Here is an 88,802-nt window from a genome sequence, read left to right as displayed (position 1 = left end):
TGGAAGCACTGTAAGGTGTGGAGTTGACTGGTGCTGATAGGCCGAGGACTTGCTCACAAAGATTGCTACGCACCCACTATACGGTATCTGGAACAACAACCAGGCCACGGTTGTTGATAATAGAAGATTGTGTCATTCGTGTTCTGGCACTCGTAGGTTTCCTGCCCTTTGTGGGGTGGGGTTGAGGGTTGTCGGTGGCGATGGCGGGGAGGGTCCGCCCGGTCCCATTCCGAACCCGGTAGCTAAGCTCCCCAGCGCTGATGGTACTGCACTCGACAGGGTGTGGGAGAGTAAGACACCGCCGACACATTATTTAAAGGGGCCGACCGGACCCGTCCTTGGGGACGGATCTCCGGTCGGCCCCTTCTTTTTCCGGGAGCCGGTGCGGCGTTGTTCGAGTGCCGCACGGTTCACACGAGTTGCCCCCGCTCACATCAGGGGTGCCACCCGCCACGACCCGCCATCAGGTGGGACTACCCTGGTGGGAACTTCAGTATTTTCTGCTTCAGGAGGTTCGGTGTCCGGTTCCGATGACAGGCGCGGCGGTCCTCGCCGCGGGGCCGGCGCCGGCCGAGGCGGCCAGGGTGGCCGCGGAAACTTCGATCGGCGCGGTTCTCATGGCGGTCCCCCCCGGGACCGCGACGGTGGCGGCCCGCGTCGCTTCGGCGACCGCGACAATCGCGGCTACCGCAATGATCGCGACGACCGGAACCGGGACGACCGGGGCGGCCGCGACAACTTCAGCGGCGGCCGCGACCGATTCCGCGGTCAGGGCGGGCGCCCAGGCGGTGCCCGCGACGACCGCGGTGGCTTCCGCCGCGACTCCGACAACCGCGACAACCGTTTCCGCCGCGACGACAGGCGTGACGACCGCGGCGGCTTCCGGCGTGACGACCGCGACGACCGGCCGCGCCGCTTCAACGAGCAGAACGGCCGGGACCGCGGCTTCGACCGCCGTGACGACCGCCCGCGTCGCGATGACCGCGGCGGCTTCCGCCGCGATGACCGTCGCGACGACCGTGGCGGCTTCCGCCGGGACGACCGTCGCGACGACCGTGGCGGCTTCCGCCGGGACGACCGTCGCGACGACCGTGGCGGCTTCCGCCGGGATGACCGGCGTGATGACCGTGGCGGTTTCCGGCGTGACGATCGCCCGCGTCGTGATGACTTCCGCCGCGACGACAGGGGACGCGACGACAGGGGACGCGACGACCGTCGCGACTTCCGGCGCGATGACCGCCGGGACGACCGTGGACAGGATGACCGCGGCCGCCGTGACTTCCGGCGCGACGATCGACCGCGTCGCGACAACTTCCGTCGCGACGACCGAGGCCGCGATGACCGGGGACGCGACGACCGCCCACGCCGTGACGACCGTGGCGGGTTCCGCAAGGATGACCGTGGCGGGTTCCGCAAGGACGACCGTGGCGGGTTCCGCAAGGACGATCGTGGTGGGTTCCGCAAGGATGACCGCCGTGACGATCGGGGCGGTTTCCGCCGCGACGATCGTCGCGATGACCGCGGTGGCTTCCGCCGTGACGACCGGCCCGGGAAGCCCCGCTTCGACGACCGCCGCCGTGACGACCGCCCGCGCGACGACCGCCCGCGCGACGACCGCCCTCGCGATGACCGCCCTCGTGACGACCGCCCTCGTGACGACCGCCCTCGTGATGACCGCCCTCGTGATGACCGGCCGCGCCGGGACGACCGTCGTGATGACCGCCGGCGGGACGACCGGCCGCGCCCGCAGGGCGACCGGTTCGAGCGCGACCGCGGCGGGCGCCCGGACCGGGACCGTCGTGGTGGGGACCACCGCGGCGGAGACCGCCGGGGCGGGCCGCGCGACGGTGGCCGCCGGGACCGGGGTGGCTTCCGGCACGACTCGCCGCGGGCTGAGTCGCGGGACGAGGCCGCCGTCGAGTCGGCGCCGAGGCCGGAGGAGCCCCAGCTGCCCGAGGGCCTGGCGCCCGGTGATCTCGACATCGAGATCCGCCGCGAGCTGCTGACGCTGCCCAAGGGCCTGGCCGACAACGTCGCGCTGCACTTGATCGCCGCCGGTCAGCTGATCGACTCGGAGCCGGAGCGCGCCCTGGAGCACGCGCGGTATGCGCGTCAGCGGGCACCGCGCATTCCTTCGGTGCGCGAGGGCAACGGCCTCGCCGCCTACCTGACGGGCGAGTGGAACGAAGCGCTTTCGGAGCTGCGCGCCGCCCGGCGGATGGCCGGCGGTCCCGGGCACCTGGCGATCATGGCCGACTGCGAGCGCGCGATGGGGCGTCCGGAGCGCGCTGTGGAGCTCAGCCGCAGCGAGGAGGCCACCCAGCTCGACCAGGAGGACTCGGTCGAGCTGCGCATCGTCGCCGCGGGTGCGCGCCGGGACCTCGGTGAGATCGAGGCGTCGGTGGTGAGTCTGCAGATCGCGGAGCTGGACCCGAAGCGCCAGGAGCCGTGGAGCGCGCGCCTGTTCTACGCCTACGCCGACAACCTGGCGGCGGCCGGACGGGAGCGGGAAGCCTTCACCTGGTTCGTGCACGCGGCCAACGCCGACGACGAGGAAGAGACCGACGCCCCCGACCGCCTCGAGGAGCTCGCCGAGAAGCTGGGCGGCCCGGACGTGGTCGAGGAGCTCGTCACCGAGGCAGAGGCGGCCGAGATCGGCGACGACGATGACCTCGACGACGACGCTGCTGAGGTCGACGACGACTTCGACGAGCTCGACGAGACGCTCGAAGAAGACGACGAAGAGGCCGATTCCGAAGCGGCCGCAGATGACAAGGCCGTCGACGACGAAGCGGCGGATGACAAGGCGGCCGAGCAGGACGCCGATGCCGGCAACGCAGGAGGAGGCGCGCGAGCGCAGTGAGCGGCACGCTTCTCGACGGCCATGATGTCGTGCTGTTCGACCTCGACGGCACGGTGTTCCGCGGCGGTGAACTCGTCCCCGGTGCGCTGGAGGCGATCCAGGAAGTGCACCGCCGCGGCGTCCCGGTCCGCTACGTGACCAACAACGCGTCCAAGCCGGACCAGGCCGTGGCCGACCACCTCGTCGGCCTCGGCCTGGACGCGGACCGGACCGAGGTGAGCACCAGCGCCCAGGCCGGTGCCGCGATGCTGGCCGAGAAGCTGCCGCCGGGGTCGAAGGTGCTGGTCGTCGGTTCGCCGGCGCTGGTGTCCGAAGTGGACCAGGCGGGGCTGGTGCCGGTCCGCGGGTTCGCCGACGAGCCGGTCGCGGTCGTGCAGGGGCTGTACACCGAGATCGGGTACCGCGACCTCACCGAGGCGTGCCTGGCGATCCGCGCCGGCGCGCTGTGGGTCTCCTGCAACGGCGACCGCACGCTGCCGACCGAGCGCGGCCTGGCGCCCGGAAACGGTGCGCTCGTCGCGCTCGTGCAGGCGGCCACCGATCAGGAGCCGCTGGTGGCGGGAAAGCCCGAGCGGCCGCTGCTGGACCGGGCCGTCGCTTCCGCCGGGGCCGAGGCGCCGCTGATGGTCGGCGACCGGCTCGACACCGACATCGCGGGCGCGGTCAACGCCGGGATGCCGGTGCTGATGGTGCTGACCGGCGTCAGCACGGCGCGGGACCTGCTGGAAGCCACCGCCGACATGCGGCCCGGCTACGTCGGCGCGGATCTCCGCGCCCTGAACCAGCCCGCCGACGAGGTCGCGATCGGCGGGCAGCCCGGGTGGCAGGTCAGCGTCGGCAGCGGCTCGCTGGAACTGGCCGCACAGGCCGGGGAACAGCCGGGCGATGCGATTTCCGCGCTCCGCGCGCTCTGCGCCGCGTGGTGGGCGGCGTCGTCGGGGCCGGTCGCCGTGCGCGGAGCCGACGAGCGCGCGCAGGATGCGTTGAAGGAACTGGGTTTGGCCTGACCCGCGCATGTCGCGGCGGCGGCGTCGGGGCGTTCCGCTAGCGTGGATGCGTCGCCGCTACAGCCATCGCGGCGTGATCGATGGGAGCAGGAGCGGATGACCTCTCCGTGGCAGCAGGCGCCGAATCCCGCGATGCTGGCGCGCCCGGCCGACGACGGTCAGCCGGCGGTCGACGCCATCGCGGCGGCGGTGGCCCGTCTCGACGAGGTGCGGGAACTGCCGGTCGCCGAGCACGTCGGACGGTTCGAGGCGGTGCACGCCGCGCTCACCGATGCGCTGTCGAAGGCGGACACCCTCCTCTCCGGAACGAGTGCACACAGGAGCTGAAGGTAGTGCCACGCAAGGCGCGGTTGGATGCCGAACTGGTTCGTCGCGGGCTTGCCCGATCCCGTGAACACGCCGCGGAACTGGTCACCGCCGGGCGGGTGAGCGTGCGCGGCATGGTGGCCAGCAAGGCCGCGACCGCGGTCGAGATCGACGCCCCGGTGGTGGTAGCCGAGGACGTCGACGATCCGGGCTGGGCGTCGCGCGGCGCGTACAAGCTGGTGGGGGCGCTGGAAGCGTTCGAGCCGGCCGGGCTGACCGTCGCCGGCCGCCGCTGCCTGGACGCCGGCGCGTCCACCGGCGGGTTCACCGATGTGCTGCTGCGCCGCGAAGCGCGCGAGGTGGTGGCCGTCGACGTCGGTTACGGGCAGCTGGTCTGGAAGCTGCAGACCGATGAACGGGTGCGGATCCACGACCGGACGAACGTGCGGTCGCTGACCCCGGAGGACATCGGCGGCCAGGTGGACCTGGTGGTGGCCGACCTGTCGTTCATCTCGCTGAAGCTGGTGCTGCCCGCGCTGGCCGCCTGCGCCACGCCGGAAGCCGATCTGGTGCCGATGATCAAACCGCAGTTCGAGGTGGGCAAGCAGCGGCTAGGCTCGGGTGGCGTGGTACGCGATCCCGAGCTGCGGGCGGAAGCGGTCCTCGAGGTCGTGCGGTTCGCCGCCGATCTGGGCCTAGGCCTGCGCGGTGTCGTGGCCAGCCCGTTGCCCGGTCCGTCGGGCAACGTCGAGTACTTCGCCTGGCTGCGGCCCGGCGCGAGCACCGATGCGGATGCGGCGGAGGCGCTCGTGTTGGACGCGGTCCGGCAGGGACCCCAGACTTCAGGCAAGAGCTCGCACCGTTGAAGGAGTGGAGTTGACCCGAGAGGTGCTGCTGGTGGTGCACACCGGCAGGCAGCACAACATGCGCACCGCGGAGAAGGTCGCCGGTCAGCTCATCGACGCGGGCCTGTGCGTGCGGGTGCTCGCGGAGGAGGCCCCGGAGCTCAGCTCCGACTGCTACCTCCGGGTGGTCGAGCCCGGCCCGGAGGCGGCCGCGGGCACGGAACTCGTCCTGGTGCTGGGCGGTGACGGGACGCTCCTGCGCGCCGCGGAAATCGCGCGGCTGGCCGACGTGCCGGTCTTCGGGGTGAACCTCGGCCGGGTCGGGTTCCTGGCCGGGGCCGATTCCGACGCGCTCGACGAGGCGGTGGCCGCCGTCGTCGAGTCCCGCTACTACGTCGAGGAGCGGATGACCATCGAGGTCACCGCGAAGCTCGACGGCGAGGTCCTGGCCCGCACCTGGGCGCTGAACGAGGCGAGCGTCGAGAAGAGCAGCCGGGAGCGGATCCTGGACCTGGTCGTGGAGGTCGACGGCCATCCGGTGTCGGCGTTCGGCTGCGACGGCGTGCTGTGCTCCACCCCGACCGGTTCCACGGCGTACGCGTTCTCCGCGGGCGGCCCGGTGGTGTGGCCGGAGGTGCAGGCACTGCTGGTCGTGCCGAGCAACGCGCACGCGCTCTTCGCCCGCCCGCTGGTGGTGTCGCAGAAGTCGTTGGTGGCGCTGGAGATCGACCAGCACGGCCACCACGCGGTGCTGTTCTGCGACGGGCAGCGGCAGTTCGACCTGCCGCCGGGCGCGCGGGTCGAGGTGGTCGCGGGGAGCACGCCGCTGCGCCTGGTGCGGCTGCACGACACGGCCTTCACCGATCGCCTGGTGCGCAAGTTCGAGCTCCCGGTCCAGGGCTGGCGCGGCCCCGCCACCGCCCGCTGATCCGCGGCGGCGCCGCCCGCACAGCTGCAAACAGCCACAATTTCAATTCATGCGCTGATCACCCCAGCGGGGCACCACTGCTCGGGGGATGCGGATAGGGTGCTTGATGTGTTGGCGGAGATGCGCATCCAGGGACTGGGCGTCATCGACGACGCCACGCTCGCACTGCATGCCGGCCTGACCGTGGTCACCGGTGAGACCGGCGCCGGTAAGACGATGGTGGTCACCGGGCTGCACCTGCTCGGTGGTGGTCGGGCCGATGCCTCGCGCGTCCGGTCCGGTGCGCAGCGTGCCGTCGTGGAGGGCCGGTTCCAGACGACGATCGACTCGCCGGCGGCCAAGGTCGCCGCCGATGCCGGGGCCGAACCCGACGACGACGGCAGCCTGATCGCGGTGCGGACCGTGACGGCCGACGGCCGGTCTCGAGCGCACCTCGGCGGTCGGTCGGTGCCCAACGCCGTGCTTTCCGAGCTGGCGGAGCAGGTGTTGGCCGTGCACGGCCAGAACGACCAGCTGCGGCTGCTGCGGTCCGGCGAGCAGCGCGCGGTGCTGGACCGGTTCGCCGGCGAGCCCGTGCTGCACGTGCTCGCCGACTACCAGCGGGTCCGCGCGGAGTGGGCCGAGGCGGTGCGGGAGCTCGCCGAGCGCACCGAGCGCTCGCGGGAACTGGCCAGGGAAGCGGAGCTGCTGCGGCACGGGCTGGCCGAGATCGAGGCCGTCGCCCCGGAATCCGGCGAGGACGTCGCGCTGGTCGACGAGGCGCGGCGGCTCGCGGACGTCGACCAGCTCCGGGAGATCGCGACGGGGGCCCATCTGGCGCTCACCGGCGCGGTCGACGGCGACCCGGATGCGCCGGGTGCGATCGGCCTGATCGGCGAGGCGCGGCGGCGTCTCGGCGGCGCCGAGGACCCGGCGCTGCGGGAGCTGGAGCCGCGGGTGGCCGAGGCCGTCGCGGTGCTGGCCGACGTGGGCGGCGAGCTCGGCGGCTACCTGGACCGGCTGGACGCCGACCCGGCCCGGCTGGAGCAGGTGCTGGCCCGGCAGGCCGAGTTGAAGCAGCTGACCAAGAAGTACGCCGCGGACGTCGACGGGGTGCTGGCGTGGGCCGACGAAGCGCGCGGCCGGCTGTCCGGGATGGACACCTCCGAGGAGGCGCTGGCGGCGCTGGCCGCGCGGCGCGACGAACTCGCGGTCGAGCTCGCCGAGCACGCGGTCGCGGTGTCGGAGGCGCGGAAGGAAGCCGCGGTGGGGCTCTCCGCGGCGGTTTCCGAAGAACTCGACGGGCTGGCGATGCCGCAGGCGCGGCTGGAGGTCGTCGTCGAGCCGAAGGAAGCCGATTCCGGCGACCCGAACGCGCTGCCCGTGCGGGGCCGGACCCTGCACGCCGGCCCGGACGGGGTCGACGAGGTCGAGCTGCAGCTGATCGCGCACTCCGGTGCGCCCGCGCTGCCGATCCACAAGGGCGCCTCGGGCGGTGAGCTGTCCCGGGTGATGCTGGCGCTGGAGGTCGTGCTCGCCGACGCGGACACGGTGCCGACGCTGGTCTTCGACGAGGTCGACGCCGGTGTCGGCGGACGGGCCGCGGTGGAGATCGGGCGGCGGCTGGCCCGCCTGGCCCGGACGCACCAGGTCGTGGTCGTCACCCACCTGCCGCAGGTCGCCGCCTACGCCGATCGTCATCTGGTGGTGGACAAGGGCGCCGCGGACGGCGGGCTGACCCGCAGCGACGTGCGGGTCGTCGCCGACGAGCGGCGGGTCGTCGAGCTGGCGCGGATGCTGGCCGGGATGGATTCCACGGAGACCGGCCGGGCCCACGCGGAGGAGCTCCTGGACACCGCGACGGCCTACAAGCTGGCGCAGGCCCGCTTCCGGCGGCGCGGCAAGGCGGCTCCCAAGAAGCGGGAACGCAGCGGCAAGTAGGCCGTTCGGCCCAACGGCATCGGCGTGGCGTACCAACGACAGGTGATCGATTTGTCACCATCGGTGCATGAAACTCAGCGGTCTGCTTGCCCGTCAGCAGGAAAGCCTGCCCGGTGTGGTCGGGATCGCCAGGGTGGAGCGGCGCCCGGGTGATGTGCTGCGCCGGGTCCGGTCCGGCGACATCGCGGTGATCGATCACGCGGACCTGGACCGGCGCACGGCCGAAGCGCTGGTCTCGGCCGGGGTGATCGGGGTGGTCAACGCGGCCCCGTCGATCTCCGGGCGCTACCCGAACCTCGGGCCGGAGGTGCTGCTGTCGGCAGGCATCGCGCTGGTCGACGGGGTCGGCCCCGAGTTCACGCACCGGATCAAGGACGGCGCGAAGATCCGGCTGCACGAGGGCGGCGTGTTCGTCGGGGAGCGGGAGGTCGGGCGCGGGACCTCGCAGGACGCCAACTCCGTCGCCGACCTGCTCATCGAGGCGAAGGCCGGGATGTCGACGCAGCTGGAGGCGTTCTCGGCGAACACCATCGAGTTCCTGCGCAAGGAGCGGACGCTGATCCTCGACGGCATCGGCGTGCCCGAGCTCGGCATCTCGGTGGAGGGGCGCCAGGTGCTCGTGGTGGCGCCGGGCTACGGCCACGCCGACGACCTGCAGCGGCTGAAGAAGTACATCCGCGAGTACCGGCCGGTGCTGATCGGGGTGGAGGGCGGCGCCGAGACGCTGCGCAAGGCCGGGTACAAGCCGGACGTCATCGTCGGCGACCCGGACACCATCGCGACCGCCACCCTCAAGTGCGGCGCGGAGCTCGTGATCCCGGCGCATCTCGACGGGCACGCGCCCGGTCTGGAGCGCATACAGGACCTGGGAATCGGCGCGGTGACGTTCCCGGCGTCCGGGAACCCGGAGGACCTGGCGCTGCTGCTCGCCGACGCGCACAAGGCGAGCCTGGTGATCACGGTCGGGTTCCACGCCACGCTGGGCGAATTCCTCGACCGCGGGCGTTCCGGCTCGAACCCGTCGACGTTCCTCACCCGGCTCCGGTTGGGCAGCAAGGTCATCGACGGGGCCGCGGTGGCGACGCTGCAGCGCAGCCGGACGCCGGTCGGCGCGATCGTGCTGCTGGTGCTCGCGGTGCTGCTGGTGGCCGCCGTGGCGCTGGTGGTCTCCGGGCTGGGCACCGCGTTCGTGGGGCTGGTCGCCGACACCGCAGGGTCCGTCTTCGCTTATCTCAAGGGGCTTTTCTCGTGATCTCGTTGCGGTACCACATCGTGTCGATCGCTGCGGTCTTCCTGGCGCTGGCCGTGGGCGTCCTCGTCGGCTCCACGTCCCTCAGCGGCCGGCTGCTGGCGGGCGTCGGTGACGAGCAGCGGTCCCTGCAGGCGCAGGTCGACGACCTCAACGCCGAGCGGGCGACGCTCAAGACGCAGGTCGCGGTCGCGGACACGTTCGGCTCCGCGGTCGGGCCGATGGCCGTGCAGGGCCAGCTGGCGCAGCGCAGCGTCGTGCTGATCACCTCCGACGACGCCGACGACCAGCAGCGCGACGCGGTCGGGCAGCTGCTGCGCGCGGCGGGTGCGGACGTCACCGGCGAGGTGCGGCTGGGCGAGGCGTTCGCCGACCCGGGCCGGGCGGACCAGTTGCGGCGCGTGGTCACCGAGCTGCTGCCCGCCGGGGTGCAGCTGCCCACGGCGGCGGATCCCGGCACCATGGCCGGCGGCCTGATCGGGCCGCTGGCGCTGCTGAACCCGCAGAGCGGGCAGCCGCAGACCGGCGACCAGGAGCGGGCGGCGGCGTTCGCGGGCCTGGCCGACGGCGGCTTCGCGACCGCCTCGCCGGGTCTGCGGCCCGCGCAGCTCGCCGTGGTGCTCACCGGCAGCCGGATCGAGAGCGACGGGGCGGGCGACAAGGCCGCGACGCTGGCCCGCTTCGCGGCGCAGCTCGACCGCGCCGGCCAGGGCGCGGTGCTCGCCGGTGGCGCGGGCTCGGCGGACGGGACCGGGCCGGTCGGCGTCGTGCGCGCGGATCCGGCGCTGGCGTCGTCGTTGTCCACGGTGGACAACCTGGACAGCGCCTCGGGGCGGGTGGCGATCGTGCTGGCGTTGCGGGAGCAGGCCGAGCGGCAGGCCGGGCACTACGGCGTCGCGAGCAGCGCGCAGGGCCCGGTGCCGGAGACCCGGGGCTAGTGTTGATGCTCACCGCGGCGGCCCATCGCGGCGGATGCGGGCGGTGACCGGCGGGTAGGCCGCCGGATGGCGGTTGACCTGGCCGGTCGCCCCGAAGCCGTGCGGCGGGTCTCGGTGCACGGCCCCGGTGGTCGTGCGTTAGGCTGGAATTCCGTGGGAGCGACGGATCCAGCCGTCCTGCCAGTGCAGAAATCCAGCCAGGCGACGGCTTGACCACGGGGAGCTTTTGTTGGTGCCGCAAGCACGCACGATCAAGCACGTTTTCGTCACGGGGGGCGTGGCCTCCTCGTTGGGTAAGGGGCTCACGGCATCCAGCCTGGGCGAACTGCTGACCTCCCGCGGCCTGCGGGTGACCATGCAGAAGCTCGACCCGTACCTGAACGTCGATCCGGGAACGATGAACCCGTTCCAGCACGGTGAGGTGTTCGTGACCGAGGACGGCGCCGAGACCGACCTCGACATCGGGCACTACGAGCGGTTCCTGGACCGCGACCTGACCCGCAACGCCAACGTGACGACCGGCCAGGTGTACTCGGCGGTCATCGCCAAGGAGCGCCGCGGCGAGTACCTGGGCGACACGGTGCAGGTGATCCCGCACATCACCGACCAGATCAAGGCCCGGATCCGGGCGATGGCCGAGCCGGACGAGGACGGCCGCACGCCGGACGTGGTGATCACCGAGGTCGGCGGCACGGTCGGCGACATCGAGTCGCTGCCGTTCCTGGAGGCCTGCCGGCAGGTCCGGCACGACGTCGGCCGGGACAACTGCTTCTTCCTGCACGTGTCGCTGGTGCCGTTCCTGGCGCCTTCGGGCGAGCTGAAGACCAAGCCGACGCAGCACTCGGTTGCGGCGCTGCGCAACATCGGCATCCAGCCCGACGCGCTCGTGTGCCGGGCGGACCGGGACCTGCCGGAGGACCTCAAGCGCAAGATCGCGCTGATGTGCGACGTGGACTCGGACGGCGTGGTGGCCTGCCCGGACGCGCCGTCGATCTACGACATCCCGCGGGTCCTGCACGGCGAGGGCCTGGACGCCTACCTGGTGCGGCGGCTCGGGCTGCCGTTCCGCGACGTCGACTGGTCGGTGTGGGGCGACCTGCTGGACCGGGTGCACAACCCGTCGGAGCGGGTGCGGATCGCGCTGGTCGGCAAGTACGTCGACCTGCCCGACGCCTACCTGTCGGTCACCGAGGCGCTGCGCGCCGGTGGGTTCGCGCACCGGGCGAAGGTGGAGATCTCCTGGGTCGGCTCGGACACCTGTGAGACCGACGCGGGCGCGGCGCAGGCGCTGTCCGGGATGGACGGCGTGCTGATCCCTGGCGGCTTCGGCGTGCGCGGCATCGAGGGCAAGCTGGGCGCGATCCGCTACGCGCGGACCAACGGCATCCCGCTGCTGGGGCTGTGCCTGGGCCTGCAGTGCATGGTGATCGAGGCGGCGCGTTCGCTGGCCGGTCTGGAGCGGGCCAACTCCACGGAGTTCGAGGAGCCCGCCAAGCACCCGGTGATCAGCACGATGGCCGACCAGCACGACGTGATCTCCGGTGACCGGGACATGGGCGGCACCATGCGGCTCGGTTCGTACCCGGCGAAGCTGCAGGAGGGCTCGATCGTCGCCGAGGCGTACGGCTCCACCGAGGTCGCCGAGCGCCACCGGCACCGCTACGAGGTGAACAACTCCTACCGGGACCGGTTGGGCAAGGCGGGCGTGGTGTTCTCGGGCACCTCCCCGGACGACCGGCTGGTGGAGTTCGTCGAGCTGCCGCGCGAGGTGCACCCGTTCTTCGTGGGCACCCAGGCGCACCCGGAGCTCAAGAGCCGTCCCACCCGCCCGCACCCGCTGTTCGCGGCGTTCGTGAAGGCGGCCCTGGACTACCGCGCCGCGGAACGGCTGCCGGTCGAGCTGGAGCCCGTCCAGGAGCCGGCACCCAGTGCGTGATCTTCGTTCGAGCTGAGGAATGCTCCGATACCGGCCTGCGTGGCGGTGCGGGTAGCGGAACCTCAGACGTCTTCTCGCTGTGGGATCCCCGACATCATGAATGCCAATTCACCACGTCGGGGCTGTCCTCGCGAGAAGACGTCTGAGAACCCGCGGCGGTGCGAGCTGAGTCCCGCACCGCAAGCGGCTGCCGCCGCTTTGAAAACAGACTTTAAAGTGGCGGCGTGGACACGACGGAGCACGGTGTCGCGCGCACCGACGGCGAGCACGAATTCACCACCCTGGCCAGCGAGGACGTGTACGTGGGGAAGATCCTCGCGTTGCGGGCCGACGTGGTCGGGATGCCCGGCGGCGGGCACGCGCGCCGCGAGGTCGTCGAGCACCTCGGGGCGGTCGCGGTGGTGGCGGTGGACGAGCACGACCAGGTCGTGCTGATCCACCAGTACCGGTATCCGCTCGGCCGGCGGCTCTGGGAGCTGCCGGCCGGGCTGCTGGACGTGGCGGGCGAGGAGCCGGTGCGCACGGCGCAGCGGGAGCTCGCCGAGGAGGCGGGGCTCGCGGCGCGGGACTGGTCGGTGCTGGTCGACGTCGCCACCTCGCCGGGCTTCACCGACGAGTGCATCCGGGTGTTCCTGGCCACTGGACTGTCCGATGTGGATCGTCCGGCGGCGGTCGGGGACGAGGAGGCGGACCTGGTGATCCGGCGCTTCCCGTTGGCCGAGGCGGTGCGGATGGCGCTGGCCGGGGAGATCGTCAACGGTCCCGGCGTGGCCGGGCTGCTCGCCGCCCAGGCGGTCCGCGACGGCCGGGGGCAGCCGCGCCCGGTGGACGCCGAATGGCCGGACCGGCCCCAGCGCTTCGCCGCCCGGTGAGGGGTTTCGAGGAGCTGCCGCCGGACCTGCGCGGGGCGATCACCGGATACCTCGACCACCTCGCCGTCGAGCGCGGCACCGCCCGCAGCACCCTCGACTCCTACGCCAGGGATTTGCGCCGGTACGCCGAATTCCTGGTCGGGGAGGGGATTTCCGGGCTCGCCGAGGTGCGCTCGGAGCACCTGTCCGGATTCCTGGCCGAGCTGCGGGAAGGCACCGAGCAGCGGCCCGCGCTCGCACCTTCGTCCTCGGCGCGGGCCCTGGTCGCCGCCCGCGGGCTGCACCGGTTCGCGCATGCCGAAGGGCAGCTGGCGGTCGACGTCGCGCGCGAGGTCGCGCCGCCGAGCCTGCCCAAGCGGCTGCCCAAGGCGCTGCCCATCGACGACGTCGGGAAGCTGCTCGACCACGCAGGTGGCGACGACGCCCGGGGCATGCGGGACCGGGCGCTGCTGGAGCTGCTGTACTCGACGGGGGCGCGGATCTCCGAAGCGGTCGGGCTGGACCTCGACGACATCGACGGCACCAACCGCACGGTCCTGCTGGACGGCAAGGGCGGCCGCCAGCGGCTGGTGCCCATCGGCCGGCCGGCGCTGGCGGCGCTGGACGCGTACCTGGTGCGCGCCCGGCCCGGCCTGGCGGCGCGCGGGCGCGGAACCGCCGCGGTGTTCCTCAATTCGCGCGGAACCCGGCTGTCCCGGCAAAGCGCGTGGAACGCGTTGAAGGTCGCCGCGCAGCGCGCCGGCATCGGCGGCTCGGTTTCGCCGCACGTGCTGCGGCACTCCTTCGCCACGCACCTGGTGGAGGGCGGCGCCGACGTCCGCGTGGTGCAGGAACTGCTGGGCCACGCCTCGGTCACGACGACGCAGGTCTACACCCTGATCACGGTCAACACGCTGCGGGAGGTCTACGCGACGGCCCATCCGCGCGCACACGCTTCGGAGTGAGTTGGTGACGCTGCGAATGCGGGGCGGCGGCGCAGGGGGTAGACGTTGATCACACGGAGATCACAGGGAACTTCCGATACGTCGGCGAGGCGCGTTGCCGCTGGTAACGAATGCCACTTAGGCTGCGTTTGATCGCCACCGGCACCAAAGGAGTCAGATCGCCATGTCGCTACCGCAGCCCGCCGCCGAAGGGCGGCCCCGGGGCGCGGTCGACCTGAGCATCGCCCCGGAGACGACGGGTCGTGCGGAGGATGTCGGCCTGGCGCCGAATCCGCGCGGTCTCGGTCCGACTGGCCGGCCACGTCGGCACATCCCGGAGCCGCCGCTGCTGGACCGGCACGGTCCCGCGTCGGTGCTCGCGATGTGCAACCAGAAGGGCGGCGTCGGGAAGACCACGTCGACGATCAACCTCGGCGCAGCGCTGGCGGAGTACGGGCGCCGGGTGCTGCTGGTGGATTTCGATCCGCAGGGCGCGCTCTCGGTCGGCCTCGGGGTCCAGCCGCACCAGCTCGACCAGACCATCTACAACGTGATCATGGAGCGCCCGGTCTCCGTCCAGGACGTGGTGCGGCAGACCAGCGTCGAGGGCATGGACCTGCTGCCCAGCAACATCGACCTCTCCGCGGCCGAGGTGCAGCTGGTCGCCGAGGTGGGCCGGGAGCAGACCCTGCACCGGGTGCTGCAGCCGGCGCTGGGGGAGTACGACTACGTGCTGGTGGACTGCCAGCCCTCCCTGGGCCTGCTGACGGTGAACGCGTTGGCCGCGGCGGACGGCGTGATAATCCCGTTGGAGTGCGAGTTCTTCAGCCTGCGCGGCGTGGCGCTGCTGATCGACACCATCGAGAAGGTCCGGGAGCGGCTGAACCCGAAGCTGGAGATCAGCGGCATCCTGGCGACCATGTTCGACCCGCGCACGCTGCACTCCCGCGAGGTGATGGCGCGCGTCGTGGAGGCGTTCGGCGACATCGTCTTCGACGCCGTGATCAACCGGACGGTGCGGTTCCCGGAGACCACCGTGGCCGGCGAGCCGATCACCCGCTGGGCGCCCCGCTCGGCCGGCGCGCAGGCGTACCGGGAGCTGGCGCGCGAGGTGATCGCCCGATGACGCGGCGGGTCGCCCTGCCCGGCGCGGCCGAACTCTTCCGTACTACTGTTCCTCGGACGGATCATGCGGAGCAGCCGGAGCCGGAGCCGGCTCAGCCTGCGGCTGGGCGGTCCGGTACGGGTCGGCGCAAGCACGATTCGAAGATCACCGTGTACGTGTCCGACGAGGAGTTGCTGGGCTTGGAGCAGGCGCGGCTGGCATTGCGGGCCGACCACGGCATCGCCGTGGACCGGGGCCGGGTGGTGCGGGAGGCGGTTGCGGTGGTGCTCGCCGACCTCGACCGCAACGGCGCGGACTCGGTGCTGGTCCGGCGCCTCCAGGAGCCCGGCGAGTGACAGACCCCGCGGTACCGGAGGAACGGTCCAGCGAGGACTCCGGCGCAAGCGGCCGGTTCACGGTGCGCCTGGAGAACTTCGAAGGCCCCTTCGACCTGCTGCTGCAGCTGATCTCGCAGCACCAGCTGGACGTCACCGAGGTGGCGCTGCACAAGGTCACCGACGAGTTCATCGCCTACACCAAGGCGCTCGGCGAGCAGTGGGACCTGGACGAGACCACCGAATTCCTGGTGATCGCCGCGACCCTGCTGGACCTGAAGGCGGCGCGGCTGCTGCCCTCCGCGGAAGTGGAGGACGAGGCCGACCTGGCGCTGCTGGAGGCCCGCGACCTGCTCTTCGCCCGGTTGCTGCAGTACCGCGCGTACAAGCAGGTCGCCGCGTTGTTCGGCGAGCTGGAGGCCGGGGCGCTGCGGCGCTACCCGCGCTCGGTGTCGGTGGAGGAGCGGTTCGCGAACCTGCTGCCGGAGGTGCAGATCGGGGTCTCGCCGCAGCGGTTCGCCGAGGTCGCGGCCGCGGTGTTCCGGCCGAAGCCGCCGCCGACCGTTTCGCTGGACCACATCCACCAGCACGGCGTTTCGGTGCGCGAGCACGCGGCGCTGCTGCGGGTGCGGCTGGCGGAGAAGGGCAGTGCGACGTTCGGGGAGCTCGTGTCCGACTGCGGGCACACCGTCGAGGTGGTGGCCCGGTTCCTGGCCCTGCTGGAGCTCTACCGGGAGAAGGTCTTGCAGTTCGAGCAGGAGAGCCCGCTGGGCGAGCTGCTCGTGCGCTGGGTGGGCGGCAGCGTGGCGGAGGCTCAGGTCGAAGCCGATGCGCAGCGCGCCAACCAGGAGGAAGAGGAGTACGGGTGACGGCAGCGAACGACGAGAGCCCCGAGGCGCCCGCGACGGAGTCCGAGGCGGTGGAGACGGCGGGCGTGCCGGACCTGACCTCCGACAGCGCGCTCGATGCCGCGTTGGAGGCGCTGCTGCTCGTGGTGGACGTGCCGGCGGGCGAGGAATTGCTGGCCGACACGCTGGAGCAGCCGGTGGCCCGGATCCGGGTCGCGCTGCGGCGGCTCTCCGACGGTTACGCCGACGCCGAGCGGGGTATTGACCTGCGGCGAGTCGGGGACGGTTGGCGGTTCTACACGCGGGATGCGTACGCGCCGTACGTGGAGCGGTACCTGCTGGACGGGCAGCGCTCGAAGCTGACGCGCGCCGCGCTGGAGACGCTCGCGGTGATCTCCTACCGGCAGCCCGTGACGCGTTCGCGGGTCGCGGCAGTACGGGGTGTGAACGTCGATGGCGTCATCCGTACCCTGGTGGGGCGCGGCCTTATCGAAGAGGCCGGAACCGACCCGGAGACGGGCGGCATCCTGTACTGCACGACCGAGCTGTTCCTGGAGCGGCTGGGGCTGTCGTCGCTGAAGGAGTTGCCGCCGCTCGCCCCCTTGTTGCCCGAAGTGGATTCGATTGATGACGTCTGAGCACCGTTCCCCGTCCAGCAAAGCCGATTCCGAAGGCGTGCGGCTGCAGAAAGTGTTGTCCCAGGCCGGGGTGGCGTCGCGGCGCGCGGCCGAGGAGATGATCGTCGAGGGTCGGATCGAGGTCGACGGCGAGCTCGTCACCGAGCTGGGGCGGCGCGTCGACCCGGCGACCGCGGTGATCCACGTGGACGGCAACCGGGTCATGGTCAACGACGACCTGACGCACCTGCTGCTGAACAAGCCGACCGGCATCCTGTGCACCATGTCGGACGACAAGGGGCGCCCGTGCATCGGTGACTACCTGCGGGAACGCCAGGGCAAGCTGTTCCACGTGGGCCGGCTGGACCAGGACACCGAGGGCCTGCTGCTGATCACCAACGACGGGGAGCTGGCGAACCGGCTGATGCACCCGAAGTACAAGGTGCGCAAGACCTACCTGGCCGAGGTGCTCGGGTCGGTCCCGAAGGACCTGGGGCAGCGGCTGCGCGACGGCGTGGAGCTGGAGGACGGCCCGGTGAAGGTGGACCGGTTCAAGCTGGTCGACACGAACCAGAACCGGTCCCTGGTGGAGATCGTGCTGCACGAGGGCCGGAACCGGATCGTGCGGCGGCTGCTCAAGCACGTCGGCCTCCCGGTGCAGCGCCTGGTGCGGACGCGGATCGGCGACGTGCGGCTGACCAGCGAGCGCCCGGGCGCGATCCGGCCGCTGAACCGGCAGGAGATCGGCTCGCTGTACCGGGCCGTCGGCCTCTGACGTTCCTCGGGTCCTGTCTCGCGTCGGCGGGACCGGATCCGATATGTCTACAGCGTTAGTGACTTCAGTGTTGAGTGAAATTTGACGTCCGGAAGAGAGCCTTCGGCCGACCCCTCGGGGCCCGCCGAAGGCTCTTCGTTCAGGCCTTCTTGACCTGGCTGGGGAGGAAGAGCCGGGCCACCGGCTCGACGACCCGGGCCGCCACCGGGCCGAGGATCGCCATCAGCAGCACGTAGGCCGTGGCCAGCGCCGCGAGCTCGCCCGGCACCGCGCCGGAGGCGACCGCCAGGCCGGCGATGACGATGGAGAACTCGCCTCGGGCGACCAGCGCGGCGCCCGCCCGCAAGCGGCCCATCTTGCCCACGCCCTGCATCCGGGCGGCGAACCAGCCGGTGACCACCTTCGTCGCCACGGTCGCCACCGCCAGCAGCAGCGCGATCGGCAGCACGGGCGGGATCTGGCTGGGGTCGGTGTTCAGGCCGAACACGACGAAGAACAGCGCGGCGAACAGGTCGCGGAGCGGCTCCAGCATCCGGGTCGCGTTCGCCGCCGTGGACCCGGAGATCGCGATGCCCAGCAGGAACGAGCCGACCGCCGCCGAGACCTGCAGCTCCGAGGCGATGCCCGCGACCAGCAGCGCCGAACCCAGCAGGCGGAGCAGGAAGACCTCCGGATCGGGGCTGTCGATCAGGGCCGAGACGTACTTGCCGAACTTCAGCGCGACGACCAGCACCAGGGTGATCACGACCAGCGAGACCCCGACCGCGGTGAGGCCGCCGAGGAAGCTGACGCCGGCCAGCACGGCGGTCAGGATCGGCAGGTAGACGGCCATCGCCAGGTCTTCGAAGACCAGGATCGACAGGATCACCGGCGTTTCCCGGTTGCCGAGCCGGCCCAGGTCGCCGAGCACCTTCGCGACGATGCCGGAGGAGGAGATGTAGGTGACACCGGCCATGGTGAACGCGCCGAGCGGGCCCCAGCCCAGCAGCAGCGCCACCAGCGCGCCGGGCACCGCGTTCAGCACGATGTCGACGATGCCGGCCAGCCAGGAGCGGCGTAAGCCGGTGACGAGTTCACCCGCGGAGTACTCCAGGCCCAGCAGCAACAGCAGCAGGACCACGCCGATCTCGGACGCCAGGTGGGTGAACGGCTCGATGCCGTGCAGCGGGACGAGGCCGCCGGTGCCGAAGGCCAGCCCACCCAGCAGGTAGAGCGGGATCGGTGACACCCCGATTTTCCATGCGAGTCTCCCGAGGATGCCCAGACCGAAGAAAACCGCACCCAGCTCTATTAGGGAGATCGCCGTGTCGTGCACCGTGTTTCCTCTCGCGTGTTCCCTGCGTATGGAGTTGTTAGGGGTTCGGCACGCGTTGGACCGCCGTTGGTGACGCGTGTCCCGGTCCGGTGCCCGGGAAAGTGTGCGGAGCGGGCTGGATCAGCCCTTTTCCAGGATTTCGCTGGCTGCGCGCAGCCCCTTCGAGGTGCCCACGACGACCACCAGGTCGCCGGCGGCGAACACGAAGTCCGGTCGCGGCGAGGGATGCACGGTGCCGTCGCGGACGACGGCGACGATCGACACCGAGGTACGGGTGCGCATCTCGGTGTCGCCGAGGGTCCGGCCGTCGTACGGGGAGCCTTGGGCGACGGACAGCTGCCAGGTGGTGATCCCGGCGACCTCGCTCTGCTGCTCGTTGAGCTGCGCGACCAGTTGCGGGGCGCCCAGCAGGTTGGCCAGCGTGCTGGTCTCGGTGGTGGTCAGCGCGACCGAGGCGGCCACCTTGTCCGGGTCCTCGTGGTCGGAGACGATCAGCTCGAACCGGCCGTCGCGATAGGTGATCACGCCGATGCGGTGGCCGGAGCGGGTGGTGAAGTCCTGCTGCGTGCCGAGCCCCGGCAAGGGGGTCACTGTTACGTCCACGATCACGACTGTATTAGGAGATCTTTCGCATTTGTCCCGCGGTCCGGATGGATCTGGACGCGATTGGGATGCGCGCGGGCGGACCAGGCAGAATGGACGGTTGGTCCGGCCGGTGCCGGGCCGATCGGTTCCGGCTCGGGAAGGACATGCACGTGGCACACGCCAGGCTCCGCGGTGTGGTGGCGCTCGACGGCCCTTCGGGCACCGGCAAGTCGACGGTGTCCCGGAAGTTGGCGTCCGCGTTGGGGGCGACCTACCTCGACACCGGCGCGATGTACCGGGCCGCGACGCTGGCCGTGCTGCGCGCGGAGGTCGAGCCGTCGGATTCGGCCGAGGTGGCGCGGGTGGTGCGGGCGGCGGCGCTGATCGTGGGCACCGACCCGGAGCAGCCGTCGGTGTCGCTGGACGGCGCGGACGTGGGGCAGGAGATCCGCGGCCCGGAGGTGACCGGCGCGGTGTCGGCGGTGTCGGCGGTCGCCGAGGTTCGTGAGCAGCTGGTCGCCCAGCAGCGGCGGCTGATCGGCGAGGCGCTGGAGTCGCCGGGCGGCATGGTCGTCGAGGGCCGGGACATCGGCACCGTGGTGGTGCCGGATGCGGGCCTGAAGGTCTACCTGACGGCTTCCGCGCACGCCCGCGCGCAGCGCCGCACGGCGCAGGACGTGTCCGAGGGCCGCGCCGGCGACCTGGACCGCACCCACGCCGACGTGCAGCGCCGGGACGCGCTGGATTCCGGGCGGAAGGTGGCGCCGCTGCGGAAGGCCGATGACGCGGTCGAGCTGGACACCACGGATCTGGACGTGGTGGAGGTGCTCGAGCAGCTGCACAAGCACGTGGAGAGCCGTGGCCTGCTGGCCGGGGCGGAGCGGACGACACCATGAGCGACGAGACCCTGCCCGAGGGCGCGACCGGCGGCTTGCACCGGTTCGGCCAGTGGATTTCGCGGCGGATCGTGCGGTTGCCGTACCGGGTGCGGATCCACGGTGCGGAGCGGATTCCGCGCACCGGGCCGGTGGTGCTCGTGGCCAACCACAGTTCGATGGCCGACGGGCCGCTGCTGTTCGGAATGATCCCGCGCAACGCGGTGTTCCTGATCAAGCAGGAGATGTTCCGCGGGCCGCTGGGCTGGTTCCTGCGCCGCATCGGGCAGATCGGGGTGCGCCGCGGCGAACCCGACCGCACGCCGCTGCTGGCGGCGGTGCGGGTGCTGCGGGCCGGCGGGTTGGTCGGGGTGTTCCCGGAGGGCACCCGCGGCGACGGCGATGTGGCGAACGCGCAGCACGGGGCGGCGTGGTTGGCGCGGGCGTCGGAGGCACAGGTCCTGCCGGTGGCCTGCCGGGGCACGCGTCGTCCGGAGGGCACGGGCCGTAGGCTGCTACCCAGGATCGACGTGTTGTTCGGGGAGCCGATCACGCTGCCGGCGGGCAAGGGCCGCACCGGGCTGGTCGTGGCGACCGAGGCGGTGCGCACCGAACTGGTCGAGCTGATCGCCGAGTTGGATCGGCTGGTCGCGGACCAGGACCAAGACTATTCGAGAGGGAAACGAGCGTGACCGACGAGTCGGTGGAAGGCCTGGACGGCACGTGGTCCGACGAGGCCGAGTGGGCTGAGTTCGACGAGGTCGAAGCGGCCGAGGGCGAGGCGCCGCCGAAGCCGCAGCCGGTGCTGGCCGTGGTCGGCCGCCCGAACGTGGGCAAGTCGACGCTGGTGAACCGGCTGCTGGGCCGCCGGGAAGCCGTCGTGCAGGACGTCCCGGGCGTGACCCGGGACCGGGTTGCCTACGACGCGCTGTGGAACGGGCGCCGCTTCACGCTGGTCGACACCGGTGGGTGGGAGCCGGACGCCAAGGGCCTGCAGGCGTCGGTGGCGGCGCAGGCGGAGCTGGCCATGCACACCGCGGACGCGGTGCTGCTGGTGGTGGATGCCCGGGTCGGCGCGACCGAGACGGAAGCGGCCGTGGCCAGGGTGCTGCGGCGGTCCAAGCGGCCGGTGCTGCTGGCCGCGAACAAGGTCGACGACCAGCGCGGCGTCTCCGACGTGCATTCGCTGTGGTCGCTGGGGCTGGGCGAGCCGAGGCCGGTCAGCGCGCTGCACGGGAGCGGTTCCGGTGACCTGCTGGACGCCGTGCTGGACGCGTTCCCGGAGACGCCGCGCGAGATCTTCGGCGCGACGGGCGGGCCGCGGCGGGTCGCGTTGGTCGGCAAGCCGAACGTGGGCAAGTCGAGCCTGCTCAACAAGCTGACCGGGGAAGAGCGGTCGGTGGTGCACGACGTCGCGGGCACCACCGTGGACCCGGTGGACTCGCTGGTGGAGCTCGACGGCGAGGTGTGGCGGTTCGTCGACACCGCGGGGCTGCGCAAGCGCGTGAAGACCGCCAGCGGCACCGAGTACTACGCGTCGTTGCGCACCAAGGCGGCCATCGAGGCGGCCGAGGTGGCGATCATGCTCATCGATGCTTCGGAGCCGTTGAGCGAGCAGGACCTGCGGGTGCTCACCATGGTCGTGGAGGCCGGGCGGGCGCTGGTGATCGCCTACAACAAGTGGGACCTGGTCGACGAGGATCGCCGCCACCAGTTGGAGAAGGAGATCGACCGCGAGCTGGTGCGGGTGCGGTGGGCCGAGCGGGTCAACGTGTCGGCCAAGACCGGCCGGGCGGTGGCGAAGCTGGCGCCGACGCTGCGCACCGCGCTGGAGTCGTGGGACACCCGGATCCCGACCGGCCGGTTGAACGGCTGGCTTTCGGAGCTGGTCGCGGCCAACCCGCCGCCGGTGCGCGGTGGTCGGCAGCCGAAGATCCTGTTCGCCACGCAGGCGCAGTCGCGGCCGCCGACGATCGTGCTGTTCACCACCGGGTTCCTGGAGGCCGGGTACCGGCGGTTCCTGGAGCGCAAGTTCCGCGAGACGTTCGGGTTCGTGGGCAGTCCGGTGCGGATCTCGGTGCGGGTGCGGGAGCGCAAGGCGAAGGGTGGTCGTCGCTGATCACCGTGCGCTCGGGTGGCGTGCGCGCTGCGTTCACGCTGTCCCGATAATCTGCTGGCGGCGCTCGGAGCAGGGGAGGTGACCGAGTGGTGCGGGCTGAGGACGGCGGGGGGCCGATCCGTGTTGTGCTGGCCGATGACGAGGCCATGCTGCGGCGGGGCCTGCGGGTGTTGTTGGAGGCCGACGGCACGATCCGGGTGGTCGCCGAGGCGGGCAACGGCGATGAGCTGCTGGCGGCGGTGCGTGCGCACCGGGTGGACGTCGCGCTGATCGATGTGCAGATGCCCGGCAAGGACGGGTTGACGGCGTTGCGGACGTTGGCGGCGTTGGCGGATGCGCCGGTGGCGGCGGTGTTGACGACGTTCGACCTGGACGACTACGTGGCCGATGCCCTGCGGTTCGGGGCGCGTGGGTTCCTGCTCAAGGACGCCGAGCCGGCGATGCTGGTTCGGGCGGTGCACGACCTGGCGGCGGGTGGGGCGGTGCTGGATCCGCGGATCACGGCGCGGCTGTTGCCGAGGTTCCGCAGCGCGACCGACAACGCGCACGAGATGCAGCTGGTGCGGGGGTTGTCCGGGCGGGAGCGGCAGGTGCTCCAGCTGTTGGCCGATGGCCGGTCGAACGCCGACATCGGGGTTCGGCTCGGGCTGACCGAGGCGACGGTGAAGAGCTATGTGTCGACGGTGTTGAGCAAGCTCGGTGCGCAGAACCGGGTGCAGGCCGCGCTGATCGCACAGCGCGTGGCGGGCGACTTCCGGTGAGTTCGGGGCGCTGGCTGCGGCTCGGTGCCGAGGCTTTGGCCGTCGGGATTCCGGCTGCTGCGGTGCTGGCCGCGCCGGATCCGTTCGGGTACGCGGTGGTGTCCGGGTTGGTGGCCGCCGCGTTGTTGCCGTTGCGGCTGTGGTTGCCGTGGGTCTCGGTGTTGCTGTGCATGCCCGCGTTGGCCGGTGGCCTGGGTTGGCCGGCGACGGTTGTGGCTCTGTACGCGGTGGGGCGTGCGCGGCCGCGGGTGTCGACGCTGGTCGCGGGGGTTCTGCTGGCCATGGTGGTCGCGGTGACCCCGGTGCTGATCGCGCAGTCGCTCGGGGCGGGTTCGGTCGTCCTGACCTTTGCTTTCGTGCTGGCGGCCGCTGGCGCGCCGACCGCGTTGGGGATGTTGGTGTCGCTGCGGCAGCAGCTGGCCGACAGCCTGCGGCGGCTGGAGGCGGCCACCGCGGCGGAGCTGCGGGCGAAGGATGAGACGGCGCGCGCGGAGGAGCGGGCCCGGATCGCGCGGGAGATCCACGACGCGGTCGGGCATCACGTCACCCTGATCGCGGTGGAGTCGGCCGCGTTGGCGGCGACGACCGGTGATCCCGCCGCGCAGGAGACCGCGGGCCGGTTGCGCGGGTTGGCGAAGCAGGCGCTGGACGAGATGCGCGCGACGCTGGGGCTGGGCACGGCGGGGCAGCAGGTCGGGTTGGGCACGATCCCGGACCTGGTGGTGCGGGCGCGCGCAGCGGGCGTGGACGTGGAGCTGTCTTCCCAGCTCAGCGAGCCGTACGGGGTGCCGGCGGCGGTGGAGCGGGCCGCGTACCGGGTGGTTCAGGAGGCGCTGACGAATGCCTCCAAGCATGCGCCGGGCGCGGGGATCAAGGTGAGCCTGTTGTGCCGCGGAGGTTCGTTGCACATCGCCGTCAGCAACGGTGCTCCTGATCGTGCGCGACCGGCCGTCGAGGCCGGTAGCGGCGGGTCCGGGCTGGCGGGTTTGTCGGAGCGGGTGCAGATGGCGGGTGGGCGGCTGGACGCCGGGCCGTCCGCGGACGGTGGCTTCGAGCTGGTGGCCGTGCTGCCGCAGCAGCGCTGATCCGTATTCTTGGCCGCACGCCCGGCTTTGATCCACCACCTGGAACGGAGTGTGCATGCGAGGCCTACGACTGCCCGGCGGGCAGGAGCTGCCGGTGCTGGGGCAGGGCACCTGGGGCATGGGCGAGCGGCGCGCGCAGCGCGCGGCGGAGGTGGCGGCGTTGCGGCGCGGCCTGGACCTCGGCTTGGGGCTGATCGACACCGCCGAGATGTACGGCAGCGGCGGCGCGGAGGAGGTCGTCGGTGCCGCGATCGCGGGGCGCCGCGACGAGGTTTTCCTGGTCAGCAAGGTGTATCCGCACAACGCGGGTCGCCGCGACGCGGTCGCCGCGTGCGAGCGCAGCCTGCGGCGGCTGGGCACCGATCACCTGGATCTGTATCTGCTGCACTGGCGCGGCAGCACGCCGTTGGCGGCGACGCTGGACGCGTTCGAGCAGCTGCGTGCTGACGGCAAGGTCCGGCATTTCGGGGTGAGCAATTTCGGTCCCGGGGACGTGTCGGAGCTGTTCGAGAGCGAACTCGGCCGGCGGTCCGCCACGAACCAGGTGCTCTACAACCTCACCCGGCGCGGCATCGAGCTCGACCTGCTGCCGTGGTGCCGGGAGCAGGGTTTGCCGGTGATGGCGTACTCGCCGATCGAGCAGGGGCGGCTGCTGGGCGAGCCGGCGTTGCGGCGGGTCGCCGAGCGGCATTCGGTGACTCCGGCGCAGATCGCGATCGCCTGGGTGCTGGCGCAGGACGGCGTGTGCGCGATCCCGAAGGCGGCCACCGTGGCGCACGTGGAGCAGAACCGGGCGGCGCTGGACATCGAGTTGTCGGCGGCCGATCTCGCCGAGCTCGACGCGGGCTTCCCAGCGCCACCGCATCCGGTTCCGCTGGAAATCCTCTAGCGCGCCAGCGATTTGCGCAGGAAGTCCACCTGGAGCAGCAGCAGGTTCTCGCTGGTGGTCTCCTCGGTGGGCATGTGGCTGACGCCCGCCAGCGGTAGCACGTTGTGCGGGCGGGCCGACGCGGTCAACGCGGCCGAGAGCCGGAGTGCGTGGGCCAGGATGACGTTGTCGTCCACGGTGCCGTGCACGATCAGCATCGGGCGTTCGAGGTTGCCCGCGTCGGCCAGCAGCGAGTTCTCCACGTACGCCTCGGGAACCTCGTTGGGGTCGCCCAGGTAGCGCTCGGTGTAGTGGGTGTCGTACAGCCGCCAGTCGACGACTCCGGCACCCACCACGGCGGCGTGGAAGACGTCCGGGCGGCGCAGCACGGCCAGCGCGGCGAGGTAGCCGCCGAAGGACCAGCCGCGGATGGCGACGCGGTCGAGGTCGAGCTCGGGGTGTTGTGCGGCGGCCGCGTGCAGGGCGTCGACCTGGTCCTGCAGGGTCGGGCCGGCGAGGTCGCCGGCGACCTCGCGGTCCCAGTCGGGGCCGCGTCCGGCCATGCCCCGGCCGTCGGTGACCAGCACCGCGAAGCCCTGGTCGGCGAACCATTGCGAGGTCAGGTAGCCCTGGCGGCGGGAGAGCACGCGCTGCGCGTGCGGGCCGCCGTAGGGGTCGAGCAGCACCGGCAGGGGGCCGTCGGCCGGGTCGTAGCCGGTGGGCAGCAGCAGGGCGCTGCACAGCTCGCGGTCGCCGAGGCGGAGGAGCGCGACGTTGAGGTCGACGGCGGGGTCTTCGGCCAGGTTCTCGATCTCGGCGATCTCCCGCCCGTCGAGGTGCACCCGCACCCGGGTGCGCGGCTCGTCCATTGTGGACGTGGCGACGACGAGCACGTCGCCGCCACGAGTTCCGGTGTGGACGCCGGGCTGCTCGGTGATCCGCGCGGCGCCGTCGGCGGTGACGCGGTAGAGGTGCACCTGGGTCGGGTCCTGTTCCGAGGCGGAGATCAGGACGTCGCCGTCGCCGACGTCGAGGATGCCCCGCACCTGCAGGGGCGCGGCGGTCCACGGCTGGTCGCCGACCACCAGCCGGTACGCGCCGTCGCCCGCGCTGATGCGCACCAGCCGGCCGTCCGGGGTCCAGGCGGGCCAGCCGGGCTTGATGTCCACCCAGTGCGGGTCGGTGTCGCGGTGCACCTCGGTGGTGCGCCCGGTGGCCGGGTCGATGGCCAGCACGAGCTGGGTGCGCTGGTCGCGGGTCTGCACCGCGATCAGCGGGGCACCGTGCCTGGACCAGTGGGCGGTGACGAGGTACGGGAAGACCTGGCGGTCCCATTCGACGTCCACCCGGTTGCCGTCGAGGTCGAGGACGGCCAGCGACACGTCGGCGTTGGCGGTGCCCGCCGCCGGGTAGCGCATGGCGGTCGGCTCGCTCAGCGGGGCGGACGGGTCGCCGAGGTAGAGGTGCTGGACCGGGGATTCGTCGACGCGGGCCGCCAGCAGCCGCGAACCGTCGGGCGACCACCAGTAGCCGCGGTGGCGGTCCATCTCCTCGGCGGCGATGAACTCCGCTGCGCCCCAGGTGATGTCGGTGCCGTCGGGTTCGGCGAGTGCGCGGTCGCCGGAACCGTCCACATCGATCACCCGCAGCTGACCGTCGGAGAGGTAGGCGATCCGGCGCCCGTCGCGGTCGGGCCGGGGATCGGCGACCGGTCGGCGGGCGGGCAGTTCGCGGGCGTCGCCGGTCGCGACGTCGACGACGAACAGCCGGCCGGAGATGGTGAAGGCGGCCAGGTTCCCGTCGCGGTCGGTGGCGTAGCCGGTGATGCCCAGGGCGCGTTCGCGCGCGCGTTCGCGGCGGGCCTGCTCTTCGGGCGAGACCTCGTCGGCCACCCGCAGCGCGGCCGGGTCGGCGAGCATCCGCTCCCGGCCGGTTCTGGTGTCCAGCGCCCAGAGGGCGTTGCTGCGTTCGGTGCCGCCTGCGGATCGCAGGAAGAGCACGGTGGCACCGGCGGTGAAGTTCCGCGGCGCGCCGAGGGTGAAGCCCTGGGTGCGGGCGCTGCGGCGGGGAAACGAGGCCATGCGGCCAGCCTGCCATTTCCGGCGCGTGATTGCGCGATCGGGTGGCCATGTGGCGAAAAGCCGCCCCGGGCGGATTATTCGCCGGTGTGTCGGGAGGGGGTGCCGCGCGCCCCGGACCCTACGGTCGGCGCCGATTCGTTTGGCCCACAGCGGCTTCCCGGTTCCTGCGGGAGTCGACCGACCTGGGATGAGACCTGCCATGTACCTCTCGATGGTGGTGCCGTGCTTCAACGAGGAGCACGGCCTGCAACGGTTGCACGACGCGCTGGTCGCGGCGCTGTCCGGGCGCGTCCGGGATTACGAGGTGATCCTGGTAGACGACGGCAGCACCGATCGGACGCTGCGCGAAGCGCGCCGGCTGGCGGCGCTGAACCCGCGCTTCCGCTACGTGTCGCTGAGCCGCAACTTCGGGAAGGAAGCGGCGATGCTGTGCGGTTTGCGGCATGCGCGGGGCGGCCGGGTGGCGCTGCTGGACGCCGATCTGCAGCATCCGCCGCGGCTGCTGCGGCGGATGCTGGCGCTGCTGGACTCCGGCTACGACCAGGTCGTCGCCCGCCGCGGCCGCGACGGTGAGAACCGCGTCCGGTCGGCACTGTCCAAGATGTACTACTGGGCGTGCCGGCGGCTGGTGGACGTGCGATTGCAGGACGGTGTCGGGGATTTCCGGGTGTTGTCGCGGCGGGCCGTGGACGCGGTGCTGTCGTTGCCGGAGTACCACCGGTTCTCCAAGGGTTTGTTCGCCTGGATCGGTTTCGACACGGCGTACGTGTCGTTCCGGAACGTGCCGCGGGGCGGTGGCGGTTCGAGGTGGACCTTCGGCGCGCTGGTGAACTACGGCATCGACGGGCTGACCTCGTTCAACAGCAGGCCGCTTCGGCTGTCGATCTACCTGGGCGTGCTGGTGGCGCTGCTGGCCGGCGGCTACGTGCTCTTCGTCGTGGCGAACACCATTGTGGACGGTGTGCACGTGCCCGGTTACGCGACGTTGCTCGCCGGTGTGCTCGGGCTCGGCGGGTTGCAGCTGCTGTTCCTCGGGGTGCTCGGTGAGTACCTGGGCAAGAGCTACTTCGAGGCCAAGCGGCGGCCGCACTACCTCGTCAAGGAGTCGAGCCTGGAGTTCCACCCGCAGGCGCGTGCGCACCGGTTGCGCCCGGCCGCCGATCTGGCGTTGCAGGGGGAGTGATGTGGCGCGAGGCAAGCAGATCTGAGTTCGCGCGGTTCGCGCTCGTCGGCGGCGTGAACACGGCCGTGCACTGCACCGCCTACCTGGCGTTGTTGCTGCTGGTTCCGTACCTGGTGGCGCATCTGGTCGCGACGGCGGTGGCGACGCTGTGCTCGTACCTGCTCAACTGCCGGTTCACCTTCGGGGTGGTGCCGAACCGGCGGAGCCTGCTGCTGTTCCCGCTGTCGAACCTGGCGCTGATCGGGTTGAGCACCGCCGTCGTCGTGGTTTCGGTGGGGGTGTTCGGCGTCGATTCGAGGTTCGCCCCGGTCGCGGCGGGTCTGGTCGTGGTGCCCGTGACGTTCCTGCTGAGCAGGGCGGCGCTCACCGGCCGGCCGCATCGCCGCGAACGGAGCGTCGACTGGCGGGGCGCGGTCGGTGTCGGGGCGGCGGTCGCGGTGCTGGGCCAGGTCCCGGTGCTGGTGAACCCGTCGTTCTACTTCTGGGACGACAGCGCGGCGCAGTTCCTGCCGATGTGGCACCGGCTGGGCGAGCGGCTGCTGGCCGGGGACTGGCCGCTGGGGCTGGACGTCGATTCGTGGATGGGCGGGAACCTGGCCGCCGAGGCGCTGTTCGGGATCTGGAATCCGGTGCACCTGCTGGATTTCCTGCTGGTGGTGGGGATCGGCGATCTCGCGGTCGGCGCGGTGGTGGTGAAGACGCAGTTCCTCGTCACGCTCGGCGTCGGGACGTTCCTGCTCTGCCGCGGTTACGGGGCGACGCGCGGGATCGCGTCGGTGCTCGCGGTGGCGTTGCCGGTGTCCGGGTTCGTGCTGTACTTCCAGGCCGCGACCTGGGCGGGCGGGCTCATGGGCTTCGCGTGGCTGCCGTGGGCGTGGTGGGCGTTGCGGCGGCGGAGGCCTGCTTTCGGGGCGTGGCTGCTGTGCTACCTGTGCGTCTCGGCCGGTGATCCCTACGGTGTGCTGGCGTTGGGCGTGATCTTCGCCGGGCTGCTGGCCGAAACCGGCCGGGACCGGCCGCGCGTCCGGCGGTTGGTGCTGGTGGGGGTGGCGGTCGCCGCGAGCCTGCCGCTGGTGTTCTTCCCGGTGCTGGCGGCGTCGGCGGTGGGGTGGCGATCCGGGCACGAGCTGTTCAACATCGGCCGGCTGGTGCCGGGCATCGGTGATCTGCTGGCCGCGAGCATGCCTTCGTTCGTGCCGCAGATCCTGTCCTTCGGCACCTTCCGGATGTCGGTGCCCGCCACCTACTTCGCGTGGTTCGCCGTCCCGCTGCTGGCCTGGCTGGACTGGCGGTCCGCCGGAGCGCTGTGGCGCCGCTGCCGGTGCGCGGTGGTGGTGGCGGGCTGCTACTTCCTGCTGTGCCTGGGGCCGTCCAACGTGTGGCTGTTCCGGTGGCCGCTGCGGCACGTTGCGGTGCTGCACCTGGCGTTGGCGGTGCTGCTCGCCGTGGCGCTGTCGCGGGGTTTGCGCACCGACCGCTTCAGGGTGCGGCTGGCGTGTTCCGCGGGATCTGTTCTGCTGGGCGGCTATCTCGCGTTCGCGGCGTGGCCCGCGCTGGCACCGAAGCACCTCGTGTCGCTGGGCGTGATCTTCGTGCTGCTCGCCGTCGTGGTGCACCGCAAGCGGTTGGTCGCCGCGGTGCTGCACCTCGGCACGGTCTGCGCGCTTGCGCTGCAAATGGCCTGGTTCCCGGCCAACCGGGATGTCGCCGTCTACAACTTCCCGCCCTCCGTCGCCGAACTCCGGTCCCGCTACGCGGAATTCCGCGGCGGCACGCTGGTGCAGATCGCCGACCGCGACCTGATCCCGCCCGACGACGTCGCCTCCCGGAGCGCGTGGCGGCACCTGCTGTTCGGCAACATGCACGCGGCAGCCGGGGTCGCGAGCCTGGTTTCCTACACCGGGATCGGCCACGACGCCCTGCACCGACGCCTCTGCCTGAGCTATTACGGGGCCACCTGCCCGCAGGCCTACGACCGGTTGTGGGACGGGCTGGCCGACCGGCTCAAGGCGACTCACGTCGTGGTGCAACGCCGCCTCCGCGAGGTGGCCGAAGCACCGGCAGGCTGGCGTATCGCCCGGCGGAACAGCGATGTTGTCGTGCTGGAACGGGAATCGGCCCTGCCTTGGCCGCGTGGGCGGTTGAGCGCCAGCCGCGGCGTGGAGGTCCTCGACGACCTGCGGCACGGGCAGCGCGGCGAGACCGTGCGGTTCGGCCGCACCGGTGACCGGGCGGAGCTGGTCTTCGCGCGCCTCGCCTGGCCCGGCTATCAGGCCACAGTGGATGGACGACCCGTGCCGGTCGAGGGCACCGAAGCGGGTTTGCTCGTCGTGCGCCTGCCGCCCGGTCTGCCCGGCGGGACGCTCGCGCTGTCCTGGAGCCCGCCCGGATTCGCCCTGCACCTCCTGCTGGCGTGCGCGGGAGCGCTGCTCGCGATGGCGCTGACCGTCGTGCCGCTGAGCGCGAGGAGGCAACCGCGATGAGAGGACTTGCCGCCGCGATCGCGGTGCTGCTGATCGCACTGCTCGTCGATCCCGCCGCTGCCGCGCAGGCGCGTTCCCATCTGCAGGTCGTGGCGCACCCCGACGACGACATCCTGTTCATGAACCCGGACCTGGCCATCTCGATCCGCTCAGGCGCGACCGTGACGACGGTGTTCCTGACGGCGGGGGAGAGCGATGTGCGGCCCGCCGCACGGTATGCCGCGCAGCGGCAGGCCGGGGCGCGGGCGGCGTTCGCGGCGATGGCCGGAGTTCCCGACGCCTGGGACCATGCCGGGCTGGCACTGCCCGGCGGCCGTCAGGCCGAGGTGCAGACCTTGCGCGATCGGCCGCGGGTGCGGCTGGTGTTCTTGAACCTGCCCGACGACAACGATCCGCACGCCACGGGAGGAAGGCACGCGCTGACCCGGCTCTGGCACGACCGGACGGCCAGGGTCGAGACGCTGCGACCGGAAGGTTCGGTGCTGGCGGGAACCAGCGTCCACGACCGTGCCTCGGTGCTCGATGCGCTGGCCCGGCTTCACCGGCGGTTCGCTCCCGGCATCGTGCGGACCCACGATCCCGAGCCGGATGCCCGGTACCAGCCGCAGTGGGGAAGCCATCACGATCACCCGGACCACGTGATGACCGCGCGATTCGCCGAGCTCGCGGTGCGATCCGCCGGATCGGCGCACCTGGTCCACTACCGCGACTACAACATCGCGGATGCGCCGCCGAACCTGCCCGCGGAGATCGTCGACGACAAGCGCGCGATCTTCGCGCGCTACGCGGAGCACGACGCCGAGGTGAGCATGGCGGAGCCCTATGCGACGTGGCTGCGGAGCATGCGTCCCCGCTGGCCGTGGAGCGCGAACTGGGCCACGACCGACCGGGACGGCGGGCTCTCGTACGCCTACGTCCGAGGTGGAATTCTCTTCGGAGGCAACGAATCAGGTGAGTCCGTTGTGGACACTTCGGGTTTCGTGCCGCGCGCGGGGTCGGTGGGGTTCGCGGATCCGGATACGCTCGTGATCCAGGACCGCACCGGCAGGATCCTGCTTCGCAACGGCACGAACCGCTGGCAGGACCTCGGCTCCCCGTCGGCCGGGCCACCGGCGGCCGTCACAACGCCGGAGGGCAGGACGCTGGTCGCGGTCCGCAACGCGCGCGGCGGCGTGAGCACTCGGTTCGCCGATCAGGCGGCCTGGACGGACCTCGGCGGCACCGGAGTCGTCGACACCGTTTCGGTGCTGCTGACCGGAACCGGGGAGGTGCACGTCTTCGCCACCGCGCGAGCCGGGCTGCTGCACTGGCGGCTCGACGGCTCCGGCGGCCGGCTCGTCGCTCCGCCGGAAGCGCACCACCCGGCCGGGTCCGTTGCCGTCGCGCGCGGCCGCCAGTCGTTCGCGGCGTTCCGAGAGGCCGCGACCGGGCGGCTGGTCGTGCTCGGCGAACACGCGGGATGGTCGCCGGTCGCCTCGATCGACGCCGCCGCCACGTCCGATCCCGCGCTCGCCGTGCTGGACGGCGACATCCCGATCGTCGCGGCCCGCGACGCCGAAGGCCGGATCGCGGTGCTCGGCACCACCACGACCGTCCTCCCCGGCCGGATCGCCGGACCGCTCGCGTTCAGCCCGGGCGGTCGCCACCTGGTCGCGCTCGGCGACGACGGCCGAATGCACGTGAGCCCGCGTCCTCGGGACGCGGGCTCACGACAGCGGCGGCGGACCTTACGCGGAGGACCGGGCCGTCGCGACGTGCTGCGCAGCTCGCTGCGCCAGCTTCTGCTCACCCGGGTCGCAGCCGTCCTTGACCTTCAGGCTCAGGAACGCCACCAGGATGTAGAGCACGCTGAACGCGATGGCCACCCCGCCGCCGCCGACCAGCGGGAACAGGATCGTGACCACGACCGGGCCGACGAACGCCGCGCCACCGGCGCCGAAGTTCAGGATCGCCAGGGCCGAACCCTTGTCCTTGGGCGAGACCATCGACGGCATCAGCGCCGACAGCGGGACGAACCCGGCCAGCAGGATGCCGTAGACGACGCCGAAGGTGGCGGTCACCGCGAAGCTCTGGGTGGACACGGCGGTGAAGTACCACAGCGGGGTCGCGATGGCGCAGCCCACGCAGCCGAACCAGGTGATCGTGCGGCGCCAGCCGAAGCGGTCGCCGAACACGCCGAAGAACAGGTTCGCGGCGATGTTCGCGCCGTAGCTGATCGACGCGAGCGTGGCCAGCTGCGGAGCGGTGAGGAAGCCACCGCCCGGCGTGGCCGGGCCGAGCACGAACGGGAACATCGCGAAGAAGCCGTACTGCGGCGCGGTGTTGACGATGCGGATCAGGCCACCGGCCAGGGTGCGGCGGTCGCGCCAGAGGATGTCCACGCCCTCGCCCAGTCGCTTGAGGCTGCGCGGGTTGGCGACCGTCTCGTCGGCGATCGGCTTGAGACCGTGCTCCTCGCGGACCGCGAAGCTACCGATGAGCACACCGATCAGGACCACCACCAGCGACAGCACCAGCGTGCCGTGCTGGCTCAGGCCGAACACGCCGATGGAGACCGCGGCCACCGCCGCGCCCAGGGTCGGCAGACCACCGGTGAAGGCGAACCAGAACCATCCGGCGACCGAACCGCGCATCTTGGTGGGGCTGGCGATCTGCGCCCACACCAGGAACGCGAACGCGAACAGCGGGTAGGCGAAGCCGCGGATGCCGTAGGTGGCGACGATGAACGTCGGGTTCTGCGAGGGCAGCGCCACGAACAGGAACAGGGCCTCGAACACGACCCACCAGGCGCCACCGAGCCACATGACCCGGCGCGGGCCCCAGATGGAGGAGAGCGTCCCGGAGAACCACGCGGCGATCATGGCCGCGACGCCGTAGAGCGTGACCGTGGCGAACGCCGCGGTAGCGCCGGGCAGTCCGCCGCCCTCGGGTTGCTGCAGGTAGTCCGACAGGAAGGTGGTCTCCACGCCGTCGCCGATCATGAAGATCAGCACGGCGATGAAGCCCCAGAAGAGCTGCCTGGGGATACCGATGCGGTCGAGTCTGCTGGCCGGCCGCAACGACTCGGCATCCGCAGAGGTCTGTTGGGACATCACTGTCTCCAAGGAATCGGAACTTCCCGGTGGTGCGCGGCTAGGACGCGCCCCCGGTCGACGGGTGCTGGCTATCATGCACCTTGTTCAGTTTAACGCGCAAGACGTTAATTCATTTGCAATCTTTGTGAAGATCAACTGCGCCGCTGGTCCGCTCACTCCACCGGCGACAGCCGGACGTCGGTCTCCTCGCGCATCTCCTCCACCAGCGCCGCGTCCAGTTCGCCCGCCAGCAGCACGTGGTCGAAGGCGCGTACCGGCGCGAACTGGTGCAGCGCCGAGCGGGCCACCTTGCTGGCGTCCATCATCAGCACCTTGGTCGTCGCGCTGGCCAGCATCGCCCGCTTGACCAGCACGATCTCCTGCTCCTGGTGGTAGGTCAGCCGCGCGTTCATCGCCGAGGTGGACAGGAACACGATGTCCACCGAGAAGGTGCTGATCATCTCCTGGCAGGGCAGGCCCAGGTAGGAGTCGTGGGTGCGGGAGTACTCGCCGCCCAGGCCGATCAGCCGGATGTCCGGCACGTCGCGCAGCGTCTCCTGGACCTGGCGGTAGTTGCTGACCACGGTCAGCGGGCCGACCTCGGGCAGCAGCCTGGCCAGCGCGAGCGCGGTGGTCGAGTCGTCCAGCATCACCGACATGCCGGGCGTGATGAACTGCAGCGCGTCCTTGGCCAGCGCTTCCTTCTCGACGGTGTGGGTGTGCAGCCGGAAGTCCGAGCTGCTCTCGAACACCGTGGACGGCTGGGCGGAGACGCCGCCGTGGTACTTGCGCAGCAGGCCCCGGGTGACCAGGTCGTCGAGGTCGCGGTGCACCGTCATCAGGCTGACGCCGGTCAGCTCGGACAGTTCCGCGGCGCTGGCGAACCCCTGTCCGACCACGTGGTCGATGATCTTCTGCTGCCGCAGGAGCCGGGCGGACTGCTTCTTCGGTGCGGACGACATGCGGCCATCTTGCCCCGTGGTGCGGAGCACGTGCCGCCGGACGCCGCAGACTCGCGGAAGTATCATTATGAGGGTGACACTTAACGTCAAACATGTTAATTTGACGGTGTCAGTGTTTGGCGGGAGGTAAAGATGACCCAGCCCGAAGGGCCGAACGGCACCCACCGCGCGGTCGTGTTCGACATGGACGGCGTCCTGGTCGAGAGCGAGCACCTGTGGGAGCGGATGTGGGCGAAGTTCGCCGCCGCTCGCGGCAAGACCTGGACGGTGGAGCAGACCCGGCAGGTGCAGGGCATGAGCGCCCCCGAGTGGTCGGCCTTCCTGGCCGACTTCAGCGCGGCCCCCGAGTCCGCGGTGGAGACCGAGCGCATCGTCGTCGACGACATGATCGCCGCGCTCGACGGCGGTGAGATCGAGCTGCTGCCCGGCGCCGAGAAGATGGTCACCGAGGTCGCCGCGCGCGCCCCGATCGCGCTCGCCTCGTCCGCGCCGCGCCGGCTCATCGACGCGGTCCTGGACCGCCACGGCCTGATCAAGCACTTCACGGCGACGGTCTCCAGCGCCGAGGTGCCCAAGGGCAAGCCCAGCCCCGACGTGTACCTCTCCGCCGCGGAGAAGCTCGGCGAGGACTCGCGGCACTGCCTGGCGGTCGAGGACTCCAGCAACGGGTTGCGCGCCGCGGCCGCAGCGGGGATGACTGTGGTGGCCATTCCCAACTCCGACTACCCGCCTGCCGAAGACGCCCTGGCCGGGGCCAGCTACATCGCCACCGACCTGGACGACGTCCGGGCGCGCCTGGTGAGCGCACTGCCCGAACCGGTCGGCAGCTGACGACCGCGGCAGCCGAGCTCACCGAAAGCAAGAGACAAAGGAGTCCTCATGACCAGCGTTCTGGCCGCAGGTGACCACTTCGTCGCTCCCGAGGTGTTCGTCGACGCCCTGCGCAACAGCGCCGGCGCGCACGACCTGCAGTTCAGCACCCTGAAGCTGCCGTGGCCCGTCGAGCCGTTCGGCCCGGTCGGCAACGTCCACGAGGCCAGCGGCACCGAGCAGCAGCTGCTCGACGCGCTCGGCGGCGTGGAGATCGTCGCCACCCAGATGGCGCCGTTCACCGCGGACGTGCTGGCCAACAGCCCGCAGCTGAAGTTCGTCGGGGTCTGCCGCGGCGGCCCGGTGAACGTGGACCTGCAGGCCGCCACCGACAACGGCGTGATCGTCAGCTACGCGCCCGGCCGCAACGCCGCCGCGGCCGCCGAGTTCGCCGTCGGCCTGACCCTCGCCGCGCTGCGCCGCATCCCCGGCTCCGACGCCGAGCTCAAGGCGGGCAACTGGCGTGGTGACTACTACGCCTACGAGAACGCCGGCATCGAGCTGGAAGGCTCCACCGTCGGCCTCGTCGGCTACGGCGCGATCGGCAAGATCGTGGCCCGGGTGCTGAAGGCCTTCGGCGCGCACGTGCTGGTGTCCGACCCGTTCGTCAAGGCCGAGGACGCCGCCAACGACGGCGTCGAGCTCGTCGAGCTGGAGGCGCTGCTGCGGCGCAGCTCCGTGGTCAGCCTGCACGCGCGGCTCACCCCGGAGACCAAGAACCTGCTCAACGCCGACAATCTCAAGCTGCTGCCGGAAGGCGCGGTGCTGATCAACTCCGCGCGCGGCGGGCTGCTCGACTACGAGCCGCTGCCGGAGCTGCTGAAGTCCGGCCGCCTCGGCGCCCTGGCGGTGGACGTCTACGACATCGAACCGCCGCCGCGCGACTGGCCGCTGTTCGACGCGCCGAACGTCATCACCACGCCGCACCTGGCCGGGGCGACCCGCCAGACCGCGCACCGCGCCGCCGAGATCGTCGCCGGCGAGGTCGCCCGCTTCCTGGGCGGAGAGCGGCCGCGCTTCGTCGCCAACCCGGACGTGCTGGCCAAGTTCGAAGGCCTGCGGCCATGATCGTCGGGGTCGACGTCGGCACGTCGGTGACCAAGGCGTCGCTGCTCAACCGCGACGGCACGGCGCTGGTCACGCACAGCAAGCGCAGCACGCTGCACCGGCAGTCCGGCGGCCGGGTCGAGCAGGACCTCGAAGAGGTCATCGGCTCGGTCGTCCAGGTGGTGCGCGAGGTCGCCGCCGCGGCCGAGCAGGTCGGCGAGCCGATCGAGGCGCTGGCCATCACCGGCCAGGGCGACGGGCTGTGGCTGCGCGACCACCAGGGGCAGCAGGTCGGCCCGGCCATCTCGTGGCTGGACGCCCGCGCCGCGGACGTGCTGGACCGCTGGGAATCCTCCGGCGCGCAGCGGAAGGTGTACGGGCTGACCGGGTCGGGGATGTTCCCCGGCTCGGCCGGCCCGCTGCTGGCGCACCTGGCCGAACACGCCCCGGAGCGGCTGGAGCGTGCCGCGGTCGCCGGCTACTGCGTGGACGCGATCGTGCAGCGCTTCACCGGCGAGATCACGGTAGACGCCTCCGACGCGTCGCTGCCGTTCCTGGACGTGCCGAGCCGCAGCTACTCGCAGGAAGCGCTGCAGGCCTGCGGCATCGAGGAGTACCGGCGGCTGCTGGCCGAACCGGCCCCGCCGAACAAGCTGTTCGCGCTGGACGGCAAGAGCGCCAAGGATCTGGGGCTGCCCGCCGGGCTACCGGTGTCGGCGGGCCCGTTCGACCTGCCCGCCTGCGCGTTCGGCTCCGGCGTCAGCAACGTCGGCGACGGTAGCCTGGTGATCGGTACGACGCTGGGCTGCCAGGTGCTGCGCGACGAGGTCGTCATCGACCCGGACGGCGAGGTCGCGGGCATGTGGCTGGCGACGCCGCTGCCGGACCGGTACCTGCGGGTGATGCCAGCGATGGTCGGCACCGCCAACCTGGACTGGGTGCTGAGCATGGTCGGCGCCGGCGTGGACCAGCTGGAAACGTTGCTGGGCAACAGCAAACCCGGTGCCGGCGGCGTGTCGGCGCTGTCGTTCCTGTCCAGCTCCGGCGAACGCGCCCCGTTCGTCGAACCGTACGCCCGCGGCCAGTTCACCGGGCTGTCGCTGGAAACCACGCAGTCCGACCTGGTGCGCGCGATGTGCGAGGCGGTGGCCTACGCGGCGCGGCACAACCTGGAGACCGCAGGCCTGACCGGCGAGGTCTCGGCGTGCGGTGGCGGCGCGCGATCGGCGGCGTGGAGCCAGATCTTCGCCGACGTGCTGGGCCGGCCGTTGCACGTGCCCTACGAGGAAGGTGTCGGCGCGCGCGGCGCGGCGATGACCGCGTGGGACTCGCTGGGTGAGCCGGTGGACCGGGCCAAGTGGGCCGCGGCGCGGCGCACCGTGGTGCCGCACCCGAACGCCGTGGAGTTCTACGAGCGCGGCTACCGCGAGTACCTGGAATCGATCGACCGCGCCCGCCCACTGTGGGGCGCGACCTCCTGACCTGCAAGACAAGGCGCTGAGGAGCAGCAGATGACGCGCTTGTACGACGATCCCGCGTCGTTCACCGAGGACATGGTGACCGGTTTCGTGGCGGCGCACCCCGATTACGTCCGGCAGGTGCCGGGCGGCGTGGTGCGGGCGAAACGCGCGCGGCAGGGCAAGGTCGCCGTGGTCACCGGCGGCGGCTCCGGGCACTACCCGGCGTTCTGCGGGGTGGTCGGCCCTGGCTTCGCCGACGGCTCGGTCATCGGCAACATCTTCACCTCGCCGTCGGCCGACGACGCCTACTCGGTGGGCCGAGCGGTCGACCGCGGTGCCGGGGTGGTGTTCTCGTTCGGCAACTACGCCGGCGACAACATGAACTTCGGGCTGGCGGTGGAACGCCTGGAACGCGACGGGATCCGCGCGCACAACGTGGTGGTGACCGACGACGTGGCCAGCGCCCCGGCGTCGGAGCAGACCAAGCGTCGCGGCGTGGTCGGCGACTTCGTGGTGTTCAAGGTCGCCTCGGCGGCTGCCGAGGAGGGCTACTCCTTCGACGAGGTGGTGCGGGTCGCCGAGCACGCGAACGCGCGCACCCGCAGCCTCGGCGTGGCCTTCGACGGCTGCACGCTGCCGGGCCAGGACCAGCCGCTGTTCGAGGTGCCCGACGGCCGGATGGGGCTCGGGCTCGGCATCCACGGCGAGCCCGGCGTTTCCGAGCGCGACCTGCCTTCGGCGTCGGAGCTGGCGAAGATCCTCGTCGACGGCCTGCTCGCGGAGGCCCCGGAGACCGGTGCGGCGAAGCCGCGGGTGACGGCGATCCTCAACGGGCTCGGCGCCACCAAGTACGAGGAACTGTTCGTGGTCTGGGGCACCGTGTCCCGGCTGCTGGCCGAGGCGGGCGTGGAGGTCGTCTCGCCCGAGGTGGGCGAGCTGGTGACCAGCCTGGACATGGCCGGTTGCTCGCTGACCCTGACCTGGCTGGACTCGGAGCTGGAGCGGCTGTGGCAGGCGCCGGCCGACACCCCTGCCTACCGCAAGGGGAACGTCGTCCTCGCCGAAGCAGAAGAGTCCGATGTGGACGAAGAGCTGCCGGCGGCACCGGAGAAGGTGACGGTGGTGGCCCCGCCGGAGGGCCAGGCGACATCGACTGTCGTGGTGAAGGCCCTGCACGAGGTGGCGGATCTGCTTCACGACAAGGAAGAAGAGCTCGGCCGCCTCGACGCGATCGCAGGCGACGGCGATCACGGCCGCGGCATGACGCGCGGCAGCGCGGCAGCGGTAGCGGCCGCGGACGAAGCCGTAGCGCGAGGCGTCGGCCCGGCCGCGGTGCTGGTCGCGGCGGGCGATGCGTGGGCGGCGAAGGCCGGCGGCACCTCGGGCGTGCTGTGGGGCGCGGCGCTGCGGTCGTTCGGCGACCTGCTGCCGGATCACCGCGCGGCCATGGCCAACGACCTGACCGCGGGCGCCTCGGCCGCTCTTGGGGCGGTGCAGCGCCTGGGCCGGGCGGAGCTCGGCGACAAGACGCTGGTCGACGCGCTGGTGCCGTTCGTGGAGGAGCTGCGCGCAGCCGTCGAATCGGGTGCGAGCGGCACCGAGGCCTGGCAGCAGGCCGCGAAGGCGGCGACGAAGGCCGCCGAGAGCACCGCGGAGCTTCGGCCCCGCACCGGGCGCGCGAGGCCGCTGGCCGAGCGCAGCGTCGGAACCCCGGACCCGGGCGCGACGTCGCTGGCGCTCGCGCTCACCCGGATCGGGACGGTACTCGCCGGCGGTGCTGGGCTCGCCGGGAACGGGAAGGATGGCGAGAAGTGACTGAGCAGGCGCCGCTGCGCATCGTGGTCGGCTCCGACGACGCGGGGCTGCAGTACAAGGAAGCGCTGAAGAAGGACCTGGAGAACGATCCCCGGGTGGCCGGCGTGGTGGACGTGGGCGTCGGCTCGGACGAGCACACCGCCTACCCGCACGTGGCGGTCAACGCGGCCCGGCTGGTCGCCGAGGGCGAAGCGGACCGGGCGCTGCTGGTGTGCGGCACCGGGCTCGGCGTGGCGATCAGCGCGAACAAGGTGCCGGGCATCCGGGCCGTCACCGCGCACGACAGCTACTCGGTGGAGCGGGCGGTGCTCAGCAACAATGCCCAGGTGCTGTGCTTCGGTCAGCGCGTGGTCGGCTTGGAGCTGGCCCGGAAGCTGGCGTCGGAGTGGCTGGAGCACCGGTTCGACGAGTCTTCGCCGTCGGCGGAGAAGGTCGCCGCGATCAAGGGCTACGAGTCGGCGTCGGAATCTTCCGGCGCCACCTGCTGAACGAGGGATGAAGTGAGCAGTTCGCGATTGGCCGAGCAACGGCGCGAGGTCATCGAGATCGCCCGGCGGATGACGTCGGACCGGCTGGTGGTCGGCACGTCCGGGAACGTGTCGGTCCGCAGCGGCGATCTGGTGGCGGTGACTCCGTCCGGCGTCGACTACGACAAGCTGACGGTGGCCGACATCCCGCTGGTGGACCTCACCGGTGAGGTGGTGGAGGGCGACCTCAAGCCGACGTCGGAACTGCCGATGCACCTCACCGCATACCAGCGGCACGACGCCGGGGCAGTGGTGCACACACATTCGCTGAACGCGACGGCGTTGTCGTTGCTGCGCAACGACGTTCCGGCGGTGCACTACCAGCTCGCGGACTTCGGCGGCACCGTGCAGGTGGCGGAGTACGCCACCTTCGGCAGCGACCAGCTGGCCGAGACGATGTCCAAGGCGCTGGAAGGACGCGCCGGGTGCATCCTCCGGAACCACGGAACGATCACCATCGGGGCGAGCCTGTCGCAGGCCTACAACCGGGCGCGGCAGCTGGAGTGGCTGTGCGAACTCTGGCTGACCGCGAGCCGGGCGGGCGAACCGAGCCTGCTCAGCGACGCGGAACTCGCACGCTGCGCGGAACTGTTCGCGGGCTACGGCCAGAAGTAGCACGGAGCTCGATGTCGCGGGCCGCGCACCGGCGCGTCCCGCGACATCGTCATTTCCGGTGCCGGCGGACCTGCTTCACCTCGCGGTCGACGGCCCAGGCGTCGCCGACCGGCCCGATGTGGCCGAGCTTGTCGGGGTTGATCACGCCCCGGATGGCCTGGATCTGCCCGTCGAGCACATCGAGGACCATGGCGTGCAGGACCTTGCCGTCCCGGTCGCGGAAGATGGCGCCGGGCTGGCCGTTGACCTCGCGCGGCTCGAACATCACGTCGACGCGGATCAGCCAAGGGAAGAAGGTGCCCAGCACCCGGGCCACGTTCTCGGCACCGACGATGGTCCGGGCCAGCTGCGGGGCCTTCCCGCCGCCGTCCCCGACCAAATGCACGTCGGCGGCAAGCAGGCTCTGCAACGCGCCCACATCGCCGTCCTTCAACGCGTCGAAGAACCGCGTCGCCAACTCCTGCCGCTCCTGCCGATCCGCCGCGAACCGCGGCCGCCCGGCCTCCATATGACGTCGCGCCCGCACCAGCAGCTGCCGACATGCCGGCTCCGAGCGCCCCACCGCCGCAGCGATGTCGTCGAACCCGAAGGCGAACACGTCCCGGAGCACGAAGACGGCCCGCTCCAGCGGGCTGAGCCGCTCCAACAGCAGCAGCGCCGCCATCGACACCGAGTCGGCCAGCTCGGCCGCCCGGCCCGGATCCTGGTAGGGATCGCTGAGCAACGGCTCGGGAAACCACGGGCCGACGTACTCCTCGCGCCGCACCCGCGCTGAACGCAGCACGTCGATCGCGATCCGCGTCACCGTGGTGGACAGGAAGGCCTTGGTCGACGTGGGCAGGGTCGAGGAGCCGTCGAAGCGCAGCCACGTCTCCTGCACCGCGTCCTCGGCCTCACCGACACTGCTCAGAATCCGATAAGCGATCGAGAACAGCAGCGGCCGCAGCTCTTCGAACTCCTCGACCTTGCTCACGCCGACTCTCCTCCCGTTGAAGCTGTCGTTCAGTGGAACTGCCCGGGCACGTAGTCGCCGGCCGGTTGCTGGGTGATGATGTTCAGCCGGTTCACCATGTTCATGAAGGAAACCATGATCACCAGGGCCGTGAGCTGCTCCTCGTCGTAGTGCTTGGCGGCGCGCGCCCACACGTCGTCGCTGACGCCGGTGGCCGCATCCGCGACCCGGGTGCCCTCCTCCGCCAGTTCCAGAGCGGCACGCTCGGCCTCGGTGAAGACCGTGGCCTCCCGCCACGCCGCGACCAGGTTCAGCCGCACCGAGGTCTCACCGGCAACGGCGGCGTCCTTCGTGTGCATGTCGATGCAGGCGGCACAGCCGTTGATCTGGCTCACGCGCAGCGCCACCAGCTCCTGCGTCGCGGCGGGCAGCGGAGCTTCCTTGAGGGTCTTGCCCGCCGACATGAGGTACTTGACGGCCTTGCCGGCGGTCGGGCTGGCGAGGTAGTTCAGTCGCACGTCCATGGTGTGCTCCTCCGTGGTCGTCAGTGGCTACACCTCCCGAGACGAGGTGACTCGACTCCCTGTGACATCGCCGATTGTGACCTGCGTCTCCTTGATGCTTGCGTGTGCACTTCCTAGGCCCCGGCCCGGGCGGCCGACACTTGGTTCGATGCTGCACGTGGAGCGCCTGCAGGCCGAATAACTCCGACAACGGGCAGCTCCACGTGCAGCCGTCATGGTTCGCCCGCCGGGTCCCGTGGTGTGGGGATGAGGTCCCGGAGGTACGCGCGGTGTTGGGCGGGCAGTGCTGTGCCGCCTGGTCTGGGTGTTCGTTTGGGGTCCACTGTGGGTGGTGGGATGAACTGGGGTCGCCCGTCGCGCATGGTGATGTCCCAGCGTTGGTTGTGGAGGGTGCGGTGGTGGTGTGCGCAGAGCATGACCATGTTGGTGAGGTCGGTGGCGCCGCCGTCGACCCAGTGCTGAATGTGGTGTGCTTCCGGTGTTCCCGGTGGGCGGTCGCACCCTGGGGAGGCGCATGCGCCGTCGCGGCGGAGTAGTGCGGTGCGGATGTGGGTGGGTGCGGTGCGTTTCGTCCTGCCGACATCCAGTGGGAGGCTGTCGCCGTCGAGGATGATGGGCAGGATTTCGGCGTCGCAGGCGATGCGGCGTGCGTTCTGCGCCGTGATGGCGCGTTCGGTGTTCAGGGTGCCGGGCATACAGTCCTCGCCGCCGAACCCGAGATTCCGCTTCAAGTCGTCGAAGTCGATAGCGATCGTCATCTGCGGTCGTTGTCCACCGGTGCGGGGCATTCCATCATGGTCCAGCGCCAAGTCCAGCAGTGCGGCGAAGCCGTCGGCGTTCCGCTGCCCGGCGGTGCGAGGATCTTTCTCCCCATCGACCTCGGGGTGGGGTGCGGCGAGGGGTTGCATGAGCGCGGTGAACTTCGCCCCGGTCTCGCGGTCCAGTTTCGCTTTGATGATGGTCATGCCGTCCCGGGTGGTCGTGTAGTGCAGTTCGCGTGCGTCGTGCTGGGTTTCTTCGTCGCGGTAGGCGCCGTCTTGGTCGAGGAGGTAGCGGATGCGTTCGGCGAGTTTCTCCAACTCTCTCGGCGGCATCGTCCGCGCATACCCGGCGAGCGTTGATTCGACTTCGGCGATTTGGTGGCAGCGGGCGTAGTCGGGTAGGCGTCGGATTCCGTTGACGATGACGCGCGCGTGGTCGAGCCCGATCGCGCCCTCAGCCAGTGCTTGAGCCGTGGTGGGCAGGTCGGGTGGCATTGTTTCGCCGTGGAAGGTTTGCCGGTCTTCGACGTTGCGGGCGACTGTGACGCGGGTTTTCGCGTCGCGTGGGTCGATGTTGAGCAGTCCCTGCAGCCAGACTTGCAGTGATCGGGCGGTGGTGTCGGTGTGGATGGCGCGGTGGTCGGCTTCGGCGATGTATTGCAGTTGTTCCCACAGCAGTACCCGCATCTCTTGCTCCAGCCTCTGAATGCGGGTGGCGAGTTCGGTGTCGGTGCATGACACCGCCGACTGTGGAGGCATTACCTCAACTGTCGTGTCCTGGGTGTTCAGTAGCGGTGTCATGCCTCCATTCTCCCGCATTCGAACTTGTGTTCGCACTGTTTTTATGGTCGCTTGATCAGGTGAAACACCCCACCAAAGACGGCGAAAATCGAGTCGTGTCAAGGGAAACGGTCACGACACGCCGAAGGCGACCCGCATCCACCACCAAACCCACGCCACCATCAGTCATGCACACCCGTGTCCGGCGGCCAGGGCCGATTTCCCACGAAATCGCGCCATCCCCACGCAACCCGACCCCTGCGACGGATCACCCCGAAACCGAACCCCACCAGCCCCGGCTGACCCGAAAACGGCCACCCCGGCAACGCAAGCCGCGAACCCGCCAGCCCAATCCGGGCCATCCCCGCGATACAAAGCCGCTCTGGGGCTGCGGGTCGGATGTCAAGCCTGAAACCCCGAAGGGGCGGCCGCGAGGCCGGGCTTGACCTCCGGCACGCAGCACCAACAATCCACCCATCGCGGGGATGGCCCCAAAGCACACCAAACCTCTAAAAGCCCCAACCCCAAGCAACACCCCAGCAAAACCCCAACCGACAAACCCCAAAAAAGAACAGGCCCCCGGGAACAACCCGAGAGCCTGCCCAAGCCAAACCTCAAACAGCCCGGGTCCCAGCCCCAACGTCAAAGGAGGACGAACGCCCAGAAGCTAACCCCAAATCCTCGGTGGGAACCCGATAGGTCTCCCGCCCGGTGGCGACGGCAATGGCGTTCAGCACGCAAAGGCCGGCGGTGAACAGCGCCACGTTCACCCACCCGTCCCGGCCGCCGCCGATGGCTTCGGCGATGCTGGGCGCGAACCCGGCCAGGGCGAACCCGATCTGCGTGCCGATCGCCATGCCGGAAAGCCGCACTCGCGCCGGGAACATCTCCCCGTAGAACGCGGGCCAGATCCCGTTGGTGGCGCTGTAGACCACGCCGAACATCAGGATTCCGGTGGTGAAGATCAGCGCGTAGTCGCCGACCGACAGCGACCACAGGTACGCCGCCATCAGCACGGCGCATCCCAGGGAGCCGCCGATGAACACCGGCTTGCGCCCGATCCGGTCCGCCAGCTTCGCCCACAGCGGGATGGCGAACAGCGCCGCGATGTTGGCCAGCACGCCGACCCACAGGATCGGCGCCTTCGCCAGGCCGACGGTGTTCACCGCGTAGCTGAGCGCGTAGACGGTGAAGATGGTGCTCACCGCGGCGATCACCGAGGCGACCACGACGCGCAGCACGCTGGCCCAGTGGTCGCGGAACAGCGGGACGAGCGGCGTCTTGGCCCGCTTCGTCTCGCCCGCGGCCACTTCGTGTTCGAAGACGGGGGTTTCGTCGAGCTTGCGGCGGATCAGCAGGCCGGCGACGACCACCGCCGCGCTGAGCCAGAACGGCAGGCGCCAGCCCCAGGTCAGCAGGTGTTGCTCGGGCAGCGCTGCCACCGGCAGGAAGACCGCGGTCGCCAGGATCTGCCCGGCTTGGGTGCCGCTGAGCGTGAAGCTGGTGTAGTAGGCGCGCCGGTCCGGCGGCGCGTGCTCCAGCGTCATCGAGTTCGCGCCCGCCTGTTCGCCGGCCGCCGAGAAGCCCTGCATCAGGCGCAGTGTCACCAGCAGGGCCGGCGCGGCCACGCCGATCTGGTGGTACGTCGGCAGGCAGCCGACCAGCACGGTCGACACGCCCATCAGCAGCACCGTGGAGACCAGTACCCGCTTGCGGCCGAAGACGTCGCCGATGTGGCCCAGTACGAAGGCGCCGACCGGCCTGGCGAGGTAGCCGACGCCGAAGGTGGCGAGCGCGAGCAGCGTGCCGGTCGCGGGGGAGGAGGCCGGGAAGAAGATCTTGTTGAAGACCAGCGCGGCCGCGGTGCCGTAGATGAAGAAGTCGTAGTACTCCAGGGCGCTGCCGATCCACGCGGCGACGGCGGCCTTGCGCGGTTTGCCCTGCGTGGCGGTGGAGTGGTCCGTCACTTGTAACTCCAAGGATCCGTGCACCGTTGCTCAGACCGGCGACTTATGAACCATCTAGTTAGTCCCAAAGAGTGAAGGTGCGGCGCATCACCTGTCAAGGGTGTGTTTCGAGTGTGTGTCCGCGCTGGAGATCAGCGCGCGGTGAGGTAGTCGAGCACCAGATCGCCGAGCATCTTGCGGTAGTGGTCGCGGCGGGCCGGGTCGAGCATGTCGCGCTTGAAGATCGCCTGGAACGTGTAGCGGTTCGCGGTGCGGAAAACGCAGAACGAGCTGATCACCATGTGCACGTCCAGGGCGTCGGCGTCCGTGCGGAACTGCCCGGCCGCCTGGCCGCGCTCCAAGATGCGGCCCAGCACGTCCACCGCCGGGGTGGCCAGGCCGGGCAGCAGCTCGGACTTGGCCAGGTGCTCGGCGCGGTGGATGTTCTCGATGCTGACCAGGCGGAGAAAGTCCGGGTGCGACTCGTGGTGGTCGAAGGTCAGCTCGGCGAGCCGCCGGATCGCCTCGATCGGGTCCAGGTCGTCGACGTCGACCTCGCGCTCGATGCCGCGGATCACGGAGTACGCGTTCTCCAGCGCGGCGAGGTAGAGCTGCTCCTTGCCGCCGAAGTAGTAGTAGATCATCCGCTTGGTGGTGCTGGTGCGGGCGGCGATCTCGTCCACGCGGGCGCCGGCGTAGCCCTTGTCGGCGAACTCCGCGGTGGCCACCTCGAGGATCTCCGCGCGCGTCCGCTCGGCATCGCGATGCCGGATCTCCCTGGTGTCGGACGTCGGTGTTGCCACGGCGCTCCCTCGCGGTTCGGGCTGGACGCCCACTGTAGTGCAGCGGCCCTTCCCGGATCGGGGCTTCCGGCCTACTATTAACTAGCTGGTTCGTTAATTAGGAGGGGCTCAGGTGCGCAACCAGGACGGCTACCTCGTCGGGCTCATCGGATCGGGCATCGGCCCGTCGCTGAGCCCGCCGCTGCACGAGCACGAGGCCGATGAGCTCGGGCTCCGCTACCTCTACCGCCGGTGGGACCTGGACGTCCTGGGCAGGCCGGTGTCGGCGATCGGGGAGCTGCTGGCGGCCGCCCGCACCGCCGGCTACGACGGGCTCAACATCACGCACCCGGGCAAGCAGGCGGTGATCGGGCACCTCGACGAGCTCTCGCCGGACGCCGTCGAACTGGGCGCCGTCAACACGGTCGTCTTCGCCGGCGGTCGCGCCGTCGGCCACAACACCGACTGGTCCGGCTTCGCCCGCGCCTTCAGCCGTGGCCTGCCGGACGCCCCGGTGGATCGCGTCGTGCTCCTCGGCGGCGGCGGCGCCGGTGCCGCGGTGGCGCACGCGATGCTGACCTTGGGCGCCGGGGTGCTCCGCGTGCTCGACGTCGACCCGCGGCGCAGCGAGGCGCTGGCCGAGTCGCTGCGTGCGCGCTTCGGTGCCGACCGCGCGGAAGCCGCCCCGCTGGAGTCCGCCGCCGAGGCGCTGGCCTGGGCGGACGGCTTCGTGCACGCCACGCCGACCGGGATGGCCGCGCACCCGGGCCTGCCGGTGCCCGCCGAGCTGCTGCGCCCCGGGCTGTGGGTGGCCGACGTCGTCTACCGGCCGCTGGAGACCGAACTCGTCCTCGCCGCGCGGGCGAACGGCTGCCGGGTCCTCGACGGTGGGGGCATGGCAGTGTTCCAGGCCGTCGACTCTTTTCGCCTGTTCACCGGCGTCGAGCCGGACGCCGCGCGGATGCTCCGCCACTTCGCCGAACTCGCCGGAGGTGTGCATGTCCACGGCTGATGCCCGCAGGGTGATCGCCACCGTCTGCCTGTCCGGCACCCTGGAGGACAAGCTGGCCGCCGCCGCGGCGGCCGGGTTCGACGGCGTCGAGATCTTCGAGAACGACCTGATCGCCTCCGCCGCCTCGCCCGCCGAGATCCGGCGGCGCTGCACCGACCTCGGGCTGACCGTCGATCTCTACCAGCCGTTCCGGGATTTCGAGGCGGTCCCGCCGGACGTGCTGCGGGCCAACCTGCGGCGTGCCGAGCGCAAGTTCGACGTGATGGAGCAGCTCGGCGCTGATCTGGTGCTGGTGTGCTCGACGGTCTCGCCGGACGCGGTCGACGACGACGAACTGGCCGCCGAACAACTGCACCTGCTCGCCGAACGCGCCGCCGCGCGGGGCATGCGCGTCGCCTACGAGGCGCTGGCGTGGGGCCGGTTCGTCAACACCTACGACCACTCCTGGCGGATCGTGCGCCGCGCCGACCACCCGGCTCTCGGGTTGTGCCTGGACAGCTTCCACGTGCTGTCGCGGGGCAGCGATCCGGCGCTGATCCGCACCATCCCCGGCGAGAAGCTGTTCTTCCTGCAGCTGGCCGACGCGCCGCGGCTGGACATGGACGTGCTGCAGTGGAGCCGGCACCACCGGCTGTTCCCGGGGCAGGGCTCGTTCGACCTGCCGACCTTCGTCGGCAACGTGCTGTCCACCGGCTACGCGGGGCCGCTGTCGCTGGAGGTGTTCAACGACGTCTTCCGGCAGGCCGACCCGGGACCGGCGGCGGTGGACGCGATGCGGTCGTTGCGGCTGCTGGAGGAGCAGCTCGGGATGCCGGTCGCCGCGCCGGCACCGCAGCTCGGCGGCTGCGCCTTCGCGGAACTCGCCGTCGACGAGATCGCCTCGGCGCGGCTCGCCGACGCGCTCACGGGGCTCGGCTTCTCGTTGACCGGAAAGCACCGCAGCAAGCCGGTTCAGCTGTGGGAGCAGGGCGGCGTCCGGGTGCTGCTGAACGCCTCTTCGTCCACATCGGACTCTGCGGCGATCGGTGCGCTGGCGGTGGAAAGCGCGGACCCGGGCCGGTCCGCGCGGCGGGCGGACGCGATGGGCGCGCCGATCCTGCCGCGTTCCCGGGGGCCGGAGGAGGCGAACCTGGCGTCGGTGGCGGCGCCGGACGGCACTGAGGTGTTCTTCTGCGACGCCGAGAGCTGGCTGTCGGACTTCCCCGGCGCGGATTCGGAAGTTCCCGATTTTAGGCAAAATCGGAACGCCGCCGCGCTGGGCATCACCGGCGTCGATCACGTCGCGCTGACGCAGCCGTTCGACCACTTCGACGAGGCGACGCTGTTCTACCGCTCGGTGCTCGCGCTGGAGCCGGAGCCGGTCGTGGAGTACGCGGCGCCGTTCGGGATGGTGCGCAGCCGGGCGGTGCTCGACCCGTCCGGCACGGTGCGAATCGCGTTGAACGGCACCCTGGTGCGCCGCGGCGAATGGGCGCCGGCTGTCCGCGACCCGCAGCACATCGCGTTCACCTGCGAAGACGTCCTGGCCGCGGCGCGCACCCTGCGCGAGCGGCGAGCACCGGTGCTGCGGATCCCGGACAACTACTACGACGACCTCGACGCGCGCCTGGAGCTGGACTCGCGCCTGCTGGCCGAGCTGCGGGCGAATTCGGTGCTCTACGACCGGGACGAGAACGGCGAGTACCTGCACCTGTTCACGGAACTGTTCGGCTCGCGGATCTTCTTCGAGCTCGTCCAGCGCATCGGCGGCTACGCCGGATACGGCGTCCCCAACGCCCCGGTCCGGATGGCCGCGCACCGCAGGCAGCGCCTCGCCGCGATCGACGGCTGACGCTTCCGTGGGGTTGCCGGAGTGGAGTGAACGGACCGTTCGCCTCGTCTAGTGAGGCGAACGGTCCGTTCACTCCAACATCATCGGGATCAGGTGAGGTCGTCGAACTCGCCGGCTTTGACGCCTTTGATCCAGGCTGAGATTTCGGCGCGGGTGAAGAGGATGGTGCTTGCGTCGGGTGCGTTGCTGTTGCGGATCGCGACACGACCGTCGGGCAGCGCAGCGGCTTCAACGCAGTTTCCGCTGCCATTGCCGCCAGTCCCGGAGAAGCTGCTCTTGCGCCACTCGGCCTGGTGTAAGACATGGTCTGTAGTCACCGGGTGCCTCCCAGCAACGGCACTAAACGTACTTTCGGGCAGCCGGTGCAAGCCGTTCTGCTTATTTTGCAGGCGAAAGAGCTCGCTCCGTGAGGATACCGAAGCGAAGCGTGTACTCCCGCACTGCGTCTCGATCCTCGATGTAGACCATGCGTCCCGGTGCTTCGGCGAAGCCGAAGTCCGGCACCGGGTCGGGTAGCGACAGGATGGCGAACGGTCCGTCGATTGCCGGGCTCGCTCCTGCGGTCATGGGCAGGATCTGGATGGTGACGGCACGCTTTGGGCGAGGTGCGCTTCGGCCGACGGCGCGCATTCGCTGGTCTCCCGGATCCGCAACGTGCGGCTCGCTTGGCCTTCCGAGGTGGTGCCGCGCCCACGGCGCTGATCCGGCCGCGCACCACGCGCGATGACCGCCGAGTGACGTGCGGGGCCGAGCGGATCTGGGATCAGGTCACACCGGTGGGGTCCAGGCGGTGGTCCACAGCCGGGCGCCTTCGCGGTGGTGCAGGCGGCGCAGGAACGACAGGACTCCCGACGTGCCGGTCGACCACGGGGCGCTGGCCGCCTCCAGGGAATTGTCCGGGAAGTCGGGCTTGGTGAAGTCGCCGCCGCTGCGGGCCAGCATGTGCACCGCGATTTCTCGTGCTCCCACCCAGAATTCCTCGTCCTCGGTGGCGATCGCCAGGTCGATCAACGCCTCGCCGATCCCGGCCAGGCCGCAGCACTGCGACACCACCCACGCTTGCGGGGCCAGGCCGAGGCAGGCTCGGGCGCCGTCCTTCGCCAGCGCCCAGTACCGGTCGTCGTCCCAGTGCTGCGCCGCCGACACGAGCGCCGAGACGACGCCCGACATGCCCTGGCACCACGACGCCGCCATCGGCCGCGCCGGAGGGCGCCGCAGGACCTCGATCAGCCCCGCCACCTCGTCCGCGAGCGAGGCGAACCGCCGCGCCGCCTCGGCTTCCGCCTCCGGGTGACCGGTGTGCCGGTGGTAGGCGAGGAGGAACTGCGCGATTCCCGCGCTGCCGTGGGCGAATCCGGCTTCCAGCGCGACACCGGTGTCCGCCGCGGCCGGGACCGCGTCCTCGGTGGCGCGCGTCTCGCCGCTGAGCAGCCGCCGCGCGCATTCGTCGACTTGCGCCAGGTGTCCGGCGTCCGGTTCCAGGGCGTGCAGGACCAGGTGGCCCGCGCCGATTCCGGCGACGCCGTGGATGTAGTCGCCGCGCTCGTCGGCGGCGAGCTCGATCGGTTTGGACACCGGCAGGTCCGGTGCCGCCCGGCGGGCGGTCGACAGGAAGATCTCCGTTCCCGTGCGGCCGAAGTACATCGCGGCCGGGAGCTTCGCCGGTGGCGTCGCGGTGATCGTCCAGCGCGCCAGCTCCAGCCCGGCGGCCACGCCCCGCGGGTGGTGCAGCAGCTCCAGGCCGAGGCCCGCGGAACCGCTGTAGACGTTCGTCTTCGGCGGCTCCGAGCGGCCGACGTCGGTCGGCGACGCCGCCATCCGCTCCGCCGCGCCGATGCACTCCTGGATCGTGTGCTCCAGCACCGAATCGAGCAGCTCCGCGGTGAGTTCCGGCGCCACGGGGCGGGAACCGCGCCGGGCGCGGCGACCGGCGCGGAGGTCGGCGAAGGCCGCCGTGCGCTCGGCCGGATCGAGGCTGATCAGCCCGGGCAGCAGGGCGCGCACCCCGGTCGCGTTCGGGTACAGGCGTTCCAGGCACAGCAGCGAGCGTTCGAGGTTCCGGGCCGGGTCCTGGTCGACGCCGATCGGGTTGATGCCGGTCGCGGCGAAGAACAGGGTGGCGCCCAGGGAGAAGTAGTCGTCCGCCGGTTCCGCCTGCCGGTCGGTGTGCTGGTCCGGCACGCTGTAGCCGCGGGTCCAGCCGTGCAGCTGGAACCCGTCGTAGTAGCTGTTGCCGAAGTCGATGAGCGTGCAGCGGCCGTCGTCGTCGAGCACCACGTTCTTCGGCGACAGGTCCCGGATCACCACGCCCCGCTCGTGCACGGCGGCGAGGATCTCGGCCAGCCGCGCGGCGAGCACGCCCAGGTCGCGGTCCGCGCTGGTGGCGTCGTCGAAGAACCGGGTCCGCTCGCCGACGTACCGGTTCAGGTCGAGGGTGCCGGCGTCGGTGATGACCAGGTACTCGTCCTCGCCGTGCCGGAAGTGGTCGAGCAGCCCGGGCACGCCGTCCACCCCGTCCAGGGCTTGCAGGATGCGCCGCTCGTTGCGCAGCTGCATGCGCAGGTCGATGCCGTTGATGTTCTCCCCGACGTAGGCGCGGGCCTCCTTGACCACCACCGCGCGGCCGTCGGGATCGACGGCGCGGTAGACGTTTCCGCGCGGTCCGCGCAGGACTCCCGAGGTGAGCCGGTATCGCCCGCCGAGCACGCTGGGCCGCGCGGTCGTCGGCTGCGCGGCCGGTTCCGGTCCGGGGTCCGGTTCCGGGCGGAACGGGTCGCTGGCCCACGGCGGGCAGCTGAACTCGGCGCCCGCGGCGCCCGGCTCCACCTCGCCGTCCGGGCCGACCACCACGAGTTCGAAGTCGCCGTTCTCGTCGACGCGGTACTGCGGCCGGAACGGCGCGAAGCGGTAGTACACCGGCGCATCCGGCCGGACGCGCCGGTCGCTGGTGATCCGCGGGCCGGTCATCCCGGCGAGCGCTTCGGCCAGCAGGTTTCCCAGCCGCACCACGGTGTCCTGCGGCGGGTAGACGGTCATCGCCTTGCCGACCGTCGCCGGGTCGGCGTCGCCGGAGTTGAGCTCGTGCAGCACCCGCCGGGAGCGCGCGACCTTGAAGTCGCAGTCCCAGGCCAGCAGCAGCGGCAGCGCCCGGTCGAGCGTCTCGGCAAGGGTGCCCGGGCGCGCGGAGATGTGCAGCTTCCAGCCCTGGTCCGGCACCGCGATACCGGGCTTCCGCACGCTCACCCAGGTTTCGTCGACGGCCACCTCCCGGCCGTCGCGCTCCGCCGCCTCCGCCAGCCGATCCCGCACGGTGGTGTCCGAATCGGTCGCCGTCGTCTCCATGCTGTGCCGCTCCCTGGTCGAATCCGCTTTGCGCGACGGCGGGAGGACCCGGAGGTCCTCCCGCCGCCTGATCACCCGAGGCTCAGACGAGTGTCTGACAGCAGGGCCATAAGGTGCACACCGTGCGCTTGCAGGTGTCCGCGCACCCCTGTGCGCCGTGCAGAACCTTCATGTCGCCTTCGAAGGCGACCGAGATTCCCTCGATTTCGATGTTTCCGGCATCCCGGGGTTCCAGTCCGAGTGTGGGCATCTGCCTGACTCCTTTCGCGGCTGTCGGATTTCGGCGAATCGCCGAATTACCGTTTTTCCCGCAGTTGGCGGGAAACCGCCCCCCGGAATGGCTTTCGGGTGGTCGTCAGATGATCGACGGACAGCAGGGGAAGCTGCTGCACACGGTGCGCTTGCAGGTGTTCACGCACGCCTGCGCTCCGTGCAGGACCTCCTTGAGGTCGATCTCGAAGTCCACCGAAATGTCTTCGATTTCAACGGTTCCCGCGTCGCGGGGCTCCAGCAGCAAGGTGGACATGTTCGCTCCTAACTCGTCCGCCGATCTGGCGGGACGCTCCGAGGATTCCCAGCGCGACAGTGGATTGTCGTTGCACGCCAACGGGTTCGCTTCAGGCATGGATGAAAGGTCGAGATCCGCCGGTGCTCACGCCATCGGCGCAATCCCCAGAATTGTTGGCACAGGACACTTCGCATACCTAGGGCCAAACGGGGTAACAACGACAAGATTGCGGATCGGTGTCCACTCGTCTAACTTCTCGAACGTGATGGGGCGAAGTCGTTGTGCGGCACGCCGTTCGAGCGCCGGTCGGCACCGATGAAGTGGTGGCGGCGGGAACCACCCGAACCGGTTGATCTCGTCGCGCCGTACTGGCAGGCGCACGATTCGGAGATGCTGTCCGCCGGGCTGGGCGCGATCGCGCGGCGGCTGCCCGGCTTGGTGGGCAATGCGGTCGCGGTCGCCTGGCGGGCGAGCCGGCTCGACACGGCGGCGACGCTCGGGCTGAACGTGCTCGCCGGGTTCTTCACGGCGTTCGGCCTGCTGGCCACCAACGACGTGCTGGAGTCGTTGTTCGCCGCGGGCCCGACCGCGCAGCGGGTCACCGCGGCGATCCCGGCGCTGCTGCTGGTGGCCGGGGCCGCCGGGCTGCGCGCCGGGCTGATGGCGGTGGCGAGCTGGGCGCAGGAGCGGCTGAAACCGCAGGTCGAGCGGCTGGCCGAGACGCGGCTGTTCCGGCTGACCACGCGGGTGGAGCTGACCGCGTTCGACGACGAGGAGTTCCACAACTCCATGCAGCGGGCGCGGGACAACGGCGTGCCCGACTCGGCGACGGTCGTGGAGATGACGGTCAACGTCCTCACCGGCGCGATCGGCGTGCTCTCGGGCGCGGTCACGCTCGGCCTCCTGCACCCCGCGCTGATGCCGCTGCTGCTGGTCACGGCGGTGCCCGACGGGTGGGCGGCGCTGCGTTCGGCGCGGATGCGCTACGCCGCGTTCCGCCGGATCTCCACCGCGCGGCGGCGCAAGTTCATGCTCTCCGACCTGATGGCCGAGCGGCCGCCCGCGGCCGAGGTGCGGGCCTTCACGCTGCGCCGCTTCCTGCTCGCCGAGTACGACCGGATCGCCGACTACGAGCAGCGGATCGAGCTCGACGTCGCCTGGCAGCGGGCCACCACCAGGGTGTCCGGCGACCTGATGGGCGGCGTCGCGCTCGGCGCGGTGTACGCGGTGCTGGGCGCGATGCTGGCGTTCGGACTCATCCCGCTGGCGGTGGTCGGCACCGCAGTGCTGGCGATCCGGGCCAGCCAGTCGTCGCTGACGAGCCTGGTGCAGTCGGTGAACAAGCTCTACGAGGCCGGGCTCTACTTCGGCGACTACCTGGAGTTCTGCGAGCTGGCCGAGCGGCGGGTGCCGCCGGAGCGCACCTCGGCGGAACCCGGCGATTTCCGGCGCATAGCGGCGGATTCCGTGCATTTCGGGTACCCGGGCGCGGATTCGCCCGCGCTGTCCGGGGTGAGCGTCGCGGTCGAGCGCGGCGAGGTCGTCGCGCTGGTGGGGGAGAACGGTTCCGGCAAGACCACGCTGGCCAAGCTGCTGGCCGGACTGTACACACCGGACTCCGGCGCGATCCGCTGGAACGATGCGGACATCACCGGGATCGCCGGCGATGTGCTGCGGGAGCGGATCTCGGTCATCGCGCAGGACCACACCCGCTGGCCGCTGACCGCCGAGCAGAACATCGTGATGGGCCGGGAACGCGACGAGGAGAAGCTGGCCGAGGCGGCCCGCGCCGCCGGTGCGGACGAGGTCGTCGCCCGGCTCGCCGACGGCTACGACACCTTGCTGGACCGCCGGTTCCACGGCGGGCACGACCTCTCCGGCGGGCAGTGGCAGCGGATCGCGATCGCCCGCGCCTTCTACCGCGACGCGGATCTGATGATCTTCGACGAGCCGACCTCGGCGCTGGACCCGCGCGCCGAGCACGCGCTGTTCGAACGCATCCGCCAGCACGCCGAGGGCCGCACGGTCGTGCTGATCTCGCACCGGCTCTCCAGCGTGCGCTACGCGGACCGGATCTACGTGCTGGACCGGGGAGAGGTCGTCGAGCAGGGCACGCACCCGGAGCTGATGTCGGTGAACGGCCGTTACGCGCAGCTCTACGAACTCCAGGCCGCCGCCTACCGCGCGGAACAACCCAGCTCGGCCTGAGTTTCCCGGCTCGTTCTGCGCGGCGCTGCGGGTGGCGGGCCCCTGCCGCTTCAAGGAAGAGAGGTGGCTGGATGCACTGGTTCGGGTCGGCGGCGCTGGCGGTGTGCGGTGTGCTGGCGTTCGCCGCGATCAGCAAGTTGCGCAGCGTCGGCGGGTTCGCCCGGTCCATCGCCGGGTACCGGATCTTCCCGGACCGGCTGGCCCCGGTGCTGGCGCGCGTCGTGATCGCGGCCGAGCTGCTGAGCGCCGTTCTGCTGGTCGCCCCGCCGCTGCGGGTGTGGGGTGCGGTGCTGGCCGCCGGGCTGTTCGCGGCTTTCCTGATCGGCATGATCAGCGTGCTGCGGCGCGGGATGCGGGTGGACTGCGGCTGCTTCCAGGCGGCGGAAACGATCGGCGCGGGCTCGGTCGCCCGGACCGCGCTGCTGTTCGTGCTGGCCGTGCTCGCCTGCCTCGCGGGTGACGCCCCGGTCGGGCCGGCGCACGTGCTGGTGGGTGCGGTGCTGGTGGCCGCGGTGTTCGGGTTGTCCGGATCGCTGAAGGCCCCGCCGCACGGCCCGGCGCGGGGTGCCGTGCTGGAGATCGGCGCCGATGTCGCCGCGTTCGCCGGTGGCGGCGACCGCGTCCTCTTCGCCTATATCTCCCCGCTGTGCGGGCATTGCCGGCTGATGCTGCCGGAGTTCGGCGCTGCGGCGCGGAAGTTGCCCGTGGTGCTGCTGAGCAACGGTGCGCCGGATGAGGTCCGGGATTACCTGGACCGGCAGGGCATCTCGCTGCCGCTGGTGACCGGGCCGGACGTGTTCGACGCCAACAACGTTCCGGGCCCGCCGTACGCCGTCGTCACCACCGGGTCGGGCGTGGTGCTCTCGCAGGGCGGCGCGAACCGGCCGGAGCAGCTGGCGAGCCTGCTCGCCGAAGCCGGGAATTGACCGGCGGATCCGAATCGGCCGGTTGGTCCTCTGTGGGCGGACATCGCCGGAATGCGTAGCGAGATCACCGGAATTCCACCGACGTGCGGTCGGGGCGGCGGCGCGCGGTGCCCCGCCGGTCGTAGATTGGGTGTCGGCGAGCGGGCCCCGACGGGCCGCGATGCCGATCCACGGCCGGGGAGGAACACGGTGGTCCAGCAGGAGGAGACCGCGCGGCGCCGGTGGCGCGGCAAGATGCCGGGCATCACCGCCGGCGCAGTGCTCGTGGTGGCGGTGCTGTGCGTGAGTTCTGCGGTCGGCCTGGCGCTTTTCGGGAACGTGCAACCGGTGCGCAGGTTCGTCGACAACGTGCTGTTCCCGGCGCCGCCGAACATCGCGTACGGCGCGTTCCTGGCGGTGTTGGCGGCCGCGCTGAAGCGGCGCAAGCGGCTCGCGCTGTGGATCCTGATCGGCATCCTGGCCCTGCAGGTGATCGGCGACATCGTGGTGCTCGTGGTGCTGGGCGACCACATCGAGGCGTTGTGGATGGGTGAGCTGGGCGCCCGCTACCACGTGCCGATCGACCACGTGTGGATCTTCAGCGCCAACATCGTCGTCTCGGCGCTGGCGTTCGTGCCGCTGTGGCTTTCGCGCGGCGAGTTCTACGGCCGCGCCAAACGCGGCAGCGGCTACCAGGCGGCGCTGGTGTTCGTGCTGCTCATCGCCGCTTTCGTGGGCCTCGGATACGTCTTGGTGTCGCTGTTCCCGGGTTCGCTGCGGGGCGCGCGGGCGAGGCTGACGTGGACCGTTGAGCGGGTGCTGGGCGGCGCGATCGACTTCGACATCACCGGCTTCGGGCACGCGCCCGGCTGGGTCAACTTCGTCCTCGGCCTGTTCGGCACGGCCGCCCTGTTCACCGCGCTGTTCCTGCTGCTGCGCGCGCAGCGGCTGGCCGCCGCGCTGCGCCCCGAGGAGGAGCGGCAGGTCCGGCAGCTGCTCGCCGAGCACGGCGAACGCGATTCGCTGGGCTACTTCGCCACCCGCCGCGACAAGGCGGTGCTGTTCTCCGGCAGCGGCAAGGCCGCGGTCACCTACCGGGTCGTCGCGGGGGTCTGCCTGGCCAGCGGCGACCCGCTGGGCGACGCGGAGGCGTGGCGGCCGGCGATCGAGAAGTGGCTGGCGATGTGCCGGGAGTACACCTGGACGCCGGCGGTGATGGGCGTCAGCGAACCCGGCGCCACGGCGTACGCCCGCGCCGGGATGAAGGTGCTGCAGCTCGGGGACGAGGCGGTGGTGCACGTCGCGGAGTTCGGCCTGGACGGCCGGGACATGCGCCCGGTGCGGCAGGCGGTGAGCCGGGTCCAGCGGGCCGGGCACACCGCGCGCATCCGGCGGCACCGGGAGGTGCCCGCGGCGGAGATGGCCGAGATCGCACGGCTGGCCGAGGCCTGGCGCGACACCGAGGGCGAGCGCGGCTTCTCGATGGCGCTGGGGCGGCTCGGCGACCCGCAGGACGGCGACTGCGTGCTGGTCGAAGCGGTGAGCGACCACGGCGAGCCCGTGGCGCTGCTGTCGCTGGTGCCGTGGGGCCGCAACGGGCTGTCGCTGGACCTCATGCGCCGCGACCGCGACGCGGACAACGGCGTCGTCGAGTTCATGGTCGGCTCGCTGGTGCAGGCCGCGCCGCGGCTCGGGGTGGAGCGGATCTCGCTGAACTTCGCGATGTTCCGCGCCGCCTTCGAGGAGGGCGCGCGCATCGGCGCCGGGCCGGTGCTGCGGGCCTGGCGGGGCCTGCTGCTGTTCTTCTCCCGGTGGTGGCAGCTGGAGTCGCTGTACCGGTCGAACGTCAAGTACCGGCCGCACTGGTTCCCGCGCTACGTGGCGTTCGCCGAACGGCGCGACCTGGCGCGGGTCGGCATCGCCTCGGCGATCGCGGAGGGCTTCCTGCTCGCGCCGCGACGGAAGTCCACATCGGACGAACTGGTGGAAATTCCTTTGCTGGAAGCGGAAAGCGAGGAGCCGCAGCGCATCAGATCGCAACAGCAGCAGGTGCGGCGGGACAAGCTGGACGCGCTGCGCGCCGCCGGTGTCGAGCCGTATCCGGTGGCGGTGCCGCGCACCGAGCGCTGCCGGGCCATCGCCACCCGCCACCGGGACCTCCTGCCGGACGCCAGGACCGGCGAGCAGGTCTCGGTGGCCGGGCGGGTGGTGCTGCTGCGCGACCACGGCGGCGTGTGCTTCGCGACGCTGCGGGACTTCTCCGGCGACCTGCAGGTCATGCTCACCACCAAGGACTCCGGGGCCGAGCTGCAGCAGGCGTGGCGGCAGCAGGTGGACATCGGCGACCAGGTGTCGGTGACCGGCGAGGTGGTCGCGTCGCGGCGCGGCGAGGTGTCGGTGCTGGCGGCCGACTGGCGGCTGGCGGCGAAGTGCCTGCACCCGCTGCCGGACAAGCACCGCGGCCTGGTCGATCCCGAGGCCCGGGTCCGGCAGCGCCACGTGGACCTGATCATGCGGCCGGGCGCCCGCGACGCCCTGCGCGCTCGTGGCGCCGCGGTGCACGCGCTGCGGGAAACGCTGGTGCGATCGGATTTCCTCGAGGTCGAGACCCCGATGCTGCAGCCGGTGCACGGCGGCGCCAACGCGCGTCCGTTCACCACCCGCAGCAACGCCTACGACATGCGCCTGCACCTGCGGATCGCGCCCGAGCTGTACCTGAAGCGGCTGTGCGTGGGCGGCGTGGAGCGGCTGTTCGAGATCGGCCGCAACTTCCGCAACGAAGGCGTGTCGCACAAGCACAACCCCGAGTTCACGATGCTGGAGGCGTACCAGGCCTTCGGTGACTACACGACGATGCGCGAGCTGTGCCGGGACCTGGTGCTCGCCGCCGCCACCGCCGCGCGCGGGGCGCCCACGGCGATCGGCCCGGACGGCGAGTTCGGCCTCGACGGCCACTGGCCGGTCGTGCCGGTCAACGATGCGGTCTCGGCGGCGCTCGGCGAGGAGATCACCGCCGACACCGGGCTACCGCGCCTGCAGGAGCTCTGCGGTGCGGCGTCGGTGCCGTACGAGGCGCACTGGGAGCGCGGCGCGGTGCTGCTGGAGATGTACGAGCGGCTGGTGGAGTCGCACACCGCCGAACCCACCTTCTACACCGACTTCCCGGCCGACGTGTCACCGCTGACGCGGCCGCACCGGGGCGATCCGCGGCTGGCGGAGCGCTGGGACCTGGTCGCGTTCGGCACCGAACTCGGCACCGGCTACTCCGAGCTGATCGACCCGATCGAGCAGCGCCGCCGGCTCACCGAGCAGTCGCTGCACGCCGCCGGCGGCGACCCGGAGGCGATGGAGCTGGACGAGGACTTCCTCGCCGCCCTCGAGTACGCGATGCCGCCCACCGGCGGCCTGGGGCTGGGCGTGGACCGGCTGATCATGCTGCTCACCGGCGGCTCGATCCGGGAAACACTGGCCTTCCCGCTGGTCAGAACGGACTTCGCGGGCCTGCGGTGAAGTTCTCGGCGGCGAAGGCCAGCAGGTACGGCAGTCCGATGCGGGCATTGCGCCACGTGTGCCATTCGCCCGGTTCGGTGCGCACCGCGACGTTCGCGCCGTGGGCGGCGAGCTGGTCGCCGAGCCGGTTGGCGAGGTCGACGTCGGCGTGCGCGACGACACCGGCGTGCAGCATCACCGCGAGCGGCTGCGTCAGCGACAGCGTCGGGAGGTACTCGCGCGGGGTGTTGGCGCGCAGCAGGTCGGGGTGGCCGTCGAGCAGCGTGGTTCCGGGGTCGTCTTCGGGCTCGCTGGCGAGGATCACCGAGTAGGTGTGACGACCACGATCGCGCCGACGGTCAGCAGCGCGAGCACCACCACCAGCACCACGGATTCCAGCGGGCTGCGCCCGCCCGCCTGTTCGGTGACCGAAGCGGGCAGCTGCGGTCCCGGGCCAATGCCACTCGTCAATGCCACTCGCACGAGTTCGATTATTGCCCAACCGGCGAAACCGCAGTGCTGATAGGCGTTTTCGGCACTATGGCCCGGTTCTTGCGTTTCGCGCCGGTGGGCGGTGAGCCACTCGTGAGCGCTTTGGGTCGTTATGGCACAATGCCGCTTAGCTTAAGTTGATCTTGTGGTGTGATCTTGGGTTGTGGTGGATGAGGGTGTGGTGGCGGGTGCCCGGTTGACGGATCTGGTCTCGTTGGGTGTGCTGGCGTCGTCGGTTCCTCGGGATGTGGTCGATGAGGTGATCGCTGCGGCGGGGCGGCAGGCCAAGCGTTCGGATGGCAAGCTCCCGCCGCATGTCATGGTGTATTTCGTGATGGCGATGGCGTTGTTCGCCGACGAGGATTACGAGGAAGTCGCGGCGCGGTTGACCGACACGCTGGTCTCGTGGGGTTGTTGGGATGATGGGTGGAGCCTGCCGAGCTCGGGCGGGATCACCCAGGCCCGCCGGCGGCTGGGATCCGAGCCGCTGCGGGAGTTGTTCGCCCGGGTCGCGGTCCCGGTGGCCGATGAGCTGACCCGGGGCGCTTTCCTGGGTTCGTGGCGGTTGATGGCCATCGACGGGTTCGAGTGGGATGTGCCCGACACCGACGCCAACGCCGCCGAGTTCGGTTATGGCGGCTCAGGACAGAAGCGGTCGGCGTTCCCGAAAGCCCGTGTGGTGTCGGTCAGTGAGTGCGGCTCGCATGCGATGGTCGACGCCGAAATCGGCGGGCGCACCGGCAAAGGCGGCAGCGAGCAGGCGCTGGCCCGGCGGTTGTACGAAAGGCTGGAGCCGGGCTGGCTGCTGATCGCCGACCGCAACTTCTACAACTGGCAGGATTGGTGCACCGCCGCAGACACCGGCGCGGACCTGCTGTGGCGAGCCAGGGCCGACCTGAGGCTGCCGGTGCTGGAATCGGCCGGTGACGGCTCCTACCGCTCGGTACTGATCAACCCGAGAATCCGGGCCGGGAAACGGCAAACACTGCTTGAGGCCGCCCACGCCGGCGAGGATCTCCACCCCGATCAGGCCAAGCCGGTGCGGGTCGTGGAGTACACCGTGCCCGACCGCAACGCAGGCGGCCAGGACGAACCGATCCGTTTGATCACCACCATCACCGACCCCACCACGGCCCCGGCGGCAGCGCTGGCCGAGACCTATCACCAGCGCTGGGAACACGAAACCGCCAACAACCAGATCAAAACCACCCTGCGCGGGCCGGGCCGCGTGCTGCGGTCGCAGCGCCCCGACATGATCCGCCAAGAACTCTACGGCTACCTCCTCACCCACTACGCCCTCAGCGCACTGATCTGCCGCGCGGCCACCGAAGCCGACATCGACCCCGACCGGGTCAAATTCACCCGCACCGTCCGCCTCGTCCGCCGCCGGATCGCCGACCCGGCGGCCTTTTCCCCCTGAACACCAAAAACGATCATTCTCAGCTGTCGCCTCCGACATCACCGCCACCAGGAACCTCAACCCCCGCCGCCGACACCGCAGCTACCCCCGCGTGATCAAACGCGGCCGCCACAACGCCTACCGCGTCAAGAAACCCACCGACACCGGAACCCGCCACCCCAGCCCGCCCAGCACCCAACTCACCCACACAGCAGCATGATCAAAATAGGCTAAGCGGCATTGCGTTATGGCAGCCCAAAACGCTCACGAGACACGAGCAGCCGCAACGGAACCCGTGCAGGCCCGAAGCCCCTCGGTGAGCAGCTCGCGATCGAGGTTGCGGCCGATGAACACGACCTTGCTGCCCCGCGCGTCCCGGCCCCAGGGGTCGGCCGGGCGGAGTTCGAAGATCCGGTGGATGCCCTGCAGGACGTGGCGCCGGGCGTCGCCGCGGACCGCGACGACGCCCTTGAGCCGGTACAGGTCGTCGCCGTGCTCGGCCGTCAGCCCGGACAGCCAGGCGCGCAGTGCGGCCTCGTCGAAGTCCTCCGCCAGCTCCACGCCGACCGAGGTCACCGCCGGGTCGTGGAAGTGTTCCTGCTCGTCCAGCCAGGCCGGGTGCACGATGCGGTTGAACGCGCCGACGCCGAGGATGTCGTCGAGGTCGACCCGCGAATAGCTGGACGTGATGATCTCGGCGGTCGCGTTGATGCCGCGCAGCCGCTCCCGCAGCGCCGCCACGCCGGCCTCGTCGACCAGGTCGACCTTGTTGAGCACCAGCCGGTCGGCGAACGCGATCTGGTCGACCGCCTGGTGGCCGACGCCGTCGGGCCCGGCCTCGTCGAGGTGCCGGTCGATGTGCTTGGCGTCGACCAGCGTCACGATCGCGTCCAGCGCGAAGTGCTCGCTGATCTCGTCGTCGACGTAGAAGGTCTGCGCCACCGGGTTCGGGTCGGCCAGGCCGGTCGTCTCGATCAGCACCCGGTCGATCTTCTCCTTGCGCTCCACCAGCTTCCGCAGCGTCTCGACGAGATCCGTGCGGGCCGTGCAGCAGATGCAGCACCCGTTGCTGAGCTCGAAGAACTGCTCGTCGGAGCGCAGCACCAGCGCATCGTCGATCGGGATCTCGCCGAACTCGTTCTCGATGACCGCGATGCGGTGCCCGTGGTCGGCGGTGAGGATGTGGTTGACCAGCGTCGTCTTCCCGGCGCCGAGGAAGCCGGTCAGCACGGTCACGGGAATCTTGCTCATTGTGCTCCTCCTGTGGTGCCCAGCAGTCGGCGGGCGTTGGTGCGGGCGGATTCGGAGACCACGATGCGGTCGCCGGCGAAGTCGGGGCCGCGGGTCGCGTCCAGCCCCATCCGGGAGGTGGTGCCGCTGGGGTCCGACGAGGGATCCAGCGGCGATCCCGGAAGTCCGTCCACCACGAACACGTCGCGGTGCGGTTGGAAGTGCGTGGCCAGCGCCCAGAGCACCTCGGCGTCGGAGGTGACGTCCACGTCGGCGTTCACGGCGACGGCCGTCTTCACGTACGGGTCCCAGCCGAGCAGGCCGAGCAGCACCTGCCGGGCCTGGCCGGGGCGCGACGGGCGCAGGGCGACGTAGCAGTGGAAGTGCGTGCCCGATGTCGGGTAGTGCACGGCGGTGACATCGGGGAAGCGGTCCTTGAGCTTCTCGGCGAGTTCGGATTCGCGCGGGATGCGCGCCAGGTTCAGGTGATCGGCGGTGTTGCCGCCCTCGACGTCGATGAGCATCGCGTCCCGGCGGCGCAGCACGGTCTCCACGCGCAGCACGTTGTTGGTGGAGCGGTGCGAGGAATAGCCGGAGAACTCGCCGAACGGGCCTTCTTCGGCGTGCAGCTGCGGGTCGACGGTGCCTTCCAGCACGAAGTCCGCCCACGCCGGGACGCCGATGCCGTAGCGCGGCGTGCGCACCACCTCCAGCGGTTCGCCGAACAGCCCGCCCGCCACCGCGCGCTCGTCCACATCGGACGGAACGCGGGCCGAGGCGGCGAGCATGAACAGCGGGTGCCCGCCGATGACCATCGCGACCGGCATCGGCCTGCCGAGCGCGGCGTACTCGGCCAGCAGCCGCCACAGGTCGCCGCGGGAGTGCAGGCTGGTGGCGAGCTCGGTGGGGGAGTGCACCATCGACCGGTGGTAGCTCATGTTGCCCACCCCGGTGTCCGGGTCCTCGGCGATCACGATGCCGCTGGTGATGTAGGGCGCGCGGTCGGAGGCGAAGTGCCGGAGCATCGGCACCGCCGAGAGGTCCACATCGGACGATGCGATCCCGGTGACCGGCCCGGAGTCCACGACGCGCGGCGCCAGCGGCCGGGAGGCGCGCGACTGGTACGCCTCGTGCAGCCCGGCGGGCTCTACGCCGAGGATGCGGGAGATCCGCCGCCGCGAGGCGAAGACGTTGCTCACCACCGGCGCCTCCACGCCGTCGACCTCGTTGCACACCAGCATCTCGTCGCGACCGCGCGCGATGAGCTCGTAGATCAGCCCGGTGACGCCCTCCTCGGCGGAAACCGGCTCGTCGATGACGAGAACGTCGTCGGGATGCTCGCGGCGGTAGTCCGCGAGGAAGGCGTGCGCGTCCTGGCGCGGGGAGAGGTTCACCGGAGGGCTCCTAGCTGTTGTCTGCAGGCGGCGAAGCCGCTTTCTCTTGTCATCACGCGCACAACTGGCACCGCCGCGGGTTCTCAGATGTCTCCTCGGGAGGACAGCCCCAGCGCTGTGTATTGGACATACATGAGTCGGGGATCCCGGACCGAGGGGGCTTCTGAGGTTCCGCTACCGGCACCGCTACGCAAATCCGGTGCGAACTGTGCTTTGGGCGGGGCCGTGCCAGCGGGGGTACAGGTCGTGGTCGATGCCGAACTGGTCGAGGATCTTGCCGGTGAGGTGCGCCAGCAGGTCGTCGACGGAGCCGGGCCGGTGGTAGAACGCGGGCATCGGCGGCAGCACCACCGCGCCCGCCTCGGTCGCCGCGACCATGTTGCGCAGGTGCACCAGGCTCAGCGGCGTCTCGCGGGTGACCAGCACCAGCCGGCGGCGCTCCTTCAGGCACACGTCGGCGGCGCGGGTCAGCAGGTCGTCGCTGTAGCCGTGCGCGATGCCGGCCAGCGTCTTCATCGAGCACGGCACCACGACCATGCCCATGGTGGGGAAGGAGCCGGAGGCGATGCTGTCGGCGATGTCGCCGCGCTGGTGGCACACGTCGGCCAGCGCGGCGACGTCGGTGGGCCGCAGCCCGGTCTCCAGCTCGATGGTGCGGTGCGCGGCGCGCGAGACGACCAGGTGCGTCTCGACCGCGCCGAGCTGCCGCAGGCTGGTGAGCAGGTGGATCGCCAGCTGCGGCGCGCTGGCGCCGGTCACGCCCACGACGAGTCGGTCACGCATGCTTGCCTTCCCGGAGGTGGAACAGGGCGTTGAGCACCACCGCGAGCACCGTTCCGGTGGCCACGCCGCTGTGCAGGAAGACCTGCGCGACGAACGGCAGCTGGTGGTAGAACTCCGGCGCGCCGGTGGGCACCAGGCCGATGCCCAGCGACACCATCACGATGATCAGGTTCCCCGGCATCTTGAAGTCCACTTTGGACAACAGCTCGATGCCGGACACGGTCAGCGCGGCGAAGGTGACCACCGCGACGGCGCCGATCACCGGCTGCGGGATCGCCGCGACCAGCCGGCCGATCGGCTGGATCACGCCCAGCAGCACCAGGATCACGCCGCCCGCGGCGACCGGGTACCGGCTGCGCACCTTCGTCAGGGCGATCAGGCCGATGTTCTGGCCGAAGGTGGTGTAGGCGAAGCCGCTGAAGATGCCGCTGAGCGCGGTCAGCAGCCCGTCCACCCGCAGCAGCCGGCTGATCTCGGCGGGCCCGACCTCGCGGCCGACCACCTGGCCGACGGCCAGGCCCTGCCCGGACGCCTCCACGGTCAGCACCAGCACGACGATCAGGAACAGCAGGATCGACGGGATGTCGAACCGCAGCGGGCCGTAGTGGAACGGCAGCGGCACGCCGATCACCGGCCCAGCACCGACCTCGGCCAGGTTCCCGGCCCCGAACAGCCAGCCGGCGGCCGCCGCGACGACCAGCGCCAGCAGCAGCGAGATCTGACCCAGCAAGCCCTTCAGGAACCGCGCGAACAGCACCACCAGCAGCACCGTGAACCCGGCGAGCAGGAGGTTGCCCGGCGCGCCGTAGCCGGGCGCGTCGGGATCCTTGCCCGCGATCAACCGCAGCCCGACGGGGATCAGCGTCAGGCCGATGAGCGTGATGACGGTGCCGGTGACCACGGCGGGGAACAGCCGCAGCAGGCTGCCGAAGAACGGCGCCAGCAGCACCCACAGGATCCCGGCCACCAGCAGCGACCCGTACACCGTGGGCAGCCCCTTGGTCTGGCCGATCAGGATCATCGGCACGATGCCGTTGGAGGCGGCGCCGACGACCAGCGGCATCCGGATGCCGAACTTCCACAGGCCCAGCGACTGCAGGAGGGTGCCGATGCCGGCCAGCACCAGGTCGATGCACACCAGCGTGGCGATCTCGTCCTGGCTCAGGCCGAGCGCGGCGCCGATGACCATCGGCACCACGACCACCCCGGCGTACATCACCAGCACGTGCTGCAGGCCCAGCAGGATCGTGTGCCCCCACGGCGGCCGGTCGTCGACCCCCATGTCCGATGTGGACTGCCCCGGTTCGTTGCGCACCATGTCCGACCGTCCTCACCGCGGCCCGGCGGTGGCGGCCGCCGGCGCGTTCCGATTCAGCACCAGGTTGAGCAGGAACGCGGCGATGCCACCGGCCGCGATGCCGCTGGAGAGCACCGGCTGCAGCACGCCGGGCAGGTTCGCGTAGAACTCGGGTGCGCCCACCGGCAGCAGCCCGAAGCCGAAGGAGATGGCGACGATCAGGATGTTGCGCGCCTGGCCGAGATCGGCCTGCGCCATGATCTTCACCCCGATCGCGCCGACGGTGCCGAACATGACGACCCCGACGCCGCCGAGCACCGGCCCGGGCAGCGACGCGACGGCGGCGCCGAGCTTCGGCAGCAGGCCGATCAGCACCAGCAAAGCGCCCGCGGTGGCGACCACGAACCGGCTGAGCACGCGGGTCATGCTGACCAGCCCGACGTTCTCGCCGAAGGTGACGATGGTGAAGGAGTTGAAGAACCCGGCGAACGCGGTGCCCACGCCGTCGGCGCGCAGCGCGCGGGCCAGCTCGTCGCGGCCGATGTCGCGGCCCGCGATCTGCCCGATGGCGACGGTGTCCCCGGTGGACTCCACCATGTTGACCAGCTGGATGATGATCATCGGCAGGATCGCCGCGATGGTGAACTCGGGCAGCCCGAACGCGAACGGCTGCACCGCGCCGAACCACGACGCCCCGCCCACCGCGGAGAAGTCGGCCAGGCCCAGCGGCAGCGCCACCAGCGTGCCGGCGACCAGGGCGATCAGGATCGCGAACCGGGCCACGGCCGCCGGCGCGAACGCCTCCACCAGCACCACCAGCGCGATCGTGCCCAGGGCCATCAGCAGCCTCGTCGCCGAGGCGAAGTCGGCGGCGGCCGGGTCGGTGCCCGCGATCAGCTTCGACGTGGAGGGCAGCAGCGAGAAGCCGATGATCGCGATGATCGTGCCGGTCACGATCGGCGGGAAGAACCGCATCAGGCGGCTGAACCAGGGCGCGACCACCCAGGTCAGCAGCCCGGCGACGATGGTCGCGCCGAACACCGCGGGCAGCCCGCCGTCCTTGCCGACCAGGATCGCCGGGGTGATCCCGGTGAACGTCGAGCCCATCACGATCGGCAGCCGCACGCCGATGTTGAACACGCCGAGCGCCTGCAGCAGCGTGGCGAGGCCGCTGACCAGCACGTTGGCCGACACCAGCACGGCGATCTGCTCGGTGGACATGCCGATGCCGAGCCCGATCAGCAGCGGGACGGTGGCCATCCCGGAGTAGGCGACCAGCACGTGCTGCAGGCCCAGCGGCAGCAGCTGGCGCAGCGGGGGAACGGTGTCGACGGCATCGGGCGGGGCGGTGGCGCGAGGTCTGGGGCGGAAGCGCATGGTTCCTCCGTGTTCCGTCAGCGCGATTCGTGGGGGCTCAGCGCAGCAGGCCGGTCATCCCGGCGCGGTGCAGCAGGCGTTCGGCCCGTTCCCGGGCCTGCCGGACGGCGGCCTGCTCGTCGACGCGCAGGCAATGCCCGTGCCGCTGGACGATTTCGCCGTCGACGACGGTGGCCACGACGTCGGTGCCGCGGGCCGCGTAGACCAGCGAGCTCACCACGTCGTGCAGCGGTTGCAGGTGCGGCCGGTCGAGATCGACCACGATCAGATCGGCCAGGCGGCCGGGTTCGAGCACCCCGGAGTCGATCCCGGCGTAGCGAGCGCCGTCGCGGGTCGCCAGGTCCAGCGCGTCCTGCGCGCGCAGCGCGACCGGGTCGAGGGTGGCCAGCCGCTGGGCGAAGATGGACTGCTTCATCACCTCGAACAGGTCTTGCCGGTGCCCGCAGCTCGGCCCGTCGGTGCCCAGCGCGACGGCGACCCCGCGGGCCCGCAGTCCGGCCAGCGGCAGGGTGCCGGACGCCAGGTAGGCGTTGGACGTGGGGTTGTGCGCGATGCGCGCGCCTGCGGCGGCGACCGCGTCGAATTCGGCTTCGTCGAGCCAGATCGCGTGCGCCAGCGTGGCGCGCTCGTCGAGCAGCCCGGCCTTCGCCAGCCACTGCACCGGACGCGCCTGGTAGGCGTCCAGGTAGCTCTGCGGATCGGATCTGCCTTCGCAGCAGTGCGCGTGCCAGCTGGTGCCGAGCTCACCGGCGAGCTCGACGCTGCGCCGGACCAGGTCCTGGTCGACGTAGGTGAGGTTGAGCGGCGCGGGCCAGATCTCGACCCGCGATCCCGCCGGCCGGTGCTGCATCGCCTCGCGGGTGATGGCGATCTCGTCGGCCGCGGAGTACCGGAACAGGGCCTCGGGCTGGCCGCGCCGCGCGGCGATCTCGGTGCGGGGACCGACGATTCCGCGCGCCACCGCGCCGCGCAGCCCGGCCTGCTCGATGACGTCGGCGATGGCGAGGGTGGTCGCCAGGTCGGTGGGCGCGTAGTGGTTGTCCACCACCGTCGTCGTGCCGTGCCGCAGCGCTTCGGCCGCCGCGAGGCGGGCCGCGGCCACCGCGTCGTCGCCGTCGACCGCGATGGAGTACGGCCACATGAAGTCGCACAGCCACGGCACGATCGACATGCCCTCGCCCAAACCCCTTGCCAGCGCTTGGTAAAGGTGGTTGTGCCCGTCGACGAGGCCGGGCAGCACGGCCTGAGCGGTGCAGTCGAGCACCGTTTCGGCCCGCCAGGACGCCATTTCGGACTGCGGGCCGACCGCCGCGATCCGGTTGCCGGTCACGGCGACGGCGCCGGGCCGGTGGATGGTGCGGTGGTCGTCGACGGTGAGCACCGTCGCCCCGGTGAGCAGCAGGTCGCAGTGCTTCTCGTTGGTCGGAGGCATGCCGCCTCGCTTCCTGGGCGGTGCGCGACCGCCCCCATCCTGAGGAGGGATTCGCCGAACGGTTGGCCCACGACGAGGAGGTCAGGGAGGTCACCGGCGCTGGAGCGAACGGCGATGCCGTCCGGTGGGAGGCCCGTTCGCGGATAACATGTAAATCAAGGTGCACGTGTCGTGTCAACCCTTCGGGGCGACCTCGTTGGTTGGTCGAGTGCACCTTTACGTGCTCGGAACTCGGGTTCCGGGGAAATTACATGCAACTTGTTGACACGGTGCGGAGACCGGTGTTGCACTCGAACGCGCCGCTGTCGAAGTGCGGCGACCCGTAGGTGCGGTGAATCGCGGCCGGGGTGCGACCGATCATTACAGGAGAGATCCGTTGATCATCGACACGCACGTGCACCCGACGAACCTGGTAGACGAGGCCTGGCGGCACACCGGTGAACCGTTCACCTGCGAGCGGACCCTGAAGATGATGGACGGTCCGATGTGGCTCAACGGCAAGCCGCGCCGGGTCGACATCAGCTGCATCATGCCGCCGCCGGGCAACACCGCCTGGCGGGAGGGCAACCGGGGTGGCCGCGAAGGCATCCGCGACTACCAGGCGTACGTGACCGAGCTGGTGCAGCGCTATCCGGACCGCTTCATCGGCAACTTCATCTACAACCCGCGGTTCGGGCCGGAGAACGGCGCCAAGGAGCTGGAGTTCCACGTCGAGGAGCACGGCTACCGGATGCTCAAGCTGCACGCCAACATGCACGCCTACCGGCCCGACCGGGCGCTGGACTGGCTGCGGCCGGTGATGCGGGTCTGCGACCGGCTCGGCATCATCGTGCTGATCCACACCGGCGACGGCCCGTACTCCATCCCGACGCAGTTCTACCCGATCATCCGGGAGTTCCCGGGCGTCACGTTCATCCTCGGCCACTTCGGCATCCAGACCGGCGGCGTGTACTGCTTCGAGGCGTTCTGGATGATCCAGGACTCGCACAACGTCATCGGCGAGTCCGGCTGGCTGCTGCAGTCGCGGATCGTGGAGTTCGCCAAGGAGATGAAGAAGACCAAGATGGTCTACGGCACCGACTCGCCGCCGAACGAGCCCGGCATGTGGGCGCGCGAGCTGGAGGTGCTGTGCCACGAGCCGCCGCAGGGCCTGAACCTCTCCGAGGACGACCTGGAGGGCTACCTCGGCAACAACATGGCCAAGCTGCTCGGCCTGCAGCCGACCCCGCCGCCGAAGGACAAGGCGCAAGCCGAGGCCTACCTGCGGGGAGAGGTGACGCAGGCGTCGGCGACGAACTCCCACGCCGAGGCCTACGCGGGCTACACCCCGGACTCCTGGCTGGAAGAGGGCGAACTCGACCAGGCCAGCTGACGCCCGGGGACGGTGAGGCGAAGTGAACGGCCCGTTCGCGCCCTCTAGTGAGGTGAACGGTCCGTTCGCTGCGTTGCTCGGAGCGGGCGCCGGTGTCGGTGGTGCGAAGTGAACGGCCCGTTTGGGTCGTCTAGCGACGTGAACAGGCCGTTCGCTCCGTCAGGAGCTGGGGCGGAGGCGGCGGGGGGTGGCTTCGCGGGCCGTGGCCTGGCCGAGGCGGACCCGCAGCCGGGAGATGTGGCGGCGGGCGGCCGCCTCGGCCATCTCCGGGTCGCCGCTGGCCATCGCGTCCACCACCGCCCGGTGCTCGTCCAGCGCGAGCCGGGGGGCTTCCGCGCCGCGCCACAGCGAGTGCAGCGCGAAGTGCGAGCGGCCGGCGATCGGTTCCAGCGCCGCCAGCAGGTGCGGGTTCTCGGCGAATTCCCGGACCGCCCGGTGGAAGCGCATGTCCAGCTCGATCTGCGCGGCGTTGTCCGCGTCGGCGGCCAGCGCCGCCTCGTGCTCGGCGAGGATCCCGCGCAGCTGCGCCAGCCCGTCGCCGTCGAGGTGCTCGGTGGCCAGCCGCGCCGCGAGGCCCTCCAGCTGCTCGCGCACCACGTAGAGCTGGCGCAGGTCGTCGATGTCCACCCGGCTGACCTCGGCGCCCCGGTGCGGGGCGTGGGTGGCCAGGCCGTCGTGGATCAGCCGCTGCACGGCCTCGCGGACCGGGCTGCGGCTGACGTCGAGCTGGCGGGCCAGCTCCGGCACGCTCAGCGAGGTGCCGGGCGGCAGCGTGTTGTCCAGGATGGCTTTCTTCAGCGCGGCGTACGTGCGGTCGGCCAGCAGGCCTTCGCCGGTCAGCGGCGCGAGACGGGGTGCCGGGGGCATCGCGGGAACCTCACTCGATAAGCGGGACGGCTCGATATTACATGCAATCGTCCGGCTTGCTCGCCCCGGACACCCGGTCGGCGTGGCGCGGCGGGCCGGGCGACCGCTCTTGACAGCGTGCGATCGGCTGGGTTCACTCTGTGCGGCCAAGGGTTTTCGGCCGTGCGAGCCCGAAAACCCTTGCGGAACAAGGCCGGGTACGAGTCCCGACATGCCGTGGCGGCACACGAGCTGTGCGATGCCGGTGTCACCTGAGCCCATGGAGGCGGCATGCGCGACAAGTCACTGCACCGACGGGACACCCGGGCCGCGGCCGGCGACGTGCGAACCCCGCACCCCAGCGCCGAGACGGAACGCGCCGCCGGGATCGGCCGGAGCACGCCGCGGCCGGACGGCGCGCTGAAGGTGACCGGCCAGTTCGCCTACTCCTCGGATCTGTGGGTGTCGGGCATGGTGTGGGCGACGACGCTGCGCAGCCCGCACGCTTCGGCCCGCATCCGGTCCGTCGACGCGCGGAAGGCCCTGGCGCTGGACGGGGTGCACGCGGTGCTCACCCATGAGGACGTGCCGGGCGCGAAGACCTACGGGATGAAGGTGGCCGACCAGCCGGTGCTGGCCATCGACGAGGTCCGCTACCAGGGCGAGCCGGTCGCGTTGATCGCCGCCGACGATCCGGAGACGGCGCGGCGGGCGGCGAAGCTGGTGCAGGTCGACTACGAGCTCCTGGAGCCGGTGACCGACCCGGCGCGCGCGCTCGACGGCACCGCGCGCGACGTGCACCCGGGCGGCAACCTGGTCCGGCACGTCAAGATCCGCCACGGCGATCTCGCGGCCGCGCGCGAGCGGGCCGATGTGGTGGTGACCGGCGAGTACGAGGTCGGCATGCAGGACCAGGCGTTCCTCGGCCCGGAGTCGGGTCTGGCGCTGCCCGCCGACGACGGCGGCGTCGAGCTGTACGTGTCGTCGCAGTGGCTGCACAAGGACCTGGAGCAGATCGCGCCGTGCCTGGGGCTGCCCGCCGACAAGGTCCGCCTCACGCTGGCCGGGGTCGGTGGCGCGTTCGGCGGCCGCGAGGACCTGTCCGTGCACGTGCACGCCTGCATGCTCGCGATGCGGCTGGGCAGGCCGGTGAAGATGGTCTACAACCGCGAGGAGTCGTTCTTCGGCCACGTGCACCGCCATCCGGCGAAGATGCACTACGAGCACGGCGCCACGCGGGACGGGAAGCTGCTCTACGTCAAGGCGAAGCTCGTCATGGACGGCGGCGCGTACACCTCCACCTCGCCGGTCGTGATCGCCAACGCCTGCTACTTCGTCACCGGCGCCTACGAGGTCCCGCACGCCGAGATCGACGGTTTCGCGGTGTTCAGCAACAACCCGCCCTGCGGCGCGATGCGCGGCTTCGGCGCGGTCCAGTCCGCCTACGGCTGCGAGTCCAACATGGACAAGCTCGCCCGCGAGCTGGGCATGGACCCGCTGGAACTCCGGCTGCGCAACGCGATGACCACCGGCACCGTGCTGCCGACCGGGCAGGCCGTGGACGGCCCGGCGCCGGTCGTCGAACTGCTCGCCGACCTGCGGAACCGGCCGCTACCGCCCGCCGGGGCGGAGCTGCTGCCGGGCGGGCTGTCCAACACCACCCGCGGCGAGGGCGTACGCAGGGGAGTCGGCTACGCGATCGGCGTCAAGGCGATCGGCTACTCCGGCGGCGTGGACGACATCTCGACGGCGCGGGTGGAGCTGTCGGTCACCGCGGGCCGGCCCTCGGTGTCGGTGCACACCGCGGCGGCCGAGTGCGGGCAGGGCATCACCACGGTGCAGTCCCAGATCGCCGCCACCGAACTGGGCGTCTCGCGGGTGGTGGTGCTGCCCGCGGACACCAGGATCGGCGACGCGGGCTCGGCCTCGGCGTCCCGGTTAACGTGGATGTCCAGCGGCGCGGTGCAGGGCGCCTGCCGCGAGCTCGCGCGAGAGCTGCGGCGCCGTGCGGCTGAGCGCACCGGCAGGCCGGCGGAATCCCTGGCGCTGCTGGACGACCACGTGGTGGATCCCGGCGGCTCGCCGCTGGTGTCCATTTCGGACATCGTCGGGGGCGACGTGCTGGAGCGGGTCTTCGAGTACCACCACCGCAAGACCGAGACCATCGACCCCGAGACCGGCCAGGGCAACGCCCACATCGCCTTCGCGTTCGCCGCGCACCGCGCCGTGGTGGACGTCGACGTCGAGCTCGGCCTGGTCAAGGTGGTGGAGCTGGCCACCGCGCAGGACGTCGGCAAGGCGATGAACCCGCTGTCCGTCGAGGGGCAGATCGAGGGCGGCAGCGCGCAGGGCCTCGGCCTGGCGCTGATGGAGGAGATCCTGCTCGACGAGCAGGGCAGGGTGCGCAACCCGTCGTTCACCGACTACCTGATCCCGACCATCCTGGACGTGCCGCCGATGCCGATCTCGGTGTTCGAGTTCCCGCACCCGGATTCGCCGTACGGCCTCAACGGCGTCGGCGAGCCGCCCACCCTGTCGTCGACCCCGGCGATCGTCAACGCCCTGCGGGACGCGACCGGACTGGCCCTCGGCCGGGTCCCGGTGCGCCCGGACGACATCGCGCTGGCGGCCCAACCCTCGTGAGCGGGTTCTCACCGGAACGAGCACTCACGAACCGGTCGGGGCCCGCCCGGGGCCAGGAGCGCCGGCGAAGGCCTGCGCGATCGTCAGCCACCGGCGCGCGTCGTCGCCGACGGCGGTGATCGCCAGGTCGTCGCGGTGCCGGCGCTGCGTGACCAGCAGGCAGAAGTCCAGCGCCGGGCCGCCGACCCGGTCGGCGGCGTTCTCCGGTCCCCAAGCCCATTCCTCGCCGTCCGGGGCGCGGAGTTCCACGCGCAGCGGGACGTCCGGTACCGGCAATTCGTTGGCGGCGAAGGAAAAGCCGAAGGTGCGCACGCCCAGGTGCGCGATGTGGCGCAGCCGGGCGGTGGGTTCGCGCTGGACGCCGAGGGCGTCGGCCACGTCCTGGCCGTGCGCCCAGGTCTCCATGATCCGCGCGGTCGCCATCGACGCGGGCTTCATCGGCGGCCCGTACCAGACCAGGCGGCCGTCGGCCGGGGCAGCTGCCAGCGCGGCCTGCAGCCGGTCGCGGCCCGCGCGCCAGCGCGCGAGCAGCTCGCCGGGCTCGGCGCGGGCGCCTTCGGCGGCTCCGGCGTCGACCCCGATGTCCTCGGATTCCCGGTGCTGCCGGACGAACTCGTCGGGGTCGTCGATGGCCAGGTTGGACCGGTCGTCGGTCCAGGCCAGGTGCGCGATCTGGTGGGCGATGGTCCAGCCCGGCGCGGGCGTGGGCGTTGCCCAACCCGCCGCGTCCAAGTCCGCGACGAGCGAATCCAGGTCGGCGCTCTCGGCGCGCAGATCGGCCAGCACTTCGGTGAGCATGCTCGTCCTTCAGGCGTGGAACACCGGCACGGTTTCGCCGTCGGCGTGCCGCTCGAAGCCGACTTCGAGGGCGATGCCTTCGGCGAGGTCCCCGGGGGCGACGCCGAGGATCCGCGCGTGCAGCCAGGGGCCCTCGGCGAGTTCGACGATACCGGCGACGACGTGGCCACCGTCGGGGACGGGGACCACGGTCCAGGTCACCAGGGTGGCCCGGCCGCTCGCCGGTACCCACGCGAGTTCGGTGGAGCCGCAGGCCGGGCACTGCGGCACGTTCGGCGCGATGAGCGGCGAGCACCGCGGGCAGCGCCGGATGAGCAGTTCGCCGCGGGCGGTGCCGTCGAAGAACTCGGCGGACGCCTCGTTGCGGGCAACGGAGATCACGGGGTCCTCCCGGGTCAGCTGGGGGCGTTCGGGCTGAGCACGGTCGTGGAGTGGTGCGCCAGGATGCCGCCGTTGCCGCTGACCATCACCACGTCGTTGCGCGGCGCCTGCCGCTCGCCGCCGTGGCCGCGGGCCTGGATCACCGCCTCGGACAGCGGCGTCATGCCCCACATGTAGTAGGCGGACAGCTGGCCGCCGCCGGTGTTGACCGGCAGCGTCCCGCCGGGCGCCAGCGCACCGGAGGCGACGAACTCGCCGCCCTCGCCCTTGGCGCAGAATCCGTAGTCCTCCAGCGTGATCAGCACGGTGAAGGTGTAGCAGTCGTACAGTTCGAGGACGTCGACGTCGGCGATGGACGCACCGGCCATCTTCAGCGCCGCCGGGCCGGCCTGAGCCGCGCCGCTGCGCAGGCCGAACTCGCTGCCGCGCGCGGCCGGGTAGTTGGGGTGCGACTGCGCGAAGCCGAGCACGTGCACGGGTGGTTGCCGCAGGTCGGCGGCGCGGTCGGCGGAGGTCACGAGGATCGCGATGCCGCCGTTGCTGACCAGGCAGCAGTCCAGCAGCCGCAGCGGATCGGCGATCATCCGCGATTCCTGGTGGTCGGCGAGCGTGATCGGTTCCCGCATCTGCGCCAGCGGGTTCCGCGCGGCCCACGCCCGCTGTGCCACGGCGATCGCGCCGAGCTGTTCGGACGTGGTGCCGTAGGCGTTCATGTGCCGCCGGGCGGCCTGCGCGTACATGGCGTTCACGCTGGTCAGCCCGCTGGCACCGAGCAGGCCTTCGAAGCCGGTGGCCTTGCGCCGCCCGGTGTAGGCCGCGGCGCTGCCCTTGTCGGGCAGGCGGGGCGCGTCGGCGAACACGCACACCACGTTGTCGGCCATGCCGGCCTGCACGGCCATCGAGGCGTAGGCGAGCATCGAGCCGGCCGACGAGCCGAACGCCTGCATCTCGGTCAGCAGCCGGAGGTCGCGGACCTGGAGTTCCTGCTGCAGCGTCCAGATGTCGACGCCGCCGGAGACCCCGGAGTTGGCCAGGATTCCGTCCACATCGGACAGTTGGAGGCCGGCGTCGGCGACCGCGAGGCGGACGGCGTCGGCGGCGAACTGCCCCGCGGTGCGTCCGTAGATCTTGCCCAGTTCGGTCATGCCCAGGCCGGCGATCACCGGTCGGCGTCCTGCGAAGCCCGTCAACGCTGCCTCCTCTGCGCGGCGCCCGGATCATTTCGGACCGCTTCGGTCCAAAATCACCCGGCCATGATGACCCGCCCCGGCCCCGCCACGCAAGACACCGCACTGTCCGCAATTTCCATTGAAATCGAACCTTCGATTTCAATGGAAATTGCGGGCCTTCGGCGTGTCGCCCTCCCGACACGCCGAAGGCTGTGGACTACTCCCGCAATTTCAATGGAAATCGTGGCCCGATCACAACGCGGCCACCAGTGCGGGGGCCGGGGCGTCGACCGGCGCGAGCAGGCCGCGGCGGGCCAGCTCCGGGTGCACCCCTTCGCCGAACCAGTAGGCCTCTTCCAGGTGCGGGTAGCCGGAGAGCACGAACTCCTCGATGCCCACCGCGTGGTACTCCTCGATCAGGTCCGCGACCTCGGCGTGGCTGCCGACGAACGCGGTGCCCGCGCCGCCGCGCAGCAGCCCCACGCCCGCCCACAGCCCCGGGTGGATCTCCAGCTCCCGCGCGTCGCTGCGCAGCACGCCGCCGTGTAGGGCGGCCATGTTGCGCTGGCCGGTGGATTCGGTGGCCGCGAACTTCGCCTGGGATGCGGCCACGTCGGCGGGGTCCATCTGGTCGACGAACTTCTGCGCGGTGGCCCAGGCCTCGGAGCTGGTGTCCCGGGTGATGATGTGCGCCCGGATGCCGAACCGCAGGGTGCGGCCCTCCTCGGCGGCGAGCTCGCGCAGCCGCTGCACCTTCTGGGCCACCGCGCCCGGCGGCTCGCCCCAGGTCAGGTGCACGTCCGCGCGGCGCGCGGCCACCGGCAGGGCGGCGTCGGAGGAGCCGCCGAAGTACAGCGGCGGCTGCGGGTCCGGCGTCTCGAACGCGACGGCGCCGCGGATCTGGTAGTGCTCGCCGTCGAAGTCGAACGGCTCACCGGCGAAGATGCCGCGCAGCACGGCGAGGAACTCGTCGGTGCGCGCGTACCGCTGGTCGTGGTCCAGCCAGTCGCCGAAGCGCTGCTGCTCGACGGATTCGCCGCCGGTGACGATGTTCAGCAGCAGCCGCCCGCCGGAGACCCGCTGGTAGGTGGCTGCGAGCTGGGCGGCCAGGGTCGGGGTCAGCGCGCCGGGCCGGAACGCGACCAGGAACTTGATGCGCCGGGTGCGGGCGAGCAGCGCCGCGGTGGTGACCCAGGCGTCCTGGCACCAGCTGCCGGTGGGGGTGAGCATCCCGGTGAACCCGAGGTGCTCGGCGGCCTGCGCGACCTGCGCCAGGTAGTCGATGTCCGGCCGGCGCGGCGTGTCGGCGCCGGTCGGGGTGACGTGCGGACGGTCCACGATGGACCGGCCGTCGCCGTGGGTGGGCAGGAACCAGTGCGTGGTGACGCTCATGCGTTGTTCTCCCGGTGGGTCAGGCGGTGGCGAGGTGGGCTGCGAAGCGGGTGTCGACGAATTCGGCGAACTCGAAGCGGCGCGGGATCTCCTTGGCCGTCACGAACGCGTCCGCGAGTTCCTGCTCCGAGCGGATCACCGCGTCGTCCAGCGCGGCCGGCACGTCCGGCCCCAGTTCGGTGGCGCGCCGCGTCACCTCGATCGGCAGCCCGGTGTCCGCGGACCAGGCCTGCGCGCGCTGCTCTCTGTTGCCGTCGGCGAAGCGCTGCGCCTTGGCCAGCCGCACCAGGTAGTCGGCGATGGCGGTGTTGCGGCCCGCATCGGCCAGCGCGGCCGTGCCGGCGACCTGGAAGCTCAGGCCGTTGGCGGTGCCCTGCCCGTCGGCGATCGTCCTGGCGCCCGATTCCAGCTGGATCTGCGAGTAGTACGGGTCCCAGATCGCCCACGCGTCCACGGAGCCCTGCTCGAACGCGCCGAGCGCGTCGGAAGGCTGCAGGAACACGAGCTCGACGTCGTCGGGCGTGAGTCCGGCCGCGCGCAGCGTCAGGAGGATCTGGCCGTGCGCCGAACTGCCCTTGGCGACCGCGATCTTGCGGCCCCGGAGCTGATCGCGGCCCCGCAGCGGGGAGTCCGGCAGCACCACCAGGGCATCGCTCGCGACGTTGCCCTTCGACGCGGCGATGATCTTGATCTTCGCCCCGGCCGCGGCGGCGAACAGCGGAGGAGTGTTGCCGACGCCGCCGAGGTCGATGGCGTCCGCGGACACGGCTTCCAGCAGCGGCGGGCCGGACGGGAAGGTCGCCCACTGCACGGTGTACGGGAAGTCGTCCAGGCCGGCCGACCGCAGCAGGGAACGGGAATTGCCCTTCTGGTCGCCGACGCGCAGGGTCACCCGCGCCAGCTGCCCGGCGTCGACCGGCGCGGGCACCGGCGCCTGGGCCGGGTCGCCGCGGCCGCTCGCGCAGGCGCTGAGCAGCCCGGCAGAGGTGGCGGAAAGGGCAAGGGCAGCAAGGAATTCACGACGACGCACGGTCGATTGCTCCATCGTTGCGGGGGAAGTGGCACGCTGGCGGGCAGCGCGAAGCGGCCCGGGAAGGGCGAGGATCAGCGCGAAGAGGTCAGCAGGGACGACATGCGGAACTGGCCTGCCGTCGCAGATCGACGTGCAGGCGCCAGGTCAACGCGAAGCGTCCGGACACGATCACGATGCTGTCAGCCGCCTGGCGGAGGAGTCAACGACGAGCGGAAGGCTCCCACGGGTCGAGAACGCCCGGCTCCCGCGGGCCGCTGGGGGCGCGTCGGTCATCGTCCGGCCACTGTGGATGGTGATCGGAGTCGGCTGCTCATTCGAGCCGGATCTGCCAGTTGCGGGAGAAGAACACGATCGCGGCCAGCGCCCCGGCGGACAGCACGCCGCCACCCTCGCCGAGGAAGAGGCACACCACGGCGACGAGCGCCGCGAACACCACCAGCGTCATCCGCGGCGACATCAGGGCCCAGATCCGCCGCCACGCGCTGGTCTCGGTCAAGCGGCGGGCCAGCTTGGGGTCGTCGCCGATGAGCTGCTGCTCGATCTCCCTCAGGCGGCGCCGCTCGTCCCTCGGTAGCATGGCCACCTCCAACGGTTCATCCGCCTCGTTGAACAAGTATTGCAACGATGCCCTCCGCTGTGAAGGGTCCATTGGCACGGTTGCCGGTCCCTGCGGATAGCCTGTGTCCGCAGTCGTCGCGGCAGGGAGCTTCCGATGGAGATCTGGGTCAACCCGGCATGTTCGAAATGCCGTTCGGCGGTGTCGCTGCTGGACGAGGCGGGTGCGGAGTACACCGTGCGCCGGTACCTCGACGAGCCGCCGACCGCCGCGGAGCTGGCCGAGGTGCTGGACCGGCTCGGGCTGGAGCCGTGGGACATCGCCCGGACGGCCGAGCCGGTGGCGACGGAGCTGGGCCTGAAGACCTGGGGCCGGGAGCCGGCGGACCGGGACCGGTGGATCGAAGCGCTGGTGGCGAACCCGAAGCTCATCCAGCGCCCGATCATCACGGCCGACGACGGCACCACGGTCGTCGCCCGGACCCCGGAAGCCGTGCGGTCGGTGCTGCCGGGGACCGACTGACCGGCGGGGGGAGGTCGGTCCTTCCCGCCGGACGCCTCCAGCGGATACGGGAGCGGGGGCGGGCGCTCGTCGCGCCCGCCCCCGTGTTCTGCCTGATCAGGCCGCTGTCGCGGCCGGCTCGCCGACCTGGAGGGTCAGCTCGCCGTCGGCCGCGGACACCCGCAGTCGGGCTCCGTCGGCCAGTTCGCCGTCCAGGATCAGGTCGCTGATCCGGTCGTCGACCTCCCGCTCGATCGCCCGCCGCAACGGCCGGGCCCCGAACTCGGGCCGGTAGCCGCGCTCGGCGATCCAGGCCACCGCCGCCTCGTCGAACTCGACGCCGATGCCCATCGCCCGCAGCCGGCGCACGGTCTGCTCCAGCAGCATCCGGGTGATCGTGTGCAGCTGCTCGCCGTCGAGCCGCTTGAAGACCACGATCTCGTTGATGCGGTTGAGGAATTCCGGCCGGAACGCCTCGCGCAGCCGCGGCATGATGCGCTCGTCCAGCGCCGGGTCGGCATCCCCAGCGGTGAAGCCGATCTTGCCGCCGGCACTGGAGACGACCTCCGAGCCGAGGTTGCTCGTCATGATCAGCACCGTGTTGGTGAAGTCGACCGTGCGACCCTGGCCATCGGTCAGGCGTCCGTCGTCGAGCACCTGCAGCAGCGTGTTGAACACGTCCGGGTGCGCCTTCTCGACCTCGTCCAGCAGGATCACCGAGTACGGGTGCCGCCGCACCGCCTCGGTCAGCTCACCGGCCTCGCCGTGCCCGACGTAGCCGGGGGGCGCGCCGACGAGCCGGCTGGCGGTGTGCCGCTCCTGGAACTCGCTCATGTCCAGCCGCACCATCCGCTGCTCGTCGCCGAACAGCGATTCGGCCAGCGCCTTGGCCAGCTCGGTCTTGCCGACGCCGGTCGGACCGAGGAACAGGAAGCTGCCGACCGGCCGGTCGGGGTCGCCCAGCCCGCTGCGCGACCGCCGCACCGCGCGGGCCAGCGCCCGCACCGCGTCGTCCTGGCCGATCACGCGCTGGTGCAGCTCCTGCTCCAGCCCCTGCAGCCGGACCTTCTCGGCGGCGGTCAGGCGGCTGACCGGCACCCCGGTCGCCCGCGCGACGACCTCGGCGATGTCCTCGGCCGTGACCTCCAGGACAACGGCCTCGCCGGCGTCGCCGAGCTCGCCCTGCGCCTTGCCGATCTCGTCGCGCAACGCCGAGGCCCGCTCGTAGTCCTCCGCGGCGACCGCCGCGTCCTTCTCCTGCTCCAGCCGCTCGATGCGGCTGCGCAGCTCGGCGCCGTCCGGCGCCGCCGACAGCCGCTTGCGCGCGCCGGCCTGGTCGATCAGGTCGATCGCCTTGTCCGGCAGGAACCGGTCGTTGATGTACTGGTCGGACAGCCGGGCCGCGGCCTCCACCGCGTCCTCGGTGTAGCGGACCTGGTGGTGCGCCTCGTAGTGCTCGCGCAGGCCCTGCAGGATCGAGACGGTGTCCGGCACGCTCGGTTCCGGCACCTGGACCGGCTGGAAGCGGCGTTCCAGGGCCGGGTCCTTCTCGATGTGCTTGCGGTACTCGTCCAGCGTCGTCGCGCCGACCACGTGCAGTTCGCCGCGGGCCAGCCGGGGCTTGAGCATGTTGCCCGCGTCCATCGCGCCCTCGGCGCCGCCGGCGCCGACGACGGTGTGCAGCTCGTCGATGAACACGATCAGCTCGTCGCGGTGCTGCGAGATCTCGTCGATGACCTTGGTCATCCGCTCCTCGAAGTCGCCGCGGTACCGGGTGCCGGCCAGCATCCCCGACAGGTCCAGCTGGATCACGCGCTTGCCGGTCAGCACCCGCGGCACGTTCCCGGCCGCGATGCGCTGGGCCAGGCCCTCCACGATCGCGGTCTTGCCGACGCCCGCCTCGCCGATGAGCACCGGGTTGTTCTTGGTGCGGCGGGACAGGATCTCGACGGTCTGCTCGATCTCGTCGGCGCGGCCGATCACCGGGTCCAGCTCGCCGTCGCGGGCGCGGGCGGTGAGGTCCCGGCCGTACTGGTCGAGCGTGGGCGTGTCGCTGTCCTTGCGCGGCGCCTCCTGCTCGGCGCGGGGGCGCTGGCTCGCGGCGCGCAACTGCTCGGGCCCGGCGCCCGCGGAGCCGAGCAGCCGCCCGGTCTCGGAGTCCGGGCTCGCCGACATGGCGAGCAGGACGTGGTGCGGGCCGATGTAGGTGGAGCCGAGCGCGCGGGCCACCCGGTGCGCGTCGGCGAGCACCGTCCGGGCGGCCAGCGTCAGCGTCACCGGCCGGTCGCCGGCGGCTTCACCGGCAGCCGGGAGGTGCTCCTCGATCTGCGCGGCGAAGGCGTCGGTGTCCACGCCGAGCTGCGTCAGCTGCTCGCGCGTCGGGGTTTCGTGCGCGGCCGACCACAGCAGGTGCAGCGCGTCCAGGTCGGTCTGCCCGCGGTCGCGGGCGAAGCGCGCGGCCCCGCTCAGCAGCTGTTGCGCCTGCTCGGTCATCAGCTCGGTGATGTCGATCCGGCGCGAGCCGGGCGCAGCGTCGTCGGCTCCGAAGAAGCGCGCGAAGTACTCGTCGAACGGGCCGCCTGCCGGTCCGAAGAACGTCGCCATTCCCAACCTCCTCGCGACGGTGTTGCTGGCTTCCGCCGCCATCTACTTGAGTCCGTTGCTATCAACCAACGTCAGTCTGGTCCGGGTAATTCCAACCAGTCCCACAAGTGGCGCGCGTCACCACTTGCCGCAGCGGTTCGCGGCGAATATGGTTCGATGGGAATATTTACTCGACGGAATATACGCTGATGGAGGACGGATGAACGACGAATTGAGGCAGCTCGACGACGGCCGGTACGAGCTGCGCTTCGAGCGCAGGCTCGCCCACGCGCAGGAGAAGGTGTGGCGGGCGATCACCGATCCGGCGCAGCTGCGGGAGTGGTTCGTGGAGATCCTCGACTACGACCGGAGCCGCTTGGACTTCGCCGCCGGCACGGCGCTGGCCTTCGTGCCGAAGGGGGAGCACGGCCTGCCCGCAGGAGAGGGGCGGACCACCCGGTTCGATCCGCCGAACCTGCTGGAATACACCTGGGACGCGGAGGTCCTGCGCTGGGAGCTGGCGGCGGACGGCCCGGACGGCTGCCGGTTGATCTTCATCAACATCGTCGCCGATCGCGACTTCGCCACCGCGGTCGAGCCGGGCTGGCGAGCGGGCCTGGAGCAGTTGATCGCATTCCTCGCCGGGACGGGCGGGGACTCCGCCTAGGCGATATCGGTCCACAGCGGATCGGACGTCCAGACGCCCTCGTCGAGCTGCCGGTCGATCTCGTCGCTCAGACACGGGCATTCTTCGGCCGGATGATCCCGGGTGCAGGTCAGGAACGGCCCCAGGCATCGCTCGGCCCTGGCCAGCCTCTCCTGCTCGGCGCGGATCGCGGCCATCCGCTGCTCCACGACCTCCTGCCAGCGCCGTTCGGGCGCATTGCCGTGCAGGATCACCGCGATCTCGTCGAGCCGGAGCATGCAGGTGTCCCGCAGGATCCGGACCAGCGCGATGCGGCGCAGCTGGCCCGCGTCGTAGCAGCGGTGCCCGGAACTGTTGCGCACCGAACGGATCAGGCCGCGTTCCTCCCAATAGCGCAGTGCCGACACCGCCAGCCCGCACCGCTGCGCGGCCACTCCGATGGGAGTCAGTTCCTCGCTCACCCGGCCATTTGACCTCAAGCCGACTTGAGCACGCATCGTGATCTTCCCTGCGGGCGCACGCCCGCCGATCAACGGGAGGTTCCAGGTTGCTCGCGTCGGTTTTCCTCGCGACGTTCATGGCCCTGCTCGACATGAGCATCGTCAACGTCGCACTGCCCGCGATCCAGGCGGGACTGGGTGCGACGGCGGCCGGCGCCCAGTGGGTCGTCGACGGCTACACGTTGTGCCTGTCGGCGTTCATGCTCACCGGCGGCGCGCTGGGGGACAGGTTCGGGCGCAAGAAGGTCTTCCTCGTCGGCCTGGGCATCTTCACCGCCGGTTCGGCCTGGTGCGCGCTCGCCCCGACGATCGAACTGCTGATCGCGGGCCGGCTGGTGCAGGGCGCGGGCGCTTCCGTGCTGACACCGGGCGCGCTGTCCCTGCTGACCCACGCCTACCCGGACCCGGCGGCGCGGGCCCGCATGATCGGGATCTGGGGCGGTTTCAGCGGTTTGGCGACGGTGCTGGGCCCGCTGGTGGGCGGGCTGCTCACCGACCGCTTCGGCTGGCCCGCGCTGTTCCTGATCAACCTGCCGCTGGCCGTGGTCGCGCTGGTGCTGGGGTTGCGCGGCATCCGGGAATCGGCAAGTCCCGAGCACGCGGCCACCGACCCGCTCGGCCAGGTGCTGGCCGTGTCCGGTCTCGCGGGCCTGGCCTACGCGGTGATCGAGAGCGCGCAGGCTTCCTGGGGTTCGGCCGGAGTGCTGCTGCCGCTGCTGGTGGGGCTCGGCAGCCTCGCCGCGTTCATCGTCGTCGAGGCTCGCAGCCCGAATCCGATGCTGCCGGTCGGGCTGTTCCGGCAGCGGCAGTTCGCCGTCACCACCGCGGCCTCGTTCGTCATAGGCTTCGGGTCCTACGGCTGCTTCTACCTGTTCTCCCTGTTCCTGCAGCAGGTGCGGGGCGCGGGCGCGACCGCGGCCGGGTTGCAGTTCGTGCCGTACTCGCTGGCGATCGCGCTCGGCACGGTCGTGTCCGGCAGGTGGGTTGGCCGCCGCGGGCACCGGGTTCCGATGTTCGCCGGCTACACCGTCACCGGTGCCGCGCTGCTGGCGATGCTGGTCTTCCGCCCGGACACGTCGTCCCTGGTCATCGGCGTGCTGTTCGCGGTGCTGGGCAGCGGGATGGGGCTGGCGATCGCCGCTACCAACGCGGCCGCGATGTCGGCCGTGGCCCCGCATCGCTCGGGCATCGCGGCGGCGACGGTCAACGCGCTGCGCCAGGCGGGCGCCGCCCTGGGCATCGCGGTTCTGGGCATGCTAGTCACCGCCCGAGGCGCCGCGGTGCTGGCCGATGACATCGGCGGGCCGGCCGCGCAGCAGGTCATGGCCAGCGGCGGTGCGGACGGCCTGTTCGGCGCCGGTTTCACCGCCGGCCTGCACCTGAGCCTGGTGGTCGCGGGCGTGGCGACGCTGCTGGTCGCGGCGCTCATCGTCGCCCTGCCGCGCGCGAACTCGCCGGAGCCCTCGCGGCGCGCCGGTTTCAAGCGCCAGAGCGCGAAAGCGGACTGAACAGGCTGGGCTGGAGTGAACGGCCTGTTTGTGCCGTTGAGCGAGGCGAACGGTCCGTTCACTCCGTCCACTCGGCGTTGTCGGGCCGGAGTGAACGGCCTGTTCGCTCCGCCAGGTGGGGCAAACGGTCCGTTCACCCCACCTGACGAGGCGTCAGCGGTGGCCCCGCGATGGGGGATTGACTTCCAGCTAGGTCGAAGTTCGAAGCTGTCCTCGGCAGATCGACGGCTTCGAAGGGGTGTGGAATGGGGACTTCGGTGGAACGCACGGTGTTCGACTCCGCCTACGAGGAGAACAGCGCTCCGTGGGTGATCGGCGAGCCGCAGCCGGCCATCGTCGGGCTGGAGCAGGCCGGGGGCATCCGGGGCGCGGTGCTCGATCCCGGCTGTGGTGCGGGGGAGCACACGATCCTGCTCGCCAAGCTGGGCTACGACGTCCGCGGCGTGGACTTCTCGCGCCCGGCGGTCGAGCACGCCCGGGCCAACGCCGCTGCGCAGCACGTCGCCGCCCGCTTCGACGTCGCCGATGCGCTGCGGCTCGCCGGCGGGCCGTACGACACCGTCGTGGACAGCGCGCTGTTCCACGTGTTCGGTCCGGAGGACCGGGCGAAGTACGTGCACAGCCTGCACGGCGTGTGCCGGCCGGGGGCGACGGTGCACGTCCTGGCGCTGGCCGACGTCGAGCCCGGCTTCGGCCCGCGCATCCCCGAGTCGGCGATCCGCGAGGCGTTCGCCGGCGACGGCTGGCGGCTGGAGGAGGTCCGGCTGAGCCGCTACCGGGGCGTCGCGCTGGGCGAGCGGGCCGAGGCGCTCGGCGTCGAGGACGGCGCGCTCGTCGACCTGGCCGCCTGGCTGGCCACCGTCACCCGCCTCTGAAGTCCACATTGGACCGACTGGGGGTGTGGTCCCGGCCGGGTGCGGCTGGCACACTGGGCTGATGACCGAGGATGCTGCGTGCGCGGTGGCGCACGGTGAAGTCCCGTCGGCGTCGTCCGGTGGCCGCGTGCTGGCGGCGGTGTTCGCCTCGCCGGTGGCGGAATTCCTGCTGCGCTACGGCCGGGACCTCGGTTTCCGGACGATCCTGGTCGAACCGGACGCCGAGCGGGCCGGGGCCGACGCGGTCCCGGCGGTGCCGGTGCTGGGCCCGGAGGCGGACGTCGTGGTGACCGACCACCATCGCCCGGAACTCGGCCCGCTGCTGCGCGACGTGCTCAAGCACGACGTCCGCTGGGTGGGCGTCATGGGCAACCCGCGCCACGCCGGGCCGCACGTGGCCGCGCTCCGGGAGCTCGGCGTCCCGGATGCCGAGATCGAGCGGGTGCACCGGCCGATCGGCCTGAACATCGGCTCCCGCACGCCGCCGGAGATCGCCATCGCGACCCTCGCGGGCCTGCTGGCAGACCGCAACGGCAAGCCCGGCGGCTTCGCCTTCTGAGCCCGCCGGCCGCCCGGGTAGGCGCGCGGACTCTCGCTTTTGCCGGGGCGATGTGGTTATGCTCCGGTCACCCGGCGCCGGGGATCATGGCCCGGTGCCGAGTGTTCCGGGAGCCGGGCGGGAGGGGCGCGTGGTGAGCGGTATCGCGTTTCGGGAACTGTCGCCGGTGTCCTTTTTGGAGCGCGCGGCGGCGGTGTTCGCCGATCGCCCGGCGGTCGTCGACGGGACGCAGCGCTACACCTACGCGCAGTTCTGGGACCGGGCCCAGCGGCTCGCGGGAATGCTTGCCGCGCAAGGAGTCCGGCCGGGCGACCGCGTCGCGGTCCTGTCGCCCAACACGCACGTGCTGCTGGAGGCGCACTACGGGGTGCCGCTGGCCGGTGCGGTGCTGGTCGCGCTGAACACCCGCCTGGCAGCGTCCGAGATCGGCTACATCCTGGAGCACAGCGGCGCGCGGCTGGCCATTGTGGACACCGAGTACCGGCGGGTGCTCGACGAATCCGGCGCGGACCTCCCGGTGATCGACTCCGAGGGGTACGACGAGCTCCGCGACGCCGCCGAGCCGCACCGGGTCGAGGTCGCCGACGAGCGGTCGCTGCTGTCGATCAACTACACCAGCGGGACCACCGGACGCCCGAAGGGCGTGATGTACCACCACCGCGGCGCCTACCTGCAGGCGCTGGCGATGGCCTACCACGCGCGGCTCGACACGTCCTCGCGCTACCTGTGGACGCTGCCGATGTTCCACACCAACGGCTGGTGCTTCCCGTGGGCGGTGACGGCGGCCGGGGGCGTGCACCACTGCCTGCGCAAGGTCGATGCCGCCGGGATCTGGCGCGCGATCCGGGCCGATGGCGTCACGCACTTCTGCGCCGCGCCGACCGTGCTGGCGATGCTGGCCGACCATCCCGAGGCCGCGCGGCCGGCGCCCCGGCCGGTTCGGGTGTTCGCCGGCGGCGCCCCGCCGTGGCCCGCGCTGCTGGAGCGGATGACCGAGCTCGGCATCGACATCCGGCACCTCTACGGCCTGACCGAGACCTTCGGCCCGGCGGTGGTGTGCGAGTGGCAGCCGGAGTGGGACGGGCTGGCCGGCGACGAGCGGGCCCGGCTGGTCGCGCGGCAGGGCATCGCGAACGTGATCGCCGAGCCGCTGCGGGTGGTCGACGCCGAGGGGCGCGACGTGCCCGCCGACGGGCTGACGACCGGCGAGATCCTGCTGCGCGGCAACGATGTCATGCTCGGCTACTACCGGGACGAGGCGGCGACCGCCGCGGCCACGCTGGACGGCTGGTTCCGCAGCGGTGACCTCAGCGTCCGGCATCCGGACGGCTACGTCGAGCTGCGCGACCGGATCAAGGACGTGATCATCTCCGGCGGCGAGAACATCACGTCGATCGAGGTGGAGAACGCGCTCACCGCGCACCCGGACGTCCTCGAAGCGGCCGTGGTCGGCGCCCCGGACCCGAAGTGGGGCGAGGTCCCCGTCGCTTACGTGACCCTGCGCGACGCGGCGACCGCCACCGAGGCCGACCTGATCGACTTCGTCCGCGCCCGCATCGCGCGCTTCAAGGCGCCGAAGCGGATCGTCTTCGGCGACCTCCCCAAGACGTCCACCGGCAAGCTGCAGAAGAACGTCCTCCGCGAGCGGGCCAGGACGGGGTGGCGGTGACGGAGGAGCCGAGCGCCACCGGTGCGGCCCTGGGCTTCGTCGTCGGCGAAGCCCAGGTCCTAGTCCTGGAACAGCTCGCCCTCTGAGGATGGCTCGCCGGCCAGGGCGTCGAGGACGGCCTGGCCGTACTTGGCG

The 88,802-nt window shown here is 71.3% G+C and carries 78 protein-coding genes, 1 rRNA gene and 1 pseudogene (1 of these 80 cut by a window edge); 46 read left to right on the top strand and 34 right to left on the bottom strand.

Annotated features, from left to right (window positions below; genetic code table 11):
* Positions 1-190: 190 nt before the first annotated feature.
* Positions 191-307 (top strand): 5S ribosomal RNA (gene rrf / locus AC07EQ_RS02855).
* 198 nt (positions 308-505) lie between these two features.
* Here rrf and AC07EQ_RS02850 read toward each other — a convergent pair.
* Positions 506-2,044 (bottom strand): hypothetical protein, encoded by a 1,539-nt coding sequence (locus AC07EQ_RS02850; protein WP_478386220.1) that lies wholly within the window; start codon positions 2,042-2,044, stop codon positions 506-508.
* On the opposite strand from AC07EQ_RS02850, the gene AC07EQ_RS02845 reads away from it, so the two are divergent.
* From AC07EQ_RS02845 to AC07EQ_RS02770, 16 genes are all read left to right on the top strand, one after another.
* Positions 2,045-2,863, top strand: a complete 819-nt coding sequence (locus AC07EQ_RS02845) for a tetratricopeptide repeat protein (RefSeq protein WP_478386219.1) — start codon at positions 2,045-2,047, stop codon at positions 2,861-2,863.
* Complete coding sequence (locus AC07EQ_RS02840) at positions 2,860-3,870, top strand: HAD-IIA family hydrolase (protein ID WP_478386218.1); 1,011 nt, start codon at positions 2,860-2,862, stop codon at positions 3,868-3,870. The genes AC07EQ_RS02845 and AC07EQ_RS02840 overlap by 4 nt, the downstream gene beginning before the upstream one ends.
* 96 nt (positions 3,871-3,966) lie before the next feature.
* Positions 3,967-4,197, top strand: coding sequence for a hypothetical protein (locus tag AC07EQ_RS02835; protein ID WP_478386217.1), 231 nt, complete (start codon positions 3,967-3,969; stop codon positions 4,195-4,197).
* Between the two features lie 5 nt (positions 4,198-4,202).
* Positions 4,203-5,042 carry a TlyA family RNA methyltransferase gene (locus AC07EQ_RS02830; RefSeq protein WP_478386216.1) on the top strand — a complete coding sequence of 280 codons (840 nt, stop codon included), beginning with the start codon at positions 4,203-4,205 and terminating at the stop codon, positions 5,040-5,042.
* A 4-nt stretch (positions 5,043-5,046) separates the two neighbouring features.
* Positions 5,047-5,949, top strand: coding sequence for an NAD kinase (locus AC07EQ_RS02825; protein ID WP_268952008.1), 903 nt, complete (start codon positions 5,047-5,049; stop codon positions 5,947-5,949).
* 108 nt (positions 5,950-6,057) lie between these two features.
* Entirely contained in the window at positions 6,058-7,869 is a 1,812-nt protein-coding gene (gene recN / locus AC07EQ_RS02820; protein WP_478386239.1) for a DNA repair protein RecN, read from the top strand.
* 67 nt (positions 7,870-7,936) lie between these two features.
* Positions 7,937-9,121, top strand: coding sequence for a putative cytokinetic ring protein SteA (gene steA, locus AC07EQ_RS02815; protein WP_478386215.1), 1,185 nt, complete (start codon positions 7,937-7,939; stop codon positions 9,119-9,121).
* Positions 9,118-10,056 carry a copper transporter gene (locus AC07EQ_RS02810; protein WP_478386214.1) on the top strand — a complete coding sequence of 313 codons (939 nt, stop codon included), beginning with the start codon at positions 9,118-9,120 and terminating at the stop codon, positions 10,054-10,056. The genes steA and AC07EQ_RS02810 overlap by 4 nt, the downstream gene beginning before the upstream one ends.
* A gap of 232 nt (positions 10,057-10,288) precedes the next feature.
* Positions 10,289-11,992, top strand: coding sequence for a CTP synthase (locus AC07EQ_RS02805; protein ID WP_452619009.1), 1,704 nt, complete (start codon positions 10,289-10,291; stop codon positions 11,990-11,992).
* Between the two features lie 224 nt (positions 11,993-12,216).
* The gene (locus AC07EQ_RS02800) at positions 12,217-12,864 is read left to right on the top strand and encodes an NUDIX domain-containing protein (protein WP_478386213.1); all 648 of its coding nucleotides are present in this window, start codon (positions 12,217-12,219) and stop codon (positions 12,862-12,864) included.
* Complete coding sequence (locus AC07EQ_RS02795) at positions 12,828-13,808, top strand: site-specific tyrosine recombinase XerD (protein ID WP_478386212.1); 981 nt, start codon at positions 12,828-12,830, stop codon at positions 13,806-13,808. Before AC07EQ_RS02800 ends, AC07EQ_RS02795 begins: the two co-directional genes overlap by 37 nt.
* Before the next feature lie 163 nt (positions 13,809-13,971).
* A complete protein-coding gene (locus AC07EQ_RS02790; RefSeq protein ID WP_093277037.1) occupies positions 13,972-14,913 on the top strand; it encodes a ParA family protein in 942 nt (313 codons plus the stop codon).
* Entirely contained in the window at positions 14,910-15,248 is a 339-nt protein-coding gene (locus tag AC07EQ_RS02785) for a hypothetical protein (RefSeq protein ID WP_478386211.1), read from the top strand. The genes AC07EQ_RS02790 and AC07EQ_RS02785 overlap by 4 nt, the downstream gene beginning before the upstream one ends.
* On the top strand, positions 15,245-16,096 hold the full coding sequence (locus tag AC07EQ_RS02780; protein ID WP_478386210.1) for a segregation and condensation protein A: 852 nt from the start codon (positions 15,245-15,247) through the stop codon (positions 16,094-16,096). The genes AC07EQ_RS02785 and AC07EQ_RS02780 overlap by 4 nt, the downstream gene beginning before the upstream one ends.
* Positions 16,093-16,713 carry an SMC-Scp complex subunit ScpB gene (gene scpB, locus AC07EQ_RS02775; RefSeq protein WP_478386209.1) on the top strand — a complete coding sequence of 207 codons (621 nt, stop codon included), beginning with the start codon at positions 16,093-16,095 and terminating at the stop codon, positions 16,711-16,713. The genes AC07EQ_RS02780 and scpB overlap by 4 nt, the downstream gene beginning before the upstream one ends.
* Positions 16,703-17,467 carry a pseudouridine synthase gene (locus AC07EQ_RS02770; protein ID WP_093277029.1) on the top strand — a complete coding sequence of 255 codons (765 nt, stop codon included), beginning with the start codon at positions 16,703-16,705 and terminating at the stop codon, positions 17,465-17,467. Before scpB ends, AC07EQ_RS02770 begins: the two co-directional genes overlap by 11 nt.
* 139 nt (positions 17,468-17,606) lie before the next feature.
* On the opposite strand, the gene AC07EQ_RS02765 is transcribed toward AC07EQ_RS02770, so the two are convergent.
* A complete protein-coding gene (locus AC07EQ_RS02765; RefSeq protein WP_478386208.1) occupies positions 17,607-18,782 on the bottom strand; it encodes a cation:proton antiporter in 1,176 nt (391 codons plus the stop codon).
* A gap of 120 nt (positions 18,783-18,902) precedes the next feature.
* Positions 18,903-19,385, bottom strand: coding sequence for a cation:proton antiporter regulatory subunit (locus tag AC07EQ_RS02760; RefSeq protein WP_132493366.1), 483 nt, complete (start codon positions 19,383-19,385; stop codon positions 18,903-18,905).
* 146 nt (positions 19,386-19,531) lie between these two features.
* Here AC07EQ_RS02760 and cmk point away from each other — a divergent pair, with 146 nt between their 5' ends.
* From cmk to AC07EQ_RS02730, 6 genes are all read left to right on the top strand, one after another.
* Complete coding sequence (cmk, locus tag AC07EQ_RS02755) at positions 19,532-20,263, top strand: (d)CMP kinase (RefSeq protein WP_478386207.1); 732 nt, start codon at positions 19,532-19,534, stop codon at positions 20,261-20,263.
* Entirely contained in the window at positions 20,260-20,934 is a 675-nt protein-coding gene (locus AC07EQ_RS02750) for a lysophospholipid acyltransferase family protein (protein ID WP_478386206.1), read from the top strand. Before cmk ends, AC07EQ_RS02750 begins: the two co-directional genes overlap by 4 nt.
* On the top strand, positions 20,931-22,361 hold the full coding sequence (der, locus tag AC07EQ_RS02745) for a ribosome biogenesis GTPase Der (protein WP_478386205.1): 1,431 nt from the start codon (positions 20,931-20,933) through the stop codon (positions 22,359-22,361). The genes AC07EQ_RS02750 and der overlap by 4 nt, the downstream gene beginning before the upstream one ends.
* A gap of 89 nt (positions 22,362-22,450) precedes the next feature.
* Positions 22,451-23,122, top strand: coding sequence for a response regulator (locus tag AC07EQ_RS02740; RefSeq protein WP_478386238.1), 672 nt, complete (start codon positions 22,451-22,453; stop codon positions 23,120-23,122).
* Positions 23,119-24,207: a sensor histidine kinase gene (locus tag AC07EQ_RS02735; RefSeq protein ID WP_478386204.1), complete on the top strand. Its 1,089-nt coding sequence runs from the start codon at positions 23,119-23,121 to the stop codon at positions 24,205-24,207. The genes AC07EQ_RS02740 and AC07EQ_RS02735 overlap by 4 nt, the downstream gene beginning before the upstream one ends.
* 55 nt (positions 24,208-24,262) lie before the next feature.
* Positions 24,263-25,096 carry an aldo/keto reductase gene (locus tag AC07EQ_RS02730; RefSeq protein WP_478386203.1) on the top strand — a complete coding sequence of 278 codons (834 nt, stop codon included), beginning with the start codon at positions 24,263-24,265 and terminating at the stop codon, positions 25,094-25,096.
* Here the strand turns inward: AC07EQ_RS02730 and AC07EQ_RS02725 are convergent.
* Positions 25,093-27,156 (bottom strand): S9 family peptidase, encoded by a 2,064-nt coding sequence (locus AC07EQ_RS02725; RefSeq protein ID WP_478386202.1) that lies wholly within the window; start codon positions 27,154-27,156, stop codon positions 25,093-25,095. The genes AC07EQ_RS02730 and AC07EQ_RS02725 overlap by 4 nt on opposite strands.
* Before the next feature lie 199 nt (positions 27,157-27,355).
* Here AC07EQ_RS02725 and AC07EQ_RS02720 point away from each other — a divergent pair, with 199 nt between their 5' ends.
* The 3 genes and pseudogenes from AC07EQ_RS02720 to AC07EQ_RS02710 all read left to right on the top strand — a co-directional run.
* Entirely contained in the window at positions 27,356-28,339 is a 984-nt protein-coding gene (locus AC07EQ_RS02720) for a glycosyltransferase family 2 protein (RefSeq protein WP_478386201.1), read from the top strand.
* Positions 28,339-30,822 carry a GtrA family protein gene (locus AC07EQ_RS02715; protein ID WP_478386200.1) on the top strand — a complete coding sequence of 828 codons (2,484 nt, stop codon included), beginning with the start codon at positions 28,339-28,341 and terminating at the stop codon, positions 30,820-30,822. Before AC07EQ_RS02720 ends, AC07EQ_RS02715 begins: the two co-directional genes overlap by 1 nt.
* A pseudogene (locus tag AC07EQ_RS02710) lies at positions 30,819-31,430 on the top strand (PIG-L family deacetylase); the annotation flags it as partial. The gene AC07EQ_RS02715 and the pseudogene AC07EQ_RS02710, both read left to right, overlap by 4 nt.
* A gap of 339 nt (positions 31,431-31,769) precedes the next feature.
* Here the strand turns inward: AC07EQ_RS02710 and AC07EQ_RS02705 are convergent.
* From AC07EQ_RS02705 to AC07EQ_RS02695, 3 genes are all read right to left on the bottom strand, one after another.
* Positions 31,770-32,501 (bottom strand): hypothetical protein, encoded by a 732-nt coding sequence (locus AC07EQ_RS02705; protein ID WP_478386199.1) that lies wholly within the window; start codon positions 32,499-32,501, stop codon positions 31,770-31,772.
* Between the two features lie 48 nt (positions 32,502-32,549).
* On the bottom strand, positions 32,550-33,914 hold the full coding sequence (locus tag AC07EQ_RS02700; protein ID WP_165968458.1) for an MFS transporter: 1,365 nt from the start codon (positions 33,912-33,914) through the stop codon (positions 32,550-32,552).
* A 155-nt stretch (positions 33,915-34,069) separates the two neighbouring features.
* On the bottom strand, positions 34,070-34,858 hold the full coding sequence (locus AC07EQ_RS02695; protein WP_478386198.1) for a DeoR/GlpR family DNA-binding transcription regulator: 789 nt from the start codon (positions 34,856-34,858) through the stop codon (positions 34,070-34,072).
* A 132-nt stretch (positions 34,859-34,990) separates the two neighbouring features.
* Between AC07EQ_RS02695 and AC07EQ_RS02690 the strand changes: the two genes are divergently transcribed.
* From AC07EQ_RS02690 to AC07EQ_RS02665, 6 genes are read left to right on the top strand one after another with little or no spacing between them, the layout of a single operon-like run.
* Positions 34,991-35,689 carry an HAD family hydrolase gene (locus AC07EQ_RS02690; RefSeq protein WP_478386197.1) on the top strand — a complete coding sequence of 233 codons (699 nt, stop codon included), beginning with the start codon at positions 34,991-34,993 and terminating at the stop codon, positions 35,687-35,689.
* A gap of 48 nt (positions 35,690-35,737) precedes the next feature.
* Positions 35,738-36,796 (top strand): 2-hydroxyacid dehydrogenase, encoded by a 1,059-nt coding sequence (locus AC07EQ_RS02685; protein WP_478386196.1) that lies wholly within the window; start codon positions 35,738-35,740, stop codon positions 36,794-36,796.
* The gene (locus tag AC07EQ_RS02680; RefSeq protein WP_478386195.1) at positions 36,793-38,256 is read left to right on the top strand and encodes an FGGY family carbohydrate kinase; all 1,464 of its coding nucleotides are present in this window, start codon (positions 36,793-36,795) and stop codon (positions 38,254-38,256) included. The genes AC07EQ_RS02685 and AC07EQ_RS02680 overlap by 4 nt, the downstream gene beginning before the upstream one ends.
* A 30-nt stretch (positions 38,257-38,286) precedes the next feature.
* Complete coding sequence (locus AC07EQ_RS02675) at positions 38,287-40,050, top strand: dihydroxyacetone kinase family protein (protein WP_478386194.1); 1,764 nt, start codon at positions 38,287-38,289, stop codon at positions 40,048-40,050.
* Positions 40,047-40,538 (top strand): ribose-5-phosphate isomerase, encoded by a 492-nt coding sequence (locus tag AC07EQ_RS02670; RefSeq protein WP_478386193.1) that lies wholly within the window; start codon positions 40,047-40,049, stop codon positions 40,536-40,538. Before AC07EQ_RS02675 ends, AC07EQ_RS02670 begins: the two co-directional genes overlap by 4 nt.
* A 12-nt stretch (positions 40,539-40,550) precedes the next feature.
* Entirely contained in the window at positions 40,551-41,192 is a 642-nt protein-coding gene (locus AC07EQ_RS02665; protein ID WP_478386192.1) for a class II aldolase/adducin family protein, read from the top strand.
* A 49-nt stretch (positions 41,193-41,241) separates the two neighbouring features.
* On the opposite strand, the gene AC07EQ_RS02660 is transcribed toward AC07EQ_RS02665, so the two are convergent.
* The 5 genes from AC07EQ_RS02660 to AC07EQ_RS02640 all read right to left on the bottom strand — a co-directional run bounded on the left by AC07EQ_RS02660 (position 41,242) and on the right by AC07EQ_RS02640 (position 46,958).
* A complete protein-coding gene (locus AC07EQ_RS02660) occupies positions 41,242-42,165 on the bottom strand; it encodes an RNA polymerase sigma-70 factor (protein ID WP_478386191.1) in 924 nt (307 codons plus the stop codon).
* Positions 42,166-42,194: 29 nt separating this feature from the next.
* Positions 42,195-42,668, bottom strand: coding sequence for a carboxymuconolactone decarboxylase family protein (locus AC07EQ_RS02655; RefSeq protein WP_478386190.1), 474 nt, complete (start codon positions 42,666-42,668; stop codon positions 42,195-42,197).
* 212 nt (positions 42,669-42,880) lie between these two features.
* Positions 42,881-44,332: an HNH endonuclease signature motif containing protein gene (locus tag AC07EQ_RS02650; RefSeq protein WP_478386189.1), complete on the bottom strand. Its 1,452-nt coding sequence runs from the start codon at positions 44,330-44,332 to the stop codon at positions 42,881-42,883.
* 491 nt (positions 44,333-44,823) lie between these two features.
* Positions 44,824-46,176, bottom strand: coding sequence for an MFS transporter (locus AC07EQ_RS02645; RefSeq protein ID WP_478386188.1), 1,353 nt, complete (start codon positions 46,174-46,176; stop codon positions 44,824-44,826).
* 131 nt (positions 46,177-46,307) lie between these two features.
* Entirely contained in the window at positions 46,308-46,958 is a 651-nt protein-coding gene (locus AC07EQ_RS02640; protein WP_478386187.1) for a TetR/AcrR family transcriptional regulator, read from the bottom strand.
* 112 nt (positions 46,959-47,070) lie between these two features.
* Here AC07EQ_RS02640 and AC07EQ_RS02635 point away from each other — a divergent pair, with 112 nt between their 5' ends.
* Together AC07EQ_RS02635 and AC07EQ_RS02630 are read left to right on the top strand one after the other, a co-directional pair.
* A complete protein-coding gene (locus tag AC07EQ_RS02635; protein ID WP_478386186.1) occupies positions 47,071-47,949 on the top strand; it encodes a shikimate dehydrogenase in 879 nt (292 codons plus the stop codon).
* Positions 47,936-49,780, top strand: a complete 1,845-nt coding sequence (locus tag AC07EQ_RS02630; protein WP_478386185.1) for a bifunctional sugar phosphate isomerase/epimerase/4-hydroxyphenylpyruvate dioxygenase family protein — start codon at positions 47,936-47,938, stop codon at positions 49,778-49,780. The genes AC07EQ_RS02635 and AC07EQ_RS02630 overlap by 14 nt, the downstream gene beginning before the upstream one ends.
* An 89-nt stretch (positions 49,781-49,869) precedes the next feature.
* Here AC07EQ_RS02630 and AC07EQ_RS02625 read toward each other — a convergent pair whose 3' ends face one another.
* The 4 genes from AC07EQ_RS02625 to AC07EQ_RS02610 form a co-directional block, all read right to left on the bottom strand.
* Positions 49,870-50,097, bottom strand: coding sequence for a DUF397 domain-containing protein (locus tag AC07EQ_RS02625; RefSeq protein ID WP_478386184.1), 228 nt, complete (start codon positions 50,095-50,097; stop codon positions 49,870-49,872).
* Between the two features lie 61 nt (positions 50,098-50,158).
* Positions 50,159-50,410, bottom strand: a complete 252-nt coding sequence (locus AC07EQ_RS02620; protein ID WP_478386183.1) for a Scr1 family TA system antitoxin-like transcriptional regulator — start codon at positions 50,408-50,410, stop codon at positions 50,159-50,161.
* 138 nt (positions 50,411-50,548) lie between these two features.
* Positions 50,549-53,122 (bottom strand): class IV lanthionine synthetase LanL, encoded by a 2,574-nt coding sequence (gene lanL / locus AC07EQ_RS02615; RefSeq protein ID WP_478386182.1) that lies wholly within the window; start codon positions 53,120-53,122, stop codon positions 50,549-50,551.
* 355 nt (positions 53,123-53,477) lie between these two features.
* On the bottom strand, positions 53,478-53,648 hold the full coding sequence (locus tag AC07EQ_RS02610) for a hypothetical protein (protein WP_165968588.1): 171 nt from the start codon (positions 53,646-53,648) through the stop codon (positions 53,478-53,480).
* 297 nt (positions 53,649-53,945) lie between these two features.
* Here AC07EQ_RS02610 and AC07EQ_RS02605 point away from each other — a divergent pair, with 297 nt between their 5' ends.
* From AC07EQ_RS02605 to lysX, 3 genes are all read left to right on the top strand, one after another.
* Complete coding sequence (locus AC07EQ_RS02605) at positions 53,946-55,838, top strand: ABC transporter ATP-binding protein (RefSeq protein ID WP_478386181.1); 1,893 nt, start codon at positions 53,946-53,948, stop codon at positions 55,836-55,838.
* A 71-nt stretch (positions 55,839-55,909) separates the two neighbouring features.
* The gene (locus AC07EQ_RS02600; RefSeq protein ID WP_478386180.1) at positions 55,910-56,764 is read left to right on the top strand and encodes a MauE/DoxX family redox-associated membrane protein; all 855 of its coding nucleotides are present in this window, start codon (positions 55,910-55,912) and stop codon (positions 56,762-56,764) included.
* A 234-nt stretch (positions 56,765-56,998) separates the two neighbouring features.
* Positions 56,999-60,253: a bifunctional lysylphosphatidylglycerol synthetase/lysine--tRNA ligase LysX gene (gene lysX, locus AC07EQ_RS02595; RefSeq protein WP_478386237.1), complete on the top strand. Its 3,255-nt coding sequence runs from the start codon at positions 56,999-57,001 to the stop codon at positions 60,251-60,253.
* Here the strand turns inward: lysX and AC07EQ_RS02590 are convergent.
* Positions 60,225-60,557: a hypothetical protein gene (locus AC07EQ_RS02590; protein WP_478386179.1), complete on the bottom strand. Its 333-nt coding sequence runs from the start codon at positions 60,555-60,557 to the stop codon at positions 60,225-60,227. The genes lysX and AC07EQ_RS02590 overlap by 29 nt on opposite strands.
* Positions 60,554-60,703, bottom strand: a complete 150-nt coding sequence (locus AC07EQ_RS02585; RefSeq protein WP_478386178.1) for a hypothetical protein — start codon at positions 60,701-60,703, stop codon at positions 60,554-60,556. Before AC07EQ_RS02585 ends, AC07EQ_RS02590 begins: the two co-directional genes overlap by 4 nt.
* A 184-nt stretch (positions 60,704-60,887) precedes the next feature.
* On the opposite strand from AC07EQ_RS02585, the gene AC07EQ_RS02580 reads away from it, so the two are divergent.
* A complete protein-coding gene (locus tag AC07EQ_RS02580) occupies positions 60,888-62,144 on the top strand; it encodes an IS4 family transposase (RefSeq protein ID WP_478386177.1) in 1,257 nt (418 codons plus the stop codon).
* A 243-nt stretch (positions 62,145-62,387) separates the two neighbouring features.
* Here the strand turns inward: AC07EQ_RS02580 and AC07EQ_RS02575 are convergent, their stop codons facing one another.
* The 6 genes from AC07EQ_RS02575 to AC07EQ_RS02550 form a co-directional block, all read right to left on the bottom strand.
* Positions 62,388-63,374, bottom strand: a complete 987-nt coding sequence (locus AC07EQ_RS02575) for a CobW family GTP-binding protein (RefSeq protein ID WP_478386176.1) — start codon at positions 63,372-63,374, stop codon at positions 62,388-62,390.
* On the bottom strand, positions 63,371-64,747 hold the full coding sequence (locus AC07EQ_RS02570; RefSeq protein ID WP_478386175.1) for a UbiD family decarboxylase: 1,377 nt from the start codon (positions 64,745-64,747) through the stop codon (positions 63,371-63,373). Before AC07EQ_RS02570 ends, AC07EQ_RS02575 begins: the two co-directional genes overlap by 4 nt.
* A gap of 186 nt (positions 64,748-64,933) precedes the next feature.
* On the bottom strand, positions 64,934-65,530 hold the full coding sequence (locus AC07EQ_RS02565; RefSeq protein WP_478386174.1) for a UbiX family flavin prenyltransferase: 597 nt from the start codon (positions 65,528-65,530) through the stop codon (positions 64,934-64,936).
* Positions 65,523-66,848 carry a nucleobase:cation symporter-2 family protein gene (locus AC07EQ_RS02560; protein WP_478386173.1) on the bottom strand — a complete coding sequence of 442 codons (1,326 nt, stop codon included), beginning with the start codon at positions 66,846-66,848 and terminating at the stop codon, positions 65,523-65,525. The genes AC07EQ_RS02565 and AC07EQ_RS02560 overlap by 8 nt, the downstream gene beginning before the upstream one ends.
* A 12-nt stretch (positions 66,849-66,860) precedes the next feature.
* Entirely contained in the window at positions 66,861-68,204 is a 1,344-nt protein-coding gene (locus AC07EQ_RS02555; RefSeq protein ID WP_478386172.1) for a nucleobase:cation symporter-2 family protein, read from the bottom strand.
* Between the two features lie 37 nt (positions 68,205-68,241).
* Positions 68,242-69,636, bottom strand: a complete 1,395-nt coding sequence (locus AC07EQ_RS02550; protein ID WP_478386171.1) for an amidohydrolase family protein — start codon at positions 69,634-69,636, stop codon at positions 68,242-68,244.
* A gap of 376 nt (positions 69,637-70,012) precedes the next feature.
* Here AC07EQ_RS02550 and AC07EQ_RS02545 point away from each other — a divergent pair, with 376 nt between their 5' ends.
* Positions 70,013-71,008: an amidohydrolase family protein gene (locus tag AC07EQ_RS02545; protein WP_478386170.1), complete on the top strand. Its 996-nt coding sequence runs from the start codon at positions 70,013-70,015 to the stop codon at positions 71,006-71,008.
* 159 nt (positions 71,009-71,167) lie between these two features.
* On the opposite strand, the gene AC07EQ_RS02540 is transcribed toward AC07EQ_RS02545, so the two are convergent.
* Positions 71,168-71,875 (bottom strand): GntR family transcriptional regulator, encoded by a 708-nt coding sequence (locus AC07EQ_RS02540; protein WP_478386169.1) that lies wholly within the window; start codon positions 71,873-71,875, stop codon positions 71,168-71,170.
* Between the two features lie 270 nt (positions 71,876-72,145).
* Between AC07EQ_RS02540 and pucD the strand changes: the two genes are divergently transcribed.
* Positions 72,146-74,497: a xanthine dehydrogenase subunit D gene (pucD, locus tag AC07EQ_RS02535; RefSeq protein ID WP_478386168.1), complete on the top strand. Its 2,352-nt coding sequence runs from the start codon at positions 72,146-72,148 to the stop codon at positions 74,495-74,497.
* Between the two features lie 24 nt (positions 74,498-74,521).
* Here pucD and AC07EQ_RS02530 read toward each other — a convergent pair whose 3' ends face one another.
* From AC07EQ_RS02530 to AC07EQ_RS02505, 6 genes are all read right to left on the bottom strand, one after another.
* Positions 74,522-75,295: a TIGR03084 family metal-binding protein gene (locus AC07EQ_RS02530; protein WP_478386167.1), complete on the bottom strand. Its 774-nt coding sequence runs from the start codon at positions 75,293-75,295 to the stop codon at positions 74,522-74,524.
* A 9-nt stretch (positions 75,296-75,304) separates the two neighbouring features.
* Positions 75,305-75,676: a Zn-ribbon domain-containing OB-fold protein gene (locus AC07EQ_RS02525; protein WP_478386166.1), complete on the bottom strand. Its 372-nt coding sequence runs from the start codon at positions 75,674-75,676 to the stop codon at positions 75,305-75,307.
* Between the two features lie 14 nt (positions 75,677-75,690).
* The gene (locus AC07EQ_RS02520; RefSeq protein WP_478386165.1) at positions 75,691-76,866 is read right to left on the bottom strand and encodes a thiolase family protein; all 1,176 of its coding nucleotides are present in this window, start codon (positions 76,864-76,866) and stop codon (positions 75,691-75,693) included.
* A 231-nt stretch (positions 76,867-77,097) separates the two neighbouring features.
* Complete coding sequence (locus AC07EQ_RS02515; RefSeq protein ID WP_478386164.1) at positions 77,098-78,237, bottom strand: LLM class flavin-dependent oxidoreductase; 1,140 nt, start codon at positions 78,235-78,237, stop codon at positions 77,098-77,100.
* A gap of 19 nt (positions 78,238-78,256) precedes the next feature.
* Entirely contained in the window at positions 78,257-79,267 is a 1,011-nt protein-coding gene (locus AC07EQ_RS02510) for an ABC transporter substrate-binding protein (RefSeq protein WP_478386163.1), read from the bottom strand.
* A gap of 313 nt (positions 79,268-79,580) precedes the next feature.
* A complete protein-coding gene (locus tag AC07EQ_RS02505) occupies positions 79,581-79,847 on the bottom strand; it encodes a DUF3040 domain-containing protein (protein ID WP_478386162.1) in 267 nt (88 codons plus the stop codon).
* 135 nt (positions 79,848-79,982) lie between these two features.
* On the opposite strand from AC07EQ_RS02505, the gene AC07EQ_RS02500 reads away from it, so the two are divergent.
* A complete protein-coding gene (locus AC07EQ_RS02500; protein WP_478386161.1) occupies positions 79,983-80,348 on the top strand; it encodes an arsenate reductase family protein in 366 nt (121 codons plus the stop codon).
* 96 nt (positions 80,349-80,444) lie between these two features.
* Here AC07EQ_RS02500 and AC07EQ_RS02495 read toward each other — a convergent pair whose 3' ends face one another.
* Entirely contained in the window at positions 80,445-82,931 is a 2,487-nt protein-coding gene (locus AC07EQ_RS02495) for an ATP-dependent Clp protease ATP-binding subunit (protein WP_478386160.1), read from the bottom strand.
* A gap of 199 nt (positions 82,932-83,130) precedes the next feature.
* On the opposite strand from AC07EQ_RS02495, the gene AC07EQ_RS02490 reads away from it, so the two are divergent.
* Entirely contained in the window at positions 83,131-83,577 is a 447-nt protein-coding gene (locus AC07EQ_RS02490; RefSeq protein WP_478386159.1) for an SRPBCC domain-containing protein, read from the top strand.
* Here the strand turns inward: AC07EQ_RS02490 and AC07EQ_RS02485 are convergent.
* Complete coding sequence (locus AC07EQ_RS02485; RefSeq protein ID WP_478386158.1) at positions 83,574-84,017, bottom strand: MerR family transcriptional regulator; 444 nt, start codon at positions 84,015-84,017, stop codon at positions 83,574-83,576. The two genes, AC07EQ_RS02490 and AC07EQ_RS02485, sit on opposite strands and share 4 nt — an antisense overlap.
* A gap of 86 nt (positions 84,018-84,103) precedes the next feature.
* On the opposite strand from AC07EQ_RS02485, the gene AC07EQ_RS02480 reads away from it, so the two are divergent.
* The 4 genes from AC07EQ_RS02480 (at position 84,104) to AC07EQ_RS02465 (ending at position 88,667) form a co-directional block, all read left to right on the top strand.
* Positions 84,104-85,564 carry an MFS transporter gene (locus AC07EQ_RS02480; protein ID WP_478386157.1) on the top strand — a complete coding sequence of 487 codons (1,461 nt, stop codon included), beginning with the start codon at positions 84,104-84,106 and terminating at the stop codon, positions 85,562-85,564.
* A 245-nt stretch (positions 85,565-85,809) separates the two neighbouring features.
* Positions 85,810-86,439: a class I SAM-dependent methyltransferase gene (locus AC07EQ_RS02475; RefSeq protein ID WP_478386156.1), complete on the top strand. Its 630-nt coding sequence runs from the start codon at positions 85,810-85,812 to the stop codon at positions 86,437-86,439.
* A 61-nt stretch (positions 86,440-86,500) separates the two neighbouring features.
* A complete protein-coding gene (locus AC07EQ_RS02470; protein ID WP_358581119.1) occupies positions 86,501-86,998 on the top strand; it encodes an XdhC family protein in 498 nt (165 codons plus the stop codon).
* Between the two features lie 133 nt (positions 86,999-87,131).
* Entirely contained in the window at positions 87,132-88,667 is a 1,536-nt protein-coding gene (locus AC07EQ_RS02465; protein WP_478386155.1) for an acyl--CoA ligase family protein, read from the top strand.
* A gap of 59 nt (positions 88,668-88,726) precedes the next feature.
* Here the strand turns inward: AC07EQ_RS02465 and recQ are convergent, their stop codons facing one another.
* Positions 88,727-88,802, bottom strand: partial view of a DNA helicase RecQ gene (recQ, locus tag AC07EQ_RS02460; RefSeq protein WP_478386154.1) — the final stretch only. Its footprint extends 1,805 nt past the window's final position; the window shows 76 of its 1,881 coding nt (coding positions 1,806-1,881); its start codon lies off the right edge, out of view; its stop codon occupies positions 88,727-88,729.

Source organism: Saccharopolyspora sp. NPDC045839, from assembly GCF_056431645.1.
This window is presented reverse-complemented; position numbering and strand designations above follow the sequence as displayed.

Coding starts and splice junctions, on each gene's coding strand:
- AC07EQ_RS02835 (WP_478386217.1), top strand. CDS start 3,967: ATGACCTCTCCGTGGCAGCAGGCGCCGAATCCCGCGATGCTGGCGCGC.
- steA (WP_478386215.1), top strand. CDS start 7,937: ATGAAACTCAGCGGTCTGCTTGCCCGTCAGCAGGAAAGCCTGCCCGGT.
- AC07EQ_RS02795 (WP_478386212.1), top strand. CDS start 12,828: ATGGCCGGACCGGCCCCAGCGCTTCGCCGCCCGGTGAGGGGTTTCGAG.
- AC07EQ_RS02790 (WP_093277037.1), top strand. CDS start 13,972: ATGTCGCTACCGCAGCCCGCCGCCGAAGGGCGGCCCCGGGGCGCGGTC.
- AC07EQ_RS02785 (WP_478386211.1), top strand. CDS start 14,910: ATGACGCGGCGGGTCGCCCTGCCCGGCGCGGCCGAACTCTTCCGTACT.
- AC07EQ_RS02770 (WP_093277029.1), top strand. CDS start 16,703: ATGACGTCTGAGCACCGTTCCCCGTCCAGCAAAGCCGATTCCGAAGGC.
- cmk (WP_478386207.1), top strand. CDS start 19,532: ATGCACGTGGCACACGCCAGGCTCCGCGGTGTGGTGGCGCTCGACGGC.
- AC07EQ_RS02750 (WP_478386206.1), top strand. CDS start 20,260: ATGAGCGACGAGACCCTGCCCGAGGGCGCGACCGGCGGCTTGCACCGG.
- AC07EQ_RS02730 (WP_478386203.1), top strand. CDS start 24,263: ATGCGAGGCCTACGACTGCCCGGCGGGCAGGAGCTGCCGGTGCTGGGG.
- AC07EQ_RS02725 (WP_478386202.1), bottom strand. CDS start 27,156: ATGGCCTCGTTTCCCCGCCGCAGCGCCCGCACCCAGGGCTTCACCCTC.
- AC07EQ_RS02720 (WP_478386201.1), top strand. CDS start 27,356: ATGTACCTCTCGATGGTGGTGCCGTGCTTCAACGAGGAGCACGGCCTG.
- AC07EQ_RS02715 (WP_478386200.1), top strand. CDS start 28,339: ATGTGGCGCGAGGCAAGCAGATCTGAGTTCGCGCGGTTCGCGCTCGTC.
- AC07EQ_RS02700 (WP_165968458.1), bottom strand. CDS start 33,914: ATGTCCCAACAGACCTCTGCGGATGCCGAGTCGTTGCGGCCGGCCAGC.
- AC07EQ_RS02695 (WP_478386198.1), bottom strand. CDS start 34,858: ATGTCGTCCGCACCGAAGAAGCAGTCCGCCCGGCTCCTGCGGCAGCAG.
- AC07EQ_RS02690 (WP_478386197.1), top strand. CDS start 34,991: ATGACCCAGCCCGAAGGGCCGAACGGCACCCACCGCGCGGTCGTGTTC.
- AC07EQ_RS02685 (WP_478386196.1), top strand. CDS start 35,738: ATGACCAGCGTTCTGGCCGCAGGTGACCACTTCGTCGCTCCCGAGGTG.
- AC07EQ_RS02680 (WP_478386195.1), top strand. CDS start 36,793: ATGATCGTCGGGGTCGACGTCGGCACGTCGGTGACCAAGGCGTCGCTG.
- AC07EQ_RS02675 (WP_478386194.1), top strand. CDS start 38,287: ATGACGCGCTTGTACGACGATCCCGCGTCGTTCACCGAGGACATGGTG.
- AC07EQ_RS02655 (WP_478386190.1), bottom strand. CDS start 42,668: ATGGACGTGCGACTGAACTACCTCGCCAGCCCGACCGCCGGCAAGGCC.
- AC07EQ_RS02630 (WP_478386185.1), top strand. CDS start 47,936: ATGTCCACGGCTGATGCCCGCAGGGTGATCGCCACCGTCTGCCTGTCC.
- AC07EQ_RS02620 (WP_478386183.1), bottom strand. CDS start 50,410: ATGCGCGCCGTCGGCCGAAGCGCACCTCGCCCAAAGCGTGCCGTCACC.
- lanL (WP_478386182.1), bottom strand. CDS start 53,122: ATGGAGACGACGGCGACCGATTCGGACACCACCGTGCGGGATCGGCTG.
- AC07EQ_RS02610 (WP_165968588.1), bottom strand. CDS start 53,648: ATGTCCACCTTGCTGCTGGAGCCCCGCGACGCGGGAACCGTTGAAATC.
- AC07EQ_RS02605 (WP_478386181.1), top strand. CDS start 53,946: ATGAAGTGGTGGCGGCGGGAACCACCCGAACCGGTTGATCTCGTCGCG.
- AC07EQ_RS02600 (WP_478386180.1), top strand. CDS start 55,910: ATGCACTGGTTCGGGTCGGCGGCGCTGGCGGTGTGCGGTGTGCTGGCG.
- lysX (WP_478386237.1), top strand. CDS start 56,999: ATGCCGGGCATCACCGCCGGCGCAGTGCTCGTGGTGGCGGTGCTGTGC.
- AC07EQ_RS02575 (WP_478386176.1), bottom strand. CDS start 63,374: ATGAGCAAGATTCCCGTGACCGTGCTGACCGGCTTCCTCGGCGCCGGG.
- AC07EQ_RS02565 (WP_478386174.1), bottom strand. CDS start 65,530: ATGCGTGACCGACTCGTCGTGGGCGTGACCGGCGCCAGCGCGCCGCAG.
- AC07EQ_RS02560 (WP_478386173.1), bottom strand. CDS start 66,848: ATGGTGCGCAACGAACCGGGGCAGTCCACATCGGACATGGGGGTCGAC.
- AC07EQ_RS02555 (WP_478386172.1), bottom strand. CDS start 68,204: ATGCGCTTCCGCCCCAGACCTCGCGCCACCGCCCCGCCCGATGCCGTC.
- AC07EQ_RS02550 (WP_478386171.1), bottom strand. CDS start 69,636: ATGCCTCCGACCAACGAGAAGCACTGCGACCTGCTGCTCACCGGGGCG.
- AC07EQ_RS02540 (WP_478386169.1), bottom strand. CDS start 71,875: ATGCCCCCGGCACCCCGTCTCGCGCCGCTGACCGGCGAAGGCCTGCTG.
- pucD (WP_478386168.1), top strand. CDS start 72,146: ATGCGCGACAAGTCACTGCACCGACGGGACACCCGGGCCGCGGCCGGC.
- AC07EQ_RS02530 (WP_478386167.1), bottom strand. CDS start 75,295: ATGCTCACCGAAGTGCTGGCCGATCTGCGCGCCGAGAGCGCCGACCTG.
- AC07EQ_RS02515 (WP_478386164.1), bottom strand. CDS start 78,237: ATGAGCGTCACCACGCACTGGTTCCTGCCCACCCACGGCGACGGCCGG.
- AC07EQ_RS02505 (WP_478386162.1), bottom strand. CDS start 79,847: ATGCTACCGAGGGACGAGCGGCGCCGCCTGAGGGAGATCGAGCAGCAG.
- AC07EQ_RS02500 (WP_478386161.1), top strand. CDS start 79,983: ATGGAGATCTGGGTCAACCCGGCATGTTCGAAATGCCGTTCGGCGGTG.
- AC07EQ_RS02495 (WP_478386160.1), bottom strand. CDS start 82,931: ATGGCGACGTTCTTCGGACCGGCAGGCGGCCCGTTCGACGAGTACTTC.
- AC07EQ_RS02490 (WP_478386159.1), top strand. CDS start 83,131: ATGAACGACGAATTGAGGCAGCTCGACGACGGCCGGTACGAGCTGCGC.
- AC07EQ_RS02475 (WP_478386156.1), top strand. CDS start 85,810: ATGGGGACTTCGGTGGAACGCACGGTGTTCGACTCCGCCTACGAGGAG.
- AC07EQ_RS02470 (WP_358581119.1), top strand. CDS start 86,501: ATGACCGAGGATGCTGCGTGCGCGGTGGCGCACGGTGAAGTCCCGTCG.